General features: G+C 73.9%; 80 protein-coding genes, 1 other RNA gene and 2 pseudogenes. 42 read left to right on the forward strand and 41 right to left on the reverse strand.

The genetic code is table 11. The annotated features are described in order from the left end of the window. Positions 1 to 1,789: 1,789 nt before the first annotated feature. Together ACSNOB_RS07495 and ACSNOB_RS07500 are read left to right on the forward strand one after the other, a co-directional pair. Positions 1,790 to 3,967, forward strand: coding sequence for a WG repeat-containing protein (locus ACSNOB_RS07495; protein WP_436685859.1), 2,178 nt, complete (start codon positions 1,790 to 1,792; stop codon positions 3,965 to 3,967). 46 nt (positions 3,968 to 4,013) lie between these two features. Then, positions 4,014 to 5,012, forward strand: coding sequence for an aldo/keto reductase family protein (locus tag ACSNOB_RS07500; protein ID WP_436685860.1), 999 nt, complete (start codon positions 4,014 to 4,016; stop codon positions 5,010 to 5,012). 95 nt (positions 5,013 to 5,107) lie between these two features. Here the strand turns inward: ACSNOB_RS07500 and ACSNOB_RS07505 are convergent, their stop codons facing one another. Both ACSNOB_RS07505 and ACSNOB_RS07510 read right to left on the reverse strand, forming a co-directional pair. Beyond that, complete coding sequence (locus ACSNOB_RS07505; protein WP_436685861.1) at positions 5,108 to 5,905, reverse strand: site-2 protease family protein; 798 nt, start codon at positions 5,903 to 5,905, stop codon at positions 5,108 to 5,110. Further along, positions 5,905 to 6,105 (reverse strand): hypothetical protein, encoded by a 201-nt coding sequence (locus tag ACSNOB_RS07510; protein WP_436685862.1) that lies wholly within the window; start codon positions 6,103 to 6,105, stop codon positions 5,905 to 5,907. Before ACSNOB_RS07510 ends, ACSNOB_RS07505 begins: the two co-directional genes overlap by 1 nt. A gap of 144 nt (positions 6,106 to 6,249) precedes the next feature. On the opposite strand from ACSNOB_RS07510, the pseudogene ACSNOB_RS07515 reads away from it, so the two are divergent. The 6 genes and pseudogenes from ACSNOB_RS07515 to ACSNOB_RS07540 all read left to right on the forward strand — a co-directional run. After that, positions 6,250 to 7,539: pseudogene (locus ACSNOB_RS07515) on the forward strand (protein kinase domain-containing protein); the annotation flags it as partial. A gap of 792 nt (positions 7,540 to 8,331) precedes the next feature. Beyond that, positions 8,332 to 8,676, forward strand: coding sequence for a PadR family transcriptional regulator (locus ACSNOB_RS07520; protein WP_436685863.1), 345 nt, complete (start codon positions 8,332 to 8,334; stop codon positions 8,674 to 8,676). Further along, positions 8,664 to 9,485, forward strand: coding sequence for a hypothetical protein (locus ACSNOB_RS07525; protein WP_436685864.1), 822 nt, complete (start codon positions 8,664 to 8,666; stop codon positions 9,483 to 9,485). The genes ACSNOB_RS07520 and ACSNOB_RS07525 overlap by 13 nt, the downstream gene beginning before the upstream one ends. A 100-nt stretch (positions 9,486 to 9,585) precedes the next feature. Next, positions 9,586 to 11,484, forward strand: a complete 1,899-nt coding sequence (locus tag ACSNOB_RS07530) for a bifunctional adenosylcobinamide kinase/adenosylcobinamide-phosphate guanylyltransferase (protein ID WP_436685865.1) — start codon at positions 9,586 to 9,588, stop codon at positions 11,482 to 11,484. Further along, positions 11,474 to 12,206 (forward strand): annotated as a pseudogene (locus tag ACSNOB_RS07535) (adenosylcobinamide-GDP ribazoletransferase). Before ACSNOB_RS07530 ends, ACSNOB_RS07535 begins: the two are co-directional and overlap by 11 nt. 66 nt (positions 12,207 to 12,272) lie before the next feature. After that, the gene (locus ACSNOB_RS07540; RefSeq protein ID WP_393103295.1) at positions 12,273 to 13,568 is read left to right on the forward strand and encodes a DUF2314 domain-containing protein; all 1,296 of its coding nucleotides are present in this window, start codon (positions 12,273 to 12,275) and stop codon (positions 13,566 to 13,568) included. Positions 13,569 to 13,592: 24 nt separating this feature from the next. Here ACSNOB_RS07540 and gcvT read toward each other — a convergent pair whose 3' ends face one another. Beyond that, the gene (gene gcvT / locus ACSNOB_RS07545; protein WP_436685866.1) at positions 13,593 to 14,735 is read right to left on the reverse strand and encodes a glycine cleavage system aminomethyltransferase GcvT; all 1,143 of its coding nucleotides are present in this window, start codon (positions 14,733 to 14,735) and stop codon (positions 13,593 to 13,595) included. A 161-nt stretch (positions 14,736 to 14,896) separates the two neighbouring features. Here gcvT and ACSNOB_RS07550 point away from each other — a divergent pair, with 161 nt between their 5' ends. Further along, on the forward strand, positions 14,897 to 16,468 hold the full coding sequence (locus ACSNOB_RS07550; protein WP_436685867.1) for a leucyl aminopeptidase: 1,572 nt from the start codon (positions 14,897 to 14,899) through the stop codon (positions 16,466 to 16,468). Positions 16,469 to 16,598: 130 nt separating this feature from the next. On the opposite strand, the gene ACSNOB_RS07555 is transcribed toward ACSNOB_RS07550, so the two are convergent. Next, the gene (locus ACSNOB_RS07555) at positions 16,599 to 16,928 is read right to left on the reverse strand and encodes a hypothetical protein (RefSeq protein ID WP_436685868.1); all 330 of its coding nucleotides are present in this window, start codon (positions 16,926 to 16,928) and stop codon (positions 16,599 to 16,601) included. Positions 16,929 to 17,105: 177 nt separating this feature from the next. Here ACSNOB_RS07555 and lpdA point away from each other — a divergent pair, with 177 nt between their 5' ends. The 4 genes from lpdA (at position 17,106) to ACSNOB_RS07575 (ending at position 23,042) form a co-directional block, all read left to right on the forward strand. Then, on the forward strand, positions 17,106 to 18,497 hold the full coding sequence (lpdA, locus tag ACSNOB_RS07560) for a dihydrolipoyl dehydrogenase (RefSeq protein ID WP_436685869.1): 1,392 nt from the start codon (positions 17,106 to 17,108) through the stop codon (positions 18,495 to 18,497). 66 nt (positions 18,498 to 18,563) lie between these two features. Further along, positions 18,564 to 20,384, forward strand: coding sequence for a 2-oxoglutarate dehydrogenase, E2 component, dihydrolipoamide succinyltransferase (gene sucB / locus ACSNOB_RS07565; RefSeq protein WP_436685870.1), 1,821 nt, complete (start codon positions 18,564 to 18,566; stop codon positions 20,382 to 20,384). A gap of 194 nt (positions 20,385 to 20,578) precedes the next feature. Further along, on the forward strand, positions 20,579 to 21,910 hold the full coding sequence (locus tag ACSNOB_RS07570; protein WP_436685871.1) for a low temperature requirement protein A: 1,332 nt from the start codon (positions 20,579 to 20,581) through the stop codon (positions 21,908 to 21,910). 208 nt (positions 21,911 to 22,118) lie between these two features. After that, positions 22,119 to 23,042, forward strand: coding sequence for an LLM class flavin-dependent oxidoreductase (locus ACSNOB_RS07575; protein WP_436685872.1), 924 nt, complete (start codon positions 22,119 to 22,121; stop codon positions 23,040 to 23,042). Between the two features lie 93 nt (positions 23,043 to 23,135). On the opposite strand, the gene ACSNOB_RS07580 is transcribed toward ACSNOB_RS07575, so the two are convergent. After that, entirely contained in the window at positions 23,136 to 23,939 is an 804-nt protein-coding gene (locus ACSNOB_RS07580; RefSeq protein ID WP_436685873.1) for an aminotransferase class IV family protein, read from the reverse strand. A gap of 64 nt (positions 23,940 to 24,003) precedes the next feature. Between ACSNOB_RS07580 and ACSNOB_RS07585 the strand changes: the two genes are divergently transcribed. Beyond that, the gene (locus ACSNOB_RS07585; protein WP_436685874.1) at positions 24,004 to 24,468 is read left to right on the forward strand and encodes a MerR family transcriptional regulator; all 465 of its coding nucleotides are present in this window, start codon (positions 24,004 to 24,006) and stop codon (positions 24,466 to 24,468) included. Here ACSNOB_RS07585 and ACSNOB_RS07590 read toward each other — a convergent pair. Beyond that, positions 24,441 to 24,809 (reverse strand): MerR family transcriptional regulator, encoded by a 369-nt coding sequence (locus ACSNOB_RS07590; RefSeq protein WP_436685875.1) that lies wholly within the window; start codon positions 24,807 to 24,809, stop codon positions 24,441 to 24,443. The genes ACSNOB_RS07585 and ACSNOB_RS07590 overlap by 28 nt on opposite strands. 50 nt (positions 24,810 to 24,859) lie before the next feature. Between ACSNOB_RS07590 and ACSNOB_RS07595 the strand changes: the two genes are divergently transcribed. Continuing rightward, positions 24,860 to 25,867, forward strand: coding sequence for an aldo/keto reductase (locus tag ACSNOB_RS07595; RefSeq protein WP_436685876.1), 1,008 nt, complete (start codon positions 24,860 to 24,862; stop codon positions 25,865 to 25,867). Positions 25,868 to 25,913: 46 nt separating this feature from the next. Beyond that, on the forward strand, positions 25,914 to 26,813 hold the full coding sequence (locus ACSNOB_RS07600) for a TIGR01777 family oxidoreductase (RefSeq protein ID WP_436685877.1): 900 nt from the start codon (positions 25,914 to 25,916) through the stop codon (positions 26,811 to 26,813). 47 nt (positions 26,814 to 26,860) lie between these two features. Here ACSNOB_RS07600 and ACSNOB_RS07605 read toward each other — a convergent pair whose 3' ends face one another. Beyond that, positions 26,861 to 28,075 (reverse strand): extracellular catalytic domain type 1 short-chain-length polyhydroxyalkanoate depolymerase, encoded by a 1,215-nt coding sequence (locus ACSNOB_RS07605; protein WP_436685878.1) that lies wholly within the window; start codon positions 28,073 to 28,075, stop codon positions 26,861 to 26,863. 163 nt (positions 28,076 to 28,238) lie between these two features. Between ACSNOB_RS07605 and ACSNOB_RS07610 the strand changes: the two genes are divergently transcribed. The 3 genes from ACSNOB_RS07610 to ACSNOB_RS07620 all read left to right on the forward strand — a co-directional run bounded on the left by ACSNOB_RS07610 (position 28,239) and on the right by ACSNOB_RS07620 (position 31,170). Continuing rightward, a complete protein-coding gene (locus tag ACSNOB_RS07610; RefSeq protein WP_436685879.1) occupies positions 28,239 to 30,059 on the forward strand; it encodes a DUF3488 domain-containing protein in 1,821 nt (606 codons plus the stop codon). A gap of 67 nt (positions 30,060 to 30,126) precedes the next feature. Then, complete coding sequence (lipB, locus tag ACSNOB_RS07615; protein ID WP_436685880.1) at positions 30,127 to 30,768, forward strand: lipoyl(octanoyl) transferase LipB; 642 nt, start codon at positions 30,127 to 30,129, stop codon at positions 30,766 to 30,768. Positions 30,769 to 30,777: 9 nt separating this feature from the next. Next, positions 30,778 to 31,170, forward strand: a complete 393-nt coding sequence (locus ACSNOB_RS07620) for a VOC family protein (protein ID WP_436685881.1) — start codon at positions 30,778 to 30,780, stop codon at positions 31,168 to 31,170. A gap of 186 nt (positions 31,171 to 31,356) precedes the next feature. Here the strand turns inward: ACSNOB_RS07620 and aspS are convergent, their stop codons facing one another. Continuing rightward, positions 31,357 to 32,643 carry an aspartate--tRNA(Asn) ligase gene (gene aspS / locus ACSNOB_RS07625; RefSeq protein ID WP_436685882.1) on the reverse strand — a complete coding sequence of 429 codons (1,287 nt, stop codon included), beginning with the start codon at positions 32,641 to 32,643 and terminating at the stop codon, positions 31,357 to 31,359. Between the two features lie 387 nt (positions 32,644 to 33,030). Here aspS and lipA point away from each other — a divergent pair, with 387 nt between their 5' ends. Beyond that, a complete protein-coding gene (gene lipA / locus ACSNOB_RS07630) occupies positions 33,031 to 34,080 on the forward strand; it encodes a lipoyl synthase (RefSeq protein ID WP_393103261.1) in 1,050 nt (349 codons plus the stop codon). A gap of 41 nt (positions 34,081 to 34,121) precedes the next feature. Here the strand turns inward: lipA and ACSNOB_RS07635 are convergent, their stop codons facing one another. Both ACSNOB_RS07635 and ACSNOB_RS07640 read right to left on the reverse strand, forming a co-directional pair. Beyond that, complete coding sequence (locus ACSNOB_RS07635) at positions 34,122 to 37,019, reverse strand: ATP-binding protein (protein WP_436685883.1); 2,898 nt, start codon at positions 37,017 to 37,019, stop codon at positions 34,122 to 34,124. Positions 37,020 to 37,285: 266 nt separating this feature from the next. Further along, on the reverse strand, positions 37,286 to 37,456 hold the full coding sequence (locus tag ACSNOB_RS07640; protein WP_393103257.1) for a hypothetical protein: 171 nt from the start codon (positions 37,454 to 37,456) through the stop codon (positions 37,286 to 37,288). 201 nt (positions 37,457 to 37,657) lie between these two features. Here ACSNOB_RS07640 and ACSNOB_RS07645 point away from each other — a divergent pair, with 201 nt between their 5' ends. Then, positions 37,658 to 38,347 (forward strand): DUF4191 domain-containing protein, encoded by a 690-nt coding sequence (locus ACSNOB_RS07645; RefSeq protein WP_393103255.1) that lies wholly within the window; start codon positions 37,658 to 37,660, stop codon positions 38,345 to 38,347. Between the two features lie 181 nt (positions 38,348 to 38,528). Here ACSNOB_RS07645 and ACSNOB_RS07650 read toward each other — a convergent pair whose 3' ends face one another. Next, positions 38,529 to 38,930 (reverse strand): RDD family protein, encoded by a 402-nt coding sequence (locus ACSNOB_RS07650; protein ID WP_393103253.1) that lies wholly within the window; start codon positions 38,928 to 38,930, stop codon positions 38,529 to 38,531. Positions 38,931 to 39,190: 260 nt separating this feature from the next. On the opposite strand from ACSNOB_RS07650, the gene glnA (ACSNOB_RS07655) reads away from it, so the two are divergent. Beyond that, positions 39,191 to 40,615 carry a type I glutamate--ammonia ligase gene (glnA, locus tag ACSNOB_RS07655; RefSeq protein ID WP_393103251.1) on the forward strand — a complete coding sequence of 475 codons (1,425 nt, stop codon included), beginning with the start codon at positions 39,191 to 39,193 and terminating at the stop codon, positions 40,613 to 40,615. Between the two features lie 512 nt (positions 40,616 to 41,127). Here the strand turns inward: glnA (ACSNOB_RS07655) and mptB (ACSNOB_RS07660) are convergent. Both mptB (ACSNOB_RS07660) and mptB (ACSNOB_RS07665) read right to left on the reverse strand, forming a co-directional pair. Further along, entirely contained in the window at positions 41,128 to 42,624 is a 1,497-nt protein-coding gene (gene mptB / locus ACSNOB_RS07660; protein WP_436685884.1) for a polyprenol phosphomannose-dependent alpha 1,6 mannosyltransferase MptB, read from the reverse strand. 14 nt (positions 42,625 to 42,638) lie between these two features. Continuing rightward, on the reverse strand, positions 42,639 to 44,039 hold the full coding sequence (gene mptB, locus ACSNOB_RS07665; protein WP_436685885.1) for a polyprenol phosphomannose-dependent alpha 1,6 mannosyltransferase MptB: 1,401 nt from the start codon (positions 44,037 to 44,039) through the stop codon (positions 42,639 to 42,641). Between the two features lie 44 nt (positions 44,040 to 44,083). Between mptB (ACSNOB_RS07665) and ACSNOB_RS07670 the strand changes: the two genes are divergently transcribed. Both ACSNOB_RS07670 and ACSNOB_RS07675 read left to right on the forward strand, forming a co-directional pair. Continuing rightward, positions 44,084 to 45,766: a hypothetical protein gene (locus tag ACSNOB_RS07670; protein WP_436685886.1), complete on the forward strand. Its 1,683-nt coding sequence runs from the start codon at positions 44,084 to 44,086 to the stop codon at positions 45,764 to 45,766. A 139-nt stretch (positions 45,767 to 45,905) separates the two neighbouring features. Beyond that, the gene (locus tag ACSNOB_RS07675; protein ID WP_436685887.1) at positions 45,906 to 46,610 is read left to right on the forward strand and encodes a class I SAM-dependent methyltransferase; all 705 of its coding nucleotides are present in this window, start codon (positions 45,906 to 45,908) and stop codon (positions 46,608 to 46,610) included. Between the two features lie 63 nt (positions 46,611 to 46,673). On the opposite strand, the gene ACSNOB_RS07680 is transcribed toward ACSNOB_RS07675, so the two are convergent. From ACSNOB_RS07680 to ACSNOB_RS07690, 3 genes are all read right to left on the reverse strand, one after another. Then, the gene (locus ACSNOB_RS07680; RefSeq protein WP_436685888.1) at positions 46,674 to 49,763 is read right to left on the reverse strand and encodes a bifunctional [glutamine synthetase] adenylyltransferase/[glutamine synthetase]-adenylyl-L-tyrosine phosphorylase; all 3,090 of its coding nucleotides are present in this window, start codon (positions 49,761 to 49,763) and stop codon (positions 46,674 to 46,676) included. Then, positions 49,763 to 50,530: a type 1 glutamine amidotransferase gene (locus ACSNOB_RS07685; RefSeq protein ID WP_436685889.1), complete on the reverse strand. Its 768-nt coding sequence runs from the start codon at positions 50,528 to 50,530 to the stop codon at positions 49,763 to 49,765. Before ACSNOB_RS07685 ends, ACSNOB_RS07680 begins: the two co-directional genes overlap by 1 nt. 145 nt (positions 50,531 to 50,675) lie before the next feature. Then, complete coding sequence (locus ACSNOB_RS07690; protein ID WP_436685890.1) at positions 50,676 to 51,266, reverse strand: TetR/AcrR family transcriptional regulator; 591 nt, start codon at positions 51,264 to 51,266, stop codon at positions 50,676 to 50,678. 53 nt (positions 51,267 to 51,319) lie between these two features. On the opposite strand from ACSNOB_RS07690, the gene ACSNOB_RS07695 reads away from it, so the two are divergent. Continuing rightward, positions 51,320 to 51,757 (forward strand): VOC family protein, encoded by a 438-nt coding sequence (locus tag ACSNOB_RS07695; RefSeq protein ID WP_436685891.1) that lies wholly within the window; start codon positions 51,320 to 51,322, stop codon positions 51,755 to 51,757. 100 nt (positions 51,758 to 51,857) lie between these two features. Further along, positions 51,858 to 52,733 carry a S66 peptidase family protein gene (locus ACSNOB_RS07700; RefSeq protein ID WP_436685922.1) on the forward strand — a complete coding sequence of 292 codons (876 nt, stop codon included), beginning with the start codon at positions 51,858 to 51,860 and terminating at the stop codon, positions 52,731 to 52,733. A 39-nt stretch (positions 52,734 to 52,772) separates the two neighbouring features. Here the strand turns inward: ACSNOB_RS07700 and ACSNOB_RS07705 are convergent, their stop codons facing one another. Further along, positions 52,773 to 53,657, reverse strand: coding sequence for a Vgb family protein (locus ACSNOB_RS07705; RefSeq protein WP_436685892.1), 885 nt, complete (start codon positions 53,655 to 53,657; stop codon positions 52,773 to 52,775). Positions 53,658 to 53,863: 206 nt separating this feature from the next. On the opposite strand from ACSNOB_RS07705, the gene ACSNOB_RS07710 reads away from it, so the two are divergent. Next, positions 53,864 to 54,337: a hypothetical protein gene (locus ACSNOB_RS07710; protein WP_436685893.1), complete on the forward strand. Its 474-nt coding sequence runs from the start codon at positions 53,864 to 53,866 to the stop codon at positions 54,335 to 54,337. Here ACSNOB_RS07710 and ACSNOB_RS07715 read toward each other — a convergent pair. The 4 genes from ACSNOB_RS07715 to glnA (ACSNOB_RS07730) all read right to left on the reverse strand — a co-directional run bounded on the left by ACSNOB_RS07715 (position 54,316) and on the right by glnA (ACSNOB_RS07730) (position 57,675). Then, complete coding sequence (locus tag ACSNOB_RS07715) at positions 54,316 to 54,690, reverse strand: VOC family protein (protein ID WP_436685894.1); 375 nt, start codon at positions 54,688 to 54,690, stop codon at positions 54,316 to 54,318. The genes ACSNOB_RS07710 and ACSNOB_RS07715 overlap by 22 nt on opposite strands. Positions 54,691 to 54,986: 296 nt before the next feature. Beyond that, positions 54,987 to 55,682: a helix-turn-helix transcriptional regulator gene (locus tag ACSNOB_RS07720; protein ID WP_436685895.1), complete on the reverse strand. Its 696-nt coding sequence runs from the start codon at positions 55,680 to 55,682 to the stop codon at positions 54,987 to 54,989. Positions 55,683 to 55,810: 128 nt separating this feature from the next. Beyond that, positions 55,811 to 56,236, reverse strand: coding sequence for a DUF350 domain-containing protein (locus ACSNOB_RS07725; protein WP_393103229.1), 426 nt, complete (start codon positions 56,234 to 56,236; stop codon positions 55,811 to 55,813). Positions 56,237 to 56,325: 89 nt separating this feature from the next. After that, on the reverse strand, positions 56,326 to 57,675 hold the full coding sequence (gene glnA / locus ACSNOB_RS07730; protein ID WP_393103227.1) for a type I glutamate--ammonia ligase: 1,350 nt from the start codon (positions 57,673 to 57,675) through the stop codon (positions 56,326 to 56,328). 188 nt (positions 57,676 to 57,863) lie between these two features. On the opposite strand from glnA (ACSNOB_RS07730), the gene ACSNOB_RS07735 reads away from it, so the two are divergent. Then, positions 57,864 to 59,624: an NAD+ synthase gene (locus ACSNOB_RS07735; protein ID WP_436685896.1), complete on the forward strand. Its 1,761-nt coding sequence runs from the start codon at positions 57,864 to 57,866 to the stop codon at positions 59,622 to 59,624. 141 nt (positions 59,625 to 59,765) lie between these two features. Then, positions 59,766 to 60,611: a 3-methyl-2-oxobutanoate hydroxymethyltransferase gene (panB, locus tag ACSNOB_RS07740; RefSeq protein WP_436685897.1), complete on the forward strand. Its 846-nt coding sequence runs from the start codon at positions 59,766 to 59,768 to the stop codon at positions 60,609 to 60,611. A 178-nt stretch (positions 60,612 to 60,789) separates the two neighbouring features. Here panB and ACSNOB_RS07745 read toward each other — a convergent pair whose 3' ends face one another. Both ACSNOB_RS07745 and ACSNOB_RS07750 read right to left on the reverse strand, forming a co-directional pair. After that, positions 60,790 to 61,899 carry a sensor histidine kinase gene (locus tag ACSNOB_RS07745; protein ID WP_436685898.1) on the reverse strand — a complete coding sequence of 370 codons (1,110 nt, stop codon included), beginning with the start codon at positions 61,897 to 61,899 and terminating at the stop codon, positions 60,790 to 60,792. Next, positions 61,896 to 62,552 carry a response regulator transcription factor gene (locus ACSNOB_RS07750; protein ID WP_436685899.1) on the reverse strand — a complete coding sequence of 219 codons (657 nt, stop codon included), beginning with the start codon at positions 62,550 to 62,552 and terminating at the stop codon, positions 61,896 to 61,898. Before ACSNOB_RS07750 ends, ACSNOB_RS07745 begins: the two co-directional genes overlap by 4 nt. A gap of 87 nt (positions 62,553 to 62,639) precedes the next feature. Between ACSNOB_RS07750 and ACSNOB_RS07755 the strand changes: the two genes are divergently transcribed. Then, positions 62,640 to 63,821, forward strand: a complete 1,182-nt coding sequence (locus tag ACSNOB_RS07755; protein ID WP_436685900.1) for a serine hydrolase domain-containing protein — start codon at positions 62,640 to 62,642, stop codon at positions 63,819 to 63,821. 109 nt (positions 63,822 to 63,930) lie between these two features. Continuing rightward, positions 63,931 to 64,134 carry a DUF402 domain-containing protein gene (locus ACSNOB_RS07760; protein ID WP_436685901.1) on the forward strand — a complete coding sequence of 68 codons (204 nt, stop codon included), beginning with the start codon at positions 63,931 to 63,933 and terminating at the stop codon, positions 64,132 to 64,134. Here the strand turns inward: ACSNOB_RS07760 and npdG are convergent. The 4 genes from npdG to ACSNOB_RS07780 form a co-directional block, all read right to left on the reverse strand. Then, positions 64,121 to 64,819, reverse strand: a complete 699-nt coding sequence (gene npdG, locus ACSNOB_RS07765; RefSeq protein WP_393103214.1) for an NADPH-dependent F420 reductase — start codon at positions 64,817 to 64,819, stop codon at positions 64,121 to 64,123. The genes ACSNOB_RS07760 and npdG overlap by 14 nt on opposite strands. A gap of 129 nt (positions 64,820 to 64,948) precedes the next feature. Beyond that, the gene (locus ACSNOB_RS07770; protein WP_436685902.1) at positions 64,949 to 66,382 is read right to left on the reverse strand and encodes an RNB domain-containing ribonuclease; all 1,434 of its coding nucleotides are present in this window, start codon (positions 66,380 to 66,382) and stop codon (positions 64,949 to 64,951) included. A 67-nt stretch (positions 66,383 to 66,449) separates the two neighbouring features. Further along, positions 66,450 to 67,310 carry a histone gene (locus tag ACSNOB_RS07775; protein WP_436685903.1) on the reverse strand — a complete coding sequence of 287 codons (861 nt, stop codon included), beginning with the start codon at positions 67,308 to 67,310 and terminating at the stop codon, positions 66,450 to 66,452. 76 nt (positions 67,311 to 67,386) lie between these two features. Then, complete coding sequence (locus ACSNOB_RS07780; RefSeq protein ID WP_393103208.1) at positions 67,387 to 67,590, reverse strand: hypothetical protein; 204 nt, start codon at positions 67,588 to 67,590, stop codon at positions 67,387 to 67,389. Between the two features lie 215 nt (positions 67,591 to 67,805). Here ACSNOB_RS07780 and ACSNOB_RS07785 point away from each other — a divergent pair, with 215 nt between their 5' ends. The 3 genes from ACSNOB_RS07785 (at position 67,806) to ACSNOB_RS07795 (ending at position 69,754) form a co-directional block, all read left to right on the forward strand. After that, positions 67,806 to 68,225 carry a hypothetical protein gene (locus tag ACSNOB_RS07785; RefSeq protein WP_436685904.1) on the forward strand — a complete coding sequence of 140 codons (420 nt, stop codon included), beginning with the start codon at positions 67,806 to 67,808 and terminating at the stop codon, positions 68,223 to 68,225. Between the two features lie 166 nt (positions 68,226 to 68,391). After that, a complete protein-coding gene (locus ACSNOB_RS07790; RefSeq protein ID WP_436685905.1) occupies positions 68,392 to 68,889 on the forward strand; it encodes an NUDIX hydrolase in 498 nt (165 codons plus the stop codon). Then, positions 68,882 to 69,754 carry a nucleotidyltransferase domain-containing protein gene (locus ACSNOB_RS07795; protein ID WP_436685906.1) on the forward strand — a complete coding sequence of 291 codons (873 nt, stop codon included), beginning with the start codon at positions 68,882 to 68,884 and terminating at the stop codon, positions 69,752 to 69,754. The genes ACSNOB_RS07790 and ACSNOB_RS07795 overlap by 8 nt, the downstream gene beginning before the upstream one ends. Here ACSNOB_RS07795 and ACSNOB_RS07800 read toward each other — a convergent pair. Both ACSNOB_RS07800 and ACSNOB_RS07805 read right to left on the reverse strand, forming a co-directional pair. Further along, a complete protein-coding gene (locus ACSNOB_RS07800; RefSeq protein ID WP_436685907.1) occupies positions 69,744 to 70,610 on the reverse strand; it encodes an AraC family transcriptional regulator in 867 nt (288 codons plus the stop codon). The two genes, ACSNOB_RS07795 and ACSNOB_RS07800, sit on opposite strands and share 11 nt — an antisense overlap. Before the next feature lie 153 nt (positions 70,611 to 70,763). After that, the gene (locus ACSNOB_RS07805; protein ID WP_436685908.1) at positions 70,764 to 71,918 is read right to left on the reverse strand and encodes a cation diffusion facilitator family transporter; all 1,155 of its coding nucleotides are present in this window, start codon (positions 71,916 to 71,918) and stop codon (positions 70,764 to 70,766) included. Here ACSNOB_RS07805 and ACSNOB_RS07810 point away from each other — a divergent pair. Then, positions 71,917 to 72,276 (forward strand): ArsR/SmtB family transcription factor, encoded by a 360-nt coding sequence (locus ACSNOB_RS07810; RefSeq protein ID WP_436685909.1) that lies wholly within the window; start codon positions 71,917 to 71,919, stop codon positions 72,274 to 72,276. The two genes, ACSNOB_RS07805 and ACSNOB_RS07810, sit on opposite strands and share 2 nt — an antisense overlap. A gap of 249 nt (positions 72,277 to 72,525) precedes the next feature. Continuing rightward, positions 72,526 to 72,651 (forward strand): hypothetical protein, encoded by a 126-nt coding sequence (locus ACSNOB_RS07815; RefSeq protein WP_393103194.1) that lies wholly within the window; start codon positions 72,526 to 72,528, stop codon positions 72,649 to 72,651. A gap of 268 nt (positions 72,652 to 72,919) precedes the next feature. On the opposite strand, the gene ACSNOB_RS07820 is transcribed toward ACSNOB_RS07815, so the two are convergent. Continuing rightward, positions 72,920 to 74,959 (reverse strand): tyrosine-type recombinase/integrase, encoded by a 2,040-nt coding sequence (locus ACSNOB_RS07820; RefSeq protein ID WP_436685910.1) that lies wholly within the window; start codon positions 74,957 to 74,959, stop codon positions 72,920 to 72,922. A 119-nt stretch (positions 74,960 to 75,078) separates the two neighbouring features. Between ACSNOB_RS07820 and ACSNOB_RS07825 the strand changes: the two genes are divergently transcribed. Together ACSNOB_RS07825 and ACSNOB_RS07830 are read left to right on the forward strand one after the other, a co-directional pair. Beyond that, a complete protein-coding gene (locus tag ACSNOB_RS07825) occupies positions 75,079 to 75,369 on the forward strand; it encodes a hypothetical protein (protein ID WP_436685911.1) in 291 nt (96 codons plus the stop codon). Beyond that, a complete protein-coding gene (locus ACSNOB_RS07830) occupies positions 75,366 to 76,055 on the forward strand; it encodes an HAD family hydrolase (RefSeq protein WP_436685912.1) in 690 nt (229 codons plus the stop codon). Before ACSNOB_RS07825 ends, ACSNOB_RS07830 begins: the two co-directional genes overlap by 4 nt. A gap of 103 nt (positions 76,056 to 76,158) precedes the next feature. Here ACSNOB_RS07830 and ACSNOB_RS07835 read toward each other — a convergent pair whose 3' ends face one another. Continuing rightward, on the reverse strand, positions 76,159 to 76,353 hold the full coding sequence (locus ACSNOB_RS07835) for a helix-turn-helix transcriptional regulator (protein WP_244164556.1): 195 nt from the start codon (positions 76,351 to 76,353) through the stop codon (positions 76,159 to 76,161). A gap of 516 nt (positions 76,354 to 76,869) precedes the next feature. Here ACSNOB_RS07835 and ACSNOB_RS07840 point away from each other — a divergent pair. Then, positions 76,870 to 77,256, forward strand: coding sequence for a hypothetical protein (locus tag ACSNOB_RS07840; RefSeq protein WP_436685923.1), 387 nt, complete (start codon positions 76,870 to 76,872; stop codon positions 77,254 to 77,256). A gap of 167 nt (positions 77,257 to 77,423) precedes the next feature. On the opposite strand, the gene ACSNOB_RS07845 is transcribed toward ACSNOB_RS07840, so the two are convergent. Both ACSNOB_RS07845 and ACSNOB_RS07850 read right to left on the reverse strand, forming a co-directional pair. Then, entirely contained in the window at positions 77,424 to 80,294 is a 2,871-nt protein-coding gene (locus ACSNOB_RS07845; RefSeq protein ID WP_436685913.1) for a hypothetical protein, read from the reverse strand. A 290-nt stretch (positions 80,295 to 80,584) separates the two neighbouring features. Further along, positions 80,585 to 80,818, reverse strand: coding sequence for a hypothetical protein (locus ACSNOB_RS07850; protein ID WP_436685914.1), 234 nt, complete (start codon positions 80,816 to 80,818; stop codon positions 80,585 to 80,587). Between the two features lie 192 nt (positions 80,819 to 81,010). Between ACSNOB_RS07850 and ACSNOB_RS07855 the strand changes: the two genes are divergently transcribed. After that, positions 81,011 to 81,355 carry a hypothetical protein gene (locus ACSNOB_RS07855; RefSeq protein WP_436685915.1) on the forward strand — a complete coding sequence of 115 codons (345 nt, stop codon included), beginning with the start codon at positions 81,011 to 81,013 and terminating at the stop codon, positions 81,353 to 81,355. Between the two features lie 159 nt (positions 81,356 to 81,514). On the opposite strand, the gene rnpB is transcribed toward ACSNOB_RS07855, so the two are convergent. Continuing rightward, positions 81,515 to 81,932, reverse strand: an RNA gene (gene rnpB, locus ACSNOB_RS07860) — RNase P RNA component class A. A gap of 293 nt (positions 81,933 to 82,225) precedes the next feature. Here rnpB and ACSNOB_RS07865 point away from each other — a divergent pair. Continuing rightward, a complete protein-coding gene (locus tag ACSNOB_RS07865; protein ID WP_436685916.1) occupies positions 82,226 to 82,987 on the forward strand; it encodes a sulfite exporter TauE/SafE family protein in 762 nt (253 codons plus the stop codon). A gap of 89 nt (positions 82,988 to 83,076) precedes the next feature. Here the strand turns inward: ACSNOB_RS07865 and mctP are convergent, their stop codons facing one another. The 7 genes from mctP to ACSNOB_RS07900 form a co-directional block, all read right to left on the reverse strand. Next, positions 83,077 to 84,732 carry a monocarboxylate uptake permease MctP gene (gene mctP, locus ACSNOB_RS07870; RefSeq protein ID WP_436685917.1) on the reverse strand — a complete coding sequence of 552 codons (1,656 nt, stop codon included), beginning with the start codon at positions 84,730 to 84,732 and terminating at the stop codon, positions 83,077 to 83,079. Further along, positions 84,732 to 84,974, reverse strand: a complete 243-nt coding sequence (locus ACSNOB_RS07875) for a DUF3311 domain-containing protein (protein ID WP_393103188.1) — start codon at positions 84,972 to 84,974, stop codon at positions 84,732 to 84,734. Before ACSNOB_RS07875 ends, mctP begins: the two co-directional genes overlap by 1 nt. 311 nt (positions 84,975 to 85,285) lie before the next feature. Then, complete coding sequence (locus ACSNOB_RS07880; RefSeq protein ID WP_436685918.1) at positions 85,286 to 86,509, reverse strand: bifunctional RNase H/acid phosphatase; 1,224 nt, start codon at positions 86,507 to 86,509, stop codon at positions 85,286 to 85,288. Between the two features lie 3 nt (positions 86,510 to 86,512). Then, complete coding sequence (locus ACSNOB_RS07885) at positions 86,513 to 87,250, reverse strand: zinc ribbon domain-containing protein (protein ID WP_436685919.1); 738 nt, start codon at positions 87,248 to 87,250, stop codon at positions 86,513 to 86,515. Continuing rightward, entirely contained in the window at positions 87,240 to 88,112 is an 873-nt protein-coding gene (locus tag ACSNOB_RS07890) for a Nif3-like dinuclear metal center hexameric protein (protein ID WP_393103184.1), read from the reverse strand. The genes ACSNOB_RS07885 and ACSNOB_RS07890 overlap by 11 nt, the downstream gene beginning before the upstream one ends. A gap of 171 nt (positions 88,113 to 88,283) precedes the next feature. Continuing rightward, a complete protein-coding gene (locus tag ACSNOB_RS07895) occupies positions 88,284 to 88,856 on the reverse strand; it encodes a flavoprotein (RefSeq protein ID WP_436685920.1) in 573 nt (190 codons plus the stop codon). A 16-nt stretch (positions 88,857 to 88,872) separates the two neighbouring features. Further along, entirely contained in the window at positions 88,873 to 90,102 is a 1,230-nt protein-coding gene (locus ACSNOB_RS07900; RefSeq protein ID WP_436685921.1) for a helix-turn-helix domain-containing protein, read from the reverse strand. 242 nt (positions 90,103 to 90,344) lie between these two features. Between ACSNOB_RS07900 and ACSNOB_RS07905 the strand changes: the two genes are divergently transcribed. Further along, positions 90,345 to 91,016: a bifunctional DNA primase/polymerase gene (locus ACSNOB_RS07905; RefSeq protein WP_393103178.1), complete on the forward strand. Its 672-nt coding sequence runs from the start codon at positions 90,345 to 90,347 to the stop codon at positions 91,014 to 91,016. Positions 91,017 to 91,299 lie beyond the last annotated feature (283 nt).

Consider the following 91,299-nt stretch of genomic DNA (forward strand, 5'->3'; position numbering starts at 1 on the left):
GAACCCCGCCCCGGACGCCCTCACGTCGCCCGTGCCCACCCACGACCGTGTCCAACCGCCGGCCGGGACGGAACCGGCGACACCGGCGTCGGCGGCCCCGGCTGTCTCGCCAGCTTCCGGTCCGCCCGCCGGACCGGCCGCCACGGCACCCGCCGAACCGGACTCCACAGCACCCGCCCAGCCGATCGCCACGGCACCCGCCCAGCCGATCGCCACGGCACCCGCCAAGCCGGCCGCCACGGCGCCCGCACCCGTCGACCTGGTTCCCCCGGCCGACCCGGCCCTCGCGCCCGCGGAGCCGGTGGACGCGCACCTGGTTCCCGCACCGGCACACCCCATCTTCGGGCCACCCGTCCCCCGTCCGGTCTCCGCGCCTCCTGCCCGGCCCGTGTCGGCGCCGCCCGCCCGGCCGGAGTCGACACCGACCGGCCCTCCGGAGCCGGTGTCCCCGGCGGCGGCGCTCCCCGGCCCGTCGGATGGCCCAGCGCCCGCCCGGCCAGCGCCGGCATTGCCTACTCCGGCGCAATCGGTGCACCCGACCCCGCCGGAGACGGCACGACCCACCGTGCCGGAACCGCCAGCGCCCGCCCGGCCAGAGTCGGCACCGCCTCCCCCGGCGGAGCCGGTGCACCCGGCCCCGCCGGAGATGGCACGACCCGCCGCCTCGGCGGAACCGGCACCGCCTGCCCCGGCGGAGTCGGCGCACCCGGCCCCGTCGACCCCGGCACCGCACGTTTCGTCGGAGCTGGCAGCACCAGTCCCGCCGTCCTGGGCGCCTCCCGTCGATCACGCCGTCGGTGGTCCGAGCGGACAGACGGTTGAGCCCTGGGAAGCTCCGGTCTCCGCGCCGCCGGCCATGACGCCACCGGTCTCGCCACCGCAGGCCATGACGGGGCCGGTGCCCGCACCACCCGTCACGCCACCCGTCGTGCCGTCGACCCGCGCGCTCGACCCGTCCCCGGTCGAGCCGGTTCCCGCATCGCCGGCCGGCGCGACCGGGCCGGTCTCGGCCCCGCCGGCCGAACGCGTGTCGGCGCCGCCCGTCGCCCGTCCTGCCCTGGCACCTCCGGCCGGGTCGGTGACGGAGCACGTCTCCCCCGCCCCGGCCGCCCATGCCGACTTCCCGGCGGACCAGTCCGGGCCCGCAGCCCCGGTACGGCCCGCGCCCGCACCCGTCCCGGACGCTTCCGTCCCGCAAGGCTCGGAGACGAACGAGCCGACCCCGCCCACCCTCGACACCGACACGGCGGTCGAACCCGCCGGTGGCACACCATGGTTGTCACCGCGCGGCTTCGACACCCATGAGACTCCACCCGAGGCGACCGATCCGCGCCCGGCGTCCGCACCAACCGGCGACTCGGCAGAGCCGGTGTCCGGACCACCGGCCCGGCCCGTGTCCGCGCCCGCGTCCGCTGCTGAGCCCACTGCCCCGCCCACTGCGCGGCCCATGTCCACGCCGCCCGCTGCTGCCCCGGACCAGGCCGTAACCGCGCCACCCGACGCACCACCGCCACAGGCCATGGCCACGCCGTCCCCCGCTGCCCCGGCCCGGGCCGTAACCGCGCCGCCCGCCGCGGCCACGTCGCCCGGAAGCGTCGTCCCGGCTCCGCCGCCCTTCCCCGCCGCACCGGCGGCCCGATCGGAGTTCGCGCCACACGCGGACCACGCCCCCGCGTCCGCCGAACGTCCGGGAGTCGGTGCCGCGCCCGTCGCCGCGCCGGCCGTCGGACCCGTCTCCGGGCCGCCGGCACAGGCCAAGTCTGCCCTACCTGGTGCGCCCGCCGAGCCGGTGTCCGCCCCGCCGGTCCGGCCCGTTCCCGCGCCCACGAGCGGCCCGTCAGCACTGGCGGTTCAGCCGGTCACCGCCTCGCCCTCCGAGACCTCGACGGTTCCACCAGGCGTCGGCGACCTCGCGCCACCGAGGCAGGCGGTGTCCGCGCCGCCGGCACCACCTGTCAGCGCGCCACCGGCACCGCCCGTCACCACGCCACCGGCGCAACCAGTACCCGCGCCGCCGGTCAGCGCGCCACCGGCATGGTCCGACACCGCGGCGTCAGCACAACCGGTGTCGGCACCACCCGTGCCGCCGGTCTCCCCGCCAGCGCAACCGGTGTCCGCGCCACCCGCGCCGCCCGGCGCCGAACCACCGGCACCGTCCGTGCCGGCGCCGCCCGCGCGAGCGGTGTCCGAGCCGCACGCGCCGGCTGCCCCGGCGCAGCCGACCTCCGCGCCGGCCGTCTCCGCGCCGCCGGTCGGACAGATTCCGCCGACGGCCACGGAACAACGCGAGCCGCGCGCCCCGGAGCAGCGCGGCCCCGGCCGTGACGCGGGCTCCGGCCCCGATACGCGTGGCCCGGAGACGCATGGCCCGGAGCCGCGTGGCCCGGAGACGCGTGAGCCCGAGGCGCGTGGCCCGGAGCCGCATGGCCCGGAGCCGCGTGGCCCGGAGACGCATGGCCCGGAGACGCGTGAGCCCGAGGCGCGTGGCCCGGAGCCGCATGGCCCGGAGCCGCATGGCCCGGAGTCGCGTGGCCCGGAGACGCATGGCCCGGAGCCGCGTGAGCCCGAGGCGCGTGGCCTGGAGGCGCGTGGCCCCGAGGCGCGTGGGCCGCAGGCGCGTGGGCCGGAGGCGCGTGGGCCGGAGACGCGGGACGCCGACCGGGCGGGCGCGGCGCAGGTTGACCCGGAGCAGGTCCTGGCGGGCTACCGCTGGCAGCTCGACCCGGAGACCCTGCGCGAGGTGGTGGAGGAGCCGGAGGAGTTCCGGACGATCCGGCGGCGTCTCACCGAGAAGCTGGGCGCGGCGATCGACAACCGGTCGCGCGCCCGGCTGCTGAGCCTGCGGGCGGTGGTCTCCCGGCTGCTCGGCGAGCTGGACGACGCGCTCGCCGACGGGCGGCTCGCGCTCACCTACGCGGAGGCCACCGGGGAGTTGCGGCGCACGGCGGTGGCCCAGGCGCGGCTGGCGCACGTGCTGCGGTGGCGCGGCGAGTTCGCGGAGGCCGACCGGCTCTTCGCCGAGGCCAACTCCACCGAGCTGCCCGATCGGCTGCGCGCGGCGCTGCACGAGCACGCCGGGCGGTCCTGCTACGACCAGGGCCGGCTGATGGAGGCGTGCCACCACTTCGAGCGGGCCCTCGACCTGCGTGGCGACGGGGACCCCGAGCTCCAGGCGCGGATCCGGCTGAGCCTGGACGCGGTCGCGGAGCGGGTCGCGCGAACGGGCTTCGGGCCGTACCCCCGGAGTCGGGACGAGGTGTTGGAGCGTGACCGGCCCCCGGTGCCGGCACGCGACGGCGACCTGTGGGGCTTCGCCGACCCGGACGGCGACATGGTCGTCGCGGCCGAGTACGCCGAGGCGCAGTCGTTCCGCGAAGGGCTGGCCTGGGTGCGACGGCCGGAGACGGAGCGGTGGTCGCTGGTGGACCTCACCGGCGCCACCGTGCTCGGACCGTCGTACCCGGTGGTCCGCCCGTTCGCCGACGGGCTGGCCTGGGTGTCGGACGGCGCCTCCGGTTGGGTGGCCATCGACACCGTTGGCGAGGTGGTCGTGCCGCACGGCTTCGCGGACGTACGCCCGTTCCACCGCGGCGTGGCCGTGGTCCGCCGGGAGGGCTGGGGGGCGGTCGACCGCAACGGCCGCATCGTGGTGCCCACCCGCTACCACGGGTTCACCACCGTCCTGGCCGACGGCCGCTACGTCGACGGGTTCACCGACGAGGGGTTGGCGGTCGTGGACGTGGCCGGCCGGCGGGGCGTGGTGGACCGGACCGGGAAGGTGCTGGTGCCGCCCACCCACCCCGCGCTGGTCATCCACCCGGTCGCGTTCCTGGTCGACGACGGCACCGGCCACTGGGGGGCGCTCGACCGGCGGGGCCAGCCGCTGATCGAGCCGGTGCACCGCGACCGCGACGAGGTGGTCGCCGAGATCGAGCGGCTGCTCGTCGACACCCACCCGGTGCTCTGAGCCGCGTCCCCGGCCGCTCATGATCGGCAGGAGTAGGGTCGGGAGCATGGAATTCCGTCACCTGGGCCGTTCCGGCCTGATGGTCAGCGAGATCTCGTACGGCAACTGGATCACCCACGGCTCGCAGGTCGAGGAGGACGCGGCGTTCGCCTGCGTCCGGGCCGCCCTGGACGCCGGCATCACCACCTTCGACACGGCCGACGTGTACGCGGGCACCCGCGCCGAGGACGTGCTGGGTCGCGCGCTGTCCGGTGAGCGGCGCGAGGGGCTGGAGATCTTCACCAAGGTGTACTGGCCCACGGGACCGGGCCGCAACGACCGGGGCCTGTCCCGCAAGCACATCATGGAGTCGATCAACGGCTCGCTGCGCCGGCTGCGCACCGACTACGTGGACCTCTACCAGGCCCACCGGTACGACTACAGCACGCCGCTGGAGGAGACGATGGAGGCGTTCGCCGACGTCGTGCACTCCGGCAAGGCGCTCTACATCGGCGTCTCCGAGTGGAAGGCGTCGCAGATCCGCGAGGCCCACCAGCTCGCCCGGGAGCTGCGCATCCCGCTCGTCTCGAACCAGCCGCAGTACTCGATGCTGTGGCGGGTCATCGAGTCCGAGGTCGTCCCCACCAGCGAGGAGCTGGGCGTCGGGCAGATCGTCTGGTCGCCGATCGCGCAGGGCGTGCTCTCCGGCAAGTACCTGCCGGGCCAGCCGCCGCCGGCCGGTTCCCGCGCCACCGACGAGAAGTCGGGTGCGGGCTTCATCGCCAAGTTCATGACCGACGACGTGCTGACGCGCGTGCAGCGGCTCAAGCCGCTGGCGGAGCAGGCCGGCCTGAGCATGGCGCAGCTCGCCATCGCCTGGGTGCTGCAGAACCCGAACGTCTCCTCGGCGATCGTCGGCGCGTCCCGCCCCGAGCAGGTGCACGACAACGTCAAGGCCGCCGGCGTGCGGCTCGACGCCGGCCTGCTCAAGGCGATCGACGAGATCATCGACCCGATCGTCGAGCGCGACCCGGCCCGGACCGAGTCCCCCGCCGAGCGTCCGTGACCCGCTCCGGTCCGGCCGGCCCCGCGACGGGCCGGCCGGGCCGGGCAGCACCAGCGGCCGCGGGGCCGGCAGCGGCACCACGGACGGGGCTCCGGTCAGCCCTGCCAGAAGCGGATCAGGTCCAGGCCGAGGGCGTAGAGCCACGGCGGCAGGCCGAGGAAGTCACCCACGGCGAAGACCGCGCCGAAGAACCAGTCGCTGAGCCGCGGGTTCCACAGCAGCGCGAACAGCAGGATGAAGCCGAACGGGGCGAACAGGTCGTACATCCTGCGCCACTGCGGGTTCAGCCACGGCTGGATCATGTTGCCGCCGTCGAGGCCGGGCACCGGGAGCAGGTTGAGCACACTGGCGGTGAGCTGGAGGAACGCCAGCAGCGCCACACCCGCCCAGAACTCGACCGGCCCGCCGCCGGCCGCGCCGAGGCGTACGGCGGCCACCAGGAGCAGCGTGAACAGCACGTTGGTGGCCGGGCCGGCGAGGCTGACCAGCGTGTGCCGCAGCCGCCCGGGGATGGCGTGCCGGTCCACCCAGACCGCCCCGCCGGGCAGGCCGATGCCGCCGAGCAGCACCACGAGCACCGGCAGCGCGATCGACAGGAGCGGGTGGCTGTACTTCAGCGGGTTCAGCGTCAGGTAGCCGCGGTGGGCCACGCTGCGGTCGCCGGCCCGGAACGCCACGATCGCGTGGGCGTACTCGTGCAGGCAGAGCGACACCAGCCACCCGGAGACGACGAAGAGGAACACGTCGAGCCGGACGTTGCCGAACCCGTTCCAGGTCAGCACGCCGCTGGTCACGAAGAGCGCGAGCAGGGCGAGGAAGACCGGGCTGGGCCGGAAGGCCGCCCGGGGCACGCCGAGCACCAGCGGCTCGCTCCCCGGGCGGTCGCCGGCCATCACTTCGCCGGGGGCAGCAGGCTCATCCGGTATTCCACCCGGTCGTCCTCGACGAGCGCGACCGAGGTGACGCCGGACGCCGCGAGCTCGCGCCAGGTCTGGCCGATCCAGGACTCGGCGTCCGCCTGACTGCCGAACGACTCCGCCGGCCCCTCGACCGACTCGCCGTTCGTGCCCTCGTACCGCCAGCTCCACGCCATGCCGCGTCTCCCCTCGCCGCTGATGTCCCGTGGGACGAACCCCCGCCAGCGTAGTCGGCCGCGCCGGTGCGGGCGCGACGCTCGCCTTGCGGACCGGGCCGACGCGTTGATCGTTGCGAGGTGGCGGGCCGGTACCGTGGCCCGGTGCTGACTCAAGGAGTGGTGCTCAGCCAGCGGTACCGGCTGGGCGAACGGGTGGCGACCGGCGGCATGGGCGCGGTCTGGCGGTGCACCGACCTCATGCTCGAGCGCGAGGTGGCGGTGAAGGTGCTGCTGCCGGCACTGACCGCGGATCCCGAGTTCACCGCCCGGTTCCGGGCCGAGGCACGGATGCTCGCGGCGCTGCGTCACCCGGGCGTGGTCGCGGTGCACGACGTCGGCCGGTCCACCCTCGGCGACGGCAGCCAGGTCGACTACCTCGTGATGGAGTACGTCGACGGCCAGCCGCTGAGCTCCTGGCTGCGGCGCACGGGGCGGCTCGACCCGGCGTCGACCATGTCCGTCGTGGCGCAGGCCGCCTCGGCGTTGCACACCGCCCACCTCGCCGGCATCGTGCACCGGGACGTGAAGCCCGGCAACCTGCTGGTGAAGTCCGACGGCCGGGTGGTGCTGGTCGACTTCGGCATCGCCCGCTCGGGCACCACGGCGGGCATCACCGCCGCCAACATGATGCTCGGCACCGCCTCGTACATGTCCCCCGAGCAGGCCGCGAACCAGCCGGTCTCCGCGGCGACGGACATCTACGCGCTCGGCGCGGTGGCGTACTTCTGCCTGGCGGGGCAGCCGCCGTTCGACGGCGACAACCCGCTCCAGGTGGCGCTGCGCCACGTCCAGGAGGAGCCGCCGCCGCTGCCGCCCGACACCCCGCCGCCGGTGGCCGCGCTGGTGGAGCGGGCGATGGCGAAGCGCCCCGCCGACCGGTATCCGGACGCGGCGGCGCTCGCCGACGCCGCGGCCGAGGCGCGCGACGCCACCCTGGCCGTGGTCCCGACCTCCGCCCGCCCGCCGTGGGCCGTCGCCGGCCCGGCCCCGGCCACGCTCGCGTCCCTCGTGGGTGCGGGAACCGACCCGGGCGGCACGCCCCTCCCCGGCGCCGGTGGCGACGCGCCCGCCGGGCAGGTGCCGGCCGCGCCACCGCCCGCCTTCGCCGGGCCGTCACCGGCCGGGCCCGCGCCGGTGTTCGGCACCCTCGGCGGTACGCGTCCCGCAACACCGGCCGGGCACCCGCAGTTCCCGCCCGCCGGTCCGCAGTTCCCGCCCGCCGGTCCGCCCTTCCCCGGCATCGGCACGCCGGTCCAGGCCGCCGTCCCGCTGTCGCCCGGCCCGTTCGGGCCCGCGACCGTCCCACCGCCGCAGGGCGCGCCGTCGGGTCACCCGGGCCACCCGCCGACCGGGGGCGACACGTGGGGCGGGGTCCCGTCGACCTGGGAGGACCGGGTCGGGCCGCCGCCGCCACCGCGGCGGCGCCGGGCCGCGCTGGTCGGCGCGGCGGCCACCGTGTTCGTGGTGCTGGCCGGGGTGGTGGGGGCGACGGCCCTCTTCTCCGGCGGGGACCCGGCCGGCGGAGACGTGCCGGCGGCGCTGACCGGCGGATCCGCGGCGGCGGAGACGCCCGGGGCGCAGGCCGACGACGGCACGGGGCGGCTGCGGGTCGAGCCGTCGCCGGGCGCCGTCCGGTCGGCGACCCCGCCGCCCACGGCGTCCTCGTCGGCCGGCGGCTCCCCCGCCCCGACGACCGGCGGCGAGCCGACGGTCACCTCGTCGGGTCGGCCGGCCGCCACCCCGACGACCGGTCAGCCCTCGAAGCCGAACCCGTACACCCCGGTCGAGGCGTGCGGCAGCGGGTACAAGGTGGTCGACTCGGCCTCGCTGACCGCCTCCGGCGTCCGCAAGGGCCGGGTCTACCTGCTCTACCACGCCGGCACCGGCACCAACTGCGTGGTGACGATGAAGGAGTCGGCGGTGGGCACGGCCACGTCCGCCTCGGCGTGGCTGGAGGTGCAGGGGCGGGCGCGCAGCACCGACAGCGGGACGTTCTCGTACTACGCCGGGCCGGTGCGGGCCAAGGCCGCCGGGGTCTGCGTGAAGTGGGGCGGGTCGACCGGCGGGGCCAGCTACGGCAGCGGCTTCGAGCACTGCGGCTGAGCACGGCCCGGCCCCCGTCCGCCGCGCCACCGGGCGGACGGGGGGCTGGCGGGACCGGTCGACCCTATATAGAGTACGAGCATGAGGCTGACCCTGCAGGTGCAGCTCGTGCTGCGCGCCCTGCTCTCCGATCCCGGCCGGGAGCGCTACGGGTTGGACATCGTCGAGGCGACCGGACTGCCGCCCGGGACGATCTACCCGATCATGGCCCGGCTCGAAGCGGCCGCATGGGTCGCCAGCCGGTGGGAGCAGATCGACCGGCACGCCGAGGGCCGCCCCCGCCGCCGCTACTACCGGCTGACCGACGACGGGACCGCCGAGGCACGCACGGCGCTGGCCGAGGTCGACGCGCGGCAACGGGCCCGCGGCCGACGCCGTCCGGCCGGTCCGTCGGGAGCCGTCGGGAGCGTGCCGTGCGCGAGCTGACGACCCGGTTCCTGGCCGGCGTGCTGGCCGTCGCCTCGGTCCTGCTGCCACGCGCCGGCCGGGCCCGCTGGCGCGAGGAGGCGCTCGCCGTGCTGCTCGACGTGCCGACGCCGCTGCGCTTCCGCTACGCCGTCGACACGCTGGTCAAGCTGCCGCTCCTGGCCTGGCAGCAGCGCCTCGGCGCCCGGCCGGCGCACGCGCCGCTGAGCCGGCCGGTCTCCGCGTTCGCCGGGGCCGGGCTGATCGGGGTCATGGTGACCATGGTTTCCGCGCTCTGCCTGACCCCGCTGATCGGCGAGGACGCCGCCGAGTTCCTGTTCCTGCTCGCCCCGTTCGGCATGCTGCCGGCCGTCGCGGCGAGGTCCTTCCACCGGGCCCGGCGACGCGGCGGCGGAGCCCGGCGGCACCTGCTCGCGGCCCTGGTCACCCTCTTCGCCGGCACCGGCCCGGTGGCCGCCGGCGTGCTGGCCACCGGCGTCGGCGCCACGGGAGCCGACGGCCCGTTGGTCGTCGCGGTCGCCCTCGTCGCGGGCCTCGCCCCGGGGCTCTGGCTGCTGCACACCGGCGTGGAGGCACTCGTCCGGGGGCGGGGCCCCGCCGCGCTCGGCGCCCTCGCCGCGGCGGCGGGCACCGGTCTGGTCGGCGTGCCCGTCGGCCTGCACCTCGGCATGCTCGGGCCAGATCTGCGGTGGCTCAGCCTCCTGATCAGCGCGCTGTCGCTGCTCGCCCTGGTGCCGTCCTTCGCCGCCTGGTCGGTCTGGGCCGGCCTGCGGCTGCTGACCGGCCGCTCGGACCCGCTCACCCGCTGAGGGCCCGCCCGCCCGATGACCGGCCGCTGGACCGCCGACGACCGCCCGCTCTCCGTACCTCCGGGGGCCGCGCCGCGGGCGCTGGCTCTAAAGTACGGGCATGTCCGTTGACGGGTGGAACACGGTCCTGGTGCTCGGCGGCATCCGGTCCGGGAAGTCGGAGTTCGCCGAGTCCCTGGTCGCCGACGCGCCGACGGTCCGCTACGTGGCCACCGCCGCCGACGCGCCCGCCGACGACGCGGAATGGGCGGCCCGGCTGGCGGCGCACCGCGCCCGTCGACCGGAGACCTGGACCACCGAGGAGACCGCGGCCGACCCGCGCCGCCTGGCGGACGTGATCGCCTCCGCCGGCCCGAACGAGACGCTGCTCGTCGACGACCTCGGCGGCTGGGTGACGGTGCTGCTGGACCCCGCCCACCAGCCGGCCGACGACACCGCCACCATCGCCGAGCTGGCGGCGGCGGTGCGCGCCTGCACGGCCCGGCTGGTGCTGGTCAGCCCCGAGGTCGGGCTCTCCCTGGTGCCGACCACCCCGCTGGGCAGGGCGTTCACCGACGCGCTCGGCGCGGCCAACCGGGCGGTCGCCGACGCCTGCGACGCGGTGGTGCTGGTGGTCGCCGGCCAGGCGGCCTGGCTGAAGCCGGGCGCGGCGCAGCCGGGCGTCGTGCCGGCCCAGGCCGGCCCGGCACCGGTCACCTCGACGGCTCGACCGGCCACCGGCCCGACGGGTGCGGCGGCCGCCGCCACGACCGGTGGGCCGGCGGTCGCGCCGGAGTCCGCCCCCGGCGTACCCGCCGGCGTGCCGGCCGAGCCCGCCGGCACCGCGTGGGCCGCGCCGACCATGGCGCTGCCGATGGTCGCCACCGGCCTCGTCATCCAGCCCGGGATGGAACTGCCCATGCCCGACGAGTACGCCGGCCCGCAGGCGATCGAGCGGCTCGCCACGCTGGACGTGCCCGGGGCGGGGCTGGGGGCGCTGGAACGGGTGGTCGGCTTCGCCGCCGCCACCCAGGGCACCGCCACGCCGGCCCCGTGGGGCTCCGTACGCGTGCTGCTGCTGCACGGCGACCACCTCGGTGGCGCCGCCGCCGGCACCGTCGACGGGGAGTCGGCACGCCGGGCCCGGCAGGCCCGCGCCGGCAAGGGGGTGCTGGCCCGGCTGGCCGCCGAGAACGGCGCCGACGTGCAGGTCGTGGAGACCCCCGCGTCCGCGCCGATGGAGGACGAGCCGACCCTGACCGGCGAGCAGGTCGAGGAGGCCCTGCGGCACGGCTGGCGGCTCGCCGAGGAGGCCGCCGACGCGGGCGTACACCTGCTGGTGCTGGGGGCGTGCGGCGCCGGCACCGAGGCCGCCGCGGCGGCGGTGCTGGCGGCGACGGCCGGCGCCGAGACCCCCGCGGTGCTGGGGCGCGTGGTCACCGGCTCGGGCGAGATCGACGACGCGGCCTGGATGCGGCGGTGCGCCGCCGTGCGGGACGCGCTGCACCGGACCCGGCGCTCGCCGCGCGGCGCCAAGGACGTGCTGGCCGAGCTGGGCGGCGGGGACGTCGCCGTGGCCACCGGTGTCCTGCTGGGCGCGACCGCCCGCCGGCTGCCGGTCATGCTGGACGGGCCGGTCGGCGTGGCCGCCGCCATGGTCAGCCGCGACCTGGCCGGGCAGGCCCGGCACTGGTGCCTGCTGGCCGACCACCGCGGTGATCCCGCCGTCCGGCTCGCCGCCGACGTGCTCGGCCTGACCCCGCTGCTCGACGTGCGGCTCGACCTGGGCGAGGGCGCGAACGCGCTGGCCGCGCTGCCGCTGCTGCGGTCGGTGCTGGCGCTGGCCGCCGCGCTGCCGACCCGTCCGGCGCCCGGCGACGACGAGGAGGGCGACGAGCCGGAGCCGGGCGACGACACCGACGAGCCCGACTTCCGCGAGCCGGAGCCGGCCGGCCCCGGGCCGACCAGCACCGAACCGGAGGCGGAGCCCGTGGACCCGTCCGGCCGGCGTGCCGGCTGAGTCGCGGTTCTCCGACGGGGCGCGCCTGGCGCTGACCACCTTCACCACCCTGCCGGTGCGCGCCGGGCGCATCGACCGGGCGGTGGCGGGGACGGCGATGGCGCTCGCCCCGGCGGTCGGCGCGCTGCTCGGCGTCGTCCTCGCCGCGATCCTGCTGCTTCCCGGCGCGCTCGCGCCCCCGCTCGTCGCGGCGGCCGTGACCGTCGGCGCCGGGGCGTTGCTCACCCGCGGGCTGCACCTCGACGGGCTGGCCGACACCGTGGACGCGCTGGGGTCGTACCGGCGGGGGGCGGCCGCGCTGGAGATCATGAAGAAGCCGGACGTGGGCCCCTTCGGGGTGGCCGCGCTGGTGGTCGTACTGCTGGTGCAGACGGCGGCCCTCGCGGAGCTGGCCGGGCGGTCGTGGCCGGCTCGGGGTGGCGGTGGCCTGCCGGCGCGGGGTGCCGGCGGCCCGCCCGGAAGGGCTCGGCGCGCTGGTCGCCGGCACCGTCGGCCCGGTCGCGCTGGTCGCCGGGACGGTCGCCGTGGCGCTGGCGGCGGTCGCCGCCGTGCCGGGCCGCCCGTGGCAGGGGCCGCTCGCCGTCGCCGCCGCCCTCGCCGTCGCGGTGGGGCTGCTGCGGCACGTGGTACGCCGGCTCGGCGGCGTCACCGGCGACGTGCTCGGCGCGACCGTGGAAGTGGTCACCACGCTGGTCTACCTGGGACTGGTGCTGTCCGGCTGAACGGGGCACGCCGCGCCGGGTAGCGTTCTCCCACGACAGCACCGGCGCGGCCAACCGGGGGACGACATGCTCATCACGGACGACTTCCTGCCCGTACCGGTCCCGGAGTCGCTGAGCGCGACCTACCTGGTGCCCATGACGGGGCTGCCGAAGGTGAGCGCGAAGACGGCCGTGCAGCGGCTCAGCGGCCGGCTCGCCGAGCCGGTGCACGGGCTGGCCCGGCAGATGCTGGACAGCCCCCTGATGACCGTGGACACCCGGCCGATCGGCGAGTTCCCCGCGCTGCCGCCGGACCTGCTCACCGCGTTCGGCGCCACCGAGGCGCAGCTCGCCCGGCTGGCCGCCGCGAGCCACCTGGTGGTGGTGCAGGCGGAGTACCGGCCCGGCTGGCCGCCGGCGCACGAGTGGGCGGCGCGGGCGGTGGCCGCGGCCGTCGCCGAGTCCGTCGACGGCGACGTGGTGGACGTCTTCGGTTTGCAGTTCCTCGACCCGGCGACGGCGCTGCGTTCGCTGCCGGACGAGCAGGGGCGCATCCGGCTGGTCGACTGGGTGCTGGTGCCCTACTCCTCCGACGCCGAGGGGCTCTGGTTCACCACGAAGGGGCTGCGCCGCTTCGGGCTGCTGGAGTTGCAGACCCAGGGCGTGCCGGACCACCTGACCCGGGCCTGGGGGGCGGTGATGACCGGTGCGGCCCGACGGCTGCTGCGGGACTGGACCGACGGGCTCGCCGGTGAGGAGGTGCCCGCGTTCGTGCAGCTACCGGTGCTGGCCACGGTGACCGGGCACGACATCGCGGTGGCGTACGGCAATCCGGAACAGCACGGGGCGACCGCGCCGGTGCTGCTGCGCCTGGAACTGGACCCGGCCACCGACCCGGACGCCGACTCGTTCCTCAGCCTGCGCCCGCCGGCGGGGCACCCGGGGCCGGACGGCCGCTACTACGCCGCGGCCTGCGCCACCCTCTTCGCCGGGATCCAGCCGGACGTGCGCTACGCCCGCCCGGGCGACGCGATGAGCAAGGCGATCGCCACCGCGCGCGCCGGGCTGGGCGACATCCGGGCCCGCTTCCTCGCCGGTCAGCTCCCGCCCGAGACGCAGCTCGTCGTCAAGTACGGACTGCCCGGCGACGACGGCCCCGAGTTCGTCTGGGCGGGGGTGACGTCGTGGGACGCGCCGGAGCGGATCGTCGGCGCGAGCGCCAGCGACGCCGACACCGACCCCGCCGTGCGCATCGGCTCCCCGGTCGTGGTGGAGGCCGCGGACGTGGTCGACTGGGCGGTGCTCGACGGCACCGGCGTCATCGAGGGCGGCTGGACGCAGGCCGTCCTGGACGCCGGCGAACGCCCCCCGCCGCCCGTCTGAACCGGCCCCGCGCCCGCCCCGGCGTCACTTCACCGAGGGGGTCACGAACGGCGGGCGGGTGACGCGCATCTGGGCGCGGCGGCCGCGGATGTCGACCTCGACCAGGTCGCCGTCGGCGAGGCCGGCGGCGGTGTCGAGGAGGGCGAGGGCGATGCCCTGCTTCCGCGTCGGGGAGAACGTGCCGCTGGTGACGGCGCCGACCGGCGTGTCGCCGACGTGCACGGTCATGCCGGGGCGGGGGATCGCCCGGTCGACGGCCTCCAGGCCGCGCAGCGTACGCCTCGGGCCGGCGGCCTTCTCGGCGAGCAGCGCGTCGCGGCCCCAGAAGGCCGCCTTGTCCCAGCCGACCGCCCAGCCGGAGCGGGCCTGCACGGGGGTGATCTCCAGCGACAGGTCCTGCCCGTGCAGCGGGTAGCCCATCTCGGTGCGCAGCGTGTCCCGGGCGGCCAGCCCGCAGGCACGCAGCTCGAAGGGCTCGCCGGCGGCGAACAGCGCGTCCCAGACCGCGACCGCGTGCTCCGCCGGCGTCACCAGTTCGAAGCCCAGCTCCCCGGTGTAGCCGGTGCGGCAGACGGTCAGCTCGACCGGGCCGGCGGCCGTGTCGAGGATCGCGGTGGAGAAGCTCATGTAGCCGTGCTCGGTCGGCAGGCCCAGCGCGCCGAGCAGCTCGGCCGAACGCGGCCCCTGCACGGCGAGGACGGCGTACGCCTCGTGCTCGTCGGTGACCGTGACGGACGCCGGCGCGGCGGTGCGGAGCCGGCGCACCACCTCGGCGGTGTTCGCCGCGTTCGGGATGAGGAAGACGTGGTCGTCGGCGTGCAGGTAGGCGATGATGTCGTCCACCACGCCGCCGGTGGCCTCGTCGCAGCAGAGGGTGTACTGCGCCCGGCCCGGCCCGATGCGGCGCAGGTCGTTGCTGAGGCAGGCGTTGACGAACTCCGCCGCGCCCGGCCCGGTCACCCGCGCCTTGCCGAGGTGGGAGACGTCGAAGACGCCGACGCCGCTCCGCACCGCGGTGTGTTCCTTGAGCACGCCGCCGCCGGCGTACTCCAGCGGCATCTCCCAGCCGCCGAACGGGGCGAACTTGGCGCCCGCAGCGGTGTGCCGCTCGTGCAGGGGGGAACGGCGCAGCCGGGTCGCGGCGGCGTCGGGAGTCGCGTCGGTCATGGGTGGGAACTTACCGGGGCCTGGAGGGCTGGTTAGCATCGGCGGGACCCGCCGGAGCTGTCGGCGGGACAGCCCCGACCTCCGACGGGTACGTTCCGCCGGAGACCTTCATCGCCGGTACGCGACGACGCGGCCGGCCCGGCCCGCCCGGAGTAGCTTCAGTGACATCGCCCAGCACCACCCTGAGCCTGGTCGACACCGACCCCGCCGAGCTCGCCGTCGACGCGATCGTGATCGGCGTGCACAGCCAGACCGGAGAGCAGGACGCCACCAACGGCCTCGCCGGGACCCTGCTCCTGGCCAGCGGCGCGGAGAGCATCGCCGCCGCCTTCGACGGCAAGCTGACCGAGACGCTGGCCCTGCTGGGCGCGACCGGCGGCCCCGGCGAGGTGATCAAGCTGGCCACGCTGGGCACGGTGACCGCCCCGGTGGTCGCCGCGGTCGGGCTGGGTCCGGAGCCGACCGGCGCCGCCCCGGCCCCGGAGACCCTGCGCCGGGCCGCCGGCGCGGCCGTCCGCGCGCTCGCCGGCGCGCCCCGGGTGGCGCTGGCCCTGCCGCTGCCGGACGACGCCGACGCGCCGGCCGCGCTGCGCGCCGTGGCGGAGGGCGCCCTGCTCGGCGGGTACCGGTTCGCCGGCTACAAGACCCGGCCGCAGCCGGCCCGGCGGGAGCCGGTGGCCGAGGTGCTGGTCGCCGTCCCGGACGCCGGTGACGCCGGCGCCCGGGCCGAGATCGCCCGGGCCGAGGCGGTCGGCGGCGCGGTCCGGCGCAGCCGGGACTGGGTGAACACCGCCCCGAACGAGCTGCGCCCGCCGTCCTTCGCCGAGTCGGTGGCGGACGCCGCCCGGGAGGCCGGCCTGGAGGTCGAGGTGCTCGACGAGGCGGCGCTGGCGGCCGGCGGCTACGGCGGCATCATCGCCGTCGGGCAGGGCTCGGAGGCCCCGCCGCGCCTGGTGAAGCTGAGCTACACCCCGGCCGGCGGCGGCAACGGCAAGCGGGTCGCGCTGGTCGGCAAGGGCATCACCTTCGACACCGGCGGCATCTCGATCAAGCCGGCGCAGGGCATGTGGGAGATGAAGTCCGACATGGCGGGCGCCGCCGCCGTGGGCGCGGCGATGCTGGCGATCGCGGCGCTCAAGCCGTCGGTGGCGGTGACCGCGTACCTGCCGATGGCGGAGAACATGCCGTCCGGGCGGTCGTACCGGCCGGGTGACGTGATCAGCATGTACGACGGCAAGAAGGTCGAGGTGCTCAACACCGACGCCGAGGGCCGGATGATCCTGGCCGACGCCATGGCGCGGGCCTGCGAGGACGGCTGCGACTACCTCTTCGAGACCTCCACCCTCACCGGCGGGCAGGTCGTCGCGCTGGGCAAGCGGGTCGCCGGCGTGATGGGCACCCCCGAGCTGTGCGAGCGGGTCCGGGCCGCCGGCGACGCCGTCGGCGAGCCGGCCTGGCCGATGCCGCTGCCGGACGACGTGCGCAAGGGCATGGACTCCGAGGTGGCCGACATCTCGCAGGTCAACGCCGGCATGGACCGGGCCGGTCACATGCTCCAGGGCGGGGTGTTCCTGCGGGAGTTCGTCACCGACGACGTGGCGTGGGCGCACATCGACATCGCCGGCCCGGGCTACCACTCGGGCGAGCCGACCGGCTACTGGACCAAGGGCGGCACCGGCGTCCCGGTCCGCACGCTGGTCCAGCTCGTCGAGGACGTCGCCGCCAACGGCTGACCCGACCACGGACGAGGCCCCCTGCCGCCGCCGCGGCAGGGGGCCTCGCCGCGTCCACCCGCGCCCCCGCGCCCAAGATCCGCGCGGCCCGCGGTGCGGCGCCCGGGGTGCGGCGGCGCCGGGCGGGCGGTCAGAAGAGCTCGGGGCGGCGCTTGCGGCGTTCGTTGTAGTCCCGCATCCGCTGCGGGTAGCCCATCAGGCGGACGTCGTAGACGGGAATGCCCATCCGGTACGCGAAGCGGCGGGCGCCGTCCGGGCCGTCGATGCGGCGGCGGGTCCACTCCCCGTCGTCGGCGATCAGCATGACGGTGGTCTCGGTCACGGTCGTGCGGGGCTCGATGTAGGCCTCGACGCCGCGCCGGCTCCGGACGAAGTTCTCCAGGTGATCCAGATCGGCGCGGTCGGCGGCGCGGTCGAGGCTCACCGCGCGCGTCTTCTTGCGTCGTCGGAACAGTCCCACCGACCCTCTCCCCCAAGCTTCGTCATCGAAGGCAGTGCCAAGCGTACGTGTCACGGACGTGTCGTTGGGCACCTCACTACGCGCCCTGTGCCCGGTGGTGACAAGATGACCGAGGTGGGGTGTGTCCCGTGACCCCGCCGTGACCCCCGATGCAGCGACGCGACCTGGGAGTTGAGCGTGAGCGAGCCGAACGACGCAACCTTCGACATCGTCATCCTCGGAGGTGGCAGCGGCGGTTACGCGACCGCCCTGCGCGCCGTCCAGCTGGGCCTGACGGTCGCGCTGGTCGAGAAGGGCAAGCTCGGCGGGACCTGCCTGCACAACGGCTGCATCCCGACCAAGGCGCTGCTGCACGCCGCCGAGATCGCCGACCAGACCCGCGAGTCGGAGCAGTTCGGCGTGAAGGCCGAGCTGGTCGGCATCGACATGGCGGCGGTCAACTCGTACAAGGACGGCGTGATCGCCCGGCTCTACAAGGGCCTGCAGGGCATGCTCAAGGGCAACAAGGCGATCACCATCGTCGAGGGCCACGGCAAGCTGGTCGGCAGGAACGTCGTCGAGGTCGACGGCAAGCGCTACACCGGCCGCAACGTCGTGCTGGCCTCCGGCTCGTACGCCAAGAGCCTGCCCGGCCTGGAGATCGACGGCGAGCGGGTCATCACGAGCGACCACGCGCTCACCCTCGACCGGGTCCCGTCCTCGGCCATCGTGCTCGGCGGCGGCGTGATCGGCGTCGAGTTCGCCAGCGTGTGGAAGTCCTTCGGGGTCGACGTCACGATCATCGAGGCGCTCCCCCGGCTGGTCGCCGCCGAGGACGAGGAGTCGTCGAAGGCGCTGGAGCGGGCCTTCCGCAAGCGGAAGATCAACTTCAAGGTCGGCAAGCCGTTCGAGAAGGTCGAGAAGACCGACAGCGGCGTCAAGGTGACCATCGCCGGCGGCGAGACCGTCGAGGCGGAGCTGCTGCTGGTCGCCGTCGGCCGCGGCCCCAACACCGCCGGCCTCGGCTACGAGGAGCAGGGCGTCAAGATGGACCGCGGTTACGTGCTGACCGACGAGCGGCTGCGCACCAGCGTGCCCAACGTCTACGCGGTCGGCGACATCGTGCCCGGCCTCCAGCTCGCCCACCGCGGCTTCCAGCAGGGCATCTTCGTCGCCGAGGAGATCGCCGGCCAAAACCCGGCCGTGATCGACGAGGCCGGCATCCCCCGGGTCACCTACTCCGACCCGGAGCTGGCGTCGGTCGGCCTGACCGAGGCGAAGGCCAAGGAGCAGTACGGCGCCGACAAGGTGAAGACCTACAACTACAACCTGGGCGGCAACGGCAAGAGCCAGATCCTCAAGACGGCCGGCTTCGTCAAGCTCGTCCGGGTGGAGGACGGCCCCGTCGTCGGCGTGCACATGGTCGGCGCCCGGGTCGGCGAGATGGTCGGCGAGGCGCAGCTCATCTACAACTGGGAGGCGTACCCGGCCGAGGTGGCGCAGCTCGTGCACGCCCACCCGACGCAGAACGAGGCCCTGGGCGAGGCGCACCTGGCCCTCGCCGGCAAGCCGCTGCACGCACACGCCTGACCACGACAACCGCGGCGTCCGGCGACGGGCGATGATCCCACCAGGGGAATGAAGGAGTCTTAGAAGATGCCGGTATCGGTCACCATGCCCCGGCTCGGCGAGAGCGTCACCGAGGGCACCGTCACGCGCTGGCTCAAGCAGGAGGGCGACACCGTCGAGGTCGACGAGCCCCTGCTCGAGGTGTCGACCGACAAGGTCGACACCGAGATCCCGTCCCCGGCGGCGGGCGTGCTGAGCCGGATCGTGGTCGGCGAGGACGAGACCGCCGAGGTCGGCAGCGAGCTGGCCGTGATCGCCGGTGAGGGCGAGTCGACCGGTGGCGGCGAGGCCGCCCCGCAGCAGGAGGAGCCGGCCGAGGAGGCCGCCGAGGCCGCCGCGGAGCCGCAGGCCGAGGCGGAGCAGCCGGCCGTCGAGGAGCCGCAGGCGCAGGCCGCCCCGGCACCGTCGGGCGAGGGCACCCCGGTCAAGATGCCGGCCCTCGGCGAGAGCGTCACCGAGGGCACGGTCACCCGCTGGCTCAAGCAGGTCGGCGAGACCGTCGAGGTCGACGAGCCGCTGCTGGAGGTCTCGACCGACAAGGTCGACACCGAGATCCCGTCGCCGGTCGCCGGCACCGTCCTGGAGATCAAGGTCGCCGAGGACGAGACCGCCGCCGTCGGCGCGGACCTGGCCGTGATCGGTGCCGCCGGCGCCGCCCCCGCCGAGGCCAAGCCGAAGCCGGAGCCCAAGGCCGAGGCCAAGCCGGAACCGAAGCCCGAGCCGAAGGCCGAGGCCAAGCCGGAACCGAAGGTCGAGGAGCCGACCCCGGGCATGTCGTACAACGAGCCGTCGGCCGAGGCCGAGGTGTCGGCGCAGCCGGCGCAGGCCGAGCAGAAGGCCGTGCCGTCGGCCCCCACGCCGCAGCGCCCGTCGGCGCCCGCCCAGGGCGGCGGCGAGGAGGCGGCCGGCTACGTAACCCCGCTGGTGCGCAAGCTCGCCAGCGAGCACGGTGTCGACCTCGCCTCGGTCAAGGGCACCGGCGTCGGTGGCCGGATCCGCAAGCAGGACGTGCTGGAGGCGGCGGAGAAGGCCAAGGCGGCCAAGGCCGCGCCGGCTCCCGCGCAGCAGCCCGCCGCCGCCGCGGCCCCGGCGGCGAAGCCGGCCGCCAAGCCGCAGCCGAGCGCGAAGCGCGGCACCACCGAGAAGCTGCCCCGCATCCGCGCCACCATCGCCAAGCGGATGCAGCAGTCGCTGCACGAGATGGCGCAGCTGACCACCGTGGTCGAGGTGGACGTCACCAAGATCACCAAGCTGCGGGCCCGCGCCAAGGACGCGTTCCAGCAGCGGCACGGCGTGAAGCTGTCGTTCCTGCCGTTCTTCGCCCTCGCGGCCGTCGAGGCGTTGCAGACCTACCCGATCGTCAACGCCAGCATGGACCTGGAGGCGGGCACGATCACCTACCCCGACGCCGAGCACCTCGGCATCGCGGTGGACACCGAGCGCGGCCTGATGGTCCCGGTCATCCACGGCGCGGGCGACCTGAACCTGGGTGGCATCGCCAAGCGGATCGCCGACCTGGCCGAGCGCACCCGCACCAACAAGATCAGCCCGGACGAGATCGCGGGCGCGACCTTCACGCTGACCAACACCGGCAGCCGGGGCGCGCTCTTCGACACCCCGATCGTGCCGTCGCCGCAGTCGGCGATGCTCGGCACGGGTGCCGTGGTCAAGCGCCCGGTCGTGGTCAACGACCCCGAGCTGGGTGAGGTCGTCGCCGTCCGGTCGATGGTCTACCTGGCCCTGTCGTACGACCACCGGCTGATCGACGGCGCGGACGCCGCCCGCTTCCTGGTCGCGGTCAAGGAGCGGCTGGAGGCCGGCAACTTCGAGGCCGAGCTGGGCCTGTAGTTCCCGCACGACGCGAGAGGGCGCCCCGGTCGGTGACGGGGGCGCCCTCGTCGTCGAGCTGACCCGTGCCCCGGCCGGGTGCCTGCGGTCCCTGCCCGCCCCGGCCGAACACGGCCGGCGCCGGCCACCCCGCCGACGGGCCGCCGTGGCCCGATTCCGGCCCGGTGTGGCCCGGACGCTGCCAGAGTGGGTGGGTGGGCGGCTTCCGGTGGGGCGAACGGTTGGGCCCCGCCGTCCCGATCGCCCCCGGCGCCCGGGTGGACCGGTTCGAGGTCTTCTTCGACCTGGTCTTCGTCTTCTCGTTCTTCATCATCACCAGGGCCACCGCCGCCAACGTCACCGGTCGGCAACTGCTGCACGCCATGCTCGTGCTCGCCGTGCTCTGGTGGGTGTGGGTGGTGCACTGCGTGGTGGCCACCCGCGTCCGGCTCGGCGAGGGATTCGTCCCGGCGCTGATGGTCGTCGGCATGGCCGCGCTGTTCTGCTTCGCGCTGTCCCTCCCCCAGGCGTTCGGCGACCTGGCGGACGTGGCGGCCGGGCCGATGGTGGTCGCGCTGAGCTACGTGACGATCCGCGCCGTGCACCTGCTGCTGTACTGGCACGTCGCCCGGGAGAAACCCGGCGAGCGCCGGCTGCTGCTGAAGTACTCCCCGGAGCTGGCGTGCAGCACCCTGCTGCTCACGGCCGCCGCGCTGATCCCGCCGCAGATCGACGACCCGGGCCGGGCCGCGATCGTGCGTGACGGGCTCTGGGTCAGCGTCATCGTCCTCCAGTACGGCATGGGCCTGGTCGCCGGCGCCTGGGGCTGGACGGTGGCCTCCGCCGAGCACTGGACCGAGCGCTACGACCTCATCCTGATCATCGCGTTGGGCGAGTCGGTCATCTCGGTCGGCGTCGGCAGCAACCTGCTCGGCCAGCCGCCGACCTGGCCGGCGGTCACCGCGGCGGTGCTCGGCATCTTCTTCACGGCCGCCCTCTGGTGGACGCACTACGACGTGATCGGACCGGCCGCCAGGATCGCCCTGCACGTGGCGGAGGGGCGCCCGCGGGTGGCGATGGCCCGGGACGCGTACGCCTACGTCTACCTGCCGATGATCGCCGGGATCATCCTGTTCGCCCTCGGCGCGGAGCTGATCGTGCACGAGGTCGCCGACCCGGCGGTGCCGATCGCCCAGCCGGTGGACGGCCCGGGCGTGCCGCTGCTCTTCGGCGGGGTCATCTGCTACCTGTGCGCGAACATGCTGTTCCAGCTGCGCACGCTGCACACCCTGTCGTGGACCCGGCTCGGCGCCGTGCTGCTGCTCGCCGCCGCGGTCCCGGTGGGTCAGCGGCTGCCGGGGCTGGCCGCGCTCGCCCTGCTCACCGCCATCTGCGTCGGGCTGGTGGCGGTCGAGGTGGTGGTCATGGCGGACGCCCGGCGCGCCCTGCGCGAGGCGGTCTTCGAGGAGCGGACCAGTCACGAGGCGCGCGAGGCCGCCTGGCGTGGCCGCTGGCGCGAAACCACCGCCGACGAGCCGTCGACGTGACGCCCCCCGGACGAGCACCAGCGGGCCTTCGGCATCGCACCTCGTCCACGAGAAGAAGCTGGTCGACGCGCTCAACGCGCTGACCGCCGGCACCACCGAAGGGCTCCTCGAGGTTCCGTCCCGCCACCGCCGGCCGGGTGGGTCTGCCGGTAGCAGAATTGCCGGCGTCGGGCTGGCCGGGCGGCCCCGCGCCCGGCAGGGTGGGCGCATGGCGATCTTCTCCCTCCAGGCGACCCCGTCCGACGGCCCGAGCTGGCTGGACCTGGCCCGGCGCGCCGAGGCGGTCGGTTTCGACGCCCTCTTCACCGCCGACCACCCGGGCAGGACGACGTCGCCATTCGTCGCCCTGGCCGCCGCGGCGGCGGTGACGTCGAGGATCGGCCTGGGCTCGTACGTCTCCAACGCCGGCATCCGCGAGCCGATGCTGCTCGCCTCGGACGTGGCCACCCTCGACCTGCTCTCCGGCGGCCGGGCGCGGCTCGGCCTCGGCGCCGGCCACACCCCCGCCGAGTGGCAGGCGGTCGGGCGGGAACGCCCGGACGTCGCCGGTCGGGTGCGCCGCTGCCTCGCCGTCGCCGAGGCCGTCCGCGCCCTGCTCGACGGGGAGGAGGTCACGGTCGACAGCCCCGACCTGGCCGTGCGGGCCGCCCGGTTGGACACGCCGCGCCCGGTGCGGCGGCGCATCCCGTTGACGCTCGGCACGGCGAACTCCGCGATGCTGCGCTGGGCCGGCGCGCACGCCGACGTGGTCGGGCTGGCCGGCCTGGGGCGCACCCTGCCCGACGGCTACATGCACGACGTGCGCTGGCGCGAGGCGGACATCGAGGCGCAGCTGGCCCGCGTCGCGGCCGGGGCGGCCGGGCGCGCCGAGCCGCCGGTGCTGGAGGCGCTCGTGCAGCTGGTCGCCGTCACCGACGACGCCGAGGCGGCCGTCGCCCGGTTCGCCGAGCAGACCGGCCTGACCGCCGCCGAGCTGCTGGCCACGCCGTTCGTGCTGGCCGGCACCGAGGACGAGATCGTCGCGGCGGTCGCCGCGCACCGTCGTCGCTGGGGCGTCACCCGGTTCGTCGTCCGCGCCGACGCGCTGGACCCGCTCACGCCGGTGCTGGCCCGACTGGCCGACGCCGGCTGAGCGGTCCTTCCCGGTGCCGGGTCTGCCCGCCGGCCCGCCCGCTCCACGCCGGCCGGTGCCCCGACCGGCCGGCAGGGTGCGGCCGGACCGGCTTCACGGTGCGGTGAGCGGCTCGGCCTGGTAGGCGCGGTGGAGCAACTCCACGAAGCCCGGCGCCTCCGGCAGGGGCACGGAGCCGACCCGGCGCAGCGCCACACCCGGCGTCCACGAGTTCATGACCACGCCCCCGGCCATCGACGGCAGGTCGGCGAGCGTGACCTCCCGGACGCGCTGGGATACTCCGAGGCGGGCCAACTGGCGACGGACGATGCCCATCGTCGTTCCACCCAGCATCTCGGCCTCGGGCCACACCACCGCGGTGCCGTCCCAGAAGGCCAGGTTCCAGATGGAGGCCTCGCTGAGCCGCCCCTCACGGTCGACGAAGGCAGCGTCGTCGAAGCCCTCCCCGACGGCCCGGCGGAGGAAGTACGTCTTGGCCACCTCGCCGACGTGCTTCACGGCCGGAAGGACCCGCTCGTACTCGACCGTCGCGAGCGCCAACGGGCCCTGCGGTCCCGACGCGGCCGGACCGGTGCGCACCAGCACCTCCGGCTCCGCGTCGCCCTCGTCGGCGGTGAACTCACCCGCCGACGAATAGACCGTGGCGACCAGCGAGAGGTCGGCCGGACCGTCCGCGAGCGCCGCCCGGAGGAAGGAGCGCACCCGCTCGTCGGGCAGCGCCCGACCGAACAACTCGATGGAGGCGTACCGCAGCCGCTCCAGATGAAGGTCGAGCCCTCGGACCCGGCCGCCGCGCACCTGCATGGCGGTGAAGTGGGCATAGCCGGCGAAGGCGAGCGGCGCCAGCTCCTCGGCGGTCGCCTCCCGGCCGTTGCGGTGAACTACGAAAGAGGTCATGTCCGCACCGTAGAATCTGCCATCGGTGTGAGTTTCAAGCGTCCATGAGGGGGATCACACGACGATGAGGATCGGGGATCTGGCGCGCGAGACCGGCGTCAACCCGCGGCTGCTGCGCTACTACGAGGAGCAGGGGCTGCTCGCCTCGCACCGCGCCGCAGGCGGTCACCGACGGTATGCCGAGGACGCCGTGACGACCGTCCGCCACATCAGGGCGCTGCTCGCCGCAGGCCTGCCCACCAGCGTCATCCGGGAGGTGCTGCCCTGCGTCGAGGGCCCGGGCCCGGAGCTGGAGCACTGTGCGGCGCCGACGCTGCGCGAACAGCTCGACAGCCTGGACGGCAAGATCTCCGCGCTCCGGGACGCGCGGTCCGCGCTCGCCGACATCCTCGCCACCACCGCCCCCGACCAGGCGGTTCCTCCGCCGGACGCTGACCAGGACCTGACCGCGCGAGGCGGCTCGGCCCCGCTGGCGGCGGGGTGGCTCGCCGGTCGGCCGGGTCAGCGCGCCTCGGGGATCCGCTCGTAGAAGCGGATCTTCTCGCGAAGGTGGTCGTACTGGCGTTGGAGCAGGCGCATCTGCTCCTCGACCCGCTCCGCGTGCTGCTCCAGCAGCGCCTTCCGCTCGCCGGTGGTGTGCTCGCCCTCGCGGGCCAGCTCGGCGTAGCGGCACATCTCGGCGATCGGCATGCCGGTGTCGCGCAGGCAGCGGAACAGCACCAGCCAGCTGAGGTCGTCGTCGGTGAAGACCCGCCGCCCACCCGACGTGCGACCGACCCCGTTGAGCAGGCCGATCTTCTCGTAGTAGCGCAGGGTGTCGAGGCTGAAGCCGCTGCGCCGCGCGGCCTCGGAGGGCGCGTACCCGGTCATCCGGGCAGCGTACTTGACCTGGAGCGCACTCCAGGTTGAACGCTGTGGGCATGACGATGACACGGACACTGGGTCGCAGCGGTATCGAGGTCAGCGCGCTCGGCATGGGCTGCTGGGCGATCGGCGGCCCACTCTGGGGCGAGGACGGCCAGCCGTTCGGCTGGGGCGAGGTCGACGACGACGAGTCGGTCCGCACCATCCACGCCGCGCTCGACCTCGGCGTGACCCTCTTCGACACGGCCAGCAACTACGGCGCCGGGCACAGCGAGCGGGTCCTCGGCAGGGCCCTCGCCGGCCGCCGCGACCGGGCGGTGATCGCCACCAAGTTCGGCAACCGCTCCGACGAGTCGACCCGGCGGTGGACCGGCACCGATCCCAGCCCCGGCTACGCGGTGGCGAGCCTGGACGAGTCGCTGCGCCGGCTCGGCACCGATCACGTCGACCTCTACCAACTGCACATCAACGACCTGCCGGCGCCCGCCGCGCTCGACCTGGTCGGCACGCTGGAGGACCTGGTCACCCGGGGCAAGATCCGGGCGTACGGGTGGAGCACCGACAACCCGGCGTCGGCGCGGGCGTTCGCGGCGGCCGGGCCGCACTGCGCCGCGATCCAGCACGACCAGTCGGTGCTGCTGGACAACGCCGAGATGCTGGCACTCTGCGACGCGGCCGACCTGGCCGCCCTCAACCGGGGGCCGCTGGCGATGGGCCTGCTCACCGGCTCGACGCGCGTGGTCGGCCGGGACGACGTGCGCGGAATGGCCCCGGAGTGGCTGGTCTGGTTCACCGACGGCCGGCCGACGCCGGAGTGGGCGGCCCGCGTCGAGGGGATCCGGGCCGCGCTCACCGCCGACGGCCGCACCCTCGCCCAGGGCGCGCTCGGCTGGCTGCTGGCCCGCAGCCCCCGCACGCTGCCGATTCCCGGCTGCCGGACGGTGGCCCAGGCCGAGGAGAACTTCGCCACCCTCGCCCTCGGCCCGCTCCCCGAGGACGCCTTCGCGGAGGTCGAACGCCTCCTGGCCGACCTGCGCCCGACGCCGGCCGCGGCGAACGGGTAACCGCCCGAACGCATCCGGCCCGGGATCCGTATCCGAAGATATGGGCATGCGGATCCTCCTGGCCGGCGCGTCCGGCTTCCTCGGCACCCGGCTGGTCGACCGACTCGCGGCGGACGGGCACCAGGTCACCCGACTGGTCCGCCGGCCGCCGCGCACCCCCGAGGAGCGGCAGTGGAACCCGTCCGCCGCCCAGCTCGACCCGGCGGCGGTGGCGGAGGCGGACGCGGTGGTCAACCTGGCCGGCGCGGGCGTCGGCGACCGGCGGTGGAACGACCGGTACCGGCAGCTGATCCGGTCCAGCCGGGTCGACACCACCACCACGCTGGCGATCACCATCGCCGGGCTGCCCGCCGGCGACCGGCCGCGGGTGCTGCTCAACTCCTCGGCCGTCGGCTGGTACGGCAACACCGGCGACCGGACGGTCGAGGAGGACGCCCCGGCCGGCGACGGTTTCCTGGCCGACGTCTGCCGGGTCTGGGAGGCCGCGACCCGGCCGGCCGAGGACGCGGGCGTCCGCGTGGTGCGGCTGCGTACGGGGCTGCCGCTGCACCGCGACGGTGGGCTGCTCAAGCCGCAGCTGCTGCCGTTCCGGCTGGGGATCGCCGGCCGGCTCGGCAGCGGCCGGCAGTGGCTGCCGTGGATCGCGCTCGTCGACTGGCTGGACGCCGCGCTGTTCCTGCTGGCCCGCGACGACGTCGTCGGGCCGGTCAACGGGGTGGGGCCGGCCCCGGTGACCAACGCCGAGTTCACCCGCGAGCTGGCCCGGCAGCTACGCCGGCCGGCGATCGTCCCGGTCCCGGCGCTGGCGTTGAAGGTGGCGCTCGGCGGCTTCGCCCACGAGGCGTTGACGAGCACCCGGGTGCTTCCCGGCGTGCTCACCGGGGCCGGCTTCACCTTCCGCCACCCCGACCTGGCCGGGGCGCTGCGCGCCGCGCTGACGCAATGACGCGAGGGCCTCTCCCGTCGGGAGGGGCCCTCGCCGTGGGGGCGGGGTCAGCAGCCGACGACCCAGTAGTTCGGGCCGGTCTGCCTCAGGGTGCTGGTGTAGAAGGTGTTGTAGAGGCCCATCCGCTGGTTCGAGCCGTTGGCGTAGGCGTAGCCGCCGGACTGGTGGGCGCGCCCGGCGCCGACGTGCGCGTAGTTGCTGGCGGTCACGCAGGTCGGCGCGGTGGTCGGGCTCGCCGTCGGGGAGGCCGTGGGGCTCGCGGTCGCCGTCGGGGTCGGGGTGGTCCCGCCGTTCAGGCCGAAGAAGACCGCGTCGTGGTACGCGGAGCAGATGGTGTCCAGCATGTACGCCGCGGCCGTGCCGCACTGGTCGGCGGCCGAGCCGGGGTCGACCGGGGTGCCGTGGCCCATGCCGGAGACCCGGTAGACCCGCACGTCGTTATTGCCGTACACCTCGAGGCTGGTGTTGGCGGGCAGCGACGCGGTGCTGGTCGGGGTCTGCGAGACGCCCCGGACGTTGGTCCACTGGTCGCGCAGCTCGGTGGCGTTGGCCGGTACGACGGTGGAGTCCGAGGTGCCGTGCCAGATGGCGACCCGGGGGCGCGGGCCGGCGTGTCCGGGGTGGGCGGCCCGGACCAGGTCGCCCCACTCCTGCGGGCTCTTGTTCACCCCGCTGTACTGGCAGGTGCTGGTCGAGGCGGGCGGCGAGCAGCGGTACGGCAGGCCGGCGACGACCGAGCCGGCGGCGAAGACGTCCGGGTAGGTGGCGAGCATGACCGCGCTCATCCCTCCGCCGGCGGAGAGCCCGCTGACGAAGACCCGGCCCGGGTCGGTGCCGTAGTTGGTCCTGGCGTAGTCGACCATCTGCTTGATCGACAGGGCCTCGCCGGAGCCGCGGGTGATGTCCTGCTCGACGAACCAGTTGAAGCAGCTCAGCTGCTGGTTGGCGCTGGACTGCTGCGGCACGATCAGGGCGAACCGCCACTGGTCGGCGTACTTGCGCCAGCCGGAGTTGGCGAAGTAGCCGGAGGCGTTCTGGGTGCAGCCGTGCAGCAGCACGACCGCCGGGGCTCCGGCCGGCAGGTTGTCCGGCCGATACGCGTACATGGCGAGGTTGCCGGGATTCGAGCCGAAGCCGGTGACCTGGGTGAGGGTGGCGGCCTGGGCGGGGGCGGCGAGGGTCACCACCGCGGCGGCGACGGCGAGGACCAACCCGGCGACCGCGCCGGTCAGCCGGGTGAGCAGGGACGGGGAGCGACGCACGGGGGCCTCCTGGGGGACGGGCTGTGAACTGGGTCACCCGCGAATTGCCGCGACGTTACGTCGATGTGTCGATGATGTGACATGGGCCACGCTCACACATTCGCCCTCGGGAGGATGTGCGTCCTGACCGGCGTGTCCAGGTCCGGTTGGTAACGTCCGCTGCGTGCCGACCTCCCCGTCCGTGGCGCCCTCGCCGGCCTCGCCGCCCCGCGTCGTCCGCGACCGCCGGGCCGACCTGATCGTGGCGCTGGTCGCGCTGGCGCTCGCCGTCTGGGTGACCAGCGGGCTGTGGCGGGACCCGAACACCCGCGCCGTCACGGTCAACTCCAGCGACCAGGCGCTCTTCGAGTGGCTGCTGGCCTTCGGCGGCCACGCCGTGACCCACGGCGACAACCCGCTCTTCACCTACCTGGTCAACGTCCCCGACGGGGTGAACCTCGCGGTCAACACCTCGATCACCGTGTACGCGGTGGCCTTCGCCCCCCTGACGTACCTGATCGGGCCGCCGGCCACCTTCCTGGTGATCCTCACCCTCAACCTGGCCGCCACCGCGCTCGCCTGGTACTGGCTGCTCTCGCGGCACCTGGTCCGCAGCCCGCTCGCCGCCGCGGTCGGCGGGCTGTTCATCGGCTTCTCCCCCGGCATGGTCTCGCACGCCAACGCCCACCTGAACTGGACCGCGGGCTGGCTGGTGCCGCTGCTGGTCTGGCGGACGTTCGCGCTGCGCCGCTCCCGGCACCCGCTGCGCGACGGCGCGATCCTCGGCGCGCTCGTCGCCGTCGCCTTCTCCATCGCCGCCGAGGGGCTCTTCTTCACCGCGCTGGCGCTCGGCGTCTTCGTCGCCGCCTGGGCGCTGCACCCGGCCCACCGGACGCAGGCCCGGGCGGCGCTGCCGGCCTTCCTGCGCGGGCTCGCGGTGACCGCCGTGGTCGCCGGGGTGCTGCTGGCGTACCCGCTCTGGCTGCACTTCGCCGGCCCGCAGCGCTTCCACGGCACCGGCTTCGACGCGGTCATCCACTCCGAGGACGTGGTCGCGTACGGGGCGTACCCGCGCCGCTCGCTGGCCGGCGAGGCGGGGCTCGGCACCCGGCTGGCGCCGAACCCGACCGAGGAGAACTCGTTCTTCGGCCTCCCCCTGCTGCTGCTCGCCGCCGCCTGCTTCGTGGCGCTGTGGCGCCGGGCCGACGCGGGCCGCCGGGCGACGCTGTGGGCGCTGGGCGTGACCGCCGTGGTCTTCACCGTGCTCTCGTTCGGCCCCGAGGCCAAGGTCGACGGGCGGCGCACCGACCTGCCGATGCCGTTCGACCTGCTCGGGCACCTGCCGGTGGTGAACGCCGCCCTGCCCGCCCGGCTGGCGCTGGTGGTGGCGCCGGTGATCGGGGTGCTGCTCGCGTACGCCGTCGACCAGCTCCGCGCCGATCCGCCCCGGCACCGTTCGGCGGGGGGGGCCTGGTGGGCGGCGTTCGCGGTGGCGCTGCTGCCGCTGCTGCCGACCCCGCTGCTGACCGTCGAGCGCGAGCCCATCCCACGGTTCATCACCGCCGGCACCTGGCAGGACTACGTCTCCCCGGGCGGGGTGCTGACCCCGGTGCCGTTGACCCTCGACGTCTATCCCGACGGGCAGCGCTGGCAGGCGCACGCCCTGGCGCACCGGCAGGGCGAGTTCGCCATCCCGTCCGGCTTCTTCCTCGGCCCCGGCGGCCCCGACGGCCGGGGGCGGATCGGCCCGCCGCCGCGCCCGCTCGGCGCCCTCGTGGACCAGGCCGGGCGGACCGGGCTGGTGCCGATCATCACCGAGGGCAGCATCCAGGAGGTCCGTGCCGACCTGCGGCACTGGCGGATCGAGACGATCGTGCTGGCCGACGAGGTGCACGGGGCGAAGTGGCCGGTCGACGAGGAGGCGATCCGCCGCACCGTGACCGCGCTGCTCGGCCCGCCCGAGCGGGTCGACGACGTGTGGCTGTGGCGCGTCCCGCAGGGCTGACGCCCGGTCCGCGTGGTGAGCCGCGTCACCGCAGGTGACCGGCCGGTACGGGACTAGGCTTGGCGGCGTGACCACGACGACCTCCGGCCTCACGGCCGTCCGCGCCGGCGTCCTCGACTACCAGGCCGCCTGGGACGAGCAGCGTCGACTGCACGAGTCGGTGGTGGCCGGGGAGCGCGGCGACACCGTGCTGCTCCTGGAGCACCCGAGCGTCTACACCGCCGGCAAGCGCACCGAGCCGTGGGACCGGCCGATGGACGGCACCCCGGTCGTCGACGTGGACCGGGGCGGCAAGATCACCTGGCACGGTCCGGGGCAACTGGTGGGCTACCCGATCCTGCGGCTGCCCGACCCGGTGGACGTGGTCGCCTACGTCCGCCGCACCGAGCAGCTGCTGATCGACGTCTGCGCCGAGTTCGGGCTGGCCGCCGGCCGGGTCGAGGGACGCAGCGGGGTCTGGGTGCCGGAGGACGACCGGGGCCCGGCCCGCAAGGTCGCGGCCATCGGCATCCGGGTCGCCCGCGGGGTGACCCTGCACGGCTTCTCGATCAACTGCGACTGCGACCTGGGCTACTTCGACCGGATCGTGCCCTGCGGCATCCGCGACGCGGGCGTCACCTCGCTCACCGCCGAGCTGGGCCGCCCCGTCACCGTGGCCGACGTCCTGCCGGCGGTCGAGCGCCACCTGCCCACCCTCGTCGCGGCCTGACCGCCGGCCATGCGGATCGACCTCGTCACCGTCGTCGTCGCCGAGTACGACCCGGCCATCGAGTTCTTCACCGAGGTGCTCGGCTTCGACCTGGTCGAGGACTCGCCGTCGCTGACCAACGACGGCCGCCCGAAGCGCTGGGTCGTCGTCCGGCCGCCCGGCGCGCAGACCGGGCTGCTGCTGGCCCGCGCCGACGGCGAGCGGCAGGCGCAGGCGGTCGGCGACCAGGTGGCCGGCCGGGTCGGCTTCTTCCTCCGGGTCGACGACTTCGACGCCGTGCACCGCCGGATGGTGACGGCGGGCGTCGAGTTCGTGAAGCCCCCGCGCGCCGAGCCCTACGGCCGGGTCGCCGTCTTCCGCGACATCGCCGGCAACCTCTGGGACCTGCTCGGCCCGGCCTGAGTCGTCCACGACGTCAGTCGCAGAGCGCACACGCGCCCGCGGCCGCCGGGAGAGCCCGGCGAAGACGACAGGGGCGGCGAGTCGCGGCCACCGCGCGGGTGCCGACCGGCACGCTGTGGAGCTGACGTCGCGAACGACTCAGCTCCACAGCATCCACGGCTGGCACGTACCGACCGGCTCCCGGGGCTACGGGGTGAGCCGGTGCAGGTCGCGCGGGAAGGCGGTCACCTCCCGGACGTTGGCCGCGCCGGTCAGCCGGGCCACGAAGCGTTCCAGCCCGATGGCGAAACCGCCGTGCGGCGGCATGCCGTGCCGGAACGCGTCCACGTAGCCGGCGTACGGCTCGACGGGCTCGCCGCGGGCCGCGAGCGCCGCCAGGTAGTCGGCGTGCCGGTGCAGCCGCTGCCCGCCCGTCACCAGCTCCAGCCCCCGGAACAGCAGGTCGAACCCGTTCGAGTACGCGGGCCGCGCCGGGTCGGGGTGGGTGTAGAAGGGCCGCTTCGCCATCGGGTAGCCGGTGACGAAGAGGAACTCGGAGCCGTGCTCCCGCCGCGCCCACTCCCCCAGCGCCCGCTCGTGCGCCGGGGCGAGGTCCGGCTCGTCGGCCGGCGCGCCGGCGATCTTCAGCGCCTCCGTGAAGTGCACGGCGGGGATCTCCGCCGGCACCTCGGGGGCCTCGACGCCGAGCGTGGCCAGCGCCGCGCCGGCCCGCTCGCGCACCGCGCCGAGCATGCCGGCCAGGGTGTGCCGCAGCACCGCCATCACGTCCCGGTGGTCGGCGACGAAGCCGAATTCGGCGTCGAGCGAGGTGTACTGCGCCAGGTGCCGCACCGTGTCGTGCGGCTCGGCCCGGAACACCGGCCCGACCTCGTAGACCCGCTCGAAGACGCCGACCATGAGCTGCTTGTAGAACTGCGGCGACTGGGCCAGGTACGCGGGCCGGCCGAACCAGTCCAGCGCGAAGACGTTCGCCCCGCTCTCGGTGGACGAGCCGACCACCTTGGGGGTGTGGATCTCCACGAAGTCGCGGGCGTCGAGCGCGGCCCGGAAGCCGGCCACCGCCGCCGCCGAGACGCGCAGCGCCGCCGAGCGGGTCGGGTGGCGCAGCGCCACGGGCGCGTGGTCGAGCTGGGTGGGCAGGCTCGCGGTGAGCGCCGGCCGGTAGAGGTCGAACGGCGGGGGCACGGCGGGCGGGCCGAGCGGTCGTACGGTCGGCTCCGCGACCTCGACCCCGGCGGGCGCGGCCGGGTTCGCGACCACCGTGCCGGTGACCTCGACGACGGTCTCCTCGGTCAGTTTCTCCAGGTCGGCGCGGCCGGTTGGGTCGGCGACCACCACCTGGGCGAGGCCGCCGGAGTCCCGGACGATCAGGAACGCCACCGACTTGAGCAGCCGGCGGCGGTGCACCCAGCCGGCGATCCGGACGGTCCCGCCGACATGGGCGGAGAGCTGGTGGGAAAGGATGCGTTGCACGGCGGTTACCTCCTCGATCAATCGCAACGCGATCCCCGGGAGGTGTGGGCGAGCGGGAAACCTCGCGGTGCCACCACACCTTCGCCCCCGCGAGCGGGGGCCTCGTTCGTCGCCTTTTCACCGGGGCCAGCCGGGCGGGCTCTACTGGGCCGGGCGGCCGTCCGCGCAGTCGCGCGGCGCCGGTCACCCGCCGTTCTTCCCGCAGCTCGGGAGGGTCTTCGCGGTCCGGCGCCAGACCGCCTCGCAGCAACCGGCGGCTCTCTGGGCTGGCGAATCGGTCCGCTACTCGGCTCCGTCACAGCTCTGCCCGGCACGCTAGCACCCCGCCGGAGTCTCGTGTAACGCGATTTCCCTGGTCTCGGTGTTCGGCGTCACAACGCTTCCGGCGTGACGCCGGTCGCCCGCGGTACATCGACGGCGGCCGTCGGGCGTAGGCTCGGTTTCGTGACGATCGAGCACTCCGCGCCGACGACCGGCCAGGTAGCGCGCACCGCGACGCCCGCCCCCGAGGGGCGGCGGCTGCTCCGCATCGAGGCGCGCAACGCCGAGACGCCGATCGAGCGCAAGCCGCCGTGGATCAAGGTCAAGGCCAAGATGGGGCCGGAGTACACGCAACTGCGCGGACTCGTCTCGCGCGAGGGGCTGCACACCGTCTGCCAGGAGGCCGGCTGCCCCAACATCTACGAGTGTTGGGAGGACCGGGAGGCCACCTTCCTCATCGGCGGCGACCAGTGCACCCGGCGCTGCGACTTCTGCCAGATCGACACGGGCAAGCCGGCCGAGTTCGACGCGGACGAGCCGCGCCGGGTCGCCGAGTCCGTGGTCTCGATGGGCCTGCGCTACGCCACCATTACCGGCGTGGCCCGCGACGACCTGCCCGACGGCGGCGCCTGGCTCTACGCCGAGACCGTCCGGCAGATCCACGCCCTGCAGCCCGGCTGCGGCGTCGAGCTGCTGATCCCCGACTTCAACGCGGTCCCCGAGCAGCTCGCCGAGGTCTTCGGCGCCCGGCCGGAGGTGCTCGCGCACAACGTCGAGACCGTGCCGCGGATCTTCAAGCGGATCCGGCCGGCGTTCCGCTACGAGCGGTCGCTGGACGTGATCCGCCAGGCCCGCGCCGACGGGCTGGTCACGAAGTCCAACCTGATCCTGGGCATGGGCGAGGAGCGCGCCGAGGTCTCCCAGGCGCTGCGCGACCTGCACGAGGCCGGCTGCGAGCTGATCACCATCACGCAGTACCTGCGCCCCTCCCCCCGCCACCACCCGGTCACCCGCTGGGTCAAGCCGGAGGAGTTCGTCGAGCTGCGCGAGGAGGCCGAGGAGATCGGCTTCGCGGGTGTGATGAGCGGGCCGCTGGTGCGCTCGTCGTACCGCGCCGGGCGGCTCTACCAGCAGGCACTCCAGGCCCGCGAGGGCGCTGCGGTCACCGCGGGCTGACCCCGCCCCCCAGGCACCGTCCCACCGGCCCCCGCCGACGGTCAGCGGGGGGCGGTGGGTTCGCCGAGCAGGCCCAGGCGATGGGCCAGCGCGGCGGCCTCCACCCGGTTGCTCACGTCGAGCTTGGCGATGATCCGGGAGACGTGCACGCTGGCCGTCTTCGGCGAGATGAAGAGCTGCTCGGCGATCCGGCTGTTGCTGTGCCCCTCGGCGACCAGGCGCAGCACCTCCCGCTCGCGCGCGGTGAGCAGGTCCGCGCCGGGACGGCCCCGGGTGGCCCCGCGCAGCCCGACGCGGCGGGCCAGGGCGGCGGCCTGCTCCGCGAGCGGCGTCGCACCCAGCCGCCCGGCGATCGCGGCCGCCTCGCCCACCGCCGCCGCCACCTCGTCCCGCTCCCCCGCCCCGGCCGCCGCCTCGGCGAGCGCCAGCAGCGCCCGTCCGAGCGGGTACGGCTGCCCGTCCGCGCGCCACGCCGCGACCGCCGTTCGCCACCCCGCGAGCGCGTCGTCGCCGGCCGACAGGAGGGCGCCCACCTGGGCGGCGTGCGCCCGCTCGGCCGGGCAGCGGGTGGGCAGGCCGGCGGCGAGCGCGGACACCGCGGCGGCAAGCTCGGGGTCGCCGGCCCGGGCGGCCGTGCGGGCGGCGGCGCTGAGCACCGGCCAGCCCTCGCGGGGCAGCTGCGGCAGGCGCTCGTCGGCCAGCGCCGCGTGGGCCGCGCGGACGGCCTCGGCGCGGTCGTCGGCCGCCAGCGCCGCCTCGATCCGCAGCTCCCACAGGGGCAGCCGGTGGTTCGGCCACAGGAAGGGCCGGCCCAGGAAGGCGAGGGCCCGCCCCACCAGCTCGTCCGCGCCCGGGTGGGCCCGGGCCAGCCGCAGGTTGGCACGGAGCTGGAGCCAGTGCAGCCCCGAGACGCCCGGCGGGTCGATCCGGGCCGCCTCCGCGCACGCGGCGTCGGCCTCGTCCCACCGGCCCAGCGCGATCAGCGCCTCGGCCTGGTTCGACAGCAGGTACGCCCCGGTGGAGCGGCTGATGCCGACCCGCCGCGCCTCGCTCACCCCGGCGGCGGCCGCGTCCGCGGACTCGGCGTACCGGCCCAGTTCGAAGAGCACGTCGGAGAGGTGGACCAGCGCGCTCACCAGCGCCGGCGCGTTCCCGGCGGCACGGGCCCGGGCCTCCGCCCGGCGCAGCTCGGCCAGGCCGAGGTCGGGCGTGCGGTAGGCGCGGCAGAGCATCGCGATCCGGGTCGGCAGCAGCTCCAGGTCCTCGCCGAGCACCTCGGCCGCCGCCGTCGCCTCGGCCGCCAGCGCGCCCGCCTGCTCGGGGTCGATCCTGATCAGGTGCGCCGCGATGTCGGCGAGCAGCCGCACCCGCTCCGGCCCGTCCGCGACCCCCGAGGCCAGCCGGTACGCCTCCCGCAGTTCGGCCATGCCGTCGCTCTTGCCGAGCATGGCCAGCATCCGGCCGCGCCGGTCCAGCAGCCGCGCGGCGCGCAGCGGCTCGGCGTCGGTGTCCACCTCGGCCAGGGCGGCCCGGGTCAGGGTGAGCGCGCGCTGGTAGTCGCCGGCGGTGGTGGCCGCCGCGATGGTCTCCTCCAGCACCGCGAGGTGGTCCATCCCGAGCCGCTCGGCCGCGTCGGGCACCAGCTCCCACAGCTCCAGCACCCGCTCCAGCAGCCGGCTCTGTTCCGCGTACGCGTACCGGTCGGCGGCGGCGCAGGCGGCGGTGCGGGCGGTCACCAGGGCACGGGGGTGGTCGTGGGCGGCGTACCAGTGGTGGGCGATCTCGGCCGGGGCGCGACCGGCGACCACCAGGTGCGGTTGCGCCTCGATGGCCGCCGCGAAACGGGCGTGCAGCCGGGCGTGCTCGCCGGGCAGCAGCTCGTCGTGGACGGCCTCGCGGACCAGCGCGTGCCGGAACTCGTAGTCGCCCTCCGGGTCGGCCACCACGAGCTGGGCGGCGACGGCGGCGCGCAGCGCGTCCTCCAGCTCGGACTCGGGCAGCCCGGCCACCTCGGCGATGAGCTGGTGGGCGAAGCGGGTGCCGCCGGCGGCGGCGATACGCAGCACGCGCTGGGCCGGGTCGGGCAGCCGGTCCACCCGGGCCAGCAGCAGGTCGCGCAGCGTCTCGGGCAGCGCGGCGCAGCCGATCGGGTCGCCCGCGGCGGCCAGCTCCTCGATGAAGAACGGGTTGCCCTGGGTGCGCTGGTGGATGTCGTCGACCGCCCGGGCGAGCGGCTCGGCGCCGAGCAGGTCGGCCAGGATCGCGCCCGTGCCGTCCCGGTCGAGGCGGCCGAGTTCGACCCGTTCGACGCCGCGGGCCCGGTCCAGCTCGGCGAGGAAGGGCCGCAGCGGGTGCCCGCGGTGCAGCTCGTCGGTGCGGTAGGTGCAGACCAGCAGCAGCCGGGCCGTGCGGGCGGCCCGCACCAGGAAGGCGATGAGATCGCGGGTGGACCGGTCGGCCCAGTGCAGGTCCTCGATCAGCAGCACCAGGGGTTGCCCGGCGGCCAGCCGCTGGAACAACTCGGCGACCAGGTCGAACAGGTAGCCGCGCGGGGCGTCGGAGAGCGGCGCCGGGGCGGGCGCGGCGACGCCGACCGGCCCCCGGGCCAGCTCCGGCAGGAGGCGGGCGAACTCCGCCTCGTACCCGTCGAAGACGCCCGGGCCGTCGCGGCGCAGCACCGCGCGCAGCGCCGCGGCGAACGGCGCGAAGGGCAGGCCGGCCTCGCCGAGTTCGAGGCACTGGCCGACCAGCAGCCGGGCGCCGGCGTCGGTGGCCGACCGGCCGAACTCCTCCACCAGCCGGGTCTTGCCCACCCCGGCCTCGCCGCCGACCAGGACGGTGGTGGGCTCCCCGGCGCGGGCCCGGGCGAGGGCGTCACGCAGGGCCGCGAGTTCCGGCTGGCGGCCCACGAGGACGGTGCTGGCGGTGCGTGCGGTCACGGCACCGAGCATGCCACGCGCCGCGCCGCCGCCGATTCCGCTGCCCGGCCGGTCGGCGACGGACGGCCCGGCCACCGCCGGAGCGGGCTCACCGGCGGGCGCCGGCCGCGGCGCGCCGGCCCCCGCCGGCCCGGTGGCTGGCCTCGTCGCGATGACGGCGGCTGCCGGCGGCCCGGTGGTCGGTCTCGCCGCGACGGTGGCGGCCGCCGGCGGGACGGCGGCGGCCCCCGGCGGAACGCTGGCGTCCGCCGGGGGCTCGGAGGCGGTCACCGGCGGACGTCGCCGCTGTGGTCCGCATGGTGGCGCCGACTGAACCAGCTGCGCGTGGAGCGGCGTGGCAGGTCCCGGGCGAGCCGGTCCGCCGCGGCCTCGGCGCGCAGCTCGGCGGCGTGCGTACGGTGGAGCGAGAGGATGAAGTCTGCGTCGTTGCCGAACATGTCGGGCTCCCTGCGGGTCGTCGTCAGCTGTTTGTCGACTCTGACTCTCCGCGCGAAGGTGCCCCCCGGGCATGGGTACGCCGCCTGATCTTCGCCCGCCGTCCCTCCTTACTCCCGGCGTCCAGGGGCGGTACGGCGGCGTAAGGTACTCAGCCCGGCCGCGGGTGATCGCGGCGTGCGGCGACCACTAGACTCAGCGGCATGGCAAAGCCCCAGGAGAAGGTCTCGTTCGGCCAGCGGCTGAAGCAGATCGGGATGGTGTTCAAGTTCACCGCCAAGCAGGACAGGTGGTTCGCCCCGCTGGCCGCCGCCGCGGTGCTGATCCCGCTCGCGCTCACCGTGGTCGCGGTCCTGCTCTGGGGCTGGATCTGGCTGCCGCTGGGCATCCTGTTCGCCCTGCTCTGCCTGCTGGTCGTGCTCAACCTGCGCTCCAACCGGGCGATGATGAACGCGGCGGAGGGGCAGCCGGGCGCGGCGGCCCAGATCATGGAGAGCATGCGCGGTGACTGGCGGGTCACCCCGGCGGTCAGCTCCACCACGCAGATGGACATGGTCCACCTGGTCATCGGCCGGCCCGGCGTGATCCTGCTGGCGGAGGGCAACCCGCAGCGGGTGCGCGGCCTGCTCGGCCAGGAGAAGCGGCGGCTGGCCAAGGTCATCGGCTCGGCCCCGCTCTACGACTACGTGATCGGCCAGGACGAGGGCGAGCTGCCGATCCGCAAGCTGCGGATGACGCTGATGCGGCTGCCGCGCAACCTCAGCGGCAAGGACGTCAACTCGCTGGACAAGCGGCTCAAGGCGCTCACCGCGCGCCCGCAGATGCCCAAGGGCGCGATCCCGAAGAACATGCGGCCCCCGCGCGGCGCGTTCCGCCAGTCGCGCGGTCGCTGACCCACGCCGACGTACGCGGAAAGCCGGGCCCTGTCGGGCCCGGCTTTCGCACTTCCGCGCCCTATCCGCCGCCCCGCCCCTCGGCGATCTTGCAGTTTCGCCCCCCACCTTCGCGGCTTGTGCCCGTTCCGGCGGGCAGGAGGTGCAAGATCGCGGAAGGCGGGCGGCGCGGGCCGGCGGGTCAGGGACGGGGGGCGGTGGTGATGACGGAGCCCGCCAGGCGGTCGTGCAGGCCGCGGCGGTGGTTGTCCATCAGCAGGGCCGGCACGACGAGGGCGAGCAGGAGGCCGCGCAGCAGCGCCCGGACCAGGCCGATGCGACCGCCGTGGGCCCACGCGACGCAGCGGATCTTCGTGATGAACATGCCCGGCGTCTGGGCGAACAGCCCGAGGAAGAAGCCGTACTCCAGGATCAGCACCAGCACGGGCGCCCAGCCGTCGCGGACCGGGTCGGCGAAGCCCCGGGCGACCAGGAGGCAGAGCACCCAGTCGATCACCAGCGCGCCGAACCGGCGGCCCAGGCTGGGCGGGGTGAAGGCGGGGTCGGACGCGGGCGGCACGGGCCGGTCATGCGGGTTGGTCACAACGGTCAAGGGTATCCAGGGCGTACGGGGGAATCGGGGGCGGCCGCGGCACCGGGACGCAAAAACGGACCAAAGCGAGCAAGTGTCACTACACTGGCACAGCCGATGGCGTTCCGCCGCCCGATCGCCCCGCCCGAGCGGCGCGGATGACGCTCCGCGAGGGACGTAACACGGCAGAAACACTCAAGACATGGCCGGGCAACCGCGCCGCCATAGCGTCGCCAAGAGCCTAGCCACCCGTGGACGTGCCAGGAGGACGTGTGTTCGCCAATCCCGAGGAACTCCTGCGATACCTCAAGAACGAGGACGTGAAGTTCGTCGACGTACGTTTCTGTGACCTGCCCGGCGTGATGCAGCACTTCAACCTGCCGGTCGAGTCGGTCGACGACGAATTCTTCACCGAGGGCCTGGCCTTCGACGGCTCGTCGATCCGCGGTTTCCAGGCGATCCACGAGTCGGACATGCTCCTGCTCCCGGACGTCGCCACCGCCTTCATCGACCCCTTCCGGGCCCAGAAGACCCTCGCGCTCAACTTCTTCATCCACGACCCGTTCACCCGCGAGGCCTACAGCCGGGACCCGCGCAACGTGGCGAAGAAGGCCGAGGCGTACCTGGCGGCCAGCGGCATCGCCGACACCGCCTACTTCGGCGCGGAGGCGGAGTTCTACATCTTCGACTCCATCCGCCACGAGACCTCGGCGCACCAGTCGTTCTACTACATCGACTCGATCGAGGGCGCCTGGAACACCGGCCGCGAGGAGCCGGGCGGCAACCGCGGCTACAAGACCGCCTACAAGGGCGGCTACTTCCCGGTGCCGCCGGTGGACCACTACGCCGACCTGCGCGACAGCATCGTGCGCCGGCTGGTCGACACCGGGTTCACCGTGGAGCGCTCGCACCACGAGGTGGGCACCGCCGGCCAGTCCGAGATCAACTACCGGTTCTCCACCCTGCTGCACGCGGCCGACCAGCTCCAGCTCTTCAAGTACATCGTGAAGAACGAGACCTGGGCCAACGGCAAGACCGCGACCTTCATGCCGAAGCCGCTCTTCGGCGACAACGGCTCCGGCATGCACACCCACCAGAGCCTCTGGCTGAACGGCGAGCCGCTGTTCTACGACGAGACCGGCTACGCCGGCCTGTCGGACACCGCCCGCTGGTACATCGGCGGCCTGCTGCACCACGCTCCGTCCCTGCTGGCCTTCACCAACCCGACGGTCAACTCGTACCGCCGGCTGGTGCCGGGCTTCGAGGCGCCGGTCAACCTGGTCTACTCGCAGCGCAACCGCTCCGCCTGCACCCGCATCCCGGTGACCGGCAGCAACCCGAAGGCCAAGCGGGTCGAGTTCCGCGTGCCGGACCCGTCGGCGAACGTCTACCTGGCGTTCTCGGCGATGTTGATGGCCGGCCTGGACGGCATCAAGAGCAAGATCGAGCCGCCGGCGCCGATCGACAAGGACCTGTACGACCTGCCGCCGGAGGAGTGGGGCGACGTCAAGCAGGTGCCGGGTTCGCTGTCGGCGGTGCTCGACTCGCTGGAGGCCGACCACGACTACCTGCTCGACGGCGGGGTCTTCACGCCCGACCTGATCTCGACCTGGATCGAGTGGAAGCGGACCAACGAGGTCGACCCGGTGCGCCTGCGCCCGACCCCGCACGAGTTCGCCATGTACTTCGACTGCTGACGCACCAGAAGCTCACAGCAGGAAGGCCCCGGGTCCACCCGGGGCCTTCCTGCTTGCCGACAACCGATCGCCACCGCCCACAGCGGGTTGTCCACTGGTTCCGGCGAGGCGTCGGCAGGGCGGAGACACCGTCGGCGGAGGATCCACCCGCGGGACGCTGTCGAGCTGATGTCGCAGACGATTCACCGCCTTCTGGTGCCACAGCGGCCCAGACACCGCCTGATGACACAGACGACTCAGCTCGACAGCGCCATACGACCAGTTCGGCCACCGGCTGCCGCGGGCGTACCCGGCCGAGTACCGCCGGGCGCGCGGCGCCGAGATCGTCGGCACGGGCGAGGGGCCCGCCCGGTCGGATCCGGCGGCCGCTGCCCGTCCTGCGGGGCGGCCCGCTGCCCGCCGCCCGCGTGTAGATCCTGGCTGGAAACGGCCCCTCCAGGGGCGTTTCCGTGCCAAGATCTCGCCGCGCCGATCCGAGCGCGGCGAAAGGCTCGGGCGGCTCGGGGAGCGCGTCAGTCGGGGTGCGCGGCGTGCGGCCGGCGCCACCGGAGCAGGGCCCACACCGCCAGTCCGACGACCAGCGCCGTCATCGCCAGCGCGCCCGGGGCCTTGGCGAACCGGGCCAGGTTGGTGCCGTCGGGCAGGGTCAGGAAGGCCGCCGCCGCGCAGGGCGCCACGAACCAGGCGGTCCGCGTCGCGGCGACCGCGAGCAGGGCCAGCGGCCAGGTGGCGTACCAGGGATGGAAGACCGGGGCCAGGGCGACCGTGGCGGCCAGCGCCAGGCCCGCGCCGAGCAGGGCCTCCCGGGGCCGGGCGGCCTCCAGGCGGGCCACCCGCCGCCGGACGTCGTTGAGTCGGCGCAGCGCCGACCAGGCCCGCCACCACAGCGCCGCCACCAGCACGGCGAGCAGCAGCAGCGCCGCCGCGCGGGTCACCGGCACCGCGCCCGGCTCCCGCCCGACGAGCCCACCCGCGTAGTCGATCACGAAGCCCACCGCCGTCGGCGGCGACGTCCACTGCTCGGAGTCTCCGCTGCGGACCAGCCCGCCCACCCAGCCGAGCCCGAGCCCCGACAGCAGCGAGGTGCCCGCCACCGCGCCGAGCACCCCGGCGGCCAGCCAGCCGGCGTCGCGCAGCAGCGCCCGTACGGTGTAGCGGCCCAGCACCGCGGCCAGCGCCGCGAAGGGGAGCACCACCAGCGCGGTCGCCTTCACCGTCACCGCCAGCCCGAGCAGCGCCCCGGCCACCAGCAGCGGTCGCGGTTTGCCAGGTCGGCGCACCAGCACCAGCAGTCCCAGCGTCAACAGGCCGAGCATCACCGCGTCGTTGTGCGCGCCGGCCACCAGGTGCACCCCCACCAGCGGGCAGGCCAACACCAGCCAGGCCGCCCGGCGGGTCGACACCCCGGCGGCCCGGGACAGCCCGACCAGGCATCCGGCGGCCAGCAGCACCCCGGCGACGGCGGCCAGCCGGAGCAGCGCGACCGCGCCCACCAGGCCACCGCCGAGGGTCACCGCGAGCCCGGCGAGCAGCACGAAGAACGGCCCGTACGGGGCGGGCGTGTCCCGCCAGATCGGCGCGACCGACTCCACCCAGGGGCAGCCGGCCCCGGCCACCCCGGTCGCGTACGGGTCGGCGCCGTGCGCGTACGCCCAGCCCTGGCAGGCGTACGAGTAGACGTCCCGGCTGCCCTGCGGCGCGGTGACCAGCAGCGGCAGCGCCCACAGCCCGGCGGTCAGGTACGCCCACCGCGTCGACGGCGCGCCCCGGCGCAACGCCCACCAGGCGCCCACCATCAGCCCGGTGCCCGCCAGCCAGAGCGCGACGGTCCACGGCTCGTCGGCGGGGCGAGCGCCGCGCGCCGCAGCGGCCCCGGGCAGCGCGCCACCGAGCCAGCCGGCGACGCCCAGCAGCACCGCCCCGGCCAGGCCGGCGTACCGGGCGAGCCGGGCGTCACCGGGCGTCGGCGGGGCGCCGGGCGGGGGCGGCGGGGAGCCGGGAGCGGTCACCGGCGTGCCTCTCCTCAGTCCACGGCGGCCGGCCGGCGGGCCGCCCGAGCCGACCGTACCAAGCGGACGGCCACCACGATCACCAACAGCGTCATCAGCGGCGCACCGACCGTCTTGCTGTACCGGGCCAGCCCGGTGCCGTCCGGCAGGACCAGGAACGCCGAGCCGATCGCGACGACCGCGAACCAGCCGGTGCGCCGCGACGTGGCCGCGAGCACGGCCAGCGGCCAGGTCCAGTACCAGGGGTGGAACAGCGGGGCGAGCGCGACCGTGGCGGCCAGCGCCAGGCCGGCGTGCCACAGCGGCTCCCGGTTGCGGGCCCGCCACCACAGCCAGACCAGCACCAGCGCGAGCGCGGCCATCCCGATGCCCCGGGTGGCCGGCAGCGGGTCGCCGTGCCAGCCGAACGGCGCGGCGAGGTAGCCCACGGTCTGCCCCACCGCCGTCGAGGGCGACGTCCAGGCGATGACCAGGCCGCCCTGCTCCAGCCCCGTGACCCACCCGAAGCCGAGCCCGGCGGCGAGGGTGACCCCGACCACGGCCGCGAGCGCCCCGCCGGCCACCCACCCGCCGTCGCGCAGCAGCGCCCTGATCGAGTACGCCCCGACGATCGCGGCGAGCGCGGCGAAGGGCACCACGACCAGCGCGGTCACCTTGACCCCGCCGGCCAGGCCGAGCAGCACTCCCCCGGCGAGCAGCGGGCCGGGGCGCCCCGGCCGGGCGGCCACCACCGCCAGCCCGGCGACGAGCAGCCCCACCATCAGGGCGTCGTTGTGCGCGCCCGAGATCAGGTGTACCCCGATCAGCGGCGAGCCCAGCGCCAGCCAGACCGCCCGGCCGGCCGGCACGCCACAACGCCGGGCCAGCGCCGGCAGGCAGGCCGCGGTCAGCCCCACCCCGACCACCGCGAGCAGCCGGAACAGCACGATGCTGCCGTAGAGCGATCCGGTGGCCTCGACCACCGCCCCGGCGAGCAGCACGAACAGCGGCCCGTAGGGGGCCGAGGTGTCCCGCCAGATGTAGGAGATGGTGTCCAGCCACGGGCACGGCAGCGCCGAGACGCCCTGCTCGTACGGGTTGATCCCGGCGGCGTAGCTGGCGCCCTGGCAGGCGTACGCGTAGACGTCCCGGCTGCCCAGCGGCGGCGCGACCAGGAACGGCAGCAGCCAGAGTCCGACGGTGACCAGGGCCCAGCGGGTCGAGGGCACCCGGCCGCGCAGCGCCCACCAGGCGTACGCCAGCAGTCCGGTGCCGACCGCCCAGGCGGCGATGATCAGCGGGCCGTGCGGGCCCTGCCAGACGCTGACCGGAGTGGGGCGCAGGTCGCCGTCGGGCAGCGCTCCGCCGAGGAACGCGGCGACGGCGAGCAGCGTCGAGCCGGCCAGGCCGGTCCAGCGCGCGAGGTGGTGAGGCACGCCGGACATGCTGCCAGTACGGTGGTCGCGGTACGGAGGTGGGCATGCGGCGCAGTCGGGTGGTGGCGGTGGCCGCCGCGTCCGCCGTGCTGGCCGGGGTGGCGTGTCTCGCCCTCCCGCCGACCGGTTCCGACCTCGCCGCACAGGTCGCCCGGGCCGACTTCTTCGCCGCCCACGGTCTCGCCCCGGTCGACCTGCGCTGGTACGGCGGGGTCCAGCAGTTCGGCTACAGTCTGGTCTCGCAGCCGGTGATGGCGCTGCTCGGGGTGCGGGTCACCGGGGTGCTGGCGCTGGTGGCGGCGGCGACGGCGTTCGCCGCGCTGCTGGTGCGCACCGGGGTGCCCCGCCCGCTGCTCGGCAGCCTGGTCGGGGTGGTCACGATCGCCGGCAACCTGGTCTCGGGCCGGGTGACGTACGGCCTCGGGGTGGCCTTCGGTCTCGGCGCGTTGCTCGCGCTCACCCTGCCCCGCGTCCCGGCCGCGCGGGCCAGCTCCGGCCCGGACCGGCCGGCGCGGCGACGGCAGCTCGCGCGGCTCGGGCTGGCGGCCGGCGGGGCGCTGCTGGCCTCGGCGACGAGCCCCGTGGCGGGCCTCTTCGTCGGCCTGGCCGGCGCGGCGCTGCTGCTGACCCGCCGGTACGCCGACGGCCTGGCGCTCGGTGTCGCCGCCGCGCTGCCACTCGGGGTGACCGCGCTGCTCTTCGGCGACGGCGGCTGGATGAACATCAGCCGCACCGACACGCTGCGCGCCGCGCTGACCAGCCTCCTGGTCGCCGCGCTGGTGGCCTACCGGCCGGTGCGGGTGGGCGCGCTGCTCTCGGCGGTCGGGGTGCTGGCGGCGGCGCTGGTGCACACCCCGGTCGGGCTGAACGCCACCCGGCTGGCCGTCATGTTCGCCCTGCCGCTGCTGGCGGCCGCCGCCCGCCCCCCGGCCCGGCTGACGGCGTGGCTGGCCCGCGGCGGCCACCGCCCCGGGCCGGCGCGGACGGGCCGGCTGGTCGACGGCGGGCGGGCCGGGGCGCGCGGGCCCGCCCGGTTCCGGGGCGGCGTCGCGCTGGCCGCGCTGCTGGCGGCCGGCTGCTGGTGGCAGCCGCCGGTGCCCCCCGCCGACCTGCGCAGCGTCGACGACCCGACCGCCCGGGCGGCCTACTTCGCGCCGCTGCGGGAGTTCCTCGACGCTCAGCGGCTCACCGGCCGGGTGGAGATCCCGCCGACCCGCAACTACTGGGAGGCCGCCTCGCTGGGCGAGGTGCCGCTGGCCCGGGGCTGGCTGCGCCAGGCCGACATCGAGCGCAACCCGCTCTTCTTCACCACCGTGCCGGGCGCGGCCGGCACGGGGGTGCCGCTGACCGCCGCGAGCTACCGGGACTGGCTGGAGACGAACGCGGTGCAGTTCGTCGCGGTGCCGGACGCTCCGCTGTCCTGGGTGGGGCGGGCCGAGGCGGCGCTCGTCACGAGCGGGCTGCCGTACCTGACGCCCGTCTGGGCCGGCCCGCACTGGCGGGTCTGGGCGGTCGCCGACCCGACCCCGATCGTCGGCGAACCGGGCGAGATCGTGGCGCAGGACGGCGCGTCGCTGATCTTCCGGACGCCGTCGGCCGGCACGGTGCCGGTCCGGGTGCGGCACAGCCGCTGGCTCACCGCCTCGGGCGGCGCCACGGTCGCCGCCGACGGCGACGGGACGGCGGTGACGGTGCCGCGCGCCGGGACGTACCGGCTCGGCAGCTGACCCGAACGGCCCGTCGTTTTGCCGATCCGGCAACGTTACTTGCCGTCCACCGCCGGCGGCGCGCACGATCCGGTCAGGGCGGGTCGACCGACCGCCCCCGGCGGGACCACCCCGCCGCGGCGCACCAGGAGGACGAGACGTGCACCAGGACGCAACGACCGGTGACCCCCGGCACGAGGACGCGGCGACGAGCGTGGCCGGCGAGCGGCGGCACCGGGACGTGGACGAGGAGACCGCGCGGTACTGGGAGGAGCTCTACCAGAAGCGCGACAGGTACTGGAGCGGGCGGGCGAACCCCGTCCTGGTCGACGTCGTCGGGTCGCTGCCGGCCGGCACCGTGCTCGACCTCGGCTGCGGCGAGGGCGGCGACGCGATCTGGTTGGCCGGGCGGGGCTGGCGGGTGACGGCCGTCGACGTCGCGCAGACCGCCCTGGACCGGGCGTCGGCGGCGGCCGCCACGGCGGGGGTGGCCGCCGGCATCGAGTTCCGCCGGCACGACCTCACCCGGACCTTCCCGCCGGGCGAGTTCGACCTGGTGTCCGCGCAGTTCCTCCAGTCGCCGCTGGAGTTCCCCCGGGCCGAGGTGCTGCGGTCGGCGGCCCGGGCCGTGGCCCCCGGCGGGCGGCTGCTCGTCGTCGAACACGGCGAGGTCCCGCCGTGGGGACGCCACGCCCACCCGGACGTGCGTTTCCCCACCCCCCAGGAGACCCTCGCCGAACTCGACCTCGACCCGGACCGGTGGGTCACCGAGCGGCTCGACGCCCCGCGCCGGCAGGCCACCGGCCCGGACGGCCACGTCGGCACCCTGGTCGACCACGTGGTGCTGGTCCGCCGCCGGCCCTGACGTGCGGCGTCGCCCGGGCGGCCGGGCGGGGAGGCCGCCCGGCCGGCAGGCGCGCCGGCCGCCTCAGGAGTCCAGGACGCGTTCCATCGCCGTCCGGGAGCGGCGGCCGGTGCGCAGGTACTCGTCGAGGAACTCCCCCGGGTCGTCCCGGCCGAGCAGCCGGACCACCCCGGCCAGCTCGACGCCGTGCCGGGGCAGTTGGTCCCCCGCCCGGCCGCGGACCAGCATCAGCGCGTTGCGGACCTGCGCGGCCAGGGTCCAGCCGGCCGCCATCTCGGCGGCGTCCGTCGGGTCCACCAGGCCCGCGTCCCGGGCCGCCGCGAGGGCGTCGAGCGTACGCGTGCCGCGCAGCGCCGGGATCGTGCCGCCGTGCCGGAGCTGGAGCAGCTGCACCGCCCACTCGACGTCGGCGAGGCCGCCCCGCCCGAGCTTGGTGTGGGTGGCCGGGTCCGCGCCCCGGGGCAGCCGCTCGTGCTCCACCCGCGCCTTGATCCGGCGGATCTCCACCACCTGCTCGCGGGTCAGCCCGTCGGCCGGGTAGCGGACCGGGTCGACCATCGCCTCGAACTCCGCGCCGAGGTCGGCGTCGCCGCAGACGAACCGGGCGCGCAGCAGCGCCTGCGCCTCCCACACCTTCGACCAGCGGGCGTAGTACTGCGCGTACGCGGCGAGGCTGCGCACGAGCGGCCCCTGCCGGCCCTCCGGGCGCAGGTCGGCGTCCACGCCCAGCGGCGGGTCGGGCGCGGGCATGCCGAGCAGCCGGCGCAGCTCCTCGGCGATCGCGTGGGCGGCGGCGCTGGCCGCGCCCTCGCCGGCGCCGGCCGGCGGGTCGTAGACGAAGAGCACGTCGGCGTCGGAGAGGTAGTTCGACTCGTACCCGCCGAGGCGGCCCATGCCGATCACGGCGAAGCGCAGCCCCGGCAGGGACGGCTGGGCCGACCGGGCGGCCCGCAGCGCGGCGGCCAGGGTGGCGTCGGTGACGTCGGCCAGCGCGGCACCGACGGCGGTCACGTCGGCGAGGCCGAGCGCGGCCCGTCCGCCGCCGTCCGAACGGGGCGGCGCCGGGGCGAGGGAGCCGGCCCGGCTCAGCAGGTCGGCGCAGGCGATCCGGACCAGTTCCCGGCGGCGCAGCGCGCGGATCGCCCGGGTGGCCTCGACGGGGTCGGCGTGCCGGGACGCCGCGGCGGCGAAGCCCTCGCAGAGGACCTCCCTCGGCCGGGGCGTCAGCTCGCTCTCCTCGGCCAGCAGCCGCAGCGCCTCCGGCTCGCGGGCCAGCAGGTCGGCGGCGTACCGGGAGGAGGAGAGCACCCGGGCCAACCGGCGGGCCACCGGCCCGGAGTCGCGCAGCAGGCGCAGATACCAGGGCGTGCTGCCGAGCTTGTCGGAGACCTGCCGGTAGTTGAGCAGGCCCCGGTCCGGCTCGGGGGCGTCGGCGAACTCGCTGAGCAGCACCGGCAGCAGGGTGCGCTGGATGGCGGCGGTGCGGCTCACCCCGCCGGTGAGGGCCTGGAGGTGACGCAGCGCGCCCGCGGGGTCGCCGAAGCCGAGGATCTCCAGCCGGTGCCGGGCCGCCTCCGGGGTCAGCCGCAGCCCGTCGGCCGGCACCCGGGCCACCGACTCCAGCAGCGGCCGGTAGAGCAGTTTGGCGTGCAGCCGGCGTACCTCCGCGGCGTGGGTGACCCACTCGGCGCGGAACTCCTCGACGGCGCTGCGGCCCGGCGTGGCCGCGTAGCCCAGCGCGGCGGCCAGCCAGCGCAGCGCCGCCGGCTCCGTCGGCACGGTGTGGGTGCGGCGCAGCCCCTGGAGCTGGAGGCGGTGCTCGACGCCGCGCAGGAAGCGGTAGCCGCGCAGCAGCGCCTCGCCGTCGGCCCGGCCGACGTAGCCACCGGCGACCAGCGCGCGCAGCGCCGGGATGGTGCCGGGCACCCGCAGCGACTCGTCGCCCCGCCCGTGCACCAGTTGCAGCAGCTGCACGGCGAACTCGATGTCGCGCAGCCCGCCCGGGCCGCGCTTGATCTCGCGCTCCAGCTCCTTCGGCGGGATGTTGTCGATGATCTTCCGCCGCATGGCGCGGACGTCCTCGACCGCCTCGGGGCGCTCGGCGGCCCGCCACACCAGCGGGGCGAGCTGGTCGATCCACTCCCGGCCCAGCGCGAGGTCGCCGGCCGCCGGCCGGGCCTTGAGCAGCGCCTGGAACTCCCAGGTGCGCGCCCAGCGACGGTAGTAGGCGAGGTGGCTGGCCAGCGTCCGCACCAGCGGGCCCCGGCTGCCCTCGGGCCGCAGGGCGGCGTCGACCGGCCAGGCGACCAGGCCGCAGACGTGGATCAGCCGGGTGGCGACCGTGGTGGCGGCGGCGAGGTCGTCGTCCTCGGCGGCCACGAAGATCACGTCCACGTCGGAGACGTAGTTCAGCTCGTCGCCGCCGCACTTACCCATCGCCACGACGGCGAGCCGGGGCCGGGGCGTACCCGCCGGCAGTTCGCCGACCGCGATCTCGTACGCCGCCGCCAGGGTCGCGTCGGCCAGCGCGGAGAGCGCGGCCATGGTCTGCTCCAGGCCCCGGCCGCCGGTCAGGTCGGCCGCCGCGATCCGCAGCAGCGCCAGCCGGTACGCCCTGCGCAGCACCGCGACCGGCTGCCCGTCGCCGGACAGGTCGAGCCGCCCCTCGGCGGTCGGGGCGAGCCCGTCCGGGGCGGTCCGCAGCGCCGGCCACTGGTCGGGGTTGGCGACCAGGTGGTCGCCGAGCGCCGAGGAGGCGCCGAGGACGGCGATCAGCCGGCGGCGCAGCCCCGGGTCGTCGGCGAGCGCGGCCAGCAGCGCCGACGCCGGGTGTTCCGGGGCGGCGTCGGCGGGCGTCGGCGGGCGAGCGGCAGCACCGGCTGCCCCGGCCGGCACGCGGCCGCTCGCGGCGGCCCGGCGTTCGGCCTCGACGATGCGGTGCAGCTGGCGCAGCGCCAGATGCGGGTCGGCGGCGCGGGAAAGCGCGGCGAGCAGCTCCGCCGCGCGGTCGTCGGTCGGCTCCTGCGCGTCCGGTCGCCACAGCCCCAGCCCGTCCGGGCCGAGCAGGTCGGCGGCGCGGGTGACGCCGTCCCCACCCTCGGTGCCGAACCCGTAGCGGGCGAGCCGGCCGGCGGCCCTGGTCGGCCGGCTCATCACTGCCCGAGCAGCGGCAGGCTGCGGCGGGGCGCGTCGGCGTCCAGCTCGCCGAGGGCCAGCGCGGCGAACCGGGCGGCGAACGGCTGCCAGACCTCCTCCACGTCGGCCATCACCGCGTGACAGGCCGCCACCACCAGGTCCGGGTCGTAGCCCAACTCGGCCAGCACCGTCGAGCCGGTGGCCCAGTCGGCGATCATCGCGGTGTCGCACTCGATGTGGAACTGGAGCCCCCAGGCCCGGTCGCCGAGGCGGAACGCCTGGTGCGGGTAGCGGGTGGAGGCGGCCAGCAGGGTGGCGCCCCGGGGCAGCTCGGTGATCTCGTCGGAGTGCCACTGGAGCACGTCGGGGATCAGCGGGACGTAGCGGAACAGCGGGTCGGCGTCGGCGGCGTCCCGCTTGCCGACCACGCCGGGCCCGACCTCCGGCCCGGACGCGCTGCGCTCGACCTGGCCGGCGTGCGCGGTGGCCAGCAGCTGCGCGCCCAGGCAGATACCCAGGGTGGGCACCCGGTGCCGGACGGCCTTGCGCAGCAGCCCCTCGACGGCGGGGAACCAGGGCGCGCCGGGCGAGCCGTCGGCCAGCGGGTACGCCTGCTGCTCGCCGCCGAGCACCACCAGCGCGGCGTATCCCTCCAGGTCGGCCGGAAGCTCGTCGCCGGCGTGCGCGCGCACCACCCACAGGTCGAGACCGGCCTCGGTCAGCCACTCGCCGAGCCGGCGGACGTCGTCGGTCGGGTCGTTCTCGATCACCAACGCGGTAGCCACGACGTCGAGGCTAGCCGGTGAGCGCGGCGGCCCCCGGTGCGCCTCCACCGGACGCGGCGGCGACCCCGTCGGCCGACCGGTTCCGGCGCACGCCGGGACGGCCGGGCGGGCGGCACCCGACGGGACGCGGCCCCGCCCGGCCGGATCAGCTGGCGCGCAGCGCGTCGAGCATCCGGGAAAGCGCGGCGCGGGTGTCGGGCAGGGCGGACGGGTCGGTCGAGCGGGCGAGCCAGAGCGCGGCCTCGTTCATCGCCCCGGACAGCAGGTGGGTCAGCGGCGCGATCGGTTGCGGCGCGATCAGCCCCTGCTCGACCAGCAGGGTCAGCTCCTCGGCCAGGTGCCGGCCCGACGCCGCCTCGTCGAGGGCGCGCCACTCGTCCCAGCCGAGCACGGCGGGGCCGTCGATCAGCATGATCCGCTGGATCTCCGGGTCGGTGCTCGCGGTCAGGAACGCCTGGCAGCCGGCCGTGAACCTGGCCCAGGGGTCGCGCTGGGCGTCGGCGCTCGTGGCGACCCGCCGCGCCACCTCCTGCTGCACCTCCGCCAGCACCGCCCGGAACAGCTCCGCCTTGCCGGCGAAGTGGTGGTAGAGCGCGCCCTTGGTGACCCCGGCGACGCGCACGATCTCGGCCAGACCGACCGCCGCGTATCCCCGGGTGGCGAACAGTCGCCGGCTCTCGTCCACCAGCGCCCGCCGGGTCTGCTCCCGCTGCCGCGCCCGGATGCCCTCGGCCATCAGCCCTCCATTGACATACCGACGGTATGCGAACTACCGTTTTTTACATACCGATGGTACGTGAAAGGGGCCCCGTGAACCTCACCAGCTTCTACCCGGTCGTCTGCACCTCCCGGCTCGGCGAGTCGCACGACTTCTACCGGCGCTTCCTCGGCTTCGAGACGACCTTCGAAGCCGACTGGTACGTGAGCCTGCGGCGACCGGGCCCGCCGGCGTACGAGCTGGCGCTGCTCGACCACCGGCATCCGACGCTGCCCGAGGCGTACCGGGCCCCGGTGCGGGGGCTGCTGCTCAACCTGGAGGTGACCGACGTCGACGCCGAATGGGAGCGGCTCGTCGTCCACGGAGGGCTGCGTGCCGAGCTGGCGCTACGCGACGAGGACTTCGGGCAGCGGCACTTCATCGTCGCCGCCCCGGACGGCGTCCTCATCGACGTCATCACGCCCATCGCACCGTCGGCGGAGTACGCCGAGCAGTACCTCGACGGATGAGCCGCCCCCGCGACTAGGCTCTGCCGCTGTGCCCGACCACACCCGCACGTCCCTCGACGACGTCGTACGACCGCCGGCGCTGCGCCCCGGCGACACGGTGATGCTGGTGTCGCCGTCCGGCCCGACCCGGCCGGAGCGGGTGGCCCGGGGCGTCGAGCTGCTCACCGGCTGGGGGCTGCGGCCCGTGCTCGCGCCGAACGCGTACGCCCGGCAGGGCTACCTGGCCGGCCCGGACGAGCTGCGGGCCGCCGACCTGAACGCGGCGTTCGCCGACCCCGACGTGCGCGGGGTGATCTGCACGCGGGGCGGTTACGGCGCGCAGCGGATCGTCGACGCGATCGACATGGCCGCCGTACGCCGGGACCCGAAGGTGGTCGCCGGGTTCTCCGACATCACCGCGCTGCAGTTCGCGCTGTGGCGGGGCGCCCGGCTGGCCGGCGTGCACGGCCCCGGGGCGGCCTGGCTGGACGAGCGCACGCCGCTGCGCTCCGCCGAGTCGCTGCACGCCGCCCTGATGACGACGGAGCCGGTGACCGTGACCGCCGTCGCCGAGGAGGAGACCTTCCCGGTGCGCGTGCCGGGGCGGGCCACCGGCCCGCTGTTGGGCGGCAATCTCTGCCTGGTCGTGGCGTCGCTGGGCACCCCGGACATGCCGGACCTGACCGGGGCGGTCCTGCTCGTGGAGGACGTGCAGGAGCCGCCCTACAAGGTGGACCGCATGCTCACCCAGCTCCGCCGGGCCGGCGCGCTGGACGGGCTGGCCGGCGTGGCGGTGGGCCAGTTCACCGGCTGCGCGGACGGCTGGTCGGTCGGCGTCGCCGACGTGCTGTCCGAGCGCCTCGGCGACCTCGGCGTCCCGGTCCTCGGCGGCCTGCCGATCGGCCACGGCGTCGGCCAGCTCACCGTCCCCGTCGGCACCGACGCGACCCTCGACACGGAAACCGGCACCCTGACGGTCTCCCCCGCCGTCCGCTGACCCACCCGGGGGCGGTCCGCGGACGGCGGGCCCGGCGGATCAGGGGGTGAGGCGCGCGAGGGCGCCCGCCTCCAGGGCGGCCCAGACCGTGCCGTCGGGAGCGACCGTGAGGCCGTGCGGCTCGGAGGCCGGGGTCGGCAGGTCGTGGGTGTCGATCCCGCCGTCCGGGGCCACGTGGCCGATCCGGTTGCCGCCCCACTCCGTGTACCAGCAGCCGCCGGCCGGGTCGGCGACGATCGCGTGCGGCCGGGCGGCCCGGTCCGGCAGCGGGTACTCGTCGATCCGCCCGTCCGGGGTGATCCGGCCGAGCTGGCCGGCGCCGATCTCGACGAACCAGAGCGCGCCGTCCACGCCGGCGGTGATGCCCACCGGGGCGGCGCCCTCGGTCGGCAACGGATGCAGCGTCACCGCGCCGTCCAGGCCGATGCGGCCGACCGCGTTCGCCTGGTTGAGCGTGAACCAGACGGCCTCGTCCGGGCCGGCCGCGACCATCGACGCGAAGCCGCCGCTCACCGGCAGCGGGAACTGCGTCACCTCCCCGGCGGTGGTGACCCGACCGATCGTGTCGGAGTTCATCCCCGCGTACCAGAGGGCGCCGTCGGGACCGGCGGCGATGCCGCAGGGGCCGCTGCCGGCCGGGAGCGCGACGGCGGTCTGCTCGCCGTCGGTGGTGATCCGGCCGATCCGGTCGTCGCCGGAGCGGGTGAACCAGAGGGCGCCGTCGGGGCCCGGCGTGATGATCAGCGGGCGGCTGTCGGCCGCCACCGGCCAGGTGCGCACGTCGCCGTCCGCCCCAACGCGGGCGACCGCGCCGGCGTGGGGGAGCGTCAGCCAGAGCGCGCCGTCGGGACCGACGGTGATGCCGTACGGGCCGGCGTCGCCCGCCCCGGTCAGCGGGACTTCCTCGATCTTCGCCACCGTCATGAGGGGTCACCTTCCGTCGTCTGCTCCGCCCCGGGGGGCCTGCCGACCGCCAACCCTGGCCGCCCGGATGCGCCGAGGCAACCGATTTGTCCGGCCTGCCGGCGGGATTGCCAGCTCGCTGACAGGCTCGGCACGGGTTTCCTCCAGCCGGGCTTGTCACCGTCGGTGAGGTCATCGCACGACCCACCGACCAGATGGAGGACATCATGTCCGGCACGATGAGGAAGAGGCACCTGCTGGCCGGCCTGGCCGCCGCCGGGGTGCTCGGCGTGGGGATCGCGGCGCCGACGGTCGCGTTCGCCGCGGACGGTGGCACCCCGACGCCGAGCGCCAGCGCGAGCGGGAGCGACGAGCGCCAGCGGCAGCGGGCCGACCGGCAGGCGGAGTTCGCCGCGGCCCTGGCCGAGGAGCTGGGCGTCTCCACCGACAAGGTGGCGGCCGCGCTGGAGAAGGTGCGCGAGGAGCAGAAGCCGGCCGACCGGCCCGAGCGGGGCGACAGGGGCGACTCCGCCGACCGGCAGGCCGCGCTGAAGGAGCGCCTGGCGCAGGCCGTCGAGGACGGCAAGCTCACCCAGGAGCAGGCGGACGCGATCACGGCGGCCGCCGAGGCCGGCGTCTTCCCCGGCCCGGGCGGTCGCGGCGGGCACGGCGGCCCGGCTCAGGCCCCGGGCGGGCTGTAGACGCCGAAGTGGTTGCCGACCGGGTCGGCCAGGTGGGCGAAGGTCAGCCCGTTGTCGTTGGTCTTCGCCGGCACCAGCACCTTGCCGCCGGCCTCCGCCGCCCGCCGGCACGCGGCGGCCACGTCCGCCACCTGGACGTAGAAGATCGCGTAGTTCGGGCTCGCCCCGCCGGTGTCCCGGACCGCCCCCTGGATGGATCCCTCCGGCCCCGGCTCCGCCACCCGGTACGACGCCTCCGGCGTCCCCTGCTCGCTGAACCCCCAGCCGAACAGGTCGGCGTAGAACCGCCCGGTCTCCTCCGGCCGATCGGTGCCGACCTCGAACCAGGTGACCGCGTTGGTGATCGTGGACATGTGTCGCCTCCCGTTCGCACGCCGACCCCTCGGCCGGCGCCGTCAGGAGTCAGCCTCGACCCCGCCCGCGACACCGTCCTGTCGGTGTTTCGCTAGGACCACGAGGTGCCCGACGCGTCGGCTTCCGCGCCGAGCGGCCACCACCCGGGACGACGAGCGTCGGGCCGCCTGGGGCGGATCTGCGACGCCGGCTGTTGTGGGCCGCACCACACGTCTCGGGCGCGCCGGCCTCTCCTCCGCGGATCCGTCCGGAGGGGACAGCATGCCGTGCGTGGGACGGCCCGCACTGTCTGGTCTCAGACGAGGCTGAGCCGGCGGATCCGCTCCCGGGGAATGTCGAGGTCGTCGGCGGCCAGCTCACGCTCCGGCACCCGCTCGCCGAGGGCGGTGACCGAGGTGATCCGGTCGGTGCGGAAGGCCCGGATGCCGGCGCGCAGCCGGCACCAGGCCAGCAGGTACCAGTGTCGGGGGTTGCCGAGGAAGCCCAACGGCTCCACGTCGCGCAGCGAGCCCGCGCCCGCCCGGTCCGCGTAGCGGATGCGCAGCACGCGCCTCGCGCGTACCGCGTCGGCGACGCCGGCCGGAACGGGTGTCACCGGGCCATCGCCGATCAGGTGCACCCGCGCCGCCAGCCGGTGCGCCTCGGCGGCGTCGGCCGCCGGCATCACGGCGAGCAGCTTGCGCAGCGCGGCGCCGGCCGCGGCGGCGAACGGGGTGCCGCGCATCCGGTGCAGCGCCACCGCCAGGGCGACGGCCTCGCCGGGGGTGAGGTTGACCGGCGGCAGGGTGCGCGCCCGGTCGACCGCGTAGCCGCCCCGGCGGCCCGGCTCGGCCCAGATCGGCACGCCGGACTCCTGGAGCGCGCCGATGTCGCGCTCGATGGTGCGGGTGCTCACCTCGAAGCGCTCGGCGAGCCAGCGGGCGCTGCGCGGCCGGGGCGACACCGCGCGCAGCTCCTCCACCAGGGCGTAGAGACGGTCCGTCCGGTTCACCCCCGCAACCTACGACGGGGGTGTGACGCGGCCGCCCCACCGGCCGCCCCCAGCGGGGCCGTTCCGCCGGCCGCCTCCAGCGGGAGCGGGGTGCCCCGCCCAGCCGGAGAGCGGGGCGGACGACCGGCTCAGGCGATGCAGGCGCAGACGATCAGCGCGGCGCCGAAGTGCGTGGCGGCGCTGACCCGGGCCGCCGGGTGCGGCTCGTCCGAGCAGATGATCTCGCCGAGCTTGCCCGGGGTGAGCAGGTCCAGCACGAAGAACGCCAGCGCCATGATGGCCAGCCCGACCAGGCCGAAGACGACCGTCGAGGCCAGCCCCTTGGCGAAGTCGCTGTAGCTGGTCAGGATCGCGGTGAACACGATCCCGGCGATGCCGAGCTGGTTCGCGGCGAGCAGCAGCGCCGCGTTGCCGTTGCGCCGCACCCAGATCAGCTCGCGCAGCCGCCCGGGAGTGAGCACGTCGACCAACCCGAACCCGGCCGCCATCAGGGCCACCCCGACGACCCCGAACACCACGCTCTGCCAGGCTCCGCTGAGCAGGTCCTCCAGCACCGACTGCCTCCCGACCCTCTGCGCCGACGGGGGTGCCGACGCGGTGATCGAGACGATAGCGGCAGCGCGCCACCGCCGGCAGCCCCGCCCTACAGCGACAGGTAGCGCTGCCGCTCGTAGGGGGTCACCTCGCGGCGGTACTGCTCCCACTCGGCCCGCTTGTTGCGCAGGAAGAAGTCGAAGACGTGCTCGCCGAGCACCTCGGCGACCAGCTCGGAGCCGGCCATCACGTCGATCGCCTCGGCCAGGTTCTCCGGCAGCGGTTCGTAGCCCATCGCCCGCCGCTCGGCGCTGGTCAGCGACCAGACGTCGTCCTCGGCGCCCGGCGGCAGCTCGTAGCCCTCCTCGATGCCCTTCATGCCGGCGCCGAGCAGCACCGCGAAGGCCAGGTAGGGATTGGCCGCCGAGTCCGGCGAGCGGACCTCCACCCGGGCCGAGTTCGGCTTGCCGTAGGCCGGGACCCGGACCAGCGCGGAGCGGTTCAGGTGACCCCAGCAGACGTACGCGGGACTCTCGGTGACCCGGTCCGGCAGCGCCTGCGGGAAGAGCCGCTTGTAGGAGTTGACCCACTGGTTGGTGACGGCCGTGTACTCCCGGGCGTGCACCAGCAGCCCGGCGATGAACGCCCGGGCCACCTTGGACAGCTTCATCGGGTCGCCGCCGTCGTGGAACGCGTTGCGCTCCCCCTCGAACAGCGACAGGTGGGTGTGCATGCCGCTGCCGGGCTGGTCGGTGAAGGGCTTCGGCATGAAGGTGGCCTGCACCCCCGTGGAGAGCGCGACCTCCTTGACCACGTGCCGGAACGTCATGATGTTGTCGGCGGTGGTCAGCGCGTCGGCGTAGCGCAGGTCGATCTCCTGCTGGCCGGGGGCCACCTCGTGGTGGCTGAACTCCACCGAGATGCCGATCCGCTCCAGCGCGAGCACCGCCTGGCGGCGGAAGTCGCGGGCCACCGCGTGGGTGGTGTGCTCGAAGTAGCCGCCGGTGTCCACCGGGACCGGCACCGAGCCGTCCAGCGGGCCGTTCTCCAGCAGGAAGAACTCGATCTCGGGGTGGGTGTAGAAGGTGAAGCCCTTCTCGGCCGCCCTGGACAGGGCCCGGCGCAGCACGTGCCGCGGGTCGGCCCAGGAGGGGCCGCCGTCGGGCAGCAGGATGTCGCAGAACATCCGGGCGCTCTCGCCGCTGACCCCACCCTCGAACGGGAAGACCTGGAAGGTCGTCGGGTCGGGCATGGCCACCATGTCGGACTCGAACACCCGGGCGAAGCCCTCGATCGCCGAGCCGTCGAACCCGATGCCCTCCTCGAAGGCCGCCTCCAGCTCGGCGGGGGCCACCGACACGCTCTTGAGCGTGCCCAGCACGTCGGTGAACCACAGCCGGACGAACCGGATGTCCCGCTCTTCCAGCGTACGGAGGACGAACTCCTGCTGACGGTCCACTTCCACCCCTCGCGACACTGTTGTCCGCCTTCGACCGGGGTCGACCCGGCCTGACCGACCAGTCTCCACCCGCCTCGTTACGCCGACGTTACGCGACCGGCCGGCGCCCGTCCCGCCCTGTCCCGCGGCTCCCGCGATCTCGCCCCGCCCCGCGTGTCGGGCCCGCACGGCTGGGGCAAGATGAGGGCATGCCCACCCTGCGTCTCGCCCTGTGCCAGGTCAACCCGACCGTCGGCGACCTCGCCGGCAACGCCGGCCTGGTCCGTGACTGGACCCGCCGCGCCGCCGACGCCGGCGCCCAGCTCGTCGCGTTCCCGGAGATGGTGCTGACCGGCTACCCGGTCGAGGACCTGGTCTTCCGGCGGTCCTTCGTCGCCGCGTCGAAGGCCGCGCTGGAACGGCTCGCCACCGACCTCGCCGCCGACGGGCTGGGTGAGCTGCCGGTGCTGGTGGGCTATCTGGACGCCGACGGCCCGCCGCAGGTCAGCGGCGACGCGGAGCCGGGTCGCGGCGCCCGCAACGCGGCCGCCCTGCTGCACCGGGGCGGGATCGTGGCCACCTACTTCAAGCACCACCTGCCCAACTACGGCGTCTTCGACGAGGACCGCTACTTCGTGCCCGGCGACGCGCTGACCGTCGTCCGCGTCGACGGGGTGGACGTGGCGCTGACCGTCTGCGAGGACCTGTGGCAGGCCGGCGGCCCGTTCGCCGCCGCCCGCCAGGCCGGCGTCGGCCTGGTCCTGAACATCAACGGCTCGCCGTACGAGCTGAACAAGGACGACATCCGGCTGCCGCTGGTCCGCCGCCGGGCCGCCGAGGCCGGGGCGACCATCGCGTACGTCAACATGATCGGTGGCCAGGACGAGCTGGTCTTCGAGGGCGACTCGATGATCGTGACCGCGGACGGCGAGCTGCTCGCCCGGGCGCCGCAGTTCGTCGAGCACCTGCTGGTGCACGACGTCGAGCTGCCGCCGGCCCGGGAGTCGGCCGGCCCCGACCAGCCCCTGGCCGACGGCATGCGGGTGGTCCGCGCCGCGGTCGACGCCGTCCCGCCGCCGGCCGGCGGGCCCGCCGCCGCGGGCGGCACCATCGCCCCCGTGGCCGACGAGGCCGAGGTGTGGCAGGCGCTCGTGCTCGGCCTGCGCGACTACGTCAACAAGAACCGGTTCCCGTCGGTGGTGCTCGGCCTCTCCGGCGGCATCGACTCGGCGGTGGTGGCCGCGCTGGCCGTCGACGCGCTCGGGCCCGACCGGGTGGTCGGCGTGTCGCTGCCCAGCCAGCACTCCTCCGAGCACAGCAAGGAGGACGCGGCCGAGCTGGCCAAGCGCACCGGGCTGGACTACCGGGTCGAGCCGATCCAGCCGATGGTGGACACCTTCCTGGCGAACATGTCGCTCTCCGGCGTGTCCGTGGAGAACCTCCAGGCGCGGGTGCGCGGGGTGATCCTCATGGCGCTGTCGAACCAGGAGGGCCACCTGGTGCTGACCACCGGCAACAAGAGCGAACTGGCGGTCGGCTACTCCACCCTCTACGGCGACTCGGTCGGCGGCTTCAACCCCGTCAAGGACGTGTGGAAGACGCTGATCTGGCGGCTGGCGAAGTGGCGCAACGCCGAAGCCTCCCGCCGGGGCGAGACCCCGCCCATCCCCGAGAACTCGATCGGCAAGCCGCCGAGCGCCGAGCTGAGCCCCGGCCAGCTGGACAGCGACACGCTGCCCGACTACGACGTGCTCGACCCGATCCTGATCGGCTACGTCGACGGCGACCTCGGCCGCGACGGGCTGGTCGAGTCCGGCCACGACCCGGCCGTCGTCGACCGGGTGCTGCGGATGGTGGATACCGCCGAGTACAAGCGGCGGCAGTCCGCCCCGGGCACGAAGATCTCGATGAAGGCGTTCGGGCGGGACCGGCGGCTGCCGATCACGAACCGGTGGCGCGAGGACGGCTGAGCCGTGCCGCTCCCGGGCCGGTCAGCGCGTCGGCCCGGGAGTGACATCCTCCACTGAGCTCTGCCGCCGGCCGGTCGGGTGGTGCGACGATCGCGGCGGAACCCGGGGACCGCGCACGCGGCCTCGAGGAAGGAGAGAGTCATGGTGGAGTCCACCCCGTCCGAGGTGACCGCCCTCTACGGCGGCCCGGCCACCCGGCGGGTCCGCACCCGCGACCTGATCGCCGCCAAGGAGCGCGGCGAGCGGTGGCCGATGCTCACCTCGTACGACCAGTACACCGCCTCGATCTTCGACCAGGCCGGCATTCCGGTGCTGCTGGTCGGCGACTCGGCGGCGAACAACGTCTTCGGCTACGAGACGACCGTGCCGGTGACCGCCGAGGAGCTGCTCCCGCTGGTCCGCGCGGTGGTCCGGGCGACCCGGCACGCGCTGGTCGTCGGCGACCTGCCGTTCGGCTCGTACGAGGAGGGTCCGACGCAGGCGCTGCGCACCGCGGTGCGGTTCATGAAGGAGGGCGGCTGCCACGCGGTGAAGCTGGAGGGCGGCCGGCGCTGCGCGGCGCAGATCGCCGCGATCACCGGCGCCGGCATCCCCGTGATGGCGCACGTCGGCTTCACCCCGCAGAGCGAGCACGCGATCGGCGGCTACCGCGTGCAGGGGCGCGGCGACGCCGCCGACGACGTGATCGCCGACGCCCGGGCCGTGGCCGAGGCGGGCGCCTTCGCCGTGGTGCTGGAGATGGTGCCGGGGCAGGTGGCCAAGCGGATCACGGCGGAGCTGCCGATCCCGACCGTGGGCATCGGCGCCGGCGCGGACACCGACGCCCAGGTGCTGGTCTGGCAGGACATGGCCGGCCTGCGTACCGGCAAGGCGCCGCGCTTCGTGAAGCGCTACGCCGACCTGGCCGGGGCGTTGACCGACGCCACCCGTCGCTTCGCCGACGAGGTGCGCGGGGGCGAGTTCCCCGCCGCCGAGCACACCTTCTGAGCGGTACGCCGGGCGGTGCGGCTCCGCGGCTGCACCGCCCGGCCTGGTGCCGCGCGCTCCGTTCCGGCGGCGGCACCCCAGGTCCGCCGCGGTCGGCGCTTGACCCTGACGTCTACGGCCCGCCGGCCGGTATCAGTCCCGCCACGTCAACGACCATCGGCACGCGTCGAGGGGCCGTTCATCGGCTTGGAACGGCACGGCCGGCATCCGGCAACGGGAACCGCACCGTCACGCACAGCCCGCCGGCGTCGCGTGGGTCCAGGCGGATCCGGCCCCGATGGGCCAGGACGATCGCGTGCACGATGGCCAGCCCGAGCCCGACGCCCTCGCCGCCGGTGCGGCCGCCATCACCGCGCACGAACGGCTCCAGCAGGCGCTTCGTCTCGCCCGGATCGATCATGTGACCGCCGTTGGAGATGCGCAGGAACCCCTCGCCGCCCTCGACCCCGCTCTCCACCTCGATCTCGGACTCGGACTCGTTGTGGCGCAGGGCGTTGTCCACGAGGTTGGCCACCATCATCTCCAGCAGCACCGGGTCGCCGACCACCGGGGCGGGCCGGAGGTTCGACTCGTCCGAGACCGCGACAAGATCCGACAAATCGACCAGGTGCCGGCGTCCCGTCGCCGCCTGGCTGTGCGCCAGCGCGAGCAGCCCGTCGAGCGTCCGCTGACTCTTGCCGATCGCGGTCCGCACGTCCTCCGCCATCGCGATCAGCTCATCTCGACCGGGCTCGCCGTCGAGGGTGACGTCGATCGCGGTGCGCATCGTGGTCAGCGGGGTGCGCAACTCGTGCGCGGCATTGGCGGTGAACAACTTCTGGCTGGCCACCCCTGCCTGGATCCGGTCGAGCATCCCGTTGACCGTCGCGGCGAGCGCGGCCAGCTCGTCGCGGGGCTCGTTGACCGGCACCCGCTCGGAGAGGTTCTCGGCCGACAGGCGCTGCGCGGTGGTGGAGATGGCGCGGATCGGCCGCAGCACGCGACCCGCCACGAGCCAGCCCAGCAGCGCCGCGAGCGCGGTCACCACCGCGAGCGCGATCAGCGCCTGGATCAGCAGCTCGTGCAGGGTCTCGTCCTGCAACCGGTCGAGATCCGGCAGCAGGTCCTCCGGGCGGGGTGCGGTCACTGCCGTGCCGTCCGGGCCGCGCAGGTCGACGCGTACCGACCGCTGCCCGAGGCGGTGGCGCATGAACAGGTACGTCAACCCGGTCAGGACGAGTCCGGCGACGAGCACGAGACCGGTGTAGAGGATGGTGAGCCGAGCGCGGGCGGTGAACCTGAACGTCACGGAACCATCCGATATCCGGCGCCCGTCACTGTCTCGACGAGCGGGGGGTGGCCCAGCTTGCGGCGCAGCGTCCCGATCGTGATGCGGATGGCGTTGGTGAACGGGTCGGCATGCTCGTCCCACACCTTCTCCAGCAACGTCTCCGCGCTGACGACATCGCCGCCCGCCGCCAGCAGCTCCTCCAGGACGCCGAACTCCTTGGGGGTCAAGGAGAGCAGCCGCCCGGCCCGCTCGGCGGCGCGGCGGGCCGGGTCGAGCACCACGTCCGCGTGGCGCAGCACCGGAGGGCGCGCCGGAGCGCTGCGCCGGGCCAGCGCACGCACCCGCGCCACCAGCTCCGAGAAGGCGAACGGCTTGCCCAGGTAGTCATCCGCCCCGAGGGTCAGGCCGCCCACCCGGTCCTCGACCGTGCCGGAAGCGGTCAGCATCAGGATCCGGGCGCTGCCGTCCCGCGCGAGCCGCCGGCACACCGCATCGCCGTGCAGCACCGGCAGATCGCGGTCGAGCACCACCACGTCATAGGCGGTCAGCTCGCACTTGTCGAGCGCGGACCGGCCGTCGAACGCCACGTCGACGGCGAACCCGTGCTTGCGCAGCCCGACCGCGACGTAACCGGCCAGTGGCCGCTCGTCCTCCACCAGCAGCACGCGCATCCGACAAGTATGCGCGGGCCCACCTATGGAATCCGTATGGTCACACCATCGGCCCGCCAGACGCGCCCACCGGTACACCTGTCACTCATGACCACAACCCGAAGAACGATTCTCTCGCTGGCCGGCGCGACACCTCTGGCCCTGGCGATCGGGAACCCGGCCGGAGCGGACCCGGGTCACCTGACCGTGCCCGACGGTCTCAGACCCGGCGGGAAGCTCGACACATTCGTCGCCGATCTGGCGGCCAAGGACGAGTTCTCCGGCTCGCTGCTGCTCACCCACCGGGGGCGGCCCGTGCTCAGCCGGTCGTACGGTATGGCCAACAAGGCACTGGGCATTCCCAACGGGCCCGACACCATCTTCGCCCTCGCCTCGGTGACCAAGGTGCTCACCGCGGTGAGCGTGGTACAGCTGGTGGAGCGGGGCAAGCTCTCCTTCGGCGCCAAGCTCGGCACCCTCCTCGACGGGTTCGCGCCCGCGATCGGGGAGTCGGTGACCGTCCACCACCTGCTCACCCACACGTCCGGGCTGGGCGACTTCCACCGGGCGCCCGGATTCTGGGAGACCGCGCGAACCTGGACCAGCGCCCAGCAGGTCATGGACGGGATCACGCAGATCATCCGGGGGATGCCGGTGGCATTCCCCGCCGGGTCCTCACACACCTACAGCAACGCCGGATTCCACCTGCTCGGGGCGATCGTGGCGAAGGTGTCCGGGCTGTCCTACTACGACTACGTGCGGCAGAACGTCTTCCAGCCCGCCGGGATGAGCCGCTCGGACTTTTACACCAAACCGCAGTGGCTCACCGATCGCCGGATCGCCCATCCCTACACCAGACCGGAGTCGGGCGAGCGGATCGACGACATCGGCAACCGCTACTTCATGGGAACCCCGGCCGGCGAGGCATTCTGCAGCTGCTCCGACCTTGACCGCTTTGCCCAGGCGCTGCTGCGCGGCAAGCTGATGAGTCCGCCGTTCCTCCAGATCTACGCCGGCGGGAAGGTGCCGCTGCCACGGACGACGCCGCCGCCGGGGGCGCCGCCGCTGCCGGAGCCGCCGCCGGTGACGCTGCAGTGCTACGGCCCCCTCGGAAGGGTGCGCGGCGGTCAGTGGATCTTCGGCCACGGCGGCGGATCCCCCGGCATCTCCACCAGTTTCGAGGTTTACCCCGACAGCCGGTGGACCCTCGTGGTGTTCAGCAACTACGACCCACCCGCGACCCTCCCCATCGAAGAGATGGCCCGGCAGCTGATCACCGGGCAGCGGTAGCGCCGGGTCACCTGCCGTCGGCGGGCGGGCACGTCCGCAACCGGCGGAAGCCGCACGCCCTGGAAGGACCACGACATCCTGGTGCTCATGCCGCCCGGCGGCGTACGCGGTGTGGTGGTTCTTCCGGGCCGGCGTCTTCACCGGTCGGTACGTCAACCTCGAGGAGCCGTGCGCCCGGCGGCCCGACGGCGTCGACACGACCGACCACGGCCTGGACATCGTCGTCACGCCGCAGCGGCAGTGGAAGGACACCGACGAGTTCGTCGGGCGGACCGGGCACCAGCTCGGGATCCTGATCCTCAGAGGTCGGTGACGCGGATGCCGGCGTGCGCCTTGTAGCGCTTGTTGATGGCGATCAGGTTGGCCGTGAACGCCTCGATCTGGTGGGCGTTGCGCAGCCGGCCGGCGTAGATGCCACGCATACCGGGGATCCGGGCGGCGAGCGCGGCGACCACGCCGACCAGGTCCCGGTCCTCGGTGCAGATCAGCACGTCGAGGTCGATCCGGTCGATCTCCGGGTCGGCCAGCAGTGGCGCGCTGACGTGGTTGAACGCGGCGCAGACCCGGGAGTCGGGCAGCAGCCCCGCGGCCTGCTGGACGGCGCTGCCCTCGGGCACCGCGAGCGCGTACGGGCCCTGCTTGTCGAAGCCGAGCGGGTTCACGCAGTCGATGACGATCTTGCCGGCGAGCGGCTCGGCGAGCGCGGCGACGGTGGCGGCGTGCCCGTCCCACGGCACCGCGATGACGACCACGTCGCTGCGCCGGGCCACCTCCTCGTTGCCGGCGCCAACGACCTCGGCCCCGGCGGGGACACCGGGCAGCGCCGCGATCTCCTGCGCGGACTGCGCGGCCCGCTCGGCCGACCGGGAGCCGATCAGCACGGACTGGCCGGCCCGGGCGAACCGGTAGGCGAGTCCCCGCCCCTGGTCGCCGGTGCCGCCGATGATGCCGACGGTCAGCCCGGACACGTCGGGCAGCGTGCTCGCGTCGTAAGCCATGCCGCCATCCTCGCAAACCCCGCCCGCGGGCAGCAGCGGCCGGCACTGTGACAAACCCCGCTGCCGTCGCCGCTCCCACCGCCGGCGCCCGCGCCGGGTCGTCCGGCCGCGGGGCGGGGACCGGCGGCGTCAGGCCCGCTCGAAGGCCACCGAACGGGCGACCGGGTCGGCCGTGACCAGCCGGACCCGGACCCGCTCCCCCAGCGGCAGCTCACCCAGGCAGCGGGCGCGCACCGGCGGGTCGTCCAGCGCCACCGTGCCGCCGGGCCGGCGGCCGGGGCGGGAGCGGCCGTCCGGGGCGGCGTCGACGTCCAGCACCGCCGCGTCGAAGGTCTCCCCCACCCGGTGCTGGAGCAGCACGGCCTCGGCCAGCTCGATCGCGCCCCGGGTGGCCGCCGAGGCGGTCCGGTCGGTGGTGGCCATCACCTCGGGCAGCCGGGGCAGCGCCGCGCGGGCCCAGTCGGGCACCGGCCGGCCCTCGTGCAGCGCCAGGCAGACCTCCGTGGCGTACCGGTCGGCCAGGCGCCGCAACGGCGCGGTGACATGGGCGTACGCGGCCGCGACCCCGCCGTGCTCCCGCTGCTCCGGCGGCGCGCCGTCGAAGGCGGTGTACGCCGCGCCGCGCATCAGCTCGGCCGCCTGGTCGACGAAGGCCGCCGCCCGGGGCTGCGACGGGTCCAGCCCGGCGATCACCTCGCCCGGGCCTGCCCCGTCGGGCCAGTGCACGCCCAGCGGGGCGGCGGCGGCCCGCAGCCGCGCCACCGCCTCGGGCTTCGGCGCGGGCATCGTGCGCAGCAGGCCGATCCCACCGGCCAGCATGATGTCGGCGGCGGCCATCCCGGTCAGCAGGGAGATCTGGGCGTTGTGCTCCTCCATCGGCACCGGCCCGCGCAGCACCAGCCGCCAGCCGTCGCCGTCGGCCTCCACGTCCTGCTCCGGCAGCGGCAGGTTGATCGCGCCCCGGCGCAGACCGCGGGCGGTGAGCAGGGCCCCGACCTCGGGCAGCAGGGCGATCGGGTCCGGCAACCGGCCGGCGTCGGCGGCCGCCTGGACGCCGACGTAGTCGAGCTTGGCACGGCTGCGGACCAGCGCGCGCTCCAGCGCGACCCCGACGGTGCCGCCGTCGGGGTCGAGGTCGACGGTCCACACCACGGCGGCCCGGTCGACGTCCGGCAGGAGGCTCGCCGCGCCCTCGCTGAGGGTCTCCGGGTGCAGCGGCACGGTCCCGTCGGGCAGGTAGACGGTCTGCCCGCGCCGCCAGGTCTCCTCCTCCAGCGCGCCGCCGGGGCGGACGTGCGCGGCCACGTCGGCGATCGCGTACGACACCCGGAAGCCGCCGCCGGCGCGGCGGGCGAGGTGCATCGCCTGGTCGAGGTCGCGCGAGCCGGCGGGGTCGATGGTGACGAACGGGATGTCGGTGCGGTCGGCGGCCGGCCGGGGCGGCGTCGCCGCCGCGGCGTCGGCCTCGCGCTGCGCCGCGGCCGGGAACCCCTCGGGCAGGCCCAGCTCGCGGCGCAGCGCGCCGAAGTCGATACGGGGCGCGAGTACGCGTCGGATCACCACGGGGTCAATCCTGACAGTGTGGCGGATGATCCGCTCCCCGGCGCGCGCCGGGAGTCACGAGGCCGGGTCAGGTCGCCTTGCGCGCGCCCGCCCGGGCGGCCCGGGGCGCGGTGGCCCGGGCGGCGGCCGTCCGGGCCGGCGCCTTGCGGGCGGTGACCTTCTTGGCCGGCGCCTTGGCGGCGGTGGTCTTCTTCGCCGGGGCCTTCTTCGCGGCCGCCTTGCGGGTGGTGGCGGACGACGTCGTGGTCGTCTTCTTCGCCGGCGCCTTCTTCGCCGCGGCCTTGCGGGCGCCGCCGGTGGGCCGGGTCGCGGCCGTCTTCCGGGCCGGCGTCGTCTTCTTGGTCGTGGCTTTCCTGGCCGGGGCCTTCGCCGCCGTGGTCGTCTTCTTCGCCGCCGTGGTGGTGGCCTTCTTCGCCGTCGAGGTGACCTTGCGGGCGGCGGTGGTGGCCTTCGCGGGGGCCTTCTTGGCCGCCGCGGTGCTCCTCTTGGCCGGCGCGGCGGTCTTCTTCGCCGGCGCGGTCGTCTTCTTCGCCGCGGTGGCGGCTCGGGCCGCCGCCTGCCGGGCGGGCGTCTTCGCCGAGGTGGTCTTCTTCGTCGCGGTGCTCTTGGCCGCCGCCGTCGTCCGCTTCGCCGCGGCGGGCGCCTTCTTCGCGGCGGTGGCCGTCGTCTTCTTCGCCGCCGCCGTCGTCTTCTTCGCCCCGGTGGCCGCCTTCGTCGCCGCCTTCTTCGCGGGGGCCTTCGCGGCGGTGGTCTTCTTCGCCGGGGCCCGCCCGGCGCCGCCCGTCGCCTTGCTGGCCGGCGCCTTCTTCGCCGCGGTGGTCGGCCGTGCGGTCCGGGCCGCGCCCGCGGACCGCTCCGCCGCGGCGGTCTTCCTGGCGGTCGTACGTCCGGCGGCCGGGCGGGTGGTGGCCTGCTGTGCTTCGGCCATCTCGGTTCCCTCCTTGGGGACGTGCTCTCGCCCTCGCGGAGCACGGGGTACCTCGACGCGGGCAGTCCCGCGCCGCCTATCTGTCCTCCCCGGCCCAGCGGGCGTCCTCGGCCTCCCACGCTTCGTTGCGCTCCCGCACCTGTTGCAGGGCGTTCTCCGCGTCGGCGGCTGAGGCGTACGGCCCGAGAACGTGCTTGGCGGGGCACACGTCGGCATCGGTCTCGACCCGGTGGTGTCGGGTGCACCAGAAGTAGCGCCCACCGCTTCCGCTGTCGCTCATGGGATCACTGTGCACCGCGAACCACCCGGCCGCCACCGGAACACCACAAGTCGCCGATGTTCTCCACAGTAGACGTGCTTCCGGCCGCAGGGGCTGGAACTGCGAAAACAGGGCGACCGGACCCTCCGGGGCCGCCCGGCGCGGGCCCAACGGGGCAGCCGTGGGGTGCGCCGGTGTCGCACAATCCCCCCGTGCGACGCGGGGGAGGAACATCGGTGTGGCTGCGGCGCGGGCTGGCCGGGGCGGTGGTGGCGGGCGTGCTGGCGGCGATCGGAGTGCTCGCCGGGGTGCCGCTGCTGCGGGACCGGTCGCAGCAGCGGCTGGAACAGCGGGCCGAGCGGGAGGTGACCGCGACCGCGCAGCTCGCCCGCGCGAGGCTGCTCGCCGCCCCCGCCGCCGGGGAGTCGACGCTGCGGCAGGCCGCCGACGGGGTGGACGGGGTCGAGGTGCTGACGGTGCGCAGCGACGGGCCGGGGTCCGACCCGGCGGTCCGGCTGGTGTTCCGGGTGCGGGTGGCCAAGACGGCGGCGTCGGTCTTCGGCTGGCAGCGGGCCGACTCGACGGCCTGCTTCGCCCAGGTCGTGCACACCGACGCCGGCCCGGCCGCCCTCGAACGGCTGCCCTGCCCCGACTGACCCGGCCGGAGCCGCCGCGGGCACGCGAGCTCGGCTGGCGGCGGGTCGACCGGCGGCCCGCCCGGCGTGCCTTCCGACGATCCGTGGCCGGTACGGGCGCGCGGGGGTCCAGCGGTCGGGGTGACGCGGGACGGGTCGCCGGCCGGGGGCGCGTTAGGGTCGCCGGGTGGGTGCATCGGACTACATCCTGCGGATCCGCGAACGCGTCGGCCACAGCCTGCTCTGGCTGCCGAGCGTGAGCGCGGTGGTCCGCAACGACGCCGGCGAGCTGCTGCTCGCCAAGCGCGCCGACGACGGGCGCTGGTCCGTCGCCAGCGGCGTCGTCGAGCCGGGCGAGCAGCCGGCCACGGCCGTGATCCGCGAGGTGCGGGAGGAGACCGGCCTGGACGTGGAGCCGGTCCGGCTGAGCAGCGTCCTCACCCACCCGCACACCTACCCCAACGGCGACCGCTGCGAATACCTGAACATCGGTTTCGAGTGCCGCCTGCTGGGCGGCACCGCCCGGGTCAACGACGACGAGTCGGTGGCCGTGGAGTGGTTCCCGCCCGACCGGCTGCCCGAGCTGGACCGGCACGCCCGGCTGGTCATCGCGCACGCCCTCGGCGCCGAGGCGACCGCCTGGTTCCTGCCCGCCGGCACGGTCTGGACGGAGTCCGATGACTGACCTCGACCCCGCCCTGCGCGACTACCTCGCCGACCTGGTCGCCGCCGCCCGCGACGTCCTCGGCGACGAACTCGTCGGGGCGTACGCGGCCGGCTCCGTGGGGCTGGGCGCGTACCAGCCGGGGCGCAGCGACGTCGACGTGGCGCTGGTCTGCGCGGGCGCTCTCGACCCGGCGCGCAAGCAGGAGCTGGTGGCGCGCCTGCGGCACGAGGCGCTGCCCTGTCCCGCGCGCGGGCTGGAACTGGTCGTCTACCGCCGGGCCGTCGCCGGCTCCGGCACCCCGGAGCCCGGGTTCGAGGTCGAGCTGAACACCGGCGCCCGGATGCCGTTCCGGGCCACCTGGGCCGCCGCCGACCGGCCGGCCGAGGACGGCCTGTTCTGGTACGGGCTGGACCGCAGCATCCTGCACCAGTGCGGGCACGCCCTGCTCGGGCCGCCGGCCGCCGAGACCTTCGCCGACCTCTCCCCCGCCGACCTGCGCCGCCTGCTGACCGACGCGCTGCGCTGGTGGCTGGCCCTGCCGACCCCGCCCGGGGACGGTCCCGCCCCCGGCGCCGAGGACGCGGTGCTCGGCGCGTGCCGGTCCCTGGTCAAGGTCCGCCACGGGGTCTGGCTGTCGAAGGCCGACGCCGGCCGCCGGCTCATCGCCGACGGCTGGCCGACCGGCCCGAGCGCCGATGGCGGAGCCACCGACCCGGCCGCCGGCGACCGGACCGGCGACCGCCGGTCCGCCGGTCCGACCGCCGGCGGCGGGCCCGCCGAGCTGATCGAGCGGTCGATCGCGGCGCGCGCGGGCGGTCCGCCGCCGAGCGGCCCGGAGGCCCGCGCCTTCCAGCGCCGCGTCCTGGCCGAGATCAGTCGGTGACCGGCTCCACCGGGATCCACAGCTCGGCGTCCGCCTCGGTGCCGTCCGCCGAGAGCCGGGTACGGGAGATCTCCGGTCCCGGCCGGCTGCGGTACGGGTTGGACGGGAACCACTGGGTGAACACATCCCGCCACAGGTACTGCACCGCCTGCGGGAACGCCCCGGAGGTCTCGAAGACCGCCCAGGTGCCCGCCGGCACGGTCAACGCGTCCAGGTCCTCCGGCGCGTCCGCGCCGGTCACCGCGCCGTGCCAGTAGTCCAGCTCGGTGCCCTCCGCGCGGCTGCCCGCCAGGTTGTCGCTGACGTTGACGATGCCGCGCGGCTCCTGGTCGGACAGCGCCTCGATGCGGCGTACCGTCTCCTGGTCGATGCCCCTGATGAAGGCGACGATCGCCGGGTTCATCCCCTCGTGCACGAGTGGCACCCGGGCCTTGCGGCCCACCAGCCGGAACTCGTCCTTGCGCACGATCCGGTATCGCATGCTGCTGCTCCCTTCGACGACGAGTCGGAAGGACATCCGGGGCTGGGCGCGCAGTGCCGCCCCCGTACGCCGGGCCTCGCCGGGGCCCACGCCGTGCACGGCGTGGAACGCCCGGGCGAACGCCTCGGTGGAGCTGTAGCCGTGACGCACCGCGATGTCGAGCAGCGTCCGCTCGCCCGCGAGCACCTCGGCGCCCGCGACGGTGAGCCGCCGGCGGCGGATGTACTCGGACAGGCCCACGCCCGCCAGCGCGGAGAAGATGCGCCGGAAGTGGTACTCCGACGTCACCGCGATCCGCGCCAGCTCGGCCACCTCGATCGGTTGGTCGAGGTGCCGCTCGATGTGCTCCATGGCCTGGTTGAGCCGCTCCAGCACCCGGTTCTCCTTCCCTTCGAGCAGCAACGCTAGGCGCGCGGGAGGGTGCCCGACCCGACATGCTGTGCCCGGTGCGGTCGGGTGGGGCGACGCTCAGGTCGTCCGGTGGCGGGTCGCCGCGCCACGGCCGGCCGCTCGCGCCGGGGCAGGTGGTCAGGGCGACGGTTGGCGGCGGCGGTGGGACAGGTCGGTGTGGTGGTGTGCCCCGGGGTGGCTGTCGGGATCGGTGTGGACGGTGGCGCTGGTCAGCCGGGGCACGGCGTGGGTGAGCAGGTGCTCGGCGTCGGCGGCGATCTCGTGGGCGGCGCGGAGGCTGAGATGGCCGTCGACGACGAGGTCGGCTTCGGCGTGCAGCCGGTGACCGATCCAGCGCAGCCGGACCGCGGTCACGTCGCGGACGCCGCGCACCGCGCGGAGGGTCGCCTCGGCCCGGTCGACGATCGCGGGATCGACGGCGTCCATCAGCCGACGGTAGACCTCCCGCGCGGCGTCCCGGAGCACGAACGCGATGGCGGCGGCGATGACCAGGCCGACGAGCGGGTCGGCCCAGCTCCAGCCGGCCCGGGCGCCGGCGGCGGCGGCCACGACCGCGAGTGAGGTGTACCCGTCGGCGCGGGCGTGCAGCCCGTCGGCGACCAGGGCGGCGGAGCCGATGCGTCGGCCCACCCGGATCCGGTAGCGGGCGACGAACTCGTTGCCGGCGAACCCGACGACCCCGGCGGCGGCCACCCACGGCAGGTGCGTGATCTCGACGGGGTGCAGCAGCCGGGCGATCGCGGTCCAGCCGGCGGCGACGGCGGAGGCGGCGATCACCGCGACGATGACGATGCCCGCGAGGTCTTCGGCGCGGCCGTAGCCGTAGGTGTACGCCCGGGTCGCGGCGCGCCGGCCGAGCAGGAACGCGATTGCCAGCGGCACGGCGGTCAGGGCGTCGGCGACGTTGTGCAGGGTGTCGCCGAGCAGGGCGACGGACCCGGACAGCACGACGATGACCGCCTGCGTGACGGCGGTGACGCCCAGGGCGACGAGGGAGATCCAGAGTGCCCGAAGCCCCTCGCGGGAGGTCTCCAACGCCGGGTCGAGCCGGTCCCGCGAGTCGTGGGAGTGCGGGACGAAGGCGTGTCGCAGCCGCTGCCACCACGCCCGCGGACCGGCCGTGCCGTGGTCGTGCTCGTGGCCGTGCGGTGCGCCGTGGTGATGGCGGTGCGGTGCGCCGTGGTGGTGGCCGTGTCCGTGCTCGTGCACCAGTACCCCCGTCGGTCGGACGGCGGACGCCGGGTCGCCGTCGCGCGGATAATATGTGCTCATGTACGCACGCGACAACGTTGCAGGTGCCAGTGACCTGCAACAACGCCTCCCACCCGACAGCGAGGTGGCCGCGGCGACGGACATGCTGCGGATGCTCGCCGACGGCACCCGGCTGCGGCTGATGTGGCTGCTCCGCGACGGCGAGCACGACGTCACCGCGCTGGTGCGGGCCCTGGGGGTGGCGCGACCGGCGGTGTCCCAGCACCTGGGCAAGCTCCGCCTGGCCGGCCTGGTCGCCGTACGCCGGGACGGCCGCCGGGCGCTCTACACCGCCCGCGGCGGCCACGTGCGGCGGCTCGTCGCGGAGGTCATGTACGCGGCGTCCCACCGGGTGACCGGCGCCCCGGACCACGACTGAACAGGCCGAGCGCGACCGGAACGGGACGGGTCACGCAGGCCGCCCGACACCACCGGGACCGCCGATGGGCGTGCTCGGCGGGGCGCCAGGCAGACCGAGGACTGCCCGCCGTCTCATCGGGTACGCGGCTACGAAGGATCAGGCCGGACGGCATCCCGTGCCGCCGCCATGCCGGGTGGTTCCGACCCCGGTTGTCCGGCGCGGAACCGCCATGGCTGATCCGACGCACCCCAGGAAGGGAGGCTCGCGATGAAGGACAGGATCCTGACCGGGTTGAAGAGGAAGGCGAACGCGATCGTGGTACGCCGCAGACGCCGGGACGCCATGATCAGCAAGCCGACCGCCGCCAGGAGGCCCGGCCGGCTCTTCCAATGAGAACGACGTCGATCACCTTGCCGTCGGTCAGGACCGCGACCGCCGCGTCGAGATCGACGCGACAGGGCCTGTCGGCCGTCCGGGGGCACGGGGACGGACCGACGAGGCAGCAGGCCCAGCCGCCAGGTGACGGCGGCTGACCTGGCGGGCGACGGACGAGTCGACCTGTACGCCGGATTATGAGGATGAAACACCCTCTGACCTGCGGCGGAGCCCCGGCGACAACCACTGTGGGCCGTCGCTGGGCCGTCCCGTGCTGCGCTTGCCCTCAGTGCTGGACGTTCAGATCTCTTCGGTGGTCGATGTATCTGCGCACACCAGTGCGAGGCGTTCGGACCCACAAGGGCGCGCCGACAAGAATCCGATCTACTGGCTCATCAAGGCTCCAACGCTGCGGGTCAAGCACAACATCGCTATAAATTTGGGCAAACCACTCCGAATCCGCAGCGTCAGCGAACGTGAAGCCCCTCATCCATGGGCGGTCGGGATTCTCAACCGATTCCTGATTAAAACCCTGGTCGAATGCGATTTTCATTGCCTCAACCGAGATCGACTGCATATCATCCCTTCGAAGTGAGCTTTCCGCACACTCACTCGACAGCCACCGCAGAACTGACCACATCGCGGAAGAGCTCCAACCGCCCTCTACGCCATCATGCGGCCCCATGAAGCCCGCGACATTATCTACGCTGCCAAATAGGCAGATGGCCACGCGAGTCCCATCGGAAGCAAGGGTACGCAGGCCAACAACAACTCTGCCTTGCTCTTCGCAGATAAAGTGGGAGAACTCAACACGCCCAACACCTTTTGCGAAACGCACTTTAGGCGGCGTCACGAAATCCTCTACAGCAATATCTCCGATGGCACGCTCCAAGCGATCCGCGATCTCGTTCCGAAGCAAGGTGCGCGGCTCTCGCTCGAACTCCAACCCCGTTGATATGCCAGGTATTTTGAAGACCGATATTTTCGACTTCCATCGCGGGTTAATATTAACGCCAGCGTCGCCTGCAATTTCGCGCACTTTCCGATCAGACCAATATGCGTATTGAGTTAAGCCGCCACGCTCGCCCATTAAGCAACCTTTCCCATGGTCCCTGGGGCCAACGATGCGGCCCGGTGTCCCCGCATCCCTCGCCTGTGTACCCCATGGGCGCCATGTTCTAGTGCCGCCACTCAGGCTTCTTGCGAACGGACAATCACGAACTGCCCGAACTGCGAAAAGTTCGTCGAGGAACCGACGGGTCCGCTCCTCGCTGGCCGGCATCAGGTGCGTGTAGACCCGGAGCGTGAAGCCAGGGTCGGTGTGGCCGAGGTACGACGCGAGGGCCTTGATGCTCTCCCCCGCGTCGAGCAGCGACGAGGCGTAGAAGTGGCGCAGCGCGTGCATCCCCGTCGCCCTGGTCGGCGTGATGCCGGCCGCCACGACAGCCGGTCGCCAACTCTTGCCATCGAAGGTGTGCCGGTTGATCGCACCGCGCCGGGTGGTGGTGAACAGCAGCGGCACCGTGACCCGTTCATCGCTGGCTGGATCTTCCCACGGCAGGGTGAGCGACACGGGGGCGAAGTTGTCGATGTGCTGCCGCAGCACCAGGGCGACGGAGTCGGGCAGCGGTATCCGACGATCACGATCGTTTTCGGGCAGCCCGAAAACCAGCCGGGACCGGACTAGCTTGACCTGACGCGAGACGTGCACCCAGCCAGCGTCGAAGTCGATGTCATCGACGCCGAGCCCAAGAATCTCCCCCTGCCGCAGCCCGCACCCCGCGCCGAGGTCGACCATCGGTCGATACCGCTGGGCGAGGCCACCGCGGATTGCCGAAACCTGGTCGTACCGCCACGGCACCACTCGACGCTGAACCGGTCGCGGCGGCTTGACCGACTTTGCCGAACACGGATTCTTGGCGATGCGCTCGTCGTCGACAGCAGCGCCGAGGATGGTTCGCAGGTGAGCGAAGACGACGGCCCGGGTTGCCGGGGCCAGCTTGCCGACCATCCCGGCATCCCACTCCCGGATGTGCCCCGGCTTGATCGAGGCCAGTTGCCGAGAGCCGAAGAACGGCAGCAGGTGTTTCCGTACCCGGAACTCCGTGCTCTCCCGGGTCGACTCGTCGAACGAGCGCGTACGCAACCAGCTCTCGGCGTACTCGGCGAAGGTGATCCGGCCGGCGGACGGGTCGACGTACGAGCCCCGGAGCTTGTCTGTCTCTGTGGAGACGAGGAAGGCGTCAGCGTCGCGCTTGGCCCGGTCCGGGAAGGACTGGCTACGTTCCCTGCCATCCGGGCCGATGTACCGAACCCGGTAGCGCATCCCTTTGCCGAACAGATCCGATTTGATCCGCTCCTTCCGACCGCCAGGGAGCCCGCCGCATCACCGACCGGTCGATCCACGCACTCACCGACGCCGTCCAGGAGCTTGCCGACCTCGGGTTGGTCAAGACCGCCACCACCGAGGTACGCGTCCATAGGGCCGCGCCGCTGTTCAAGCTCTTCATCATCAACGAGCAGGAAGCGTTCTTCGGCTTCTACCCGGTCGTCGAGCACACCGCCTCCGTCGACGGCAAGCCGATGGCGATCTACGACGCGATGGGCAAGGACGCGATCCTCTTCCCGTTCACGCCCAGCGACGAGGACGCCAGCAATGACGCCCTCTACGTCGAGCAGGCCCGCGCCTGGTTCGACAGCATGTGGGGCATCATCGCCCGCGAGTACGCCTCGTGACCGCCGTCGACCTGGCCAAGGTGGTCGACCGCGCCCGGGTGATCCTGCTCGACTTCGACGGCCCCGTGTGCAGCGTCTTCGCCCAACACTCGGCGTCGACCGTCGCCCATGAGTTGCGCCGGCTGCTCGTCGACCAGGCCGTGACCCTGCCGCCCGAGATCCTGGCCGAGCGCGATCCGCTCGCCGTGCTCCGCTTCACCGCCACCCTTGGGCGCCCCGCCGTCGTCCGCCTGGTCGACGAGGCCATGACCCGCGAGGAAGTCACCGCGGCCCGCACCGCCGAGCCGACCCCGTACGGCAGGGAAGTCATCGTCGCCGCCCACCAGACCGGTCGCCGGGTCGCCGTGGTGTCGAACAACTCGGCCGACTCAGTCCACGCCTACCTGAGCGCCCGACGCCTCACCTCGTACGTGCACCCGGTCATCGGCCGCCCCGAAGCCGCGCCGGAGCGGATGAAGCCGGACCCGTTCCCGGTGCTGGCCGCCGTGCGGGAGCTGGGCGCCGAGCCGGCGGAATGCGTCCTCGTAGGCGACTCTGTCAGCGACATCGAGGCCGCCCACGCCGCCGGAGCCCCCGCCATCGGGTACGCCAACAAGCCTGGCAAGCGCGAACGGTTCGCCGCCGCAGATGTCGTCATCGACAGCATGGCCGAACTGGTGACCGCCTTCGCCGTTGACGAGCTGTAGCACCACCACACCGCACACGAGCGCCCGGGAGATCATCACCGGGGCGTTTCTCGTGTCGTCAGTTCGACCCCGGACCGGGGAAGCTGGTGCAGCCGCCCCGGAGCTAGTCCAGGTCCCCGCGCTTGGCAGCGATCCACGCCTCAACGTCTTCGGCCAGCCAGACGTTGCCCATCTGGAGCGTGGCCACGGGTTCCGGGAAGTCGCGCCGGTTGGTGATCTGGTAGACGCGCTGGCGCGAGACGCCACCGAGCATGGTCCGGATCTCCCCCGAACCCACCAACCGCAGCTTCCTGCCCATGACGCTGACGCTAGGCACACGCCGACTAGGCGTGAGTCAAGTTGGCGGACACCTAGTTAGCGCAGGTACTAGTCGCTTACCCTTAACGCATGAATAGGTTCAAGTGGCTCCAACGCCCCGACCAACCTGTCGACTACGTAGCCGGTGAACCAGCCCCATCCAGGCACGGCCGGGAGCCACAGAAGTGGGTTGGTCGAGCCGCCGTCCCCGCACCAGAGCCGCCTCTGATGACCAAGGCAGGACTCTGGTGCTCCAGGAACGTCGCGACGCGACTCAACCAGAGGTAGGCCATGTCGATCCCACAGCAGCGACCAGAGCCCCCGTTCCTCGTCCTGATGGCCGGCAACGTCATCGACTTCCACAACCGCGCCACCTGCCCGCGATGCACCGACGATGAATGCCCACGCGTGACAGAGGCCCGCGAGACCCTACGCGCCTGGCAAGACAGAAAGAGCCGACGTGAAGGCCGGTGACGCGCCGCACCCCAACCGCCCGACAAACCCTTCACAAGAAGCCATGAGGCAGGGGGCCGAGCTGCCCCCGCCCAAGGCCGGGGATGTCATACACCTCACCCGGGCTGCAAGCGTGCAGTTCATTCAACCGATCATGTTCCGTGTGATCCGCGTGCTCGATTGGGCCACCTACTACCACTGGATATGGCTCGACGGATACCAACTCGATCGTAAGGGTGACGCCGTCTCACGCCGTAGCGTTTTTGTGCAGAAGAATGGGCTGCTGCAAATCGATGCTCCCGGCGGTCCGGCTCGCCGGACTCAACCATCTATCCAAGTCGCAGGATCCGCTACAATTCGCGCCACATCGCGCCCTCATGTTCGGCAGCATCGATCTTCACGCCCTACAGCTGCGCCCGAGGCAGCGCAGATACAGTCCCACCCGCGCTAGCCGGACAGCGCCGGCGGGCTGGCCGCCCCTGCACGCCTGCCATCGAAGCGCCTCCCTAACGCTCCTGACAGTGACTCCCTTAAGGTAGCAGTCAGGCCGAAGAGTGCGTCACCGCTAGCGGCTCGCACACGTGCAGGGTCAACTTGCAAAGTGGTGTGACTAAATGCTCATTCCGCCGCTGCCGAGCTGTTTGCCTTGGCTACCAGCGAAGGTGGAATCCAAACCAGCCTGGATGCCCTTGGAGCGACAACCTCCACCTCGAAGTGGCGGTAAATGTTCACGCCCACATTGGCGCGCAGATCTTCCTCGCTCATGTGACGCTGAGGATCATACTGCTTACGCTTCTTCCATCCAGCTAAGATCTCAGCCGCTTTCACCTCGTCGATCGCTTCAACCTTGCACACCACGTCCGGGCCTTCCGCCTCAGCCATTTCGTAAACCCTCAAGAACGCGGCAAAATCCAGAACGCATATCCGATTCGCCTCGAACTTATGTGCCTCTATGACCGTGAGGCCGAGGAACTCCCCAGCTACCGAGCGCTTGAAACCGTTAGTTCGAAAGCGTCGCCGCCACTCGGGAGCTAGCCCTAAAGCGATTAACAATTTGTGGTCCCGAGGCACGATCATGACTGAAGCTGAATATCCCTCCGCGGATATCTGCTCAATCGCCTGAGACACCCTGTCGCGAACTCTGCCCTTCCCCCTTAGCTTCGGCGACGCCGTTTGAATCTTGGAGATCACTGCATCAAATTCCGCCCGCGCCAGACGGCGCCCATATTCCCGTGCATGATGGTCCAACCCGATCATCTTCGAGGGCGTGACGAACAATAACTTATTCTCGAAGCGCGGGCCGAAGCCAAACCTCCTGTCGGCCCAACTTTCGGTGGGACGACGAGATAAGGCAACACCACCTACTTCCAAAAACTCCGGCAACACACGCGCCGTAGTCCAGCCCTCCAACACCTTCGCCTTGAACTCCTCGACTTTCGCTAGGTCGAGCGGTTGGTCGATAAGCTCCGCACGCTCTATCGCCGCTTGGGCGACGAGCGACTGATCTAGCGCCGCACTAAGGCGAATTACCAGGTCTCCTGACTTCTGCCGGTCAATCCCTGCTGCCGCCAGGAGTTCTCCGTCTTCAGCAAGAACCGTCATGGCACTCTTTAAGCGCTGGGCGCGCTGCTCAAAAAGCCACGGAGCCGGCGGGATAATAGTCGCTCTCGGAGAAATAAACAGCACCAACGCGACCGCAAGAAACAGCGGTCCCTCTCTATCAATAGCGTGAACCTCATTGGAGGGTAGCGACGACATGACCCAGTCATCCAACCGACCACGCCGCTGCTGTAGGGCAGCATCCACGATCCGGACCAGGTCTTCGAGCTCCGTAAAGGTTCGGGCAACTCGGAGAAGTGACTTTAGTGTCCCTTCATCCAGCGCCTTCTTGGTAACGTTATGTAACGCCCAACCCAGCAGCGAGAGCCGAAGCATGGACCGGAGATCCATTAGTTGGCGCTGAATTACATGAAGCTCAAGGCTATCCCGAGCCTCATCCTCAGCAATTGACGCTTTTTCGGCGAATAGCCGATCCTCCAACGCCTGCTTGGAGAGATACTCGTCCGGCTCAATCTCCCAAAAATCGAGCAGCCGACAGAATTCCTTGTCGAATCCATCGAAGAGCGCACCGTCGCGGTTATCTAGTGCGATCTTCAAGCACTCAGCGATAGCTTCGAAGAGCACAGACACGCACTCCGCAGCCTGTCGCCTTTCCGGAACGCTGCGACGGTTATCCTCCAGCCTTGGGACTGCGTGATATCTGCACAGTTCCACTTGCATACGAACTAGACGATCATTCGTAACCTCGAAGAACGACGAGGCGGCCCCGCCTGTGGGGCGCAGTTGAGATCTCGCAAGGCCGGTTATTCCCCCCAGGATGTCCGGCGCGTCAAGCTCGATCGCCTCGCTCCCCACGCGGTAAATAATTCCTATTAGTGCATTCGCCTGCTCACGAAGCCCGCGCTCGATGGCGGTATCGAGCAATGACCAAAGGTCAGAGCGCAATTCGTCTAGCGGGGTCAGGCGAAATAGCTTTCCTTGGTTGATGAAACCGCCCGCAAGCCGCTGCCCATATGCAGCCCAAGCACGTGGCCACGCTAGCCAGAGTTCCGTATATGAGTCCACGACGGCTGCGATGGCCGAGGACGACTCCGAGCGTAAGGATTCGAAGCCTTCCTCCTTAACTTGCGAGAGCAGCTTGCCCATTCGGTCCACTCTCCCACCTCGGGAGAGTATGAAGATTGGCTGGAATTGCACACTCTCTGCAGATCCCTCAGACACCAGCAAGGGCGTGCCCTGCCCTACTACATCACCGATCGCAGCGCGAATTGTAAGTGTTGATCTGCTTTGCTTCGCAATCGTGATTAGCCGACGTACATTAATGTCATATAACGTCGCTGTGGAGGCTGCCTCTTGGCACACCCTTCCGCCCTCACGCGGAAGCACGTTTCGTATCTCCATTTTTAGATCCTTGACCCGCTCGCGGAGTTCGTTGAGTGCCACACGCTCGATGGCTTCCTCACGAACTAGCTGAGCGACTGTCAAATGAACGTCCGCTAGGCGCTGACTGCGCAGCCAATTTGCATCAATAAGACGCATCGCGTTATATACAAAAAATGGCAGCGCAACTATTCCGAGCGCACTCACTGTAGCCGCAAAGTGAGCTGCCGCCAGCGGCGGAATTTCCTTCGGCCAGAATAGGCTGACAGGAATAGCGGAAAGGCCCGCCCCTCCAAGCATTAGATACTGCGCCAAGCCAGATCGGCCCGCATACTCCCAAATTGGAACCCCCGGCCGTGAACGCGTCAACCCTTCGAAAGCAAACAGGACAACAGCCGTCACAAGGGCCAAGATTGAGCCCTCCACCTGCCAGAGAAGGCCCAGGAATTCGCGTGAACTCTCAGCTTGTTTGCGGGTTCTTAGGCCGAGTTCGCGTTGCGCCTTTGTGATCTTGCGAGCAGCTACGCGCCTTAAGGATTGCTGCGGCATGAAGGCGCTCCAAGCACGGGCTTTCCAAGGCCGGACCGGAACGACTACCCGTACTTCTCTCACGGCACCCCCGATACTATGAAAGCGGTAGATTACCTAAAGATCTGCGTCCGATGATGTTCCGCTTTGATCACTCCGCGCGGCCGCCGGGCCGCGCACACGAGCGAGGCTGCCACACACCCTTGATTGAGCTGCCGAATTGTGCTCTTAGAGGATCAAGGCACCGCGCTCCGCGCGGTGCGGGGCGGCAACCCCGGCCGGTGGCTTACCGCCCCACGCCGACACGCAGATCAGTCCAGGGCGAGTTCGTCCGGGAGGCGCTCACGAAGCGCGGCGACTGCATGGCGAAGGCAGTAGTCAAGGGTGTTGCCGTCGCACCTGATCGCCGCACCATCGAGGCGCTGGCCCGAGATCACCACTGTCCAGGGCTTGTGCTCCCGCTCGCCGTCAATCTTGACGAGTCCGACCAAACCCAGATCCCCCAGGTGCGCCAGCAGCTCTGGCACGCGCTCGTCCCAACCCATCCACGGATTGGACCACAGAGGCCGCTACGGAAGCCGTCGCCCCGACCTCCGTCGAGGTAGGGGCTTCCGGCTGCCGCGCCAGTCCAAACCCAGGACTGGCTTGCCACCGGATCACCGCGCCGCGGCACCAGTTCCCCACCGTCGACGAGGACCAGGCGCGGGCCGCAGACGTTCCCGCCTACCCTGACGCGCATGAGCGACAGCGTCGAGGCGAGTGCGTCTACGAGCACCGCCAGTTGGGTCCTCACCGCGAACATCCGCCCATTGGTCGAGTCTCTGGCAGCCCTCGTCGAGTACGAGGCCGACGACTGGGACTGGGACGCCATCGGGGCCGGGCTGAGCGATACCGACGCCGAAGACCGGCAAGGGTGGTACGACTACCCACTTATCGGGACCACCACGCTCCGTCTAGAGCTGGCGAACGACCCCGGCTCCATCGTCACGACGGTTCGGGTACATCACCCGCCCGACCAGCTAATGACCGCCCGCATCGAGACCATCATGTCGATGCTCTCTCGCTATCGGGTCATCGCTTAGCGACACCAGGCCACCGCACCGCAAGATCAGGCCGTCTCCAGGCCGTCCCAGGCCGTGGCCAGGCCGTCAGACGCCACCCAGCAATGACCAAAGTCAACCAACGACACCAGATAGAAGACCAGCTCAGAGCCTTGATCACGGCTCTGAGCTGGTGGGCGACGGACGAGTCGACCTGTACGCCGGATTCTGTGACCGGCGCGCGCCCCGAGGGGCTCGCGCCGGCGGCGGCCATCCATCTAGGCCTACCGTCGCCGGCAGGCTCAAGCGGCCTACCCGCAGACATCGGGCGGGCCACCCTCGAGCGTCTGCGCGGATCGTCGTCCCTGCCGGGTGACGACCCATTCTTGGCCTTGCTCCGGGTGGGGTTTACCGAGCCACCCCGGTCACCCGGGGTGCTGGTGGGCTCTTACCCCACCGTTTCACCCTTACCGTCCCCGATGGGGCCGGCGGTCTGTTTTCTGTGGCACTGTCCCGCGGGTCACCCCGGGTTGCCGTTAGCAACCACCCTGCCCTGTGGAGTCCGGACGTTCCTCGGCGGCGGGCCGGAGCCCGCCGACGCGACCGCCCGGTCGACTCGTCCGTCGCGCACTCATCCTAACGACGCCACCGCCGCGGCTATTGCCGCCCCGGGCCGGCCGCAGCCCGACCGCACCCGCCGATCGCACTCTTTCAGGGAAAAAGTGGCCTCCCGGTGCCGGATGGGCGCTATTTCCCCGAAAGAGCGCCGTGCACCGGCCGGGACGCAGCATCGCCGGGCCGGGGCGGGGCGGGGCGGCGATACGCTCCGGGCCGTGCCCGCCGCAGGGGGCGGGGTCGCGCAGGTCACCGTGCCGGGCAGGTGGGTGGGGCGCGTACTAGCCTCTGGGGACCATGGACCTCTCCGACGCCGCGCTGCTGCTCACCGCCGGTCTCGCCGCGGGCACGGTCAACGCGGCGGCCGGCGGAGGCTCGCTCATCACCTTCCCGGCGATGATCGCGGTGAGCCTGGCGCCCGTGCCGGCCAACGTGAGCAATTCGGTGGCGGTCTTTCCCGGGTACGTGGCGAGCGTGGCGGGCAGTCGAGGGGACCTGCCGCGCGGGCGGGCGCTGGCCACGCTGGTGCCGACGACGGTCGTCGGCACGGTCGCCGGCGCCCTGCTGCTGCTGGTCACCCCGGCCCGGGCGTTCGAGTTGGTCGTACCCTTCCTGGTCCTCGCGGCGACGGCGGTGCTCGCCTTCCAGGATCCGCTGCGCCGCCTGGTCGGGCACCCCCGCGACCTGTCGCCGCGCCGCCGTACGGTCAGCGTGCAGGCCATGGTCGCGGTCGGCGCGGTGTACGGCGGCTACTTCGGCGCGGCGCTCGGGGTGATGCTGGTCGCCGGCCTGGCCCTGGTGCTGGACGCGACGCTGGCCCGGGTGAGCGCGATCAAGAACCTGCTCTCCGCCGTGGTCGGGTTGACCACGCTCGTGGTGTTCGCGCTGTTCGGCCCGGTGAACTGGGCGGCGGTCGCGCTGGTCGCCCCGGCGACGCTGGTCGGCGGGTACGCCGGCGCCCGGCTGGTCCGCCGGCTGCCGCCGGTGGTGCTCAAGGCCCTGATCGTGGTCTTCGGCACGGTGATCGGCCTGTACCTGCTCTCGCGCGCCCTGCGCTGACCCCGCGAGGGGTGCCCGCACGACCGGGCCGCAGCCCGGCACGCCGCCGCACGGGACGGGCCCCCGCGCGAGCGCGGGGGCCCGTCCGCTCAGGCGACCGGTTCCGGGGCGGCGTCGGCGTCCCGGCGCTGGCCGGGCACGACCCGCGGGTCGCCCTCGTCGGCGAAGTAGTCGTCCGGCGTGGTGCCGTCGACGCCGTCGCGCACCTTGGCCGCCCGCAGCACCACCGTCAGCAGGGCCGCCACCAGCAGGTTGGCCAGCACCGCCACGATCCCGACGTAGATCGTCTTCGGGGTGTCGAAGCCGAAGTCCGACAGCGGGAACGCCGAGCCGCCGAAGTGCTTGCGCCCGGTGGCCGCGTTGGGGATCTGGTAGAGCATCCACATGCCCAGCCCCATGCCGGCGACCCAGCCCGCCACGAGCGCGCCCCGGTGGAACCAGCGGGTGTAGAGGCCCAGCGCCACCGCCGGCAGCGTCTGGAGGATGATCACGCCGCCGATGAGCTGGAGGTCGATGGAGAACTGCGGGTCGAGGAAGACGATGCAGGCCACCGCGCCGACCTTCACCACCAGGGAGGTGATCTTCGAGACGTTCGCCTCCTGGGCCGGGGAGGCGTCCCGCTTCAGGTACTCCTTGTAGATGTTGCGGGTGAACAGGTTCGCCGCCGCGATGGACATGATGGCCGCCGGCACCAGCGCGCCGATTCCGATGGCCGCGTACGCGACGCCCGCGAACCAGTCGGGGAACTGCTGGTCGAACAGGACCGGCACCACGGTGTTGCTGTCCACGCTGCCTTCCTTCGCCCCGGGCAGCGGCTTCACCCCGGCCGCGATGGCCATGAAGCCCAACAGCGCGATCAGCCCGAGCAGCAGGCTGTACGCGGGCAGCGCCGACATGTTCCGCTTGATCACGTCCCGGTTCCGGCTGGCCAGCACGCCGGTGATGCTGTGCGGGTAGAGGAACAGCGCCAGCGCCGAGCCGAACGCCAGCGTGACGTACTGGAGCTGGTTGTTGGCGGTGAGCAGCACCCCGTCGTTCGGGTTCGGCGACGCGTCGAACTTCGCGTCGGCGGCGTCGAAGATCTCGCCCCAGCCGCCGAGCTTGTACGGCAGCCAGATGACCGCCACCAGGATCACGATGTAGATCAGCGTGTCCTTGACGAACGCGATCAGCGCCGGGGCGCGCAGCCCGGACTGGTACGTGTACGCGGCCAGGATCGCGAACGCGACGATGATCGGCAGGTGCCGGGCCAGGGCGCTCTCGCCGGTGACCCCCATGGTCTTGAGCACCGCCTCGATGCCGACGAGTTGCAGCGCGATGTAGGGCATCGTGGCGGCGATGCCGGTGATCGCCACGAGCAGCGCCAGCACGGGCGAGTCGAACCGGCTGCGGACGAAGTCCGCCGGGGTGACGAAGCCGTGCCGGTGCGAGACCGACCAGAGCCGGCACAGCACCAGGAACACCAGCGGGTAGATCACGATGGTGTACGGCACGGCGAAGAACCCGGCCGCGCCGGCCCCGAACATCAGCGCCGGCACCGCCACGAAGGTGTACGCCGTGTAGAGGTCACCGCCGACCAGGAACCAGGTGATCCAGCCGCCGAAGTTGCGTCCGCCCAGCCCCCACTCGTCGAGGTGGGCCATGTCCTTCGGGGCGCGCCACCGGGCCGCCACGAAGCCCATCCCGCTGACCAGCAGGAAGAGCAGCGAAAAGATGATGATCTCGGTGAGGTGGTCGCGCCACATCAGCGCCCACCCCGCTTCTTCGTCATCTGGTACACCAGCGTCGTGGTGGCCACGCCGAGCAGGATGTAGGCGAGTTGGAGCCAGTAGAAGCGCGGGAAGCCGAGGACCCGGGGCGAGTCGCCGTTGAAGAACGCCGGGATCAGCGGCACCACGATCGGGATGAAGAGCAACCAGTTCCAGGGGCTGTGGTCCTTCGCCCTGGTGGGCGCCGCTGTGGGCGCCTCCGGTTCGGGTGCGGCCATGTGACACACCTCCGGTGGTCGTAGATCGACACGATGACGGCCGGAGGCTACGACCATGTGAGCGCCGTCACGTTCGACCGGGGGACGCCGGTGCGCCGAACGGGCGGCGGCGTGCGCCGAACGGCTACCACCGCCGGCCCGCGGTCAGCCGGCCGACGGTGCGGGCGGCCGGAGGCCAGGCGGGCGGACGAGAAACCAGCCAGGGCGGGAGAGAGCGGCCGGGCGGCGGAAGGCGGCGGAGGCCGGCCAGGCGAGCGGAGCCGGCTCAGCGCGGAAGGCGGTCGGAGGCCAGCCAGGCGCGCGGAGCCGGCTCAGACTCCGGCGAGGTGCGCGGTGTCGTTGACCGTGCGGACGGCGACGCCGCCGTCGGGCCACATGTCCAGCACCGAGATGCCGGCCGCGTCCAGGAAGAGCCGGTGCAGGAACCCGTCGCCGGCCGCGAGCGCGTCGCGCAGCACCAGCTTGATCGGCGAGACGTGCGAGACCACCACCACGGTCTCCCCGGGGTACGCCCGGCACAGTCCGTCGACCGCGCGGCGGCAGCGCTCGGCGACCTCGACAAACGACTCGCCCTCCGGCGGGGCCACCCGCGTGGAGGCGAGCCAGGCGTCCATCTCCCCCGGCCATCCCTCGCGGACCTCGGCGAAGGTACGCCCCTCCCAGGCCCCGAAGTCGCACTCGACGAGGTCGTCCTCGCGGCGCACCGGCACCCCGCCGAGCGCCCCGGCGATCGCCTCCGCGGTCGCCGTACACCGGGACAGGGGCGAGCTGACCACGGCCGCGACGGACGGGGCCAGCCCGGCCACCCGGGCGGCCGTGGCCCGGGCCTGGGCCCGGCCCCGCTCGGACAGCGGCACGTCGCCGCGGCCGGAGTAGCGGCGCTGTTCGGTGTACGCGGTCTCGCCGTGCCGGACCAGGATCAGCCGGGTGGCGGTGAAGCTCGGCCGCGGCTCCCAGGAGGCGGGCGCGGTCGCCGGGTCGGTGCCGGTGGTCGTCGCCGACGCGGCGCGGGCGGCCACCTCGCGGGCCCTCGCCCGGGCCGCCGAGTCGGGGCCGGCCACCTCGCGCGGGGGCTCCACGACGCGCGGCGGCTCGACGGCGGCCGGGGCCGGGGCGCGGCCCGCGGCGGCGGCGTCCATGGCGGCGTTGGCGAGGGCGTCGGCGTGCCGGTTGCGCTCGCGGGGGATCCAGCTGAACCGGACCGCGGCGAAACGGTTCACCAGGCCGGCGGCCTGCGCGGCGAGCGGGCGCAGCCCGGGGTGCTTGATCTGCCAGCGGCCGCACATCTGCTCGACCACCAGCTTCGAGTCCATCCTGGCCTCGACCTCGGTGGCGCCCAGTTCGGCGGCCGCCTCCAGCCCGGCGATCAGCCCCCGGTACTCGGCGACGTTGTTGGTGGCGACGCCGATCGACTCGCTCCGCTCGGCCAGCACCTCACCGGTGTCGGAGTCGCGGACCACCGCGCCGTAGCCGGCCGGGCCGGGGTTGCCCCGGGACCCGCCGTCGGCCTCGACGACGACCACGCGCGGCGCCACGGGCTACAGGCCGGACTCGTTGGTGCGGACCATGATCCGCCGGCACTCCTCGCAGCGCACGACGTCGTCCGGCGCCGCCTTGCGGATCCGGGCCAGGTCGGCGCCGGAGAGGTCCAGCCGGCAACCGCCGCACCGGCCGGCGGTGAGCAGCGCCGCGCCGAGCCCCGAGTCCTCGCGGATCTTGTCGTACAGCTGGACCAGGTCGGCCGGGAGGTCGGCCGCGAGCGGCTGGCGGGCGCCGCGCTTGAACTCCTCCTCCTTGGCGATCTCGGCCAGGGCGTCGTCGCGGCGCCGCTCGGCGGCGTCCCGCTTCTCCCGGGCCTCGGCGATCCGCTTCTCGATGCCGTCCAGCACGCCCTGCGCGGTCTCCCGCTGCTCCATCAGCTCCAGCTCGGCGTCCTCCAGGTCGCCCTGGCGGCGGTTGAGCGAGACCAGCTCGTGCTGGAGGGCCTCCAGCTCCCGGGCCGGGCCGGTGCCGGCGGCCAGCCGGTCCTCGTCCTTGGACTTACGGGCCCGCACCTGGTCGATGTCCTTCTCCAGCCGGGCGATGTCCCGATCGAGGTCGTCGACCGCCACCTGGGCACGGACCCGCTCGTCCTCCAGCGCGGAGAGCTCCCGGGCCAACGCCTCCAGCTCGGCCCGCTCGGGCAGCACGCGACGGCGGTGGGCGAGCTGGGCGAGGGCGGTGTCGATCGCCTGGAGGTCGAGCAGGCGGCGCTGGACCTGCGGGTCAGCCTTCACGTCGGGGCTCCTTCTCGTCCACCGCGGGTGGGGCGGCGTGTACGGTCCACGGGTCGGTGTCCAGGTCGGACACCAGCGTCTCGACGCCCGTCGCCTCCCGCAGGATGGCGGCCAGGTCGTCCAGCCACGGTCGTTCGGTCGCCCAGTGGGCGGCGTCGAGCAGGGCCGGGCCGTCGGCGGCGAGGTGCTCGCCGGCCGGATGGTGCCGCAGGTCGGCGGTGAGGAACGCGTCCACCCCGGCAGCGGTCGCGTCGGCGAGGAAGCCGTCCCCCGCGCCGCCGCTGACCGCGAGGGTACGAACCATACGCCCGGGTTCCCCCGCGGCGCGAACTCCCCAGGCCGTGGCGGGGAGCACGGCGGCGGCGTGCCGGGTCAGCTCCGCCAGGGTCATCGGCTCCGGCAGCTCGCCGATCCGGCCGATTCCCCGGCCGGCGCCGTGGGCCGGCGAGCCGGGCGCGGGTCGGTGCAGCGGGCGCAGCCCGGTCAGCCCGAACCGGGCGGCGAGCGCGTCGGAGACCCCCGGGTCGGCCACGTCGGCGTTGGTGTGCGCGACGTACAGCGCCACGTCGGCCTTGATCAGCCGGTGGACGATCCGCCCCTTGTACGTCGTCGGGGCGACCGACGACACGCCGCGCAGCAGCAGCGGATGGTGGGCGACGATCATGTCGACTCCGGCGTCGAGCGCCTCGGCGACGGTTTCGGGCACCACGTCGACCACGCAGAGGACCCGGCGCACCGGGGCACACGGCTCCCCGAGCACCAGCCCGACCCGGTCCCACTCCTCGGCCCAGGCCGGCGGGTAGCGCCGCTCCAGCTCGGCGACCACCTCGGAGACGGTCGGCGGGTCTGCGTTGGTGCTCACGGCGGGCCAGCTTACCGGCGCGGGCCGTGGCCGGGGGCGTCGCCCACCCGACGTCACGGCGTGTCCGCGACACCTCGGGGGCGCGCCGCCGGCCACCCCACCGCCGTCACCGGCGGGGAGGAAGGGCCCCTCGCCAACGCGCCGCGTCGGCCAGGGGCCCCACCCTGCATCTCAGGCGACGGGGCAGAGGCGGTCCCGGACGGCGGCCAGACCCACGGCCCAGGGAAAGGCGTGCAGGTGGCGCTCGCCGGTGCCGGGCGGGTGCAGCGGGACGACGTGGTCGCCGAAGAGCACCGTCACCCCCCATTCGGCGAGCCGGGCGAGGCCGGCCCGGAAGGCCGGGTGGCCCGCCATCGCCGCGTTGGTGAACGGCACCGCCACCAGCGGCACCCCCAATCCCTGCGCCTCCACCAGCAGGCCGAGGGCCAGTGTGTCGGTGATCCCGGCCGCCCACTTGTTGACCGTGTTGACCGTCGCCGGACAGACGATCATGGCGTCCGCCGGCGGCAGCACGTCGAGGTCACCCGGATTCTTGTAGTGAATGCGGACCGGGTGCCCGGTCTGCCGGGCCAGCTCGGCCCGGTCGACGAACTTGGCGCCGTCCGGCGTGGTGACCACGCAGACGTCCCAGCCGTCCTGCTGGGCCAGCTCGACGAGCCGGCCGACGTGGCGGGCCAGCGGCGAACCGCAGGCGATGACGTAGAGCACCTCGCGGCGCTCGCTGCTCGGGCGCTGGCCGCTCATCAGGCCGGCTCCGCGCTCATACCCCTACTCCCATGTGCTCAGCCAACTCCGCAATCGGAGAAGGCGGCGCACCACGTGTGCGACGCAGGATGTCCGACATCACCTCGTGGGCGATCGGCCGGCAGCGGATCTCGGACGGGGCGAGGCGGTCGCCGCGCAGGAGCATCTCGCCGGCGTTGGCCACGTCACCGACCTGGGCGAAGCCGCGGGCGATGTCGAGCAGGTGGTGGGCCCGGCGCTCGGGCAGCAGCGCGTTGAACGCCGGCTCCTGGATCCGCTGCTGGTGGACCTCCACCGCGCGCCCTCCGTCGCCCAGCTCGACCGCGGCGGCCGCCCGGTGCAGTTCCAGGTTGGTCGGCCCGAACGAGGTCCAGTAGTGGTTGTGGTCGCCGCCGAGGAGGGTCGCCGCCTCCTGCGCGCCGTTGATCAGGTCGTCGACCGTGGCCGAGTCGCCGATCCGCGCGGCGGCCATCGCCCCCTGGAGCAGCAGCATCCCGTAGACCGAGAGGCGGGCCGGGGACGCCTCGTTGCCGCCGCCGGGAGCGAGCCGGTTGGCGATGGTGACGTTGAGTTCGAGGGCGGGGCGGGGCCGGCCCATCGCGACCAGCGCGTTGCAGACCCGGGTGGTGGCGATGCCGGCCAGGAGCTGGTCGTCGGCGCGCTGCGCGACCGCCATCGAGCGGTCGGCGGCCAGCCAGGCCAGGTCACACTCGCCCAGCTTGCGCAGCACCGACGAGGCGATCTGGTAGACCTGCCCCAGCAGGTGGGCCGCCTCCCGGGCCTCGTCGCCGCGGTAGCCGGCGTCGGCGGCCTGGGCGTCGCGCAGCAGCTTCGGCAGCGCCCGGGTGAGCATCCCGTAGCGGCCGTACTGGTAGGTGAGCCAGGCGTGGTTGACGGCCTTGCGCATGTCGGCCAGCGGGGGCGGGTACGGCGCGGCGTCGAAGTACGCGCTCATCGAGTCGTACCGCTCCAGGGCCGCCCGGATCTCCTGCACCTCGACCTGGTCGATGCAGTTCAACGCGTCCGTACGCCGTTCCGGGTCCTTGCCGAGCAGCAGTTGCACGTCGACCTGGAGGATGTCGGCGATCTCGTAGAGGACGGAGAACTTGTCCAGGCGCCGCACCCCGCGCTCGACCTTGTCCACCCAGCTCTTCGACTTGCCCAGCCGGTCGGCGAAGACCTGCTGCGACATCTTGCGCCGCCCCCGCCAGTAGGCCACCCGCCGCCCTATGGGTAACTCGTCCATCTTCCGTCCCTCCCCTGCCCGACCCGACCCGGCCCGCCGGCTGACGCTCGCGGTCGCGATCGCGCGCACGCCTCAGATTTTCGCTGGTCGCACAGCATGTACGTCAGCCGTACAGCCAGTTCTCGTAGTTTCCGTGCAAGTTGCATCAGCCGTTCGTCAGCTCAACGATCGCGGGTTACGGCAGTGACGGTGCTCGACATGCGACCTGGATGCCGACCGGGTCCGGCGAAGGGAGATGGCACATGTGGGGGAACGTCGGACCGCGCGTCGTGCAACTGTCGCCCCTGGAACGGGTGCGGCTGCGCCGGGTGGCCGTGCGCTACGCGCTGCACGGCTGGGACGTCACCCCGGGGGCCTGCCTCGCCCGCAGCCGCTTCGTCTGCGGCCGCGCCGGCTGCCCGACGGTCGGCTGCCATCCCGCACTGGAGAACTGGGAGCACGCGGCGAGCGCCGACCCGGCCCGGGTGGCGACCTGGTGGCGCACCCGCCCGCACGGCGTGCTGCTGCCCACCGGCCGGGCGTTCGACGTGCTGGAGGTCCCCACGCACCTCGGTCGGCACGTCCTGGACGCGGTGCAGACCCACCCCGCGGGCGTCGGCGTACGCGGGCCGGTGCTGGTGACTCCGACCGGCCGCTGGATGTTCCTGGTCCGTCCCGGAGATCCGCTCCGCCCCGAGCTGGACCACTGCTTCCACGTCGTACGGCACGGCCCCGGCTCGTGGATCCCGGCCCCGCCGACCCGGCTGCCGGAGGGCACCGTCCGCTGGGCGGTCGCGCCCGAGCAGGCCCGTTGGCAACTGCCGGACTCCTATCTGGTGCAGAACACCCTGATCGACGCCCTGCGGGCCACCGGCGTCACGCTGACCTCCGACCTCCTCCCCGGGCACCTGCCGCTCCCCCGCCGGGGCATGTGAACCGACGACGCCGCGACGCCGGAGGGCCGGTGCCCGCCGTGCGAGGCGGCGACGCGGCGACGCGGCGACGCGGCGAGGCGGCGAGGCGGCGACGCGGCGAGGCGGCGAGGCGGCGACGCGGCGAGGCGGCGAGGCGGCGAGGCGGCGACGCGGCGACGCGGCGACGCGACGCTCAGGGGGCGGCGCTCGTTGAGCACGGCGACGGCGCGTCCGCGCCGGGAGCGGGGGTTACATGTCCACCGACGACACCACGCGTCAGCCGGGCGGGGCCGAGCCGCCGCCC

Source organism: Micromonospora sp. URMC 106 (assembly GCF_051386395.1).
GTDB lineage: Bacteria > Actinomycetota > Actinomycetes > Mycobacteriales > Micromonosporaceae > Micromonospora.

Excerpts from the sequence above, each read along its gene's own strand:
- ACSNOB_RS07875 (WP_393103188.1), bottom strand. The coding sequence starts at position 84,974 with ATGGCCGCACCCGAACCGGAGGCGCCCACAGCGGCGCCCACCAGGGCG.
- ACSNOB_RS07705 (WP_436685892.1), bottom strand. The coding sequence starts at position 53,657 with ATGACGGTGGCGAAGATCGAGGAAGTCCCGCTGACCGGGGCGGGCGAC.
- ACSNOB_RS07680 (WP_436685888.1), bottom strand. The coding sequence starts at position 49,763 with ATGAGCCGGCCGACCAGGGCCGCCGGCCGGCTCGCCCGCTACGGGTTC.
- ACSNOB_RS07580 (WP_436685873.1), bottom strand. The coding sequence starts at position 23,939 with ATGACCTCTTTCGTAGTTCACCGCAACGGCCGGGAGGCGACCGCCGAG.
- ACSNOB_RS07835 (WP_244164556.1), bottom strand. The coding sequence starts at position 76,353 with ATGGGCAGGAAGCTGCGGTTGGTGGGTTCGGGGGAGATCCGGACCATG.
- ACSNOB_RS07585 (WP_436685874.1), top strand. The coding sequence starts at position 24,004 with ATGAGGATCGGGGATCTGGCGCGCGAGACCGGCGTCAACCCGCGGCTG.
- ACSNOB_RS07575 (WP_436685872.1), top strand. The coding sequence starts at position 22,119 with ATGGCGATCTTCTCCCTCCAGGCGACCCCGTCCGACGGCCCGAGCTGG.
- ACSNOB_RS07815 (WP_393103194.1), top strand. The coding sequence starts at position 72,526 with ATGAAGGACAGGATCCTGACCGGGTTGAAGAGGAAGGCGAACGCGATC.
- ACSNOB_RS07780 (WP_393103208.1), bottom strand. The coding sequence starts at position 67,590 with ATGAGCGACAGCGGAAGCGGTGGGCGCTACTTCTGGTGCACCCGACAC.
- ACSNOB_RS07500 (WP_436685860.1), top strand. The coding sequence starts at position 4,014 with ATGGAATTCCGTCACCTGGGCCGTTCCGGCCTGATGGTCAGCGAGATC.
- ACSNOB_RS07640 (WP_393103257.1), bottom strand. The coding sequence starts at position 37,456 with ATGTTCGGCAACGACGCAGACTTCATCCTCTCGCTCCACCGTACGCAC.
- ACSNOB_RS07695 (WP_436685891.1), top strand. The coding sequence starts at position 51,320 with ATGGTACGTGAAAGGGGCCCCGTGAACCTCACCAGCTTCTACCCGGTC.
- ACSNOB_RS07855 (WP_436685915.1), top strand. The coding sequence starts at position 81,011 with ATGAGCGACAGCGTCGAGGCGAGTGCGTCTACGAGCACCGCCAGTTGG.
- ACSNOB_RS07750 (WP_436685899.1), bottom strand. The coding sequence starts at position 62,552 with ATGCGCGTGCTGCTGGTGGAGGACGAGCGGCCACTGGCCGGTTACGTC.
- ACSNOB_RS07710 (WP_436685893.1), top strand. The coding sequence starts at position 53,864 with ATGTCCGGCACGATGAGGAAGAGGCACCTGCTGGCCGGCCTGGCCGCC.
- ACSNOB_RS07715 (WP_436685894.1), bottom strand. The coding sequence starts at position 54,690 with ATGTCCACGATCACCAACGCGGTCACCTGGTTCGAGGTCGGCACCGAT.
- ACSNOB_RS07775 (WP_436685903.1), bottom strand. The coding sequence starts at position 67,310 with ATGGCCGAAGCACAGCAGGCCACCACCCGCCCGGCCGCCGGACGTACG.
- ACSNOB_RS07805 (WP_436685908.1), bottom strand. The coding sequence starts at position 71,918 with ATGAGCACATATTATCCGCGCGACGGCGACCCGGCGTCCGCCGTCCGA.
- ACSNOB_RS07520 (WP_436685863.1), top strand. The coding sequence starts at position 8,332 with ATGAGGCTGACCCTGCAGGTGCAGCTCGTGCTGCGCGCCCTGCTCTCC.
- ACSNOB_RS07755 (WP_436685900.1), top strand. The coding sequence starts at position 62,640 with ATGACCACAACCCGAAGAACGATTCTCTCGCTGGCCGGCGCGACACCT.
- ACSNOB_RS07905 (WP_393103178.1), top strand. The coding sequence starts at position 90,345 with ATGTGGGGGAACGTCGGACCGCGCGTCGTGCAACTGTCGCCCCTGGAA.
- sucB (WP_436685870.1), top strand. The coding sequence starts at position 18,564 with ATGCCGGTATCGGTCACCATGCCCCGGCTCGGCGAGAGCGTCACCGAG.
- ACSNOB_RS07820 (WP_436685910.1), bottom strand. The coding sequence starts at position 74,959 with ATGCGCTACCGGGTTCGGTACATCGGCCCGGATGGCAGGGAACGTAGC.
- ACSNOB_RS07895 (WP_436685920.1), bottom strand. The coding sequence starts at position 88,856 with ATGAGCGGCCAGCGCCCGAGCAGCGAGCGCCGCGAGGTGCTCTACGTC.
- ACSNOB_RS07840 (WP_436685923.1), top strand. The coding sequence starts at position 76,870 with ATGAGGCAGGGGGCCGAGCTGCCCCCGCCCAAGGCCGGGGATGTCATA.
- ACSNOB_RS07595 (WP_436685876.1), top strand. The coding sequence starts at position 24,860 with ATGACGATGACACGGACACTGGGTCGCAGCGGTATCGAGGTCAGCGCG.
- ACSNOB_RS07530 (WP_436685865.1), top strand. The coding sequence starts at position 9,586 with ATGTCCGTTGACGGGTGGAACACGGTCCTGGTGCTCGGCGGCATCCGG.
- ACSNOB_RS07845 (WP_436685913.1), bottom strand. The coding sequence starts at position 80,294 with ATGCCGCAGCAATCCTTAAGGCGCGTAGCTGCTCGCAAGATCACAAAG.
- npdG (WP_393103214.1), bottom strand. The coding sequence starts at position 64,819 with ATGGCTTACGACGCGAGCACGCTGCCCGACGTGTCCGGGCTGACCGTC.
- ACSNOB_RS07510 (WP_436685862.1), bottom strand. The coding sequence starts at position 6,105 with ATGGCGTGGAGCTGGCGGTACGAGGGCACGAACGGCGAGTCGGTCGAG.
- ACSNOB_RS07645 (WP_393103255.1), top strand. The coding sequence starts at position 37,658 with ATGGCAAAGCCCCAGGAGAAGGTCTCGTTCGGCCAGCGGCTGAAGCAG.
- ACSNOB_RS07600 (WP_436685877.1), top strand. The coding sequence starts at position 25,914 with ATGCGGATCCTCCTGGCCGGCGCGTCCGGCTTCCTCGGCACCCGGCTG.
- ACSNOB_RS07620 (WP_436685881.1), top strand. The coding sequence starts at position 30,778 with ATGCGGATCGACCTCGTCACCGTCGTCGTCGCCGAGTACGACCCGGCC.
- ACSNOB_RS07590 (WP_436685875.1), bottom strand. The coding sequence starts at position 24,809 with ATGACCGGGTACGCGCCCTCCGAGGCCGCGCGGCGCAGCGGCTTCAGC.
- ACSNOB_RS07735 (WP_436685896.1), top strand. The coding sequence starts at position 57,864 with ATGCCCACCCTGCGTCTCGCCCTGTGCCAGGTCAACCCGACCGTCGGC.
- ACSNOB_RS07850 (WP_436685914.1), bottom strand. The coding sequence starts at position 80,818 with ATGGGTTGGGACGAGCGCGTGCCAGAGCTGCTGGCGCACCTGGGGGAT.
- gcvT (WP_436685866.1), bottom strand. The coding sequence starts at position 14,735 with ATGACCGACGCGACTCCCGACGCCGCCGCGACCCGGCTGCGCCGTTCC.
- ACSNOB_RS07700 (WP_436685922.1), top strand. The coding sequence starts at position 51,858 with ATGCTGGTGTCGCCGTCCGGCCCGACCCGGCCGGAGCGGGTGGCCCGG.
- ACSNOB_RS07900 (WP_436685921.1), bottom strand. The coding sequence starts at position 90,102 with ATGGACGAGTTACCCATAGGGCGGCGGGTGGCCTACTGGCGGGGGCGG.
- ACSNOB_RS07670 (WP_436685886.1), top strand. The coding sequence starts at position 44,084 with ATGCGGCGCAGTCGGGTGGTGGCGGTGGCCGCCGCGTCCGCCGTGCTG.
- ACSNOB_RS07795 (WP_436685906.1), top strand. The coding sequence starts at position 68,882 with ATGACTGACCTCGACCCCGCCCTGCGCGACTACCTCGCCGACCTGGTC.
- ACSNOB_RS07540 (WP_393103295.1), top strand. The coding sequence starts at position 12,273 with ATGCTCATCACGGACGACTTCCTGCCCGTACCGGTCCCGGAGTCGCTG.
- mctP (WP_436685917.1), bottom strand. The coding sequence starts at position 84,732 with ATGTGGCGCGACCACCTCACCGAGATCATCATCTTTTCGCTGCTCTTC.
- panB (WP_436685897.1), top strand. The coding sequence starts at position 59,766 with ATGGTGGAGTCCACCCCGTCCGAGGTGACCGCCCTCTACGGCGGCCCG.
- ACSNOB_RS07865 (WP_436685916.1), top strand. The coding sequence starts at position 82,226 with ATGGACCTCTCCGACGCCGCGCTGCTGCTCACCGCCGGTCTCGCCGCG.
- ACSNOB_RS07690 (WP_436685890.1), bottom strand. The coding sequence starts at position 51,266 with ATGGCCGAGGGCATCCGGGCGCGGCAGCGGGAGCAGACCCGGCGGGCG.
- ACSNOB_RS07505 (WP_436685861.1), bottom strand. The coding sequence starts at position 5,905 with ATGGCCGGCGACCGCCCGGGGAGCGAGCCGCTGGTGCTCGGCGTGCCC.
- ACSNOB_RS07810 (WP_436685909.1), top strand. The coding sequence starts at position 71,917 with ATGTACGCACGCGACAACGTTGCAGGTGCCAGTGACCTGCAACAACGC.